Origin of the sequence: Aeromonas sp. FDAARGOS 1404, assembly GCF_019047085.1 — a bacterium.
GTDB lineage: Bacteria > Pseudomonadota > Gammaproteobacteria > Enterobacterales > Aeromonadaceae > Aeromonas > Aeromonas veronii.
The window spans coordinates 2210001-2325343 of the sequence record NZ_CP077237.1; the positions used below are offsets into that span (position 1 = coordinate 2210001).

Consider the following 115343-nt stretch of genomic DNA (forward strand, 5'->3'; position numbering starts at 1 on the left):
GGCTTGATGGCTGGCACCACCCCCACTACGGGAATATCCAGCGCCTCACGCAAGGCCGGCAGCGTTATGGTGCTGGCCGTGTTGCAGGCAATCACCACCAGATCGATATGATGACGGGCCACCATGGTGGTCACCAAGCGGGTGCAGGCAGCAATCAGGGCGGGCTCGCTCAATTCACCATAGGGGAAGTTGGCGTTGTCGAAGCAGTAGAAATAGTTGTGTGCCGGCAGAACGCGGCGGATCTCGCGGTAGATGGTCAGGCCACCCATACCGGAATCAAACACGAGAATATTGGCCACTTGAGCTCCCCTTTGGTGCAAGGCGGCGATCATACTCCCGCCTGCCGCCAATAGAAAAGGCCCTGCCAATGGCAGGGCCCGGGTTTTTCAAGGATGAACCGAATAAAGCATCAGAAGCGGTAGTCGGCAGTCACTTTGAACTCGGTACCCGGCGATGCGTAACCATAAGCGGGGGCGTAATCACGATCGAACAAGTTGTCTATACGCCCCCCCAAAGTGAACTGGGGGGTGACGCCATAGTTGGCACCGAGATTGAGCAGTGTATAGGAGCCAAGCTCCACTCGCTGGACGGGGAAGCTGTTGAAGTTCTTGTCATCCCGTTTGCCGACGTAGAGCAGCTCGGTCGAGAGAGCGACCGGTCCCAACTGCACCTGAGTCAGCCAGCTGGCTTTCTGCTTGGCCCGACGCAACAGTTGCTGATCCCCCTCGTTTTTGTCTTCAGCCCGGGTGTAATCAAAGCTCAGATCGTGGCGCAGTGGTCCGGTTTCCAGACCCAGCGCCACTTCTACACCGTGGATCTCGGCATCCGTGTTATCCGGTCTGCAGGTGGAGGACGCACTCTGGCAGGCGATCAGGTTCTGGATCTTGTTGCGATATAAGTTCAACGACCAATCCCAACCGATATAACGGCCGGTAAAATCCAACTCCAAGTTCTTGCTCTCTTCCGGCTTGAGTGCTGGGTTCTCGGAACCTGGGTAATAGAGCTGGATAAAGGTAGGTGCCTTGAAGGCGGTACCATAACTCAGCCGCACATTGTGGTTCTCATCGATATCCAACCCGCTGGCGGCAGACCAGGTGTTGTGACGACCATATTGCTGGTTGTCATCGGTCCGACCGGACAGCTCCCACAGCAACGCCTGCCAACGGTAGCTTCCCACGGCAAACAGACCGGTGTTGTCACGGTCAGGAGCGCGGAATCCGCTAACTACCGGAGAGCCCGAACTCCAATCGCTCCCACGAGAGTCAGATTTCATCTGTTCACGCTGCCAATCTGCGCCACCAGTTAGATTAATCCCTTCGATGCCGCTCCAACTGTTAATCCAGGAGAAGCGGGTTAAACCTGTATGAATAGGCTCACCGCTAGCCTCTCCTTTAGCCTCCTGCCAAGTCTTCAGCTTGTTCTCACCGTAACTGGCTTCAAGTCGACTGATCAGATCCTGACCCTGGAACTTGACACCACCATCATATTGGAAAGCCTGTACCCGACTCTGATCCGTGCTGCCATCGGTGTCGGTGAGATTGTCATAGCCCTGAGCATTGAAGTCCGCACTCCAGGCATCATTAAACGCGTGGTTCAAACCCATTTGGCCATTACGGCTGGCAAAACCATCACGATCCGGCTGTTTGGTATTGGCTACAACATCAAAACCATCGGTACGCTCGTAGCCGAACAGCATGTTCATATCGGTTTTTTGGCCCAATGACTGAACCGTTCTTAGCTCACCCTGACCATAGCCATGGCTGCCAGCGCCGCCCTTCAAATGTGTCTCACTGCCATTCTTGGCGGATGTTTTGGTGATGAGGTTGATAACACCGCCAATGGCATCGGAACCATACACCGCCGCTCGTGGGCCACGGATATATTCGATGCGCTCGATATTGCCGAGCGGGATTTGGCTGAGATCGGGCGTGCCCGCCACCATGGCGGCAATCGGGCGACCATTCATCAAGACCAGAGAGTGGTTGGAGTTGGTTCCACGGACAAACAGGCTACTGATGTGCCCCCGGCCTCCCAGAGTCGCCATCTGCACGCCGGGCAGGGTTTTCAGCAAATCAGGCAAACTCTGCACCTGACGAGATTCGATCTCGGCACGATCGATCACCACAACGGGCGCCAGCACCGAGCTGACCGGTTGTTCCACGCGGTTGGCCGTAATGACCAGAGTTGGATTGATGGGGATGGTAGTTTGGGCAAACGCCGCCGTCGGCAACAGGGCAGCCGCCAGAAATTTCTTCGACATGAGAGATCCTTAAGTTCGCGTAAGTATCTACTTCGTGGCCGGTTTCTCTCGGCCCGAAATACGAACTCTGGCAGGTCTTCGGGCTCGGGGGCTGATGGCCTACGGCGACGGCTTCCCGCCTGACGGCAGTGCCCTGATGTCGCTTCGTTCCCCCTTACCGCTGCGCGCCAGCTCCGGATTCTCACCGGATTCCCTATTAAGCATGATGCGCCAAAGCGGGAGGATTATAGGCAGAGCAAAGCTGGATGTATAGCCATCCAGATTTCTATTTATTGCCAGCCAGCACCGCCAGCCGCTGTTGGGCCCCCTCCATCACCGCCTGTACCCCGGGATGGGAGAGATGGCGCCCTGCCGAGACCAGATAATAAGAGAGTGTGACGTCGGTGAGGGTCGCAATCCGCTCCACCCCGTAGAGGCGACCAATTTCGTCAGCCATCGCCAGCGGCGCCGGGAAGATCCCCATCCCCGCCTTGCCGAACGACTTCATCAGGGTAGAGTCATCAAACTGCCCCACCAGATGGGGATGAATGCCCTGCTGGCGATACCACTCCAGCAGCCGATCGTGGGTGGCAGACTTCTCTCCGGGGATCAGCAACGGCAACCCCTCCAGCGAGGTGGGAAAGCCCTCCCGCGCCCGCGCCGCCAGCTCCGGGCTGGCAAACAGCGCCAGCGGGCTGCGCCCCAGCTCGTGGTTATAGCCACGCACGCAGCTGTCGGGAGGGAGCGGGCGATCGATCAGCACCATATCCAGCTTGTGACGGGCCAGCTCGCTGAACAGCTGCTCGGCCCGCTCCTCGTGACACACCAGCCGCAGCGGCGTCGCCAGCGCCATGGCGGGAGCCAGCAGCTCGAACGCCAGGGTGCGGGGTACCGAATCGGCGATCCCCACCTGCATAGTCAGCTCCTGGCTGGCGTGGCGCAGGGTGTGCTCCAGCTCGGCGCCGAGCGAGAAAATCGCCCCCGCCTGCTCCTGCGCCTGCCGACCCGCAGCGGTCAGCACCAGACGCCGTCCCACCCGGTTGAACAGCGCCACCCCGAGTGATTGCTCCAGCTCGGCGACCTGACCGCTGATGGTCTGCGGCGTTAAGTGCAGCTGTTCGGCGGCCTGCGTCACGCTGCCGCAGCGCGCCACATGCCAGAAGTAGTAGAGCTGTTTGTAGTTGAGCATGCCGTCCTCTATCAGTTTTTACCGAACAACTATCAGCGAGAATCTGATTTTATCGAAACATTGCGGGCTCTAGCATGCAACCATTATCTGAACTGCCCTGCGAACCATCATGCTGGACGTTGTTGTACTCTTCTTTCTGTTTGGTCTGCTGGCCGGTCTGGTGCGCTCCGAGCTCAAGCTGCCGCCCGCCCTCTACGACACCCTCTCTCTCTTTCTGCTACTGGCCATCGGCCTCAAGGGCGGCGTCGGTCTGGCCCAGCAATCCCTGCAACCTCTGCTGCCACAACTGGTGCTGGTGATCCTGCTCGGCGTGGTGCAGACCCTGCTCGGCTTTGCCGTGCTGCGCCTCAAGATGAACCGGGTCGATGCCGCCGCCACCGCCGCCCACTATGGCTCGGTCAGCGTCGCCACCTTTGCGGTCGGGGTGAACTGGCTCACCGAGCGGGGCATCAGCTTTGAATCCCAGCTCTCCATCTTCCTCGCGGTGATGGAGATCCCCGCCATTCTGGTGGGCATAGTGCTGGCCCGCGGCATCAGTCGCGAGACCCGCTGGCGCATGCTGGCCCACGAGACCTTCCTCGGCAAAGGGGTAACCCTGCTGCTGGGCGGCATGGCCATCGGCTATCTGGCCGGGCCGGACGGGATTGCCCCGCTCAAACCGCTGTTTGTCGACCTGTTCAAGGGGGCGCTGGCGCTGTTCCTGCTGGAGATGGGCCTCATCGTCGCCCGTCAGTGTCAGGATCTGCGCCGCCACGGCCTGTTCCTGCTCGGCTTCGCCCTGTTGATGCCGCTCGCTTCAGCGGGACTGGGGCTGGCAGCTGGCCAGCTGATGGGCCTCTCTCTCGGCGGCCTGACCCTGCTGGCCACCCTGGCGGCGAGCGCCTCCTATATTGCCGTGCCGGCCACCATGCGCATCGCCGTGCCTCAGGCCAACCCGGGGCTATCACTCAGCGCAGTGCTGGGGGTCACCTTCCCGTTCAACATCATGCTGGGGATCCCGCTCTACCACAGCTGGGCCCGCCACTTCACGGAGTAGCCACATGCAGACCGAGACCCGCACCCTGCTGACCGTCATTACGGAAGCCAATCTGGAGCCGACCCTGCTGCGCACCCTCACCCGCGAGGGGCTGCGCGGCTACACCATCACAGATGCCCGCGGCCGAGGGGATCATGGCGAGCGCAACGCCAGCTGGAGCGAGAGCGGCAACATCCGGCTGGAGGCGATCTGCAGCCGGGAGCAGGCGGAGCGGCTGCTGGCCCACCTGCAGAGTCGTTACTACCCCGATTACGCCATGATCGCCTTTCTGCAACCGGTCGAAATCGTGCGACCCGAGAAATTCTGAGCCGGCTTGCCGGCTCTTTTTGTTCACCAAAAGCAAACGTTTAACATCAAGGATTAAGAGAAAATGAACACCCCCCCCCTGATCGGCTTGGTAATGGGCTCCGACTCCGACTGGCCCGTGCTGCAGGCTGCCGCCCGCATCCTCAAGGAGCACTGCGTGCCCTACGAGGCGCAGGTGGTCTCGGCCCATCGCACCCCGGATCTGCTGTTCGAGTATGCCGCCACTGCCCGCGAGCGCGGTCTGCGCGCCATCATCGCCGGAGCCGGTGGCGCCGCCCACCTGCCGGGCATGGTCGCCGCCAAGACCACATTGCCGGTGCTGGGGGTGCCCATCCCCTCCCGCCATCTCAAGGGAATGGACTCGCTACTCTCCATCGTGCAGATGCCCAAAGGAGTGCCGGTCGCCACCTTCGCCATCGGCGAGGCGGGGGCAGCCAACGCCGCCCTGTTTGCCGTCTCTCTGCTCTCCGTTGCACAAGACGACGACGCCCCCCGCTACCGGCAGCAGCTCGACGACTTCCGCACCCGCGAGCGCGACCGGGTGCTGGCCCTCACGCTGGAGGAGCCGACATGATCCTGCCCCCCGCCACCCTCGGCATGCTGGGGGGCGGCCAGCTTGGCCGCTACTTTGTGATGGCCGCCCACCGCCTCGGCTACAAGGTGGTGGTGCTTGATCCTGATCCCGCCAGCATCGCCGGTGCCGCAGCCGATCACCATATTGTCGCCCCCTATGACGACCAGACCGCTCTGCACAAACTGGCCAGCCACTGCGAGGCCATCAGCTGCGAGTTCGAGAACGTGCCCGCCGCCACCCTCGCGCTGCTCGAAATACAAAAGCCGGTGCGCCCAGCCGCCAGCGCGGTGCGGGTCTGTCAGGATCGCCGTGAGGAGAAAGCCTTTCTGCGCGGAGCGGACATCCCGATTGCCCCCTATCTGGCGCTACTGCCGGAAGAGCCCATCCCCGCACAGGTCAGCGAACTCTTGCCTGCCATTCTCAAGACCGCCCGCGAGGGGTACGACGGCAAGGGACAGTGGCAGGTGAGTAATCTGGATGAGCTGGCGACGGCGCTGGCAGCTAGTGGCGTGTCCTGCGTGCTGGAACAACGGCTGGCGCTGGAGGGGGAGTTTGCCCTGACCCTGGCCCGCAGCCCGAGCGGCACCATCAGCGCCCTGCCGCTGGTGCAGAACTGGCACAGCGGTGGCATCCTCGATCAGACCCGCTCCCCGGCCAATGTGCCGGCGCTGGAGAGCGAAGCCAAAGCAATAGCCGAGCGGCTGATCGCGACCCTCGATTACGTCGGGGTGCTGACGGTGGAGTTCTTCCTGGTGGAGGGGAGGCTATTGGTCAACGAGCTGGCGCCCCGTCCCCACAACTCGGGTCACCCCAGCCTCGACAACGCTGCATGCAGCCAGTTCGAGTTGCAGGTACGGGCCCTGTGCGATCTGCCGCTGCCGGAGCAGATCGCCGTGCGCCCCGCCCTGTTAATCAACCTGCTGGGGGATCTCTGGCAAAACGGCACGCCCGACTGGGCCGCCCTGCTGGCGTTGCCCGGCCTGCATCTGCACCTCTACGGCAAGGGCGAACCCCGCCCCGGCCGCAAGATGGGCCATATCACGGTAACCGGTGATGAGTGGTCAACGGTGGAGGAGCGCTGCCGTCAGGCCCGCCAGCTGCTGGGGCTAGCGCCGCGCTGATCGAGCATCGGAAATGCAAAGACCCGGGCAGGGCCCGGGTCTCTGTTTTTGCTTGCTGTGGCAGGGAGACTTATCAGGCCCGCTCGACCGCTACCGGTGCCGGCAGGCGGATGGTGAGGGAGAGCACCAGCGCCACCACCAGCAACACCAGGATCAGGTGGAAGGTCGCCATAAAGCCGCCAAACAGGGAGGCCACGATGGAGCCGATGATGCTGCCCAGACCAAAGCCCAGATAGATGACGCCGTAGTTCTTGGTCAGGTTGTTGAGACCGAAGAAGTCGCTCACCAGCGAGGGGTAGACGGTGATGGTGCCACCGAAGCTGAATGCCACACAGGCGACCGCCACGAAGAACAGGTTGGCATTGAGCGGCACGAACAGCAGCAGCGCCATGCCCGCCAGGGTAATCAGCTGGGCGATGGTGATGACCCGGATGCGGGACATCTTGTCGGAGAGGATACCCAGCACCAGACGGCCACCCAGGTTGGCCATGGCGATGATGGCGACGGCGTTGGCGGCGACCACGGCAGGCAGACCCACCATCTTCTCGCCGATATCCTTGGCCACGCCGATGACGTAGAGGCCGCTCATGCAGGCGGTGAGGAACATCAGCGCCAGCATCCAGTACTGCGGCTTGCGCATCGCCTCGGCCAGGGTGAAGTCACGGCTCTCGCTCTGCTGAACGGAAGCGGCCTGCTTGGGCGCATCCTTCATCAGCATGCCGCCCACCAGCACCATGGACATGGCGATCAGCCCCCACAGCTGGAAGGTGGTCTCAAGGCCGGAGCTGGAGAGCAGCAGCAGGTTGATGTATTTGAAACCGAGACTGCCGAGGCCGTAGGCACCGATGGAGCAGGCGGAGATCAGACCCTTGCGCTCCGGGAACCACTTCACGCAGTTGGAGAGGGTCATCAGGTAGCCGGTACCGTCGGCAAAACCGACCAGAATGCCCGCGCAGAGGTAGAGCATCGCCAGATTGCTGGCATGGGCGGTGAGGAAGAAACCGATGCCGAGCAGCACACCAGCGCCCAGGGTCACGTTGCGCACCCCGAACCGCTCCTGCAGTTTGCCCGCCATGGAGGAGGCGACTGCCAGCGACAGGCTGAGCAGACCGAAGGCGAAAGCGACCTGACTCACCGGCTCGTCCAGCTTGTCGGAGAGCTGGGCGTTGAACAGGCTCCAGGTATAGACAGAACCCAGTGCAAACTGGGTGATGATGGTACCGATCAGTGTCAGGTACCGGGTGCGGTTCATCTCTTTGGTCATGATGCGTCTCGGTCGATGGCCTTAAGGAAATTGAGGCCACTATAGGCAAGACGCAGTTCGCGCCGATCGATTAAGGCATGAAATGCAGATCGGCGGGAATGAATGACAATCAGAGCCGCATCAGCTGACGGAACGCCTTGATGTTGCTGCGACTGACCGGCACCTCGAACGGCAGATCATGGAGCCGGATGAGATAGGTGCTGTTAAACCAGGGGACGATTTCGCGGATCTTGTTGATGTTGACGCAGTAGGAACGGTGGCAACGGAAGAACCCCTCGGCAGGCAGCCGGCTGACAAACTCGCTGATGGTCATGGTCATCACGTAGCGGTCATCACGGGTGTAGACATAGGTGAGCTTCTCGTCGGCTTCCGCGTAGTAGATCTGCTCGCAGGGGGTGACGATGATGCGCTCCCCCTTCACCAGATTGACGGTGCGATTGTGGGGGCTGCTCCCCTCGCCGCTCGCCTCCCCCGTGGTGGCTGGCTGCGATTTGCCCGCATGCTCGAGCTTTTGCAGCAGATTGATGATGCGGGGCTCGTTGTAGGGCTTGAGGATGTAGTCGAACGCCTCCAGCTCGAACGCTTCCACCGCAAACTCCTTGTAGGCGGTAACGAAGACAATGTGGGGCGGATGGCTCGACTTGTGCAGGTTCTTGGCCAGCAGCAGGCCATCGATGGAGGGGATCTGGATATCGAGGAACACCACATCCACCTCGTGATCCTGCAGGTATTTGAACGCCTCCAGCCCATCCTCGAAGCTCGCCACTATCTCGATGGTGCTGTGCTGATTCACCAGATAGATCAACTCCTCGCGAGCCAGATACTCGTCTTCGACAATAATGGCTTTCAGCATGACAACACCTCTCGCGGCACACACTTATCCTCAACCATGATGGCACTCAGCATGGCATCGACTCCTGATCCGGCAGATAGAAACTCACTTCGGTACCCGGCTCCAGCCGCTTGAGGTGCAGGCCGTCGCCATAAAGCAGCTTGACCCGCTGATGCACGTTCATCAGGCCGATGCTGCGGCTCTCCACCCGCCCGGCAGCCACCCCGTCGATCACCGCCTGACTGATGCCGTAACCGGTATCCCGCACCGATACCCGGATGCCGCCCGCCAGCTGTTTCACCTCGATGGTGACCCGACCCGGCGCGCTGCGGGGCTGGATGCCATGCAGGATGGCGTTTTCCACCAACGGCTGCAACAGCAGGCTCGGCACCTGAATGTGCACGTCGTCCACCTCGAACACCACCTCCAGCTTGTCACCGAAACGGGCCTGCTCGATGGCCACGTAGTCGCGCACCTGCTGCAGCTCCTCCTGAATGTCGATGAGTTCATCCCCCTTGTTGAGGTTGTAGCGCAGGTAATCCGCCAGATTGGCGATCAGCTGGCGTGCCTGCTGGGGCCGAATGCGGATCAAGGATGAGATGGCGTTGAGGGCATTGAACAGGAAGTGCGGGTTGATCTTGCTCTGCAGCGCGGTGAACTCCGCCTTGCGGGTCATCTCCTTGAGCTGCTCGATGCGCGACACCTCCATCTGGGTGGAGATGAGCTGGGAAAGGCCCACCGCCATCTCCCGCAGGGAGCTGGTAATGCTGTGGGTGCGGCGATAGTAGATCTTGAGGGTGCCGCTCACCGAGCCGTTTTCCCGCAGCGGAATAATGATGACCGAGTGGAAATCGGAGAGGTGATACTGGCGCAGATCGTTGTTGATGATGATCTGGTCGAGCAGCACCGCCTGCTGGGTCATGCCGCTGATGGCGTGGTGCTCATCCAGCTCGTAGTAATCCTTGCCCACCCCGACATAGGCCAGCACGTCATGGGTATCTGTGATGGCCACCGCATCGGCGCTGATGTCGCGCCGGATCACATCGCACACCTGACTGAGGGAGTGGCGATCGATGTTCTGGAAGAAGGGTAGCGTCTTGTTGGCAATATCGAGCGCCAGCTTGGCCTGCTTGGCGGCAATCAGCTCCTTCTCGTCATCCAGATCCTGCACCAGCTTGATGATAAGGCCGATGCAGAGCGCCCCGGCGATCATCGGATAGGCGATGTGGTTAACGATCTCCACCCCGACTTCGTGGGGCTCGGTCAGCAGCCAGATCAGCAGCATGGTCAGCCCTTCGCAGAGCATCCCCGCCAGAATGCCGTAGAGCCAGAGCCGCGACTTGCGGCAACGCAGGTGCAGCCAGGTGGCGAGCAGGCCGGCAATAATGCTGGCGATGAGGCAAGGGATGGAAGTGTGACCATCCATGTCGATGAGATAGCGGTGCAGACCGGAGATGACCCCGGCCGGAATGCCGACCCAGGGGCCGAACAGGATGCCGCCGGAGATGATGGCGATGATCCGCACATTGATCAGCGCCCCCTCTACCGGAATGCCGGTGTAGGTACTGAACACCGCAAACAGGCCGAAGATGGAGGCCACCAGCACCAGCTCCGCCGGGGTGTGATCCCGCTTCTGGAACAGCCGCTGGAACGGCCGGGTGCGGGTCAGGAAAAAGAGGGTCATCAGCATCAGCGCCGCCCGCTCGAACACCGCCAACAACATCATCTGATTCTCAAGCATCTGCGCCCCCTTGCGGCAACCCGACCGATCACCCTAACCCCGACCAATAAATCGGGGCCGGATAAACCAGCCCCTGTGACATCAACAGTACTGACCGGCCACCCAGCCGGAGGACCAGGCCCACTGGAAGTTGTAACCACCGAGCCAGCCGGTCACGTCCACCACTTCGCCGATGAAGTAGAGGCCGGGAACCTTGCGCGCCTCCATGGTCTTGGAGGAGAGCTCGTTGGTATCGACGCCCCCCAGGGTCACTTCGGCGGTGCGATACCCCTCGGTGCCGTTGGGCAGGATCTGCCAGTCACCAAGCAAGTTGGCCACCGCTTCCAGTTCCCGCTCGTTGTACTGACGCATCGGCTTGCTGGCCAGCTGACCCAGCTCCACCAGCTTGTCGACGAAGCGCTTGGGCAGCTCGCGCCCCAGCACGGTTTTCAGCTCCTGCGCCGGGTGTGCCTGCGCCCATTCACGCAGGGCAGCCGGAATATCCAGCTCTGGCAGCAGGTTGATGTGGATCTTCTCACCGGCATGCCAGTAGGAGGAGATCTGCAGGATAACGGGGCCAGAGAGGCCGCGATGGGTAAACAGCATCGCCTCCTTGAAGCGGGTGCCATCCTCGGCGGTCACCGCCACCGGCAGGCTGATGCCCGCCAGATCGGCGAACGCCTCTTTCTCTGCCTGATGGAGGGTGAATGGCACCAGACCTGCGCGGGTCGGCAGCACCTTGAGGCCGAACTGCTCCGCCAGTTTGAAGCCGTAAGGGGTCGCGCCCAGCTTGGGCATGGAGAGACCGCCGGTCGCCACCACCAGCGAGTGGCAGCCGATCTCACCCTTGCTGGTCGTCAACACAAAGCCCTCATCCTGCTTGCTGACGGTGAGGATCTCGGTCTGGAACTGCAGGGTCACCCCGGCCCAGTCACACTCGGTGAGCAGCACATCGACGATATCCTTGGCGCTATCGAGACAGAACAGCTGCCCCAAGGTGCGCTCGTGATAGTTGACCCCGTGGCGATCCACCAGATCGATGAAGTCCTGCTGGGTGTAGCGGGCCAGCGCCGACTTGCTGAAGTGGGGATTCTCCGACAGGTAGGCGTGAGCACCAGCCTGATGGTTGGTGAAGTTGCAGCGACCACCGCCACTGATGAGGATCTTGCGGCCCGGCTTCTTGGCATTGTCGAGCACCAGCACGGAGCGGCCACGGTAGCCCGCCTGCGCCGCACACATCAATCCGGCCGCACCGGCCCCGATCACCACCACATCGACCTGCTTCATCATCACTCACTTATCAAAATAGAAACGGCACCTGGCCAGAACCGTGATTGCCTCTGGCTGACATCACAACGGTGACAGCCCACCAGAATAAACAACGGCCCTTAAAAGGGCCGTTATTGTACTGGCTGAACACTAAGTGTCCACGACTATCAGGCGTTGCTGTCCATGATGCTGGCAGGGGCGCCCTTGGCCAGTTCGGCCAGCTCCTTGTCGATGAAGTAGAGGCCTTTGCCATCTTCACCCACCAGACCCAGACGGTCGACGATGCTCTTGAACAGCTTCTCCTCTTCATGCTGCTCGGCCACATACCACTGCAGGAAATTGAAGGTGGAGTAGTCCTGAGTAGTGAAGGCCACGTGAGCCAGACCATTGATGCACTTGGTGATGTGGTACTCGTGCTCCAGAGTGGTACGGAACACATCGCCCAGCGACTTGAACTCGTGGGGAGGGGCATCAATGGCACCCAGCTTGGGCATGGCGCCGGTCTCGCTCACATAGGTGAACAGACGCTCCATGTGCTGGCGCTCCTCGACCGCGTGCTGACGCAGGAAGGTCGCCGCCCCTTCAAAGCCCTTGTCTTCGCACCAGGCGCTCATCTGCAGATAGAGATTGGAGGAGTAGAACTCCAGGTTAATCTGCTCGTTCAACTTCTCGATCATGGCTTGGGCCAGCATCTTGTTTCTCCTCAGTGATTTGGTATCGATTGTCGCCACACTCCCGCCACGAATCAACCCGCCAACGAGAGGGAGATCCCGTTTCTTTCAGCTCAGGGGGTCAGCTCCCTAAGGGAGGCGACATCCACCGGCGCCGCATAATCGACGCCCGGCAGCTCGAAGCCGTTGAGCTGCATGAAATCCTGCCGCAGCCCGGCAAAGTCCCCCAGCGCGTGGAAATTGTCCGGCGTCACCTTGGGCCAGAGCGCCGAAACGGCAGCCTGAATGGCCGGGTCGAGCTCATGGTCATCCATCCGGATCAGCCGGTTGCCATCGGCCACCACCCCATTGGGCCCGTACATCTTGGCGGCAAACAGTCGCTGCATCTGCTCGATGCAGCCCTCATGGACGCCGCGCTCCTTCATCACCCCCATCAGCAAGCCGAGATAAACCGGCAGCACCGGAATATAGGCGCTCGCCTTGGTCACCAGCGCCTTGCAGACCGATACCCAGGCGTGGCCGCCAATCTCGGCCAGTTGCAGGTTGATGGTCTCGGCGGTGGCGTGCAGATGCTCCTTGGCATAACCGATGGTGCCATCGCGATAGAGGGGATAGGTGGATTCGGGGCCGATATAGGAGTAAGCGACGGTTTGCGCGCCGGGGGCGAGACAATCAGCCTGCTGCAACGCCTGCATCCAGAGCTGCCAATCCTCGCCCCCCATCACGGTGACGGTATCGCGGATCTCCTCCGGTGTGGCTGGTGCCAGCGACTGCTGCACCAAGGTATCGCGCTCCAGATCCAGCCCCCAGCCGCTGAATGGCTGGCCGGTGGTCTTGAGCACAGAGCGCACTTGCGTGCCATCGGGCAGCACCCGGATGCCGCTCGCGAGCGAATAGATCACCAGATCCACCTGCCCCAGCTGCTGGCGGATGGTGTCGATGGCCTGCTGGCGCATGCCATCGGAGAAGGCATCGCCAATCAGGTTGATGGCGATACGCCCCTCCTGCTCCGCCTCCTTGCGAAACCAGATGTTGTTGTACCAGCCGGCGCTGCCCAATCCTTTGTCGGAAGGGCCACGCTCGAAGGAGATGCCGATGGTGTCGGCACCAGCCCCAAAGGCGAGCGCAATGCGCGACGCTAGCCCAAACCCGGAGGAGGCCCCCAGCACCAGCACCCGCTTGGGGCCGTTGAACGAACCAGCGGCCTTGATCCGTTCGATCTGCTGCTGCACGGCGGCGCGACAGCCGATGGGGTGACAGTTGCGGGCAACACAACCTTGAATCTGGGGATGAATGATCATGGGAAGGCCTCCAAAGAAACTGGCTACAGCATAACCAAATCGAAGGAGATTAACTTGATGCCGGATCGCTATCAGTCAGAAAAGCGGCAAGAAATGAGGCAGAAAAACAAAAGGGAGCACGTGGCTCCCCAAAGCGGTATTCAGATGCTTTTTGTTGTTTTGTGTTCATTGCGAAGCACGGGCCCATCCTATGCCTCTCCCCCCAGATCGGCAAGCCGAGGGGTGTGACCGGTGTCAAACTCTTGTTTAATTTATAGGCAAATAGTGGTTAATAACTGAGTGGCGGACCCTGTGTCACACGTCATTAAACTCATTTAAATCCCAAAACTGTGCCTGAGGCACCATTTTAGTTTCAGCAGAGATTGGTATAGTGGGCTGAAGGATCGGTAAGGAGAACCCCCATGAGTGGAACAACCTATTACAAGCATATTCTGGCCGCGATCGACCTCTCTGAAGACAACCGCAAGGTGATCGACAAGGCGGTGGACAGAGCCCGCTCCAACGGCGCCAAGCTGTCGGTTATCCATGTCGATGTGGACCTCAAGGATCTCTACACCGAGATGATCGATATCGACATCGACAACGTGCAGGATCAGGTGATCGCCGAAGCGAAAGAGAAGCTGGAGGCATTTCTGGCCTCGGTGGACTATCCCATCGAGAAGAAGCTGGTGATCTGCGGCGATCTGAGCGAGCGGGTCAATCAGGCGGTCAAGGAGTACGAGATCGACCTGCTGGTGTGCGGCCATCGCCAGAGCTTCTGGAGCCTGCTCACCTCGAGCGCCCGTCAGCTGATGAATACGGTGCCCTGCGATCTGCTGGTCGTCCCCTTGCAGAAGTAATGAAACCGGCGTAGTTTGATTTGCTATGAATATGACCGCATTCAATCACAACTACTGGTGGTGCTGCTCCTAAACAGGCGGCACCGCGTTTCTATTCAAGATTTCCCAAAGAAAACACCGTGACCGCCGAGAGGCGGTCAACTGTTTTTATCCCTTTGTCGCCTCCCGGCTCACCCAACTGGAGAGAGTGACATGCACAACCCCGTAATCCTGACTGGCGATCGTCCCACCGGCAAACTGCACATCGGCCACTATGTCGGCTCCCTGCGCCAGCGCGTCGAAGCCCAGCACCACTACCGTCAATTCGTGATGATCGCCGACTTGCAGGCGTTGACCGACAACGGCCACAACCCGGCCAAGGTGACCGACAACGTACTGGAGGTAATGGCCGACTATCTGGCGGTCGGCCTCGACCCGGCCAAGACCACCTTCTGTCTGCAAAGCGCCCTGCCCGCCCTCGCCGAGCTCACCTGCTACTACCTCAATCTGGTCAGCGTCGCCCGGCTGGAGCGCAACCCCACCGTCAAGGCGGAGATCCAGCAGAAAGGGTTCGAACGCACGCTGCCGGCCGGTTTTCTGGTTTATCCGGTCAGTCAGGCCGCCGACATCACCGCCTTTCGCGCCAGCCACGTGCCGGTCGGGGAAGATCAGCTGCCGATGCTGGAGCAGACCAACGAGATCGTCCGCCGCTTCAACTCGCTGGTAGGCAAAGAGGTGCTGACCGAGTGCCAACCGATCCTGAGTGACACCGGCCGCCTGCCCGGCATCGACGGCAAGGCCAAGATGTCCAAATCCCTCGGCAACACCATAGAACTGGGCATGTCGGCGGAAGAGGTCAAACAGGCGGTGTTCGCCATGTATACCGACCCCAACCACCTCAAGGTGAGCGATCCGGGTCAGGTGGAGGGAAATACGGTGTTTGCCTATCTCGATGCTTTCCACCCCGACAAGGCGCTGGTCGCCGAGATGAAGGCCCACTACCGACGAGGCGGACTGGGGGACATGCGCTGCAAACAGGTGCTGAATGACTGCCTGCAAACCCTGCTCGCCCCGATGCGAGAGCGCCGGGCCGCGGCCATTGCCGACAAGAATATGCTGCTGGAGCTGCTCTATCAGGGCACCGAGCAGGCCCGCATCATCACCGATGAGGTATTGGCGGAGGTGAAAAGCGCCATGGGGCTCGACTACTTCGCCAGCATCCGCTGAGCGGGGGTCCCGAGCGCATCGTCGCCGTAGAGGTCGAACACCAGCTGGTGCAACAGGCTCTTGAACCAGCCGATCGCCTCGTCATGGGCGGTCAGCGGGTGCCCCGCCATCAGGTAGACGATCGGGATGGCGGGGTCGAGTTGATGCATCCGCAGCGGGTAGTAGCGGCAGAAGTGGCGCCCGATCATCTCGGGCACCACCACCAGATAGCGGCCGGTCGCCATCAGTGGCGGCACCGCCATAAAGCTCGGCAACCGCACGCCCAGCTCCCGCTCCACCCCGAAGCGGGCCAGCCAGAGCTCCACCATCGCCTGACTGTGACCCCAGCTGGAGGTGTGGATGTGGGGACGGCTCACCAGCTCGACCGGAGTCAGCACATCGGGCAATTCACTGCCAAGCGGCGACAGGCAGACCAGCGGGTTGTTGAACCACTCCTCCCGCCATAAGCGGGGTGAGAGATGATTCGCCCCGGCGAAACCGATCACCAGATCCAGCTCCCCCTTCTCCAGCTCCCGCTCGTAGTCGCTGTCCGCCAGCTCGCACACCTCAAGCCGACAGTGAGGAGCCTGCCGATGGAGCCTGTCCACCAGCACCGGCACCAGCCCGTGCTCCACCGAGCCCGGGGTGGCGATACGGAAAATCCGCCGTGCGGTAGCGGGATCAAACCCCTTGGCCTGCCGCAATCCCTGCTCCAGCATCGCCAGCGCCTGCCGAACCGGCCCGGCCAGCGCCTTGGCCCGCTCGGTCGGCATCATCTCGCGCCGACTCATCACGAACAGCGGGTCATCCAGCGCCACCCGCAGCCGCCCCAAGGCGTGACTGACAGTGGATTGGGAGAGATGCAGCCGTTCGGCGGCACGGGTGACGTTGCGCTCCTGCATCAGCATGTCGAATACGGCGAGCAGGTTGAGGTCGAGACGGGCGAGCGAGCTATCCATCGATATTAGCCATAGTTAAATGCCAACAATTCATTTTTACCATAGTAACAGATTGCCTAGAATGCGCTGGCTTAATACATCGGAGATTCAAATGCGTAGCTATCTGTTATTGCTGGCCATTGGCCTGCTGTGGGGTTCCCAGTTCATTTTCATGCACCAGGCCGTTGCCGAGTTGCCACCCATTCTGGTGGCTGCCGGTCGTGCCCTGTGCGGCAGCCTGACCCTGGGTCTGCTCTGCCTGTTCATGCGGCTCAAGAGTGAGCACACCCCGTGGCGCACCTATATGCTAATCGCCCTGCTGGATGCCACCATCCCCTTCATCATGGTCGCCTGGGGCCAACAGTATGTGGATAGCGCCATCGCCGCCGTAGTCATGGGTTGTATCCCGTTTGTGACCATTCTGGCTGCACCGCTGTTTATTTCTGGTGAAAGAATCACCAAAACCGGTCTGCTTTCCGTGATCATCGGCTTTGCCGGTGTACTCACCCTGTTCTGGCCGAAACTCTCCCAGGGCATGAACGCCGGTCTGCTCGGTGCCATGGCCATCCTGCTGGGTGCCAGCTGCTTCGCCATCGGCCTGCTGATGATCAAGCGCTTCGCCAAGGACCATCCGGTCGTGGTCGCCCGCAATATCCTGATCTCCTCGGCAATCCAGTTGCTGCTGGTCGCCCCCTTCATGGTTGATCTCGGCAGCCTGACCCTGCCGAGCACCCAGGCCCTGAGCGCGATCACAGTGCTGGGTACCCTCTGTACCGGTCTGGTCTACTTCCTCTACATGGCACTGATCCAGAAGGCCGGTCCGACGTTCGCCTCCTTCAGCAACTATCTGGTGCCGCTGTTTGGCGTGATGCTGGGTGCCCTGTTCCTCGGCGAGCAGATCCATCCCACCACAGGTGTTGCTCTGGCCCTGATCCTCGGCTCGGTCGCCATGAACCAGTGGGCGCAACAGCGTCGCATGCAGCGCGAGGTCTCCCTATGTCAGGCATCCTGACCACACTGTGCGGTGGTCTGGTTCTGATTGCCGGCTGGCAGTATCGCCAGCGGCTGGCCGGGATCCTGGGCTTGCTGATGGTACTGCTGCCCTGGTTCTTCGATAGCAAGCTGCAAGCCATGCTGAGCTATGCCCTGAATGCCTGAAGTCCATCTCTGAATGTGTGACGAGAGTCTATCTCTCCTGTTTTTGGGACTGTTTTAAAAAACCTCCGATTTGTCCCCCGCTACCGGCGCTCTGCGCCGGTTTTTTTATGCCTGCCAGCCGGCGTCAGATCAGATAGCGATAGCTGAGTCGCTCGTTCTTGCGCGGCCCGGTGATCTGCCAGCTCAGCAAGAAACCGCCGTCTATCTCGGTCAACCCGGCACTGTAGTGATCCGCCCCGCACAGATGGGGCTCGGCGGTCAGCCAGCGGCCATCTCCTTGTGGCAGCAACTCGAACAGTTCGACCGGCGCTTCATAACGCAGATGGGAGAGACGGATCCCCCGCTCGCTGCGTTGCCACCAGAAGCGGTTGTGCATGGCGAGTTCCCTGCCATGAGGCGTGATGTAACGGCCCTGCTCGTTAAACAGCCAGCCCCCCTGATGATCGGTCACCTGCACACGCCCCTCGCCCCGACCATTCCAGTCGGTCGCCGACCCCTCGCTATTGCTGGCGGTAAAGGAAAATGCTCCGACCTGTGGCAATCGCGCCCATAAACGCTGGATTGCCGCTTCCATCTCGGCCATCATAGCCCCCTTAAAATTGACAACTGACGATAAATCAAACACATGAACTACTTGATAGGGGTCACCCTGCTCTGGTCATTCTCCTTCAGCCTGATCGGGGTCTACCTCGCTGGTCAGGTCGATGCCTACTTCTCGGTGCTGACCCGCATCGCCCTCGCCAGTCTGGTGTTTCTCCCCTTCCTGCGCCGCCGCTGGCTGCGCCCCGATCTGGCGGCCAAGCTGATGGCGCTGGGCGCCATCCAGCTCGGCATCATGTATCTCTTCTACTACCACTCCTTCCTGCTGCTGACGGTGCCGGAAGTGCTGGTCTTTACCATCTTCACCCCCATCTACGTCACCCTGCTCCACGACCTGCTGGAAGGGCGCTTCAAGCCCACCTATCTGTGGGGCGCCCTGCTGGCGGTGCTCGGGGCTGCCGTCATCCGCTTCGACGGCCTGACCGAAAGTTATGTGCTGGGATTTCTGGTGGTGCAGGGGGCCAACCTCTGTTTCGCCCTGGGTCAGGTGGGCTACAAGGTACTGCTGGCAAGGGAGGCGGAGCAACCGCCGCAACTGGCGGTGTTCGGCTGCTTCTATCTGGGAGCGCTGGTGATCGCACTGCCCGCCTGGTGGCTACTGGGCAAGCCGCAATACCCAACGTCAGGGTTGCAGTGGGGCATTCTGCTCTGGCTGGGGGTGGGTGCCTCCGGCCTCGGCTACTTCCTCTGGAACAAGGGGGCGACGCTGGTCACCAGCGGGGTGCTGGCCATCATGAACAATGCGCTCATTCCGGCCGGCTTGCTGGTCAATCTGCTGCTCTGGGGCAAGGATACCGACCTGACCCGACTGACCATCGGCGGCCTGCTGATGCTGGCCTCACTCTGGATCTGCCAGCGTGACAAGCGCGGCCAACCCTGACCACACTCAGCCGACGACGGTGTTGTGCTCCCGTCTGGCCTGACTGTGACAGCTGGCCAGCCGGGCCAACAGATGATCGAGCTGCTCGCCAGCCTGACTCTGTACCAGTCCGATACTGACGGTGACCGGCCGCTGTGACAGCAGGCTGGCATCGGCAATCTCGAGGCGCAGCCGCTCGGCGATCTCCAGCGCACTCATCCGCTCGGTCTGGGAGAGCATCAGGATAAAACCGTCCTCATCCCAGCGGGCGAAGGGATCTTCCCGCCGCAGCTCGTGGCGCACGATACGCGCCAGCTTGGCCAGCATGGCGTCGCAAGCCGCTTCGCCAAACAATTGCTGGATTTTGGCCATGTGATCGACCGAAAACTGCAGCAGACTGAAAGTGCCGCTCTCGGTCGCCAGCCGCTCTTCAAGCAGTTGCTCGAAACGGCCACGGCTCTCCAGTCCGGTCAACGGATCGGTGCCATGTCGCTCCTCCACCAGCACGGCAGCTGGATCGAGGTAACGGACAACCCCCAGCAGATACCCCCGCTCATCGCGACGCATCCGCTCTTCCAGCCGGATGTAGTGACCGTGATGATGCAGAATGCGGTATTCGAGGCGCAGACCGCTGCTGCGGCCGCTCTGGCAGGCGAGCAGGGCATCTTCCAGCCGGGCAACATCGTCGGGATGCACCCGATCCAGCCAGCCGAGATCATCCGGCCAGCACTCTCCCAATCCCAACAGGCGCAGGCAGGAGGGATCACGCTGCAGTCCATGTTGGGCTGACCAGCTCCAGATCCCCGCCTCCAGCAGCGCCATGGCATCAGACAGCAGACCCGGATCAAGCCGGGCAGTCACATCGACCAAAGGTGTCTTGAGCATTTCCATGGGGCGCCTCGAAACAGGATCTGAATACCTGCTCAATAAGTAACATTGGCGTTCACGCCGAGCAACAGGGTCAGAGCGCTTTTCCCTGATACCCGTTCATCAAGGTCTGCCAGTTCTCCGGTACGAAATGGAAACTGGTATGCAGTTGAGACTCTTTATTGAATGAACGGAGCAAGCGTTCCAGATTGGCCTTCTGCCATTCGCCGGGGGAGCGGATCGCACCCTTGTCAAAATCGATCACCCACACCTTGCCCTCTTTATCGAGCAGCAGGTTGTGGCTATTGAGATCGGCGTGATAGACCCCGGCATCGTGCAGCTGGCGCACCGTCTGGCCTATCTTGTGCCATACCTCGGTCGCCACCGGCCCCTGCTTGAGCAACGCCACCATATCCTTGGCACCGCGAATTCGCTCGATCAGGATATCGGCACGATAGAATGGGCCCTGTTTGACCATACGGGCACCAAACGGACGCGGCACCGGCAGCCCCAGCTCGCACAGCTTGGCCAACAGGGTGTATTCGGCCATGGCACGGCTCGACTCGACCCCTTCGAACCAGAAGCGATCCCGCACCACCTTGCCCACCATGCCACCGCGATAGTAGTGGCGCAGCACCAGATGGCGGGACTCATCCTTGACGAACCAGGTCACCCCCCGCCCGATGGAGGTCCCCACCACCTGACGGTTGTTCTGCCACCAGGCAGGATCGAATAACTGGGGAGAGGGGTCGCGAAAGGCCCCTTCGGCATACCAGCAGATCTGGTTGTGTTCGGTCTGTACTCGCATCGTGGAGATCCCGCTCGGTGGGTCATGGATCGCAATTTTTCAATTGGCGATGAGGCTGCCGCTCTGGCATGCCCGCAATAGTGGCCTTTAATCAACGACGTGCAGAAACAGGTCATGGCGCAGGGCCCGGCCTATCCCGGCTGACGATTGTGCGCAATTTTACAATCCAGAGGGGAGTTTGCATAATGCCATCCACCCTTTTTGCCAGCCGTGCGCCACAACATGCCGCTATTTCAAACGCCCCCTTCCTCCATCTGCATCCTGCGGCTCTCCGCCATCGGGGATTGCTGCCACGCACTGGCGCTGGTGCGCGTCATCCAACGGGAGTGGCCACAGACCCGCATCACCTGGATCACCGGCAAAATCGAGGCAACCCTGTTTGCCGATCTGCCCGGGGTCGAGGTGATCCCCTTCGACAAGAGCAAGGGGTGGCGCGGCTATCGCGATCTCTGGCAGACCCTCAAGGGACGCAAATTCGATGCCCTGCTCCATCTGCAGGCGGCCATGCGCGCCAGCATCGCGACCCTCGGCATCAAGGCCAAGGTCAAACTCGGGTTTGATCGGGAGCGGGCCAACGACGGCCAGTGGCTGTTCACCAACCACAAGGTGCCTTCGCCTGCCTCCCCCCATGTGCTGGACGGTTTCCTCGCCTTTGCCAAAGAGCTCGGCATCAAGGATCTGACCCCGGATTGGCAACTGCCCATCAGCGCCGAACATCAGGCGTGGGCAAGGGAGAAGATTGGCGGCAAACCGACCCTACTGATCTGCGCCGCCGCCAGCAAGGCGTTCAAGAACTGGACGGCCGCAGGCTATGCCGCGCTGGCGGATCACGCCGCCAGCAAGGGATTTCAAGTCTATCTCTGTGGCGGGCCGGCCAAACTGGAGCGAGATCTGGCCGCCGAGATCCGGCAACTCAGCCAGAGCAAGCCGGTCGATCTGGTGGGGCAGACCAACCTCAAGCAGTTATTGGCACTGATTGGCGAGGCGAGTCTGGTACTGGCCCCCGATACCGGCCCCACCCATATGGCCACCATAGTGGGCACACCAGTGATCGGCCTCTATGCCCACCACAATCCGGCCCGCACCGGCCCATATCTCTGCCGCGACTACGTGGTCAGCATCTATCAGGGGCTGGTCGAGCAGGAGACCGGCAAACCGCTGGCCGAATTGAGCTGGCGCACCCGCCTCAAGGATCCGGAGGCCATGCGAAAAATCACCAGCGAGCAGGTGATCGCCGCCTTCGACCGCCTCTGTGCAGATCGTCAGCTGCCGTAGTGACAGGGCACCTCGGGAATTCCGAGCCATCAGGCAGGGATAACCTGATAGCCTCTGCCCTCAGCCAAAGGCACAATGCAGGCTGATGTGGGTTACGCTCCCGCAGCAAGCTACGAATACTTTGATCGGCTGGAATATGATTCCGGCCGTTTTTTTATTCGCCGCATTCTGGTAAAATTCGCCGCCTTTACATACTCCTGACTCAAGAATTTTCCGCGTTTTGCGTTTGGCTGTCTCCCTTTCGGGCACAAGACGGCGGTCTCTGCTACAACCAAAACAGCGGTTTCGATTAAAGGTAATAATATGGCGCAACAAGGCACTCTCTATATCATCTCTTCTCCGAGCGGCGCGGGTAAATCCAGTCTGCTCAATGCCTTGCTGACCAACCACAATCAAGCTGGCAAGATGCAGCTGTCGGTTTCCCACACCACTCGCGCCACCCGTCCTGGCGAAGAGCACGGCGTCCACTACCACTTCGTTCAGGTGGAAGAGTTCAAGGCGCTGATCGAGCGTGGTGATTTTCTGGAGTGGGCCGAAGTATTCGGCAACTACTACGGCACCTCCCGCGCCGCCATCGAAGCCTGCCTGGCCAAGGGGATCGACGTATTCCTCGACATCGACTGGCAAGGTGCCCGCCAGATCCGCGAGCAGATGCCGACCAAATCCATTTTCATCCTGCCCCCCAGCCGCGAAGAGCTGGAACGCCGCCTGATTGGGCGCGGTCAGGACAGCGCCGAAGTGATTGCCGGCCGGATGGCGAAAGCCATTGCCGAAATGGTGCACTACGACGAGTATGACTATGTCATTATCAATGAAGACTTCGAGCAGGCGCTGTTCCAGCTCAGGTCCATTATTGAGTGCCAACGGCTGGAGATGCGTCACCAGCAACAGGCTCAAAAAAACTTGCTGCAACAGCTACTGGCAGAGTAAGCCAAAAACAAGTAAACTTTTGCGTCATTTTTAAACACTGCTTTTCTAAATACAGAAAGCCCAAACACTGGAGTCCTGCATGGCACGCGTTACTGTAGAAGATGCTGTAAAACAGGTAGGTAACCGTTTTGACCTGGTGCTGGTCGCCGCGCGCCGCGCTCGTCAAATCGCGGTACAAGGCAAAGATCCCCTGGTCGACGAAGAGAACGACAAGCCGACTGTGATCGCCCTGCGTGAGATCGAGCTGGGTCTGGTGAACAATCAAGTGATGGACACTCAGGACCGCTACGAACAGCAAGAGCAGGAAGCCGCCGAGCTGGCTGCAGTTGCTGCCATCGCCGAAGGTCGCGGTTAAGTTATTCCTCTGGTTGGCACCCGCCCGGGTGCCGACTGTTCATCCCCATTTACAACCGCTCGAAAACCTCGCAAACTCAGGGCTATACCCTCAATTCCACGAATTGCCGTTTCACCGCTGCGGGGACTGTCTTGTATTTATTTGAAAACCTTAAAGAAATAGCCAGTTCCTACCTGCCGCCAGAGCAGGTTGAGAAGCTCAAGCAAGCCTATGTGGTGGCCCGTGATGCCCACCAGGGTCAGATGCGTTCCAGTGGCGAACCCTATATCACCCACCCCGTTGCCGTTGCCCGAATCCTGGGTGACATGCGCCTCGATCATGAAACCCTGATGGCCGCCGTGCTGCACGACGTCATCGAAGACACCTCTGTCACCAAGGCCGATCTAGCCGAACAGTTTGGCAATGCGGTTGCAGAACTGGTGGCCGGGGTCTCCAAGCTCGACAAGCTGAAATTTCGCGATCGCAAAGAGGCGCAGGCCGAGAACTTCCGCAAGATGGTGATGGCAATGACCCAGGATATCCGGGTCATCCTGATCAAGCTTGCTGACCGCACCCACAATATGCGCACCCTGGGCTCGCTGCGACCGGACAAGCGCCGCCGCATTGCCCGGGAAACCCTCGAAATCTTCGCCCCAATAGCCAACCGCCTCGGTATTCACACCATGAAGAACGAGCTGGAAGAGCTGGGCTTCGAGGCGCTCTATCCGATGCGATCGCGGGTATTGCGCGAATCGGTGCGCCGCGCCCGTGGCAATCGCCGCGAGATCATCGACTCCATCCAGAGCGAAATCAGCGGTCGCCTGAAAGAGGCGGGGATCGAACATCAGGTCAGTGGCCGCGAGAAGAATCTGTTCTCCATCTACAACAAGATGGAGAAAAAAGAGCTGCAATTTCATGAGGTAATGGATATCTACGCCTTTCGGGTCAAGGTGAAGGACATAGATACCTGTTACCGGGTGCTGGGGCAGATGCACAGCCTCTACAAACCGCGCCCCGGCCGTTTCAAGGATTACATCGCCATCCCAAAGACAAACGGCTACCAGTCGCTGCACACCTCGCTGGTGGGGCCGCACGGGGTGCCGGTGGAGGTGCAGATCCGCACCGAATTCATGGATCAGATGGCCGATAAGGGGGTTGCCGCCCATTGGGCCTACAAGCAGGATGGCGACAGCTCGGGCACCACCGCCCAGATCCGCGCCCAGCGCTGGATGCAGAGCCTGCTGGAATTGCAGCAGAGCGCTGGCAGCTCCTTTGAATTTATCGAAGGGGTCAAGACAGACCTGTTCCCCGATGAGATTTATGTCTTTACCCCGGAAGGGCGCATCATGGAACTGCCCGCTGGCGCCACGCCGGTGGACTTCGCCTACACGGTGCACACCGATATCGGCCACGCCTGTGTCGGTTCGCGGGTCGACCGCCACCCCTACCCGCTCAGCAGTCCGCTGCACTCGGGCCAGACGGTGGAGATCATCACGGCGCCGGGCGCCCGCCCCAACGCAGCCTGGCTCAACTTCGTGGTGACCACCAAGGCACGCTCCAAGATCCGCCAGTTCCTCAAGAACCTGCGCACCGAAGAGTCGGTAGTGCTGGGTCGCCGCCTGCTCAACCACGCGCTGGGCGCCAAGAACATCGAAGACATCCCCGAGCCACGCATAAAGCAGGTACTGGCTGATACCAAGCACGAGAACCTGCAGGGGCTGCTGGCCGATGTAGGCCTTGGCAACGCCATGAGCGTCATGGTGGCGCGCCGCATGCTGGGGGATGAACTGCCGCCGGAGGAGCAACCCAAATCCAGCAGCAAAAAGATGCCAATCAAGGGTGCCGACGGCATGCTGGTCACCTTCGCCAACTGCTGCCGCCCCATCCCGGGGGATGCCATCATCGCCCACATCAGCCCGGGCAAGGGTCTGGTGATCCATCAGGAAGCCTGTCGCAACATCAAGGGCTACAGCAAGGAGCCGGACAAGTACCTGCCGGTGCAGTGGGAAGTGGATAAGGAGCAGGAACAGGAGTTCCGCACCGGCATCAGCATCGAGATCGTCAACCATCAGGGTGCGCTGGCCGAGCTGGCCAACGTGATTGCCGCCACCGGCGCCAATATTCACGCCATCAGCACCGAAGAGAAGGATGGCCGGGTCTATCAGGTCAGCCTGCTCATCACCACCAAGAGCCGCATCCACCTGGCCAACATCATGCGCAAGATCCGCGTGATGCCCAACGTGCTCAAGGTGAGCCGACAGAAGAACTGAACACAGGCGGCGCAAGCCGCCTGCTGCTTTTATAGAGACAAGCCATGACCCCCGAACGCTTCAAGCGCATCACCGACATGCTGGCCCAGCGTCAGCTCGATTTGACCGTCTGTATGGAAGAGGTCCATAAACCTCACAATCTGGCCGCCATCGTGCGTACCGCCGATGCCATCGGCATCCACCGGGTACACGCCGTCTGGCCCAAAACCTGGATCCACAAGCGCAAGGGCACCGCCCGCGGCAGCCAGAACTGGGTGGATGTAAAACTGCACCCGGATATCGGCACAGCCGTTGCAGAGCTGAAAGCCTCCGGCATGCAGATCCTGGCGACCCATCTATCTGACAGCTCCGTCGATTTTCGCGCTATCGACTACACCAAACCGACCGCCATTCTGGTGGGTCAGGAAAAGCATGGCATCGGTGAAGAGGCGCTGGCGCTGGCCGACCACCATATCGTCATCCCCATGGTGGGCATGGTGCAGTCCCTCAACGTCTCGGTGGCTGCCGCCGCCATCCTCTACGAGGCGCAGCGCCAGCGCGAGCTGGCAGGTTGCTATCAGCGCGGCTGCCCGCTCACACTGGAGGAGCAGAACAGCATCCTGTTCGAGGGGGGTTATCCTATCTATGCCCAGCTCTGCAATGAGAAAGAGATGCCCTACCCCCAGCTCGGCCCGGCCGGTGAAATTCTGGCGGACGAAGAGTGGTGGCAACGGATGCAGCTGACCCGCAAAGGGTGGGCGCAGCAGAGCGAACAGGACGATCCGCAGGAGGAGTGATGGATAACCCTTTTGGCAGCTGGCTGGAATCCCACATCATCCGGGATCACCTGATCAACCCGAACATAGAGGCCGGTGACTACAGCTACTACTCCGGCTATTACCACGGCAAGCCGTTCGAGGATAACTGCGTCCGTTACCTGCTCGGCGATGGCTCGACCCGCGACACCTGGGAGAGCGGCCTCTGGGGCGAGGTGGATCGGCTGATCATCGGCAAGTTCTGCTCCATCGGCTCGGGCGCCACCTTCATGCTGGCGGGCAATCAGGGCCACCGGCTGGATTGGGTTTCCACCTTCCCGTTCAACCCCGACACCTTTGGCGAAGGGGCCCGCAGCGGCTTTCTGCGCAAGGGGGACACCCGGATTGGCAACGATGTCTGGATCGGCTCGGAAGCGATGATCATGCCCGGCATCACCATAGGTGATGGCGCCGTCATCGCCACCCGCGCCGTGGTGACCAAAGATGTGGCCCCTTACACCATAGTCGGCGGCAACCCGGCCCAACCAATCCGCCGTCGCTTCAGCGATGAGCAGATCCTCATGCTGCAAGAGATGCAGTGGTGGGACTGGCCCTTGCCCCGCTTGCAAGCCAGCATGGCGCTGCTCTGCTCGGGGGATATCGCGGCCCTTTATCACCATTGGCAACAGGAGTGTGCCTGATGAAACCCCTCTCTCTTTCCCTGTTGGCCCTGACCCTGTTTTCTGCCGGAGCCCTTGCCGTGACCAATACCTATCAGCTCACCAGCGAAGCCGATGTACCCAGCCTCTACCAGCAAACCCTGCCCGACTTCTGGCGCCAGCATGCGGTGGAAGGAGAGTTCAAGGGCAAGAATGGGGTGACAATACGCTATGCAGCACTGCGGCAGGAGAAGGTTGATCGCGCCATCCTCATCGTCAATGGCAGGGTCGAAAGCTACCTCAAGTATCAGGAGCTGGCGTGGGATCTCTGGCGTCAGGGCTACAGCCTCTATCTCATCGACCATCGAGGTCAGGGGATGTCCGACCGGATGCTGGATGACCCGCAGAAGGGATATGTCGACCAGTTCGACGATTATGTGGTCGATCTGAAGCAGTTTCACGACCAGATCATCATGGCGGACCAACCTGCCAAGCTGTTCCTGCTGGCCCACTCCATGGGCGGTGCCATCTCGGCCCGCTATCTGGAACGCTGGCCCGATGATATCAAGGCGGCCGTGCTCTCCTCCCCTATGCTGGGCATCAATCTCGGCGGTCTGCCCAAGTGGCTGGCCAAGGGATTGGCGAGCACCATAGGCACGGTCGGCGGCTGGATTGGCGAACCTCCCTACGGCCCAGGTCAGGGCGCCTATCAGGATCACGGCTTTGCCGATAACGAGCTGACTCACAGCCAGTCCCGCTATCAAGCCTTCCGCCAAATCTACGAGCAGCACCCGCAGATCAAGCTGGGTGGCGCGACCGCCCACTGGATTTATCAGGGGATCACAGGTGCAGATGCCGCCATCGCCGATGCGGGCGCCATCAAAACCCCGCTGCTGGTGCTGCAGGCTGGCAACGACAGCGTGGTGGACAATGCCGCACAGGATCGCTTCTGCACCATTGCCAGGTGCGAAGGGGGCAAACCACTGCGCATCGAGGGTGCCTGGCACGAGCTGTTTATCGAATCCGATGACAAGCGCCAGCCCGCCCTGACCGCGATGGTCGACTTTTTCGCCCGCTTCTGAGCTGGCTATTTTTTGTAACCCTAAATAAATGGGGTGACAGTGCGGGCTAAGGTAAACTGCCCCTGTTTTCAATCGATGCCGAGGTAATGATGTTCAAGGTAGTTGTATCCGATCTCGATGGCACTCTGCTCAACAAGCAGCACCAGATCTCTCCCCGTACCCGGGATACCCTGCACCGCCTGGTAGAACAAGGTGTGAAATTCGTGGTCGCCACCGGCCGTCATCACGTTGACGTTCGCAGCTTCCGCGATGCGCTGGGGATGGACATCTACCTCATTACCTCCAATGGCGCCGTGGTCCATGACAAACAGGATCAGCTGATTTTCAACCAGCCGCTGCCGACCGAGATCGCCGCCGAACTGATTGCGCTGGAGCGCGACCCCTCTATCCACCTCAATGTCTATCAGGGTGATGATTGGGTGGTGGAAGAAGAGCTGCCCTGGCTGCTGCAGTTCCACGACGAGTCAGGGTTCACCTATCGTCTGGTCGATGACCTGAAGCAGGAACCGAAAGAGCAGATCAACAAGGTGTTCTACATCGGTGACCACGAGAAACTGCTGAAGATCGAGGCGCACCTCAACCAGCGCTACGGCGATCAGCTCAACGTCACCTTCTCATTGCCGGACTGCCTCGAAGTGATGCACGCCGGAGTGCATAAGGGCAATGCTGTGCGAGCCGTGCTGGAGCAGAATGGTTTCGATATGTCGGAGGCGATCGCCTTCGGCGATGGCATGAACGACTTCGAGATGCTGACCATGGTGGGACGCGGCATCGTGATGGGCAACGCCCATGACCGCCTGAAAATGGCGCTGCCGGAGTATGAGCAGACCCTCACCTCCGACGAAGATGGCGTCGCCGTCTATCTGGAAAAACTGTTCGAGCTGGAGAGCGTCAGCGCAGCCTGATCCTCTTCATCCCGACATTCGATTCAACAAAGCCTCACCATGTGAGGCTTTGTTTTTTCAGGGTCTCCAGCCAGGGATTGGGCCGCTGCCAGCTGAAGCTCTGGTTCGCCCCGCCGTAGCATTCAGCCAACCGCAGCGGCGTGCCGGGGGTATGGCGTCGCCCGGCCACATCGAGGCAACGGGCAACCTTACTGTTGAACAGCCTGTCTTTCTGCCACTCCCACTGCGCCTGACCGTCACAGGGTGCCAACATCACTTCGCTGTCGTTTTTGGCTTGCAAACAGAGCTCCTGCAGGCGCAACTCACCCAGATCCCACTCGAACAGTTGATCGTCTTTTCCGCTGCAAGGTTGTGCCAACACCTTCTGTTGGGACACCGCAACGCAAAAATCACCGCTGGTCAGCAAGGGGGAGAGAGAACGCTCCTCCTGCGGTTGTGATGCAATAGAGCCCATCATCACATCGGTGGATGGCGGCTTGATGGTACAGCCACCCAGCAGCAAGGCCGCCAGCAGGGCAGGAGAGCAAGCAAAGGAAATTTTGTTATTCATGGAAAAATGCCTGAAATGGGCCGATGACATCCGGTTGTCAGTGACTCGAGGCTGAAGCATAACCGAAAGGCGGGGCGCGCTGCCCAAATAGAGTGTAAACAGACGTAACAGGGAGAGAGTACTGGCACGGCGGAGGCCAGAAAGCAAAAAACCCCGCCGAAGCGAGGTTTTTCTAAATGTGGTCGGTGATAAAGGATTCGAACCTTTGACCCTCTGGTCCCAAACCAGATGCGCTACCGGACTGCGCTAATCACCGAGGCTATTTCTTTCAAAATAGTTTACTTCAAAAAAACAAAGACGACCTGATGGTCATCCTCGTCATACAGCAAGTATGGTGCGAAGAGAGGGACTCGAACCCTCACACCCGGGGGGCACTAACACCTGAAGCTAGCGCGTCTACCAATTCCGCCACCTTCGCGTACCTGACAAGCTGTAAAATGGGGTGGCTGATGGGGCTCGAACCCACGACAACCGGAATCACAATCCGGGACTCTACCAACTGAGCTACAGCCACCACAGCTGTTTTCGTTCCACAACAACGCCCGTTTAACCGACGCACTTTTTATGGTGCGCCCGACAGGATTCGAACCTGTGACCTCTGCCTCCGGAGGGCAGCGCTCTATCCAGCTGAGCTACGGGCGCTACGCTGTCGAACGGGGCGCATTATTAATGATGGTTGCTGGTTTGTCTACACTTTTCTGTCACCGAAACACTGTTCGTTGCTTTTTCAAGCACATTGCGCACTTTTCTTCCACTATTCCCCAGCTGACAGCCGAAAAGGGGCAGATCGCAGTCGCAAATCGCCTTGCTGCCTTGACTTGATTTGATGCCCATCTAGAATGAATGAACGTTCATTCAATCGAAAGTCACACTGATGATTCTGGATAAAAAAGAGAGCATCTTCAACGCGGCCCATGAGGTGCTGGGTGAACGGGGTTTTCATGGTCTGTCGATTGCGGAAGTCGCCAAGAAGGCCAATGTTGCCACCGGCACCATCTATCGCTACTTCGGCGACAAGGATGATCTGATCCGGCAACTGCACCAGCACACTATCTTGCAGTGTGTGCCCATGGTCATGGCCGATGTAGCAATCGATAAAGTTTCATTTCAACAATTTCGCCAATTATGGCTCAATATTCATGCCATTTTTGTTAACGAACCCAACGCTATCCGGTGCAAATTGCAGTACGAGAGCTCTCCGCTAGGGGCAGAATTGGAGACCAATCCTGTCATTCTGGCTGCCTGGGAGCCTCTGGACCGATTTTTTGAACAGGGCGTTGAACAAGGATTGTTTATTGATTTACCGATACGGGCACTCCAGGTGTTGAGTCTGGACAGTGTCATGCATCTGGCCCTGCAGTGCAGGGTTCACAACATCACGCTGACCGAATCGCAGTTGGAAACCGCGATCCGGGCCAGCTGGAATGCCATTTTATCCCCCAATCTTTCCACCTCAGGAGCCTGTTCATGAAAAAGTGGATGGCCATTATGTTGCTGATAGCGATCGCCTTGTTTGGCAGCGTCATCGGCTTCAATTTGTTCAAACAGAAGATGATTGCCCAATATATGGCCAACCGGCCGGAGCCCGAGTTCCCTGTCACCGCCATGGTGACCAAGGCGCAGGATTGGGTACCGACCATCGAAGCGATAGGCTTCATCGAGCCGAATCAGGGGGTGACCCTCTCCACCGAACTGGCAGGTACCATTGACGCCATTACCTTCGAGTCAGGCAAACCGGTCAAGGCAGACCAGCTGCTGCTGAGCCTGGACTCCACCGTGGAGCGGGCCAATCTGCGCGCCTCCCAGGCCAAGCTGCCGGCGGCAAAAGCCAAGTTCGATCGTTTCCAGAACCTCTACAAGACCAGCTCCATCTCCAAAGAGCAGCTGGATGAAGCCGAAGCGGCCTATCGCTCGCTGGAAGCAGATATCGAGAGTCTGAAGGCGACCATTGCCCGTCGTGAAGTCCGTGCGCCCTTTAGCGGCGTGGTCGGCCTGCGCAATGTGTTCCTCGGTCAGTATCTGCAGCCGGGCACAGATATCGTGCGCCTGGAAGATACCAGCGTGATGCGCCTGCGCTTCACCGTGCCCCAGACCGATATCTCCAAAATCAAGCTGGGCCAGACCATCAAGATCAATGTGGATGCCTATCCGCAAACCCAGTTTGATGGTCACATCACCGCCATCGAACCTGCGGTCAACTTCCAGAGCGGCCTGATCCAGGTACAGGCAGACATTCCGAACAACGACGGTCAGCTCCGTTCCGGTATGTTCGCCCGCGCCAGCATCATTCTGCCGACGGTGAAAGATCAGATCGTGATCCCGCAGAGCGCTATCTCCTTCACCCTTTACGGTCAGAACGTCTACGTGCTCAAAGAGGGCGAAGAGACCGACAAAGAGGGTAACAAGGTGAAAGTGCTGCGAGCCAAGCAGGTTGTGGTCAAGGCCGGTGAGCGCCGTGGCAACGATGTGCATGTGCTCTCCGGCATCCAGGCCGGTGACCAGATCGTACTGTCGGGTCAGGTTCGCCTGAGCAACGACACCAAGGTGCATGTGGTCGAGAACGATGCCCTGGCCGTTCCGGCACAAACCCCGATGCTGTAAGCGCGGAGATCTGCGATGCGATTTACTGACATATTTATAAAACGGCCTGTGCTGGCGATCTCGCTCAGCTTCCTGATCGCCTTGCTGGGCTTTCAGGCCATCTTCAAGATGCAGGTACGGGAATACCCCGAGGTGACCAACACGGTGATCACCGTCAGCACTGGCTACTATGGCGCCAGTTCTGATCTGATCCAGGGGTTCATCACCCAGCCGCTGGAACAGGCGGTCGCGCAAGCCGACAACATCGACTTCATGACCTCCTCCAGCCAGCTGGGTAGCTCAACCATCACTGCGTACATGAAGCTCAACACCGACCCCAACGCCGCGTTGTCCGACATCCTGGCGAAGGTGAACTCGGTGCGATCCCAGTTGCCGAAAGAGGCGGAAGACCCGTCGGTCACCTCCTCCACCGGTTCAACCACGGCGGTGCTCTACCTCGGCTTTACCAGCCCGGAGCTCAATTCCAGCCAGATCACCGACTATCTGGAGCGGGTTATCAAGCCGCAGCTCTTTACTGTCGGCGGGGTCTCCAAGGTTGACCTCTACGGCGGTGTCGAGTTTGCCCTGCGGGTATGGCTGGATCCGGCCAAGATGGCGGCCTTCAACCTGACTGCCAGTGACGTGATGACGGTGCTCAACAGCAACAACTATCAGTCCGCGACAGGTCAGGCGACCGGTTACTTCACCCTGTTCAACGGCAACGCCGAGACCCAGGTCAAGGATGTCGACGAGCTGAAGCGTCTGGTCGTTGCTACCCGTGACGGCAAGGTGATCCGCCTTTCCGACATTGCCAAGGTGACCCTCGAGAAGAGCCACGACATCTATCGCGCCAGCGCCAACGGCCGCGAAGCGGTTGTCATGGCGGTCAACGCCGCACCGACAGCCAACCCCATCAACATCGCCCACGATGTGCTGGCGTTGCTGCCGAGCCTTGAGCGCAACATGCCGAGCACCATGCGTCTCAACGTGATGTATGACTCCACCGTGGCGATCAACGAGTCCATCCACGAGGTTATCAAGACCATTCTGGAGGCAGCCGCCATCGTTCTGGTGGTCATCACCCTGTTCCTCGGTTCGTTCCGCGCGGTCATCATCCCGATCATCACCATTCCGCTCAGTCTTATCGGCGTAGTGATGATGATGGATATGTTCGGCTTCTCGATAAACCTGATGACCCTGCTGGCGATGGTTCTGGCGATCGGTCTGGTGGTGGATGACGCCATCGTGGTGCTGGAGAACGTCGACCGTCATATCAAGGAGGGGGAAGAACCGTTCCGGGCAGCCATTATCGGTACCCGCGAGATCGCGGTACCGGTTATCGCCATGACGGTCACCCTGGCGGCGGTATACGCGCCTATCGCCCTGATGGGGGGTATCACAGGCTCCCTGTTCAAGGAGTTTGCCCTGACCCTGGCTGGTGCCGTGTTCGTCTCGGGCATCATCGCCCTGACTCTGTCACCGATGATGTGTTCCAAGATGCTCAAGGCCAACGAGCAGCCGGGCAAGTTCGAGAGCACAGTCCACCACCTGCTGGAGCGGATGACCGATCGCTACGACAGCATGCTGCACGCCGTGATGAAAAAGCGCCCCGTCATCGTGGTGTTCGCCGTCATCGTCTTCGCCAGCCTGCCGTTGCTGTTCAAGTTCATCCCGAGCGAACTGGCACCGTCAGAGGACAAGGGGGTAATGGCCGTGCTGGGTACCGCACCGTCCAACGCCAACCTGGACTACATCGAAAACACCATGGCGGATGTGAACAAGATCCTGGACGACCAGCCCGAGATCGCCTTCTCCCAGGTCTTCTCAGGGGTGTTCAACGCCAACCAGGCGTTCGGTATCGCCTCCATGGTGCCCTGGAGCCAGCGTGAAGCGAGCCAGAAAGAGGTGCTGGATCGGGTCGCCAATCTGGTGAAAGACATCCCGGGTATGGCCATCACCACCTTCCAGTTCCCGGAACTGCCGGGCGCATCGAGTGGTCTGCCGATCCAGTTCGTCATCACCACCCCGAACAGCTTCGAAAGCCTGTTCCTGGTGGCCGGGGAAATTCTGGCAGCGGCGCAGAGTAACGGTCAGTTCGTCTATTCGGATCTCGATCTGAACTACGACTCCGCCACCATGAAGATCCGCATCGACAAGGACAAGGCGGGTGCCTACGGCATCACCATGCAGGATATCGGTATCACCATGGGCACCATGATGGCGGACGGTTACGTCAACCGTATCGATCTGGATGGCCGCTCCTACGAGGTGATCCCGCAGGTCGAGCGCAAATACCGTCTCAATCCGGAGTCCATCAAGGGCTATTACGTGCGGGCCGCAGACGGCAAGTCGATCCCGCTCGGCAGCCTGATCAGCATTGAAGTGGTTGGCGAGCCCCGTGCCCTGCCCCACTTCAACCAGCTGAACTCTGCCACCATAGGCGCCGTTCCGGCTCCGGGCGTGGCCATGGGTGATGCGATCAACTGGTTCCAGACCACCGCCAACGAGAAGCTGCCGCAAGGCTATCGTTACGACTTCATGGGTGAAGCCCGTCAGTTCGTCACCGAAGGCAATGCGCTCTATGCCACCTTCGCGCTGGCACTGGCCATCATCTTCCTGGTGCTGGCAATCCAGTTCGAGTCGGTGCGTGACCCGCTGGTCATCATGGTCTCTGTACCGCTCGCCATCAGCGGGGCCTTGATTGCCCTGGCATGGGGTATGGCGACCATGAACATCTACTCCCAGGTGGGCCTCATCACCCTGGTGGGTCTGATTACCAAGCACGGTATCCTGATCTGTGAAGTAGCTAAGGAAGAGCAGCTGCTGCGCGGCATGAACCGGATGGAAGCCGTGATGCAAGCCGCCAAGGTGCGTCTGCGTCCGATCCTGATGACCACGGCCGCCATGATTGCCGGTCTGATCCCGCTGCTCTACGCCGCAGGCGCCGGTGCGGCACAGCGTTTCAGTATCGGTATCGTCATCGTGGCAGGTCTTGCCATCGGTACCCTGTTCACCCTGTTCGTGCTGCCGGTGATCTACACCTATCTGGCTTCCGAGCACAAACCCTTGCCGGTATTCGATGAAACCATTCCGCCCAAAGCAAACGGCGGACATTAATCATCAATGACATGCAAAGGCCCCGTATCGGGGCCTTTTTTATGCTTCGCAGGAAAGACGACATAAGTGCATGAAGCAGTTAAACTAAAAAACACCACATCCAGACCGCAAGGACGCCATGTCAGGACTCTTCACCAAGACCGCCAGGGCCGTAGGCCGCAACGGACTCTCATATCGCCTGCTCTCCTACATTCTGGTCTGCAGTACCGTATTGGCGATGATCATTACGGCGCTGCAACTCGCGTGGGATTACCGCAAGGATGTCGCCGTCATCGAAGACAGCATCGGCCAGATCGAGGCCTCGTTCCTGCAACCCATCGCCGCCAGCTTGTGGAACCTCGATGAAGAGCAGGTCAAAGTGCAAATAGAAGGGATCATGAACCTGCCCAACATGCAGTTCGTGATGGTCAAGGAGATGCTCGGCAACTCCGAAGTCCCGCTGCTGACCCAGGGGGTCGAGCGGGAAAGCTATGATATCTCCCGCGAATTCAACCTCACCTATCAGGGTGAAATCGTTGGCAAGCTGTTCGTTGCCGCCTCTCTCGAGCAGATCTACCAGCGCCTCATCGAAAAATCGGTGCTGATCATGGTCAGCCAGACCATCAAGACCCTGGTGGTCTCATTTTGCATCCTGATCATCATTTATTATCTGGTAGTCAGGCACATCAACCGCATCGCCAACTACGCCCAGAAGTTCAACCTCGATCGGCTCGACATGGCGCTAGAGCTGGAAGGCCGCCCGCAGCCACGCAAGAAACCCGATGAGCTGGATACCCTGGTCTCCACCCTCAACCAGATGCGTACCCGACTGCGTGACGAGCTGGTTGCTCGCCATCAGGCGGTCGAACAACTGCAAAAGGAACGGGACTTCTCCGCCACCCTGATCAACTCCGCCAACATGGTCATCTGCTGCATGGAACCGGATTTGACCATCGCCAGCATCAACCCGGCAGCCATACTGCTGACCGGCTACCACCAGCAAGAATTGTTGCAGCACAACTGGCTGGATCTCTTTGTCAGCCCGGCGCAACGGGAAGAGCTGAACGATATTCTGACGGCGGAAGGTTCACTGTCAGACAAAGAGGTCATCATGCATGACCAGCAGGCCCATGAGCTGGTACTGCAATGGACCTTCGTCCCCTTCTACGATGGTCCCAACCTCAAGTACCAGATCGGCTTCGGCTACGACATCACCCAGCTGAAAAAGGTCGAGCGGGAGATAATCCAGCTCAACGAGCAGCTGGAGGGCAAGGTGGTGGAGCGTACCCGCAGCCTGAGCGAAGCCAACAACCAGCTCGGCAAGGCGTACGACGACCTGAAACAGGCCCAGCAGACCCTTGTGGAGTCCGAGAAGATGGCCTCCCTCGGCTCGCTGGTAGCCGGGGTGGCACACGAGATCAACACTCCGATCGGCATCAGCGTGACCGCCTCCTCCTACCTGCAAGAGCGGGTCGCCGACTTCAAGTCCCATATCGACTCCAAGCAGCTGTCGCGCTCCTATCTCAACGAGTTCACCGTCAACCTCGACGAATCGATGCAGCTGCTGCAGAGCAACCTGCGGCGCGCCTCCGAGCTGATTGCCAGCTTCAAACAGGTAGCGGTCGATCAGTCATCGGAAGCGCGCTACAACTTCAGTCTCGCCGACAACCTCCATCAGGTAGTGGTCTCGCTTGGCCACAAACTGAAGAAGAGCCAGTGCGAAGTGGATATCCAGTGCGATCCCAAGCTGTCGATCTTCTCCTTCCCGGGCAGTTTTACCCAAATCTACTCGAACCTGATCCTCAACTCCATCAACCACGGGTTCGACAACTGGGACAAACCGAAGAAGATCACCATCAAGGTGGAACAGCAGGGAGAAGAGCTGTTTATCGACTACTCGGACAACGGCCGCGGCATCCCGCCCGAAATCTTGCCGCGCATCTTCGATCCCTTCGTCACCTCCAAGCGGGGTCAGGGCGGCAGCGGTCTGGGCACACACATCATCTACAACCTGGTGGTGCAACTGCTGAAAGGCCGTATCAGCTGTGCCAGCGAACCGGGCCAGGGCGCCCAGTTCCATATTCGCCTGCCGATCCAACATAACTGAGCGCTGGCTCTTGTGAGCCAGCCGCTTTATCCCCATCATGCTGTGATTGCATTCTTAATGAGCGGAGAACCTCGCAATGGCACAGCATTTTGACTATATCGCCATCGGCGGCGGCAGCGGCGGTATCGCCTCGGCCAACCGGGCTGCCATGTACGGTAAGAAAGTTGCCCTGATTGAAGCCAAAGAGTTGGGTGGAACCTGCGTCAACGTAGGCTGCGTACCGAAGAAGGCCATGTGGTATGCCGGCCAGATCGCCGATGCCCTGAAATATGGCGCCGACTACGGCTTTGACACCACCCTCAACCACTTCAACTGGGCCAAGCTGGTCGAGTCCCGCCAGGCCTACATCGGCCGCATTCACCAGTCCTATCAGAACGTGCTGGGCAAGAACCAGATCACCGTCATCAAGGGCTTCGCCCGCTTCGTCAGCAGCAACACCATCGAGGTCAATGGCGAGCACTACACGGCCGATCACATTCTGATCGCTACCGGTGGCCGCCCGGAAATTCCGGCTATCCCGGGTGCCGAGCTGGGTATCGACTCCGACGGTTTCTTCGCATTGCAGGCACAACCGAAGCGGGTTGCCGTAGTGGGTGCTGGCTACATCGCGGTCGAGATCGCAGGGGTGATGCAGGCGCTCGGCTCAGAGACCCATCTGGTGGTGCGCAAGCACGCGCCGCTGCGCAACTTCGACCCCATGATCCACGAGACATTGGTCGAAATCATGGCGCAGGAAGGGCCCAAGCTGCACACCCACGCCATTCCCAAAGCCGTGCTCAAGAACGCTGACAACAGCCTGACCCTGCAACTGGAAGATGGTCGCCACCTCACCGTCGACTGCCTGATCTGGGCCATCGGCCGGGTACCGGCTACCGACAACCTCAATCTGGCTGCCGCAGGCATCGCGCTGGACGAGAAGGGCTTTATCCCGACCGACAAGTTCCAGAACACCGCCGTCGCCAACATCTATGCGGTGGGTGACAACACGGGACGCATCCAGCTCACCCCGGTGGCCGTCGCTGCGGGCCGTCGCCTCTCCGAGCGGCTGTTCAACAACAAGCCGAACGAGCACCTCAACTACGATCTGGTACCGACCGTGGTGTTCAGCCACCCGCCCATCGGCACCATCGGCCTGACCGAACCGGAAGCCATCGCTGAGTACGGTGAAGATCAGGTGAAGGTCTACCGCAGCCAGTTCACCGCCATGTACTCGGCACTGACCCAGCATCGCCAGCCCACCCGGATGAAGCTGGTCTGTGTCGGCCCGGAAGAGAAGGTGGTCGGTCTGCATGGTATCGGCTTTGCGATGGACGAGATCCTGCAAGGCTTCGGCGTCGCCATGAAGATGGGGGCCACCAAGGCAGATTTCGACAACTGCGTGGCTATCCATCCGACCAGTGCTGAAGAGTTCGTGACAATGCGATAGGTACGTTTGAAGTTGGCCTGTCATTATCAGGCTAACTTCAACAACTGCGTTCCTACGCCTCATCCCACCAGCGCTGAAGAGTTCGTCACTATGCGTTAAGGGCAGATGAAGTTGGCCTGTCACGAGCAGCCAGCCTCTACAGCCATCTAACCCCTTCTCCCAAACCCGGCTCAGGCTGGGTTTTTTGATCCCTCCTCGCTATTTCTCTCGCAAATCCGTCGTTCTTTACGCCGATTTTACGCCTGCCACATGGCGCTTTATGGCGCCTTTACGCCTGTTTTACATACCCTTTCCAGCGTCAATGACACCAACAGAGTCGATATGGTCTTACATCGGCTCTCGCAGCTAATTATCTCAATGGAGTCGATATGAATTGGCTATATCTGCTGCTCGTCCTCGCCTTGATGGCCTATCTGATGCGCGCACTCACGCGCAGTCACGAGTGAGGGACTACCTATATGCAGCAAGAAATTATCTACCCGGTGGCCAGCAAACTGCCGAGCCTCGTGAGCAATCCAATGCGAGCCCTGACGCACCGTGACCACGAGTGAGGAACTAGAACATGTGGCAAGAAATAATCTATCCGGTGGCCTTCGTGCTGCTGGTTCTGCTGCCGGCACCGCTGCTGGGCAACTACATCTACCGGGTATTTGAAGGCAAAATCCACTGGCTGGCACCGGTCGAGCGCGCCACGCTGGCTTGCTGTGGCACCGATGGACGAGAGCAGGACTGGAAGTCCTACGCCCTCAGCCTACTGGCCTTCAACGGCGCCGGTTTCGGTCTGCTGTTCCTGATCCTGATGGCTCAGGGGTTGCTGCCCCTCAACCCGCAGCAACTGCCGGGTCTGAGCTGGCAACTGGCATTCAACACCGCGGTCAGCTTTATGACCAACACCAACTGGCAAGCCTATTCCGGTGAGGCCAGCCTCTCCTACTTCAGCCAGATGGTAGGCCTGACCACCCAGAACTTCGTCTCCGCAGGGACGGGTGCTGCCGTCGCCATTGCCCTGTTCCGCGGTATCGCCCGCCAGCAGACCATCAACCTTGGCAACTTCTGGCAGGATCTGGTGCGTTTCTGCCTCTATGTGCTGCTGCCCATCGCGCTGATCATGGCGCTGGTGCTGGTATGGCAAGGGGTGCCGCAAAGCCTCTCCGCCTATCTGCCGTTCCACGGTGTGGAAGGTCAGGAGCAGCTGCTGCCCCTCGGCCCGGCGGCCTCGCAGATCGCCATCAAGCAGCTTGGCTCCAACGGCGGCGGCTTCTTCGGCATCAACTCGGCACATCCGTTCGAGAACCCGACAGCCCTCTCCAACTGGCTGGAGATGGTCGCCCTGCTCACCATCGCCGCCGCCATGGTCTTTACTCTGGGCCGCTATGTGAAAGACATGGCCCACAGCCGCGCCATTCTCGGCGCCATGACCCTCATGCTGGTGTTGGGGCTCTTCGTCTCCCTCTCCCAGGAGCTGAAACCGGATCACGCCCTCGCCCAGCTCACCACTGACGCCAGCAACATGACTGGCAACTGGGAAGGCAAGGAGAGCCGCTTCGGCCCTGTGCTCTCCAGCATCTGGGAAGTGGCGACTACTGCCGCCTCCAACGGTGCCGTCAACGCCATGCACGACAGCTTTACTCCGCTCGGCGGCATGGTGGGCATGATCAACATGCTGCTGGGTGAGGTCATCTTCGGCGGGGTCGGCTCCGGTATCTACGGCATGATGCTGTTCGTGCTTCTGACCGTGTTCCTGTGCGGCCTGATGGTGGGACGTACCCCGACCTATCTGGGCAAACGCCTCGGCATCACCGAAATGAAGTGGGTCGTCGCCAGCATGCTGGTAATGCCGGTGGGGGTTTTGGTGATCGGTGGCGTCACCCTGCTGATGCCGGATGCCAGCACCATCATCGGCCATGATGGCCCGCACGGTCTGTCACGCCTCATCTATGCCTACGCCTCGGCTGCCGGCAACAACGGCTCCGCCTTCGCCGGTTTTGCCGCCGGTGACAACTGGCAGTGCATCGCCATCGGTCTGGCCATGCTGCTCGGTCGCTTCGGCTACATCATTCCGGTACTGGCCATCGCCGGTCAGCTGGCCCGTGCGCCCCGTCAGGAGACGAGCGAAGGGGACTTCCCCATCAGCGGCCCGCTGTTCGTTACCCTGCTGATCATCACCGTCCTGCTGATAGGTGGCCTCTCCTTCCTACCGGTGCTGGCACTGGGCCCGGTGGCCGAACATCTGAGTCTGATCAGAGGAGCATTCTGATGAACCTGACCCTGTCGATCACCATCCGGATGCCAATGGCCAACTATCTGATGCTGGGAGCTTTCCAATGAGCAAGTCCACTGCAATGAGCACCGACACCATGTTGGTGAAGGGCAAAAAACAGAAATCACAGATCATCCAGGCAATGGTTGAGGCCCTTTATCGCTTCAATCCCAAGGCGCTGTTTGGCAGCCCCATCCTGTTCACCCTCTGGCTGGCCGCAGTCATGGCGACCGTGGAGTCCCTGCTGGGGCAGCCTTTCTCCGGCGTCGCTCCCTCACTGGCGTGGCAGCTGACCGCCTGGCTCTGGCTGACCCTCTGGTTTGCCAACTTCGCGGAAACCCTGGCCGAGGGGCGCGGCAAGGCCCGCGCCGATAGCCTGAAAGCGGGCATGAGCCAGCTCAAGGCCCGTCGTGTGGCGAATGCCAAAGATGGTCAGGGCGAGTGGGTCCCCGCCACCAGCCTGATGAAGGGGGATCTGGTGCTGGTACGCAGCGGCGAGATGATCCCGGCCGACGGTGAAGTGATCGCCGGTATCGCCTCGGTCAACGAGGCCGCCATCACCGGCGAATCCGCCCCCGTCATCCGCGAGTCGGGTACCGACCGCAGCGGCGTGACCGGCAACACGACGGTCGTCTCCGACGAGATCTGGGTGCGCGTCAGCAACAATCCGGGCGAGAGCACGCTGGATCGGATGATCGCACTGGTGGAAGGGGCCAAGCGCCAGAAGACCCCCAACGAGATGGCGCTCGACGCCCTGCTGGTGGGCCTGACCCTGATCTTCCTGTTGGTGGTCGCCACCCTGCCCTGGTTCCTCGACTACAACGGCACCCAGGTCCCGCGTCTCTACCTGATCGCTCTCTTTATCACCCTGATCCCGACCACCATCGGCGGCCTGCTCTCCGCCATCGGCATTGCCGGTATGGATCGACTGGTGAAGCTGAACGTCATCGCCAAGTCTGGCCGTGCCGTGGAAGCGGCTGGTGACGTGCGCACCCTGCTGCTGGACAAGACCGGCACCATCACCTTCGGTAACCGGATGGCGGATGAGCTGATCCCGGCCCCCGGCGTCGACCCTGCCCTGCTGGCACAAGCGGCCATGCTGGCCTCGCTGGGTGACAATACCCCGGAGGGCAAATCCATCCTGACTCTGGCCAGCAAGAGCATGGCCAAGCCGAGCCAGCTGGAGAGCGACAAGGTGATCCCCTTCAGCGCCGAGACCCGGCTGAGCGGACTGGATCGCAACGGTCATCAATATCGCAAGGGTGCGGTAGATGCCGTGCTGAACTACCTCAGCCTCGACCGCAAGGCGGTGCCGGAGCTGGTACTCAAGTCAGTCGACAGCATCGCCCGTCAGGGTGGTACTCCGCTGCTGGTCTGCACTCAGGAGAAACTGCTGGGGGTGGTCTACCTCAAGGACATCATCAAGCCCGGAATCAAAGCCCGCTTCCAGATCCTGCGCCATATGGGGATCCGTACCGTGATGATCACCGGCGACAACCCGAAAACCGCCGCCGCCATCGCCGCCGAAGCCGGGGTGGATGACTTCATCGCCGAAGCAACGCCGGAGAAGAAGCTCGCCTATATCCGGCAGGAACAGGCCGATGGTCGTCTGGTTGCCATGTGCGGCGACGGTGCCAACGACGCACCTGCGCTGGCACAGGCTGATGTGGGTCTGGCCATGAACGAGGGTACCCAGGCCGCCAAGGAGGCGGGCAATCTGGTGGATCTCGACTCCAACCCCACCAAGCTGCTGGATGTGGTGCTGGTCGGCAAACAGCTGCTGGTGACCCGTGGCGCCCTGACCACCTTCTCCATCGCCAACGACGTGGCCAAGTACTTCGCCATCCTGCCGGCCCTGTTCATCGCCGCCTACCCGCAACTGGGGGCGCTGAACCTGATGCAGCTGGGCAGCCCGCAGAGCGCCATCCTGTCGGCCATCATCTTCAACGCCCTGATCATTGTGGCGCTGGTGCCACTGGCTCTGCGCGGTGTCGACCTGAAAGGCTCGGCCGCCAGCCTGCTGCGCCGCAACCTGCTGATCTACGGTGTCGGCGGCCTGCTGGTGCCGTTTATCGGCATCAAGCTGATCGATCTGGTCATTACCGGCCTGGGTCTGGTGTAACGACATAACCGGGATGCGGGGCGAACCCGCATCCCCAGCCATCCTTTTGGAGCAAGAGAATCATGATAGCAATCAGAACCCTGTTGACCCTGACCCTGCTGCTGGGCGTGGGTTATTCGCTGGCGGTCACCGGGCTGGCCCAACTGCTGTTCCCCTGGCAAGCCAACGGCAGCCAGCTGACCGACAGCAAGCAGCAACTGATCGGTAGCGCCCTGCTGGGGCAGAAATTCGAGCGGGCTGACTACTTCCATCCCCGTCCCTCAGCCAGCGATTTCAACACCATTGGCGGCAGCGCCAGCAATCTGGGGATGAGCTCACCACTGCGGGCAGAGTTTGCCGAACAGGTGGCCAAGGCACAGCCTGGAACCCGCTCCCCCGCCATGCTGACCCGCTCCGCCTCCGGCCTCGATCCCCACCTGCCGCTGGATGCGGTGCTGGCTCAGGTCGACCGCGTCGCCAAAGAACGTGGACTGGATCCCGCCCAACTGACGGAGCAGGTCAAGTCGGCCACACAAGCTGGTATCCTTGGCCCGCAGGTGGTCAACATTCTCCAGATGAATCTGCAACTGGATCATCACAAGGGCGCCTGATGGTGCCCATTCCGGTTTGGTGATGACCTCGATTTTCGCAACGGGCGGTTGGCTCGATAGGGATAACAATGGCTGATGTAGCAAGCGCTTATGCCCTGCTGACGAGTCTGATGCAGGAGCATGGGGATGCGTGATGAGGTAAGGGCCGATGCCCTGCTGGCAAGCCTGGAACAGGAGCACAAGGGCAAGCTGAAGGTGTTTCTCGGGGCCGCTCCCGGCGTGGGCAAGACCTACGCCATGTTGCAGGCGGTGCGGGAACAGGCCAAAGAGGGGGTAGACATCCTGATCGGCGTGGTGGAGACCCACGGCCGTCAGGAGACCCTGGCCCTGCTCGACAAACTCGCCATCATGCCGCGCAAAATCCACATGCACCGCCAGCAGCGACTGGAGGAGATGGATCTCGACGGCCTGCTCGCCCGCAAACCGGCCATCGCCGTGGTGGACGAGCTGGCCCACAGCAACGCTCCCGGCAGCCGCCACGAGAAACGCTGGCAGGATGTGGAGGAGCTGCTCAACGCCGGGATCGACGTCTACACCACCCTCAACGTGCAGCATCTGGAGAGCCTCAACGATCTGGTGTGGCAGCTGACCGGGGTCAGGGTGAAAGAGACTCTGCCCGATCAGGTGCTGCTGGAAGCCGACAGTCTGGTGCTGATCGACCTGCCACCCAAGGAGCTGCTTGGCCGACTCAAGGAGGGCAAGGTCTATGTGCCCCATCAGGCCAAGGCGGCACTGCAATCCTTCTTCTCCCTCAACAACCTCACCGCATTGCGGGAGCTGGCGATGCAGACCGCCGCCAGCCATGTGGAGGGCGATCTGCAACTGCAGTGGCAGGCAGCAGGCAAGAGCACCTTGCCGCTGCGGGGCAAGCTGATGGTTTGCCTCGGTGATCTGCACGGCTCGGCGCTGGTGCGCTACGGCCACCGCTTTGCCCAGCGTCGCCAGCTGCCCTGGCTGGTGGTGCATGTCGACAGCAATGGCCGCCGCTCGGCCGATGTGGAGCAGGCGCTGGCGCTCGCCTCCCACCTCGGTGCCAAGGTGCTGACCCTCTCCAGTCCGGCGGTCGCCAACACCTTGCTGGAGACCGCCGAACAGCAGCAGGTCTCCCAGCTGCTGCTCGGCAAACCCCACAAAGCACCGTGGCGCCGCTCGCTGGTGCAACACCTGCTCAAGCAGGCTCAGGGGCTCGAAATCACGCTGGTCGATACCGAGAAGCAGAAGCCCGAAGTGGGGATGCGCGTCCCGACCCCGAAGGATATACACCACAGCCTGCTGGCGGTGACCATCATGGGGATCACCTCGGCCGCCGCCTGGGGGCTCTCCTACTGGCTGCCACCAGCAGCGTTGCCGCTCATCTTTGTACTGGGGGTGCTGGCGACGGCCCTCACCACCAGTCTGGTACCCGCCACGCTGGCGGCGGTGCTGGGCTTTATCGCCCACAATCTGCTCTTCACCGCCCCCTACTTCTCCCTGAGCGTCGCCAACCACAGCGATCTGCTCACCCTGTTTGTGCTGCTTATCGTCGGCATGACGGCAGGACGGCTCGCCTCCCGTCAGCGCCAGCAGTTGATCGGTCTGCGCGAGACCCAGCAGTTGGGCAATGCCCTGCTTTCCCTCAGTCAGGGGCTGGCTACCGCCAGCAGCCCGGAGGAGGTGCTCAGACAAGGGGCGCAAGCTATCTCGCTGGCACTGGGCCAGCCAACCGTGGTGATCGACAAGGAGTTCAACGATCGGCTCGGCAACGAGAAGCACAGGCCAGGCCAGACCGACAAGGCGGCCATCGACTGGTGTCTGGCCCAGAAGCAGAGCGCCGGAGCCCACACCGCAACTCTCAATGCCGCCGAAGCCCAGTATCACCACCTCAGCGATGATCTGGTGATCGGCATAACGCTGGCCAATCCGCTCTCCTCCTCTGCCGAACACCAGCTGCAGGCGCTGCTCACCGACATTCGCGCCGCGCTGGCGCGGATCGACCTCAACGAGCGGCTGGCCGACAGCCAGTTGCAGGCGGAGACCGACCGGATGCGGGCCGCCCTGCTCTCCTCGGTCTCCCACGACTTGAAGACGCCGCTGGCCACCATCATGGGTGCCGGCAGCACCCTGCTGGAATATGGTGACCGGATCCCGCCGGATGATCGCAACGAACTGCTCCACTCGGTACAGGACGAGGCGCGCCGCCTGCACAGCTATGTGCAAAACCTGCTGGATATGACCCGTATCGGCTCCCCCGACTTCCAGTTGAAGCGGGACTGGGTCGACCTGACCGATCTGGTGGAGAGCGCCCGCAAGCGGCTCGACTCCTCCTGGCGCCAGCACAAGCTGCTGGTACATATCGATCAACATGTGCCCCAGCTCTATGTGCATGGCGCCCTGATCGAGCAGGTGCTGGTCAACATCCTCGACAACGCCTCCCGCTACTCGCCGGCAGGCACCCCCATCGAGTTCAAGGTGATGGTGGCCGAACCCGACCTTATCATCGATATCATCGATATCGGGGTCGGTATCGCCGAGTCGGATCGGGAGAAGATCTTCAATCTCTTCTACACCCAGCCGGTTGGCGATTGCGGCAGCCGTGGCACCGGGCTTGGCCTCGCCATTTCCCGCGCTATGATAGAGGCCCACGGCGGCAAGATTTGGGCCTTCTCCGGCCCCAATGGCAACGGCACCTGCATGCGCATCTCCCTGCCGCTTGCGCTCAATTCACCGGAGGTTTGATGGCTCACATTCTGGTCATAGATGATGAAGCGGCGATCCGTCGCTTTCTGCGGATCAGCCTGATTGCCGAGGGGCATCAGGTGAGCGAAGCGGTCAGCGTCACCGAGGGGCTGGAGCAATACCGCCATCTCAACCCCGATCTGGTGATCCTCGATCTCGGTCTGCCGGATGGCGATGGCATTCAGGTGTTGCAGGCCATTCGCGAACACCACCCCAATCCGGTGCTGGTGCTGTCGGCCCGCGATTCGGAGCAGGAGAAGGTGCGGCTGCTGGATGCCGGTGCCAACGACTACATGAGCAAGCCGTTTGGCATCGGCGAGATGATGGCCCGCATTCGCGTGCTCTTGCGCCAGCGGGCTGGCGTCAGCAGCGGCGAGCGGCGCCACTTCCCCCAGTGTGGCCTGACGCTCGATATAAGCAGCCACAAGGTGACCATGAAGGAAGAAGAAATCCCTCTCTCCCGCAAGGAGTTCGCCCTGCTGCAGGCGCTGGTATGCCACCCCGGCAAGCTGGTGATGCAGACCCAGCTGCTCAACGACATCTGGGGGCCGAGCCACAAGGAGGACACCCACTACCTGCGCATTGTTATCGCCAGCCTGCGCAAAAAACTGGGGGATAACCCCCAGCAACCGACGCTTATCGAGACCGAATCCGGTATCGGCTACCGCTTTATCGGCAACTGACGTTTCACGTGGAACGACGCCCGCTGCAAATCAGCGCCAGCAGACCGCAGCCACTCAGCAACAGGCCGAGATCCTGCAATCCGGCCGCCACCGCCAACCCCAGACTGAGCAGCAGGTAGTAGCCAAGCCCGAACAGGGCGCCAGCGCTGCCTGCCACCTCGCGATAGGCCAGCAGCGCCTGACTCAGCACATTGGGGATCGCCAGCCCAAAAGCGACGACGACACCCATCATGGGCAACAGGAACCAGAGGCTGGACTGACTCGCCCAGACCAGCAGCCCGGCGACCAGCACCAGAGCGCAAGCCAACCTGACCAGAGAGGACGGCAGCCACCCCCTCCCCAGCAGATGCTTGTTGAGCAGGCTGCCGAGCAGAGTCGCCAGCGCCAGCAAGATCCCCGAATAGCCAAACTCGCCGGTGCTCAATCCCAATCCGGCAAACAGGAAGGGGGCCAGACTGTAGTAGCCGAACAGCATAGTGTTGAACAGGGCGACCAGCATGGCACTGCGCCAGAGTCCGCCATCCTTCATCATCCGGCACGCCAGCGGCCAGAGTGCGACTTGCCGAGTGGTGGCCGGACGGGTTTCCGGCAACTGCCAGCAGGTCACCAGCAGCAAACCTACCGCCAGTACCAGCAGACCGCTGAACACTCCGAGATAGCCGAACCCGCTCGCCAGCTGACCGCCACTGAGCAGCCCCAACACCGGACTGAGTGAGAGCGCAATGCCCATCACCGAGAAGACCCGCGCCAAATCGCTACCCTGATAGCTGTCGCGCAGCATGGTCTGGGTCACCACAGAACCCACGGCGGCGCCAAAAGCCGAGATAACCCGGGCCACAAGCAGGGTTTCAAACTGATTAGCCAGCAGCGCCAGCAGGGTACCGACACCATAGGTGAGCAGACCCGCCAGCATGGCGGGACGCCGCCCGATCAGATCGCAGAGCCGTCCCCAGCAGACCACGCCCACCGCAAACGCCAGAAAATAGACCGACAGGGTCTGGGATGCCTGCCCTTCGCTCACCTGAAACTGGGTAGCGATGTGGGTCAGGACCGGGCTGTAGATGGTCTCCACAATTTGGGGAAACATCATCAATCCCACCACCAGCCAGAGCGGTGGCAACTGGTTGTTCATGACAAACCTCCTTCACAAGAGGTCACCATTCTAGAGAGATGCCGATTGTCTGATTACAATAAGCAGGACTATAAACATCAAAAATCGGACATATGGCCTTTATTCTTCCCGATCACCCTTTTGACCCCGACCAGCTGACGGGCAGCGTGATCGGCATTGCCTCCGCCCTCGGTTGGCACGACTCGGGCATGCATAAGCATCAGCGCCACCAGCTGTTGTTCGCCCAATCCGGCTGCATGACCATGGAGCTGGAAGGCCGAGTCTGCCTGCTGCCGCCCACCCGCGCCGCCTGGCTGCCTGCAGGCACCGCCCACCGGATCTTGATGCGCGGTGTGGTGGCCTACCGCTCCCTCTACTTCCAGCCGCACCCCGAGTTGCCAGGCACGGTAGAGGTACTGGCAGTCAATACGCTGCTGCACGAACTGATCGAGCGGATGGCGCTCTGGCCGTGGGACAAACCGCAAGAGCAGCAGCAACGGACGGTGGCACTGTTTATGGAGGAGTTGGGGCAGGCGCCGCGGGAGTCGTGGCAGTTGCCGCTGCCGACGGATCCCAGACTGGGCGACTGGCTACAGCAGTTGAAACGGGGGGATGTCCTGCCCGATCGGCTCAACCGGCTGGCCGAACGGGTGGGTGCCAGTGACAAGACCATTGGCCGCATCTTCATGCGGGAGACCGGCATGAGCTATCAGGCGTGGCGTCAGCAGTGGCGGCTGTTGCGCGCCATGGAGCTGCTGGCAGAAAGCGAGCCCATCAGCCGGATTGCCGCTGCGCTGGAGTTCTCCAGCGACAGTGCCTTTATCAGCTTCTTCAAACAACATACGGGACAGACCCCCCTGCGCTATCTCAGCTCTCGGGGTGAGTCGCCACAGCTTGGCTCGCTTCCACCACCAGGGTATCCAGCGCCAACGGCTTGAGATTGTGCAGCGCATCCTGCACTACGGCATGGGATGCCTGTTGCAACTCGCTCTGCACATCCTGTTCCAGCTGGGCACTCTCCAGCTCGGGCCGCGGGTTTTCGTTGGCCATCACGTTCAGGCTCAGGACACTCACAATCAGGGTAGCGATCAGGCTTTTCATCTGGTTTGCTCCGGTATGGTTGAGATGACCAGATAGCTATTCCAATAGTTGTGCCAATCCTCACACAATTCATAACATGATGATTTTGTTTAAATTAACTATATCTCGATACCAAATTGAGTCGCAAAATGCATCCCGCTAGGTCATTTTTAAACCAACAGTTGGTGCTTTTAACCACGCTTGATTTTTGCACCATGTTCCACGTGGAACGTCCCATCTTTTTGATCGACACCCGCTTTTAAACTGAGCTATGGTGCTACATCCCCGTAACTCAATTCTGGATCTGTCACTGAATGGAATTTTCCTTGTTCGGCGAGAAATTCACTCGCCACGCCGGTATTACCCAACTCATGGATGACCTCAATCAGGGGCTGACCAATCCGGACGCCATCATGCTAGGTGGCGGCAATCCGGCCCCCATCCCCGCCATGCTGGAACGCTTTCAGGCCGAGGCCAAGAGCCTGCTCGACAACGGCGAGCTGGTCAAAGCGATGGCCAACTACGATGGCCCGCAAGGCAAAGACAGGTTCACCAAAGCGCTGGCCGCCCTGCTCAGCAAGGAGCTGGGATGGGATATCTCGGCTCGCAATATCGCCCTGACCAACGGCAGCCAGAATGCCTTCTTCTACCTGTTTAACCTGCTGGCCGGTGAATTTGCCGATGGCCGCAAGAAGAAGGTGCTGTTCCCGCTCGCCCCCGAATACATCGGCTATGCCGACTCAGCGCTGGCGGACGACTACTTCGTGGCCTACAAGCCCACCATCGAGAAGCTGCCCGATGGCCAGTTCAAATACCACGTGGATTTTGAGAGCCTACAGGTAGGTGACGATATCGGGGTGATCTGCGTCTCCCGCCCGACCAACCCGACCGGCAACGTGCTGACCGACGAAGAGATCGAACACCTCGACCAGATCGCCCGCGACAAGGGAATCCCGCTGCTGATCGACAACGCCTACGGCGTCCCCTTCCCGGGCATCATCTTCAGCGAAGCCAAGCCGTTCTGGAACACCAATACCATCCTCTGCATGAGCCTCTCCAAGCTGGGCCTGCCAGGCACCCGTTGCGGCATCGTCATCGCCGACGAGAAGATCATTCAGGCCATCACCAACCTGAGCGGCATCATCAATCTGGCGCCGGGCAGTCTGGGGCCTGCCATCACCATCCCGATGATTGAGAGCGGCGAGATCATCACCCTCAGCGAACAGGTGGTGAAACCCTTCTATCAGCAAAAGGCAGAGCTGGCGGTGCAGCTACTGCGCGAAGCGATCCCCGACCCGCGCTTCCACATTCATAAACCGGAAGGCGCCCTCTTCCTCTGGCTCTGGTTTGAAGGCTTGCCGATCCACTGTCAGGAGCTCTATGAGCGACTGAAGGCGAAGAACCTGCTGATCGTGCCGGGTCACTACTTCTTCCCCGGCATTGATGACCCCGAGTGGCGCCACAGCCAGGAGTGTATTCGCCTCAACTACTCCCAGAGCGAGGAGCTGGTGCGTCGCGGCATCGCCATTCTGGCGGACGAGATCAACACCCTCTATGCTGGTTAATCCAATCCAGCGATACAAAACAGAAAGGCCTGCAGATGCAGGCCTTTGTCATTTATCGCGATCCGGTTTGCTTAGCCGGGCAGCGCCAGCTGCTCGGGTTTACCGATGGGGATTGCGCGGGGCTTGAGCGCCTCCGGCAGTTCGCGGGCCAGATCGATGGTCAGCAGACCATGCTCCAGCTTGGCGCCCTGCACTTCCACGTGCTGGCTCAGCTTGAAGGCGAGCTCGAAGTCACGCTCGGCAATCCCTTGATGGAGGAACTGACGTTCACCGGCCGCGGCCCCTTTACGACCCTTCACCTTGAGGGTGCCGTTTTCGGTCTCCAGCTCCAGCTCTTCGCGCTCGAAGCCAGCCACGGCGACCGTAATGCGATAGCCATCCTGATCGCGCTTTTCAATGTTGTACGGGGGGTAAGCAGCGGTCTTCTGATCGAACAGACCTTCCAACTCACGGGCCATCCGCTCGAAGCCGACGGCATTGGAATAGAGATGAGAAAAATCGAGGTTACGCATAATCCTATCCTTCTAATAAGCAACAGGTTCAACTCTCCACAGGCCCGTCATCGGCACCCGGGAAATTTTAAAATTTCAGTGAATTCAGGCTATCAGCCGTTGATCTCTATCTTGCGCGGCTTCATCGCCTCGGGCACTTCACGCACCAGCTCGATGTGCAGCAAGCCGTTTTTCAGGTCGGCCCCTTTCACCCGCACATAGTCGGCCAGCTGGAAGCGGCGCTCGAAACCACGTTCGGCGATCCCCTGATAGAGATAGTTGCGCCCGGTATCGGCCTGCTTGTTGCCCTTCACCGTCAACAGATTTTCCTGGAAGCTCAGCTCCAGCTCTTCCTGGGTAAAGCCCGCCACCGCCATGCTGATGCGGTAGTCGTTGTCACCCAGTTGCTCGATGTTGTAGGGGGGATAACCGGCATTGCCATTGCTGGCCGCAGATTCAATGAGATTGGCCAGACGATCGAAACCGATGGCAGAACGATAGAGCGGAGAAAAATCGATAGAACGCATAGTATTACCCTCTTGTGAGCGATAACGGATTGTTTGCCCTCCTTATGGACGGGCGTCTGGTCGAAACCTCTGTTGAGCGTTCCGGCCTTGTTACCTATATAGGGGCTCACTTTTTCCTTTCAAGGGGATTTTTTCAAATTTTTTAAATGGCCGTGCCGACCTTTGGCACATCAACCTGTTGGCCCGATAGTGATGATAATCGACCCGTGGGCCACTGATGACAATGCGCTCCGCACCCCATAATTGGTTGCATATCCACCAGCCAACATGGAGCCATCCCATGAAGATTACCCAGGTTCGCAACGCCACCTTGCTGCTCGACTATGCCGGCACCCGCTTTCTGATCGACCCCATGCTCTCGGCCAAGGGTGCCTTCCCCGGCTTTGAGGGCACCGCCAACAGCCAGCTGCGCAATCCGCTGGTCGAGCTGCCGCTGCCGATCGATGAGCTGGTCGATGTGGACGCAGTGATTGTCACCCACGACCATCCCGACCACTGGGATGATGCCGCCAGAGCCCTGATCCCCAAGCATCTGCCGCTCTTGGTACAACATCAGAAAGATGCCGGTGCCATTCGTGCCAGTGGCTTTGAGGATGTGCGCCTGCTGAACGACCAGCCCGAGTTTGCCGGCATTCGCCTGCAGCAGACCGGTGGCCAACACGGCAGCGACCAGTTGATGGCGGTACTGGGCGAGCGCATGGGAGAGGTATGCGGCGTGGTCTTCTCCCACCCCGATGAGCCGTGCCTCTATCTGGCCGGTGATACCATCTGGCATCCCTCGGTCGAGCAAGCCCTGCAACAGCATCAGCCCGAGGTCATCATCCTCAACTGTGGCTATGCACAGGTGCCCGGACTCGGTTCCATCATCATGGGCAAGGAGGATGTCGCCGCCGTTTATCAGGCCGCACCGCAAGCCACGCTGATCGCCAGTCATATGGAGGCGGTCAACCACGCCGTGCTGTCACGCCAGGAGCTGCGCGACTATCTGGTGGACCGGGGCATGATGGATCGGGTACGGGTGCCGGAAGATGGCGAGGCGATATCGCTGTGATCCGCAGGAGGGCCATGCCAGACATGGCCCTTCGGCTTTCACTGCCGAACGCTTATGATGAGTGGTCTGCGCGCAGAGAGGAGTCAACATAATGCCCACCCCGATCGTTGCCGTGGTGACCTTCGATCACTTCAGCCCTTTTCACTGCGCCGTCCCCTGCCTCATCTTCGGCGATATCCTGCCGGGCCAGCCACTGTTCGAGCTCAAGATCTGCTGCGGTGATGGCAACCACCACTCACACTCGGCGCAAGGCTTCACCATTCAGGCGCCCCATGGGCTGGAGGTGCTGGCCGAGGCGGAGATCATCGTCATCCCCTTCTGGCACGACCCGTCAGCACGGCCACCTGCAGCGCTGCTCGATGCCCTGATTGCCGCCAGGGCCAGAGGTGCCCGACTGGTCGGGCTCTGTCTCGGCACCTATGTGCTCGCCTACGCCGGGCTGCTCAATGGTCGAAAGGCATCGACCCACTGGGAGTACGAACAGGATTTCTGCCACCGCTTTCCCTGCGTGCAGCTCGATACCAACGCCCTCTATGTGGATGACGAGGGGCTGGTCACCTCGGCAGGTACTGCCGCCGGGCTGGACTGCTGCCTCTATCTGGTGCGCCAGTACCACGGCTCGGCCATCGCCAACAAGGTGGCGCGGCGGCTGGTTATCCCGCCTCACCGGGAAGGGGGGCAGGCCCAGTTTATCGAGCAGCCGGTGCCCGCCTCCACCCGCGATGTCCGGATGAACCAGTTGCTCGACCACCTGCGTGCCCATCTGGCCGACCCCCATACCCTGGACTCTCTGGCAGATCTCACCCTGATGAGTCGACGCACCTTTACCCGCCGTTTTCATCAGGCAACCGGCCTCTCGGTGGGTGAATGGCTGCTGGCGGAACGGCTCAGGCGCAGTCAGGAGCTGCTGGAGGTAAGCGGCCATTCCATCGATCGCATCGCCGAGCTGGTCGGCTTCAAGAGTGCCACCTCCCTGCGCAATCACTTCCGATCCCGCTTTGCCATCTCCCCCAGCGAGTGGCGACGATCTTTTCGTGGCCATAACTCCTGATGATGCCCGCTGTACCTGCTCACTCCGCTATGGCAGGCTAACCAGAGACCCCGAGGAGTCATACCATGTCCCGTTCCGAACGCCTGCTGGCCCTGCTCCAGCTGCTGCGCGGCCACCGCTACGCCATCACAGGCGCGGAGCTGGCCAGCCAGCTTGGCATCAGCCTGCGCACCCTCTACCGGGATATCGCCACCCTGCAGGCACAAGGTGCCCATATCGAGGGTGAACCCGGGACCGGCTATGTGCTGCGTCCCGGCTTCATGCTGCCGCCATTGATGTTCAGTGAAGAGGAGCTGGATGCGCTGGTGCTGGGATCGCGTTGGGTCGTCGCCCACGGTGACGGAGCCTTGAGTGCATCGGCCAGCAGTGCGCTGGCCAAGATAGAAGCCGTGCTACCCGCCGACTATCGCCAGCAGCTCCAGAGCAATGCCCTGCTGATCGGCACCTCCCGCAGCGAGAGCCTCACCGATGAAGCTCCGCTGCGCAGCGCCATCCGCCAACAACGCAAGGTGACCCTGGGCTATCGCGATCTCAAGGATGAGGCCTCTGAGCGCACCGTCTGGCCATTTGCCCTCGGCTACTTCGAACAGGTGCGGGTACTGGTGGCCTGGTGCGAACTGCGTCAGGGCTTTCGCCACTTTCGGGTCGATCGCATCACCCGGATGCAGCCGCAAGATTGCCGCTATCCAAAAAGCAGAGAGAGCCTGCTGAAGGAGTGGCGCACCACCCAGCAAATCCCGCAGCCGAAATTCATTGCTGACAGAAACTGACAGCAGGTAGCGCCATCCTGAGGGGGTCGGCGCAGATGTGCTATTTCATCTGTTAGGTCATATACATCGAAACGAGGTTGCTCAAAAACATGAACAATAAAAGTGGTTATATCGGCGTCAACGGTGGTGAGTTGTATTACGAACTTTCGGGTAATCCTGATGGTGAGCCTTTATTGATGCTTCATGGTGGCCTTGGTTCCCTTAATGAACTAATACCCATTCAAAGATATGTTGCCATGGATTATCAGTTGATCAGTGTAGATTTCCGTGGCCATGGAAAATCCCCTCTAGGTAGTAAGCCACTGAGTTACTTGCAGTATCAGCAAGATATCCAAACACTCCTCGACTATCTGGGCGTTGATAAATATTCAATATTTGGCTTTAGTGATGGTGGTATCGTAGGTTATCGACTAGCCGTACAAGAACCCGATAGCGTTTCTTGTTTGGTTACACTTGGTGCAACGTGGCGATTAGAGCCTGATGATCCATCACTCGGGTTGCTAAGCGGCTTAACAGCAGACTTTTGGATTTCAAAGTTTGCCGATGATGTCGCGCTATATAAGGTGTCAAATCCCGAGCCTGATTTCCCAAAACTGGTCGATGCTGTAAAGGCTGTTTGGCTTGATACAACACCATCTGGCTACCCGAGTAACCTAGTTGAAAAAATTCGTTGTCCGACATTAATCATGAGGGGTGATAACGATGTCATATTTTCGCTTGAGGAGTCTGTGGCTTTAAAAGCAAAAATCGCAGATTCCAGTTTTGCCAATATTCCACTCGCGGCTCACTCAGCTCATCAAGAATCGCCGGAACTGGTAGGTAAAATGCTTCAACAGTTCATGTCACAGCATAAAAACTATTAACTCTTCCATAGCACACTGCATATAAAGAATCAGCTCTGTGCAAGTGAACTCATCATCAAAATGCCGAACATCAAATTCGGCATTTTCTTTATCTCAGCCCGCTCGCCCATCCTTTCAACTGCAAGTGTTTCACGTGGAACGTCGGGCGGCATCCGGCTGGGCCGTCTGTGCTATCATCCCCGCTCCTTACTCTCTGGAGAAACAATGACCACTCGACATAATCCGCTCGAACTGTACCAGCCGGACAACAGCTCCCCCGATAAACTGAGCGAACGACAGCTGATGCTATTTGCCCTACTACAACAGCGTGAGCAGGAGTTTGGCTTCAACCAGAACGTAATCGTCCACTACCCGGAAGCGAGCTTTCTCACCGCTCCGCTCGATTATCTGGATCTGCTGATCCTGGAACAGCAGCAACAGGGTCACCTCATCAATGAGGTGGTGATACTCACCACTTACCCTCAGGTGCACACCCCACTGGTCGAGCGTGACTATCTGCATGAAGCGGTTCATATGCCCGCAGGCCCGGATCACACTGCAATATTCAGAGCGCATTGCGGTTCTCAGCAAGCAGGCAAAATCCTCTACATCGAAGCGGTCAACGAGCAGGATCCCAAAATCCAGCCGACCTTTGTCTTGATGTTGCGCGATGAGCATGGTGAGCTGCAGGGCGGCATGTCCGGATCAATCTGGACTCAGGATAAGCGGCGTTACGCCTATATTGGCACTGTGGTGGTGCAACCTGGGCAACCCGCAGGAACCGGCACCCTGCTCGCCAATACCGTGCTGGAGTACCTGACGCAGCAAGGGGTTTACGAGGTCAATCTCGGTACCCAGACCGCCGAGCCTTTCTATACCAAGCTGGGGTTCAGGGTCATCCACCACATAGTGCCAGCGTTGCGTCATCGCACGGCTAGCGATGGCACTGTGCTACCTCACAACCTGGTCATCATGAGCAAAATGCTCTGATAAAGCAGACTACAGATGTAAAAAAGCCGCTCACAAGGAGCGGCTTTTTGCTGTCTGACTGCGTCGATTAGACGTCGAGGTTGGCCACGCGCAGGGCGTTGGTCTCGATAAAGTCACGACGGGGCTCAACGGCATCACCCATCAGGGTGGAGAAGAGCTGGTCAGCGCCGACGGCGTCGTCGATGGTGACACGCAGCATGCGGCGGGCTTCCGGATCCATGGTGGTTTCCCACAGCTGGTCCGGGTTCATCTCACCCAGCCCTTTATAGCGCTGGATGTAGATGCCGCGTTTGCCTTCGCCCATCAGCCACTCGACGGCTTCCACAAAGTTGGCAACCGGCTTCACCTTCTCGCCACGCTTGATGAAACCACCTTCCTCAATCAGGTTGGCGATCTCCTTGCCCAGCGAAACCAGCTGACGGTACTCACCGGACTGCAGGAAGTCGTAGCTGAGCGGATATTCGCGGTCGACACCGTGCTGACGTACCACGGCGTGCGGCACGTACAGGCTGCGCTCTTCGTCACGACGAACCTGGATCTGGTACTGGATACCGTGGTTGCTCTCGTTGAGCACGGCTTCCATACCCTGACACCAGGCCAGCAGATCGCTCTCGCTGTTCAGCAGCGCTTCGTTCAACTCCGGCTGATAGATCAGCTGGGTCAGCACGGCTTCCGGCGCACGACGAGACATACGGGTGATCAGGTGAGTCACCGAGCGGTGCTGGTTGACCAGACGCTCCAGCGCCTCGCCACCGATGGCCGGGGCAGACTCGTTGACGTGCAGGGTAGCACCATCCAGCGCCATGGCGGTCTGGTACTGCAGCAGCGCGTCTTCGTCTTTCAGGTACTGCTCCTGCTTGCCCTTCTTCACTTTGTAGAGCGGCGGCTGGGCGATGTAGACGTAGCCACGTTCGATGATTTCCGGCATCTGACGATAGAAGAAGGTCAGCAGCAGGGTTCGGATGTGCGCACCATCGACGTCCGCATCGGTCATGATGATGATGTTGTGATAACGCAGCTTGTCCGGGTTGTACTCGTCGCGACCGATACCGCAACCCAGTGCGGTGATCAGGGTGCCCACCTCTTGCGAGGAGATCATCTTGTCGAAACGGGCCTTCTCTACGTTCAGGATTTTACCCTTGAGCGGCAGGATGGCCTGGTTTTTACGGTTGCGACCCTGCTTGGCGGAACCGCCAGCAGAGTCCCCTTCCACTATGTAGAGTTCGGAGAGAGCCGGGTCTTTTTCCTGACAGTCAGCCAGCTTGCCGGGCAGACCGGCGATATCCAGCGCGCCTTTGCGGCGGGTCAGTTCGCGGGCTTTGCGGGCCGCTTCGCGGGCACGGGCCGCATCGATGATCTTGTTGACCACGATCTTGGCATCGCCCGGGTTTTCCAGCAGGAAGTCGGCCAGCTTCTCACCCATCGCCTGTTCAACGGCGGTCTTCACTTCGGAAGAGACCAGCTTGTCTTTGGTCTGGGAGGAGAACTTGGGATCCGGCACCTTGACGGAGATAACGGCAATCAGACCTTCACGCACGTCGTCGCCACTGGCGGCAGACTTGGCCTTCTTGCTGTAGTCCTCTTTGTCCATATAGGAGTTCAGAGTACGGGTCAGCGCGGTACGGAAGCCAACGAGGTGAGTACCACCATCCCGCTGCGGGATGTTGTTGGTGAAGCAGTAGACCCCTTCCTGATAGGCGTCGTTCCACTGCATCGCCACTTCAACGCCAATGCCATCCTGCTCGGTGGTGAAATGGAACACCTTCGGGTGGATCGGGGTCTTGTTCTGGTTCAGGTACTCAACGAATGCCTTGATGCCACCCTCGTAGCAGAAATGCGCCTCGCGGCCATCACGCTCGTCTTGCAGACGGATGGAGACACCGGAGTTGAGGAAGGAGAGCTCGCGCAGGCGCTTGGCCAGGATCTCGTAGTGGAACAGGGTATCGCTGAAAATGGCCGGGCTCGGCCAGAAGCGAACTTCGGTACCGGTGCCGGTGCTGTCGCCAATCTGCTTGAGCGGCGCCTGTGGCTCACCCAGATGATAGGTCTGCTCGTAGACGTGACCGTTACGACGAATGGTCAGCAACAGCTTGTCAGAGAGAGCGTTAACGACGGAGACACCCACGCCGTGCAGGCCGCCGGATACCTTGTAGGAGTTGTCATCAAACTTACCGCCTGCGTGCAGCACGGTCATGATGACCTCTGCGGCGGAGCGGCCCTCCTCCTCGTGCATGTCTACCGGGATACCCCGGCCATTGTCACGCACAGAGACAGAACCGTCGGAATGGATCTTGACCAGAATATCGGAGCAGTAGCCAGCGAGCGCCTCGTCAATGGAGTTATCGACGACCTCGAACACCATGTGGTGCAGACCCGAGCCATCATCCGTATCGCCGATATACATCCCCGGGCGCTTGCGGACCGCATCCAGGCCCTTCAGCACCTTGATATTCGAGGAGTCGTAAGTATTTTCACTCATAGCTTACTCTCTGCCTTCTCTAACGTTTCGGAGATTTTACCCTGTTCCACGTGGAACAACTTGCAGTCATTCGCATCCATCATGTCTGCGAGCTGACCGGTGTCGATGGCGGTGATAAACACCTGGGACGCACACTGCTTCAGCCTTGCGGCCAGCAAGCGGCGCTTGTCGACATCCAGTTCAGAGGCAAAATCGTCAATTAAAAAAATACAGCCACGGCTGCTATGTTGATTCAAATAGAGCCCTTGGGCCAGTCGCATGGCGCAGACCAGCAACTTCAGCTGACCCCGGGACAAAATATCCTGAGCGGGTACCCCGTTCGCCTTGAGGCGCACATCGGCTTTCTGTGGACCGACACCGGTATAGCCCAGCGCCCGATCCCGCTCAAACCCCGCCTCCAGCAGATCGCCGAGGGGAGTATCTTTCTCCCAGCCCCGGTAAAAGCCGAGACTGATATCGAATTCCGGCAGAAAATCCGCCGTCATCTCCTTGATCAGGGGCGTAATGGCCTGACAATAACTGGCGCGAAACTCGGCCAGCTCACCACCCAGCCGCACCAATTCCTGATCCCAGAACGCCAGCTGGCGGTACTGGGTGCTCTGGCGCAACAGCGCATTGCGCTGTTTCAGCAGCCGCCGCACTCGTCCCCAGAGGGCAAAGAAGGTCGGCTCCTGATGGAAAACACCCCAATCGAGCCAGGCACGGCGAGCCTGAGGCCCGCCCGTCAGCAAGTTGAAACCATCGGGATGGATCAACTGCACCGGCAACAGCTCCGCCAAATCGGCCAGCCGCTGGGCCTGCGCCCCGGCAATCTTGAGCTGGGTCTCGCCACTCTTGTCTTTGGCAAGACCGATCGGTACCTGACGTCCCTCCAGCTCGCACTGGGCAAACAGGGTAAATGCCCTCTCCCCCTGGCGGATGACCCGCCCGGTCAAATGAGTGCGAAAGGAGCGCCCCAGACCAAGGTAGTGAATGGCTTCCAGCACGCTGGTCTTGCCGCTGCCATTGCACCCGACCAGAATGTTGAGGCCGGGCGACAGCTTGAGACTGGCTTGCTGGATATTGCGAAAGTCGCTGAGCTGGAGTTTGACCAGGGACACGACTAGATCCGCATCGGCATCACCACGTACTGAGCATCCTGATGTTCAAAATCCTCAATAATGGCGCTGCTGACGGAATCGCTCAGGCTAACCCGGATTTGCTCACATTTTAACGTATTCAGCACGTCCAGCACATAAGAGACGTTGAATCCGATCTCCATCTCGCCAGCAGCGTATTGTACGTCAAGCAGCTCTTCCGCTTCTTCCTGTTCCGGGTTGTTGGCGGTGATGCGCAGCAGGTTTTCCTGCAGATTGAGACGCACCCCACGGAATTTTTCGTTGGAGAGGATCGCCGCGCGGGCAAACGCCTGACGCAGATCCTCGCGACCGGCGATCAAGGCCTTGTCGCTGTTGCGCGGAATGACCCGGCGCCAGTCCGGGAAACGGCCATCCACCAGCTTGGAGGTGAAGATGAAACCGTCGAGGGCTGCACGCAGGTTGCTGCGACCGATCTGCAGTCGCACCGGCTTGTCTTCCGCTTCCAGCAGACGCACCAGCTCCAGCACCCCTTTGCGCGGCAGGATAACCTGATGATCGGGCAGCGATTCCCCTACTACCTCGCGGCGGCAGGTGGCCAGACGGTGACCATCGGTCGCCACGGTACGCAGACCGTGACCTTCACTCTCGAACAGCATGCCGTTCAGGTAGTAACGCACGTCCTGGCTGGCCATGGAGAACTGGGTCGCATCGATCAGCTTTTTCAGCTCCAGCTGGCTGATATCGAACTCGAGCACGGATTCCCAATCCTCGATGTTCGGATACTCGGTCGCTGGCAGGGTCGAGAGGTTGAAGCGGGAGCGACCGGACCGGATGATCAGGCGCTCGCCTTCGGTATTGAGACGGATCTCGGCACCTTCCGGCAGACCACGGCAGATATCCAGCAGCTTGCGCGCCGGTACTGTGGTGCGGCCATCTTCACTGGCCCCGTTCAGATAGACCTGACCGATCATCTCTACTTCGAGATCGGTACCGGTCAGTGACAGCAGACCGTTGCTGACATCAAGCAGCACGTTGCCGAGGATCGGCAGGGTCGGTCGGCCGCCGAGGGCGCCGGACACCAGTTGCAGAGGACGTAACAGGGCCTCACGGCTAATTTCGAGCTGCATCTGTGCTCTCCGTTGTGATTAGGAGGAAAAGATTCGGATCAGGTTGGAATATTCGCGCTGCATCTGTCCACTCGATTCCGTTATCAGGAAGAAAGGGTACGGATCAGGTTGGAATAGTCCTCCTTGATGTCGTGACTCTCCTCCTTCAGCTGCTCGATCTTGCGGCAGGCATGAAGAACGGTAGTGTGGTCACGGCCACCAAAGGCATCACCTATCTCCGGCAAACTGTGGTTGGTCAGCTCCTTGGCCAGTGCCATCGCCAGTTGGCGCGGACGGGCAACAGAGCGGGAACGACGCTTGGAGAGCAGATCCGCCAGCTTGATCTTGTAGTACTCCGCCACCGTCTTCTGGATATTGTCGATGGTGACCAGCTTCTCCTGCAGTGCCAACAGGTCGCGCAGCGCTTCGCGCACGAAATCGATGTTGATGGCACGGCCGGTGAAGTTGGCGTTGGCGATCACCCGGTTGAGGGCGCCTTCCAGTTCACGGACGTTGGATCGCAGACGTTTGGCAATGAAGAAGGCCACTTCGTCCGGCAGATGGATCTGGTTCTCGTCTGCCTTGCGCATCAGGATCGCGACGCGGGTCTCCAGCTCCGGCGGTTCGATCGCCACGGTCAGGCCCCAGCCGAAGCGGGACTTGAGGCGATCCTCGACACCGTTGATCTCCTTCGGATAGCGATCCGAGGTCAGGATGATCTGCTGGTTACCTTCCAGCAAGGCATTGAAGGTATGGAAGAACTCCTCCTGGGAGCGCTCCTTGTTGGCGAAGAACTGGATGTCATCGATGAGCAGGGCATCGACGCTGCGGTAGTAACGCTTGAACTCTTCAATGGCGTTGTTTTGCAGCGCTTTCACCATGTCCTGAACAAACCGCTCGGAGTGCATATAGATGACTTTGGCATCTTTTTTACTCTCCTTGATGGCATTGCCAACGGCGTGCAACAGGTGGGTTTTACCCAGGCCAGTGCCGCCATAGAGAAACAGCGGGTTGTAAGCACCACCCGGATTGTCCGCTACCTGGCGGGCAGCCGCACGCGCCAACTGGTTGGACTTACCCTCGACGAAATTCTCGAAGGTATAGTTCACGTTGGTATTGCTCTTGTGGTTCGGCTCGGGCTTGGCTTCAGCCTTGCTTTCCCAGCTCTTCTGCAAGTTATTCACAGGCGCGGCACCCTGTACCGGCGCTCTGGCGACAGCAACAGGATGGGGACGATTGCCTATATCAAAACGCAGGGCGGGGCCGTCGACCCCGCAGAGTTCGTTGATGATGCCGTTAACCCGGATGAGATACTTGTCTCGTACCCAGTCCAGAACAAAGCGATTCGGTGCATACAGGGTCAGAGTATTGTCACTCAACTCCGCTTGAAGCGGCCGGATCCACATGCTGAATTCTGCCGAGGGCAACTCATCTTGCAGCCGGTTAAGGCACTGCTGCCATAGCGAAGCAGTCACTCTAAACTCCTGTCGATTGATTAACTAAAGACCGGCTATTCTACGTTTTTAGCCGCCGGATCTCCAGCCATCGCCCGGTGGATCCAGCAAATAAGATCCTTGACTTTCAAGGATCCAGCGCCTTTGGATCGGATTTCATCCCCAAAGTTACCCACAGCTTGATCCACCGTCCGGATTGGTCGATCCCGTGCTTCTCTCCTGTTATTTCATATAACCAAATGTCATTTATTTTTTAAATTTTATTCCAATAACATCAGGGCCAAACCAGTTATTACAACTACAAATACAAGACATTGAGAGAGAGAAACACCATGAAAACATCCATCAAACTGATTTCCGGCGCAGCCATCCTGCTCGCCACCCTGTCCGGTCAGGCCATCGCCCAGGAGACCATCAAGGTCGGCATGTCTGGCAAATATTTCCCGTTCACTTTCGTCAAGCAGGACAAGCTGCAGGGCTTTGAAGTGGATATGTGGAACCAGATCGGCGAGCGCACCGGCTACAAGGTCGAATTCGTGACCGCCAGCTTCTCCGGCCTGTTTGGCATGCTGGAAACCGGCCGCATCGACACCATCTCCAACCAGATCACCATCACCGACGAGCGCAAGGCGAAGTACGACTTCTCCCAGCCTTACGTCTATGACGGCGCCCAGATCGTGGTACGCAAGGGCAACAGCACCATCCACGGTATCAAGGATCTGGAAGGCAAGAGCGTTGCCGTGAACCTGGGTTCCAACTTCGAAGAGCTGCTGCGCAAGAACGACCCGAACAAGAAGATCGATATCCGCACCTATGACTCCGCCTTCGAGCAGGATGTCGCGCTGGGTCGCATCGATGCCTTCGTGATGGACCGCGTCTCCACCGCCCAGCTGATCAAAGAGTCCAAGCTGCCGCTGCAACAGGCTGGCGCACCGTTCGAGACTATCGAGAACGCCCTGCCCTTCCTGAAGACCCCGGAGAAACAGGCACTGCTGAAGAAGGTCGACGAGGCCCTGACCGCCATGCGCAAGGATGGCTCCCTGCGTCAGATCTCCGAGAAATGGTTCGCTTCCGACATCACCGACAAATAAATGATGGAATTTGACCTCGAATACACGCTGGGGCTGTTTCCCATCCTGCTCAAATACCTGGGCACCACGATGGAAATGGCCCTGTGGGGATTCGTGCTGGCACTCGTACTCTCGCTGGCCCTGGCGATAGTACGGGTGTTTCGCGTCCCCGCGATTCACTGGCTGGCGATGCTCTATATCTCGTTCTTTCGGGGTACACCGCTACTCGTTCAGCTGTTCCTGCTCTACTACGGATTGCCGCAACTGTTCCCGATCTTCGTGGGGATGGATGCCTTTACCGCCGCCATCGTCGGTCTGACCCTGCACTTCGCCGCCTATATGGCTGAGTCGATCCGCGCAGCCATCCTCGGCATTCACAAAAGCCAGATGGAAGCGGCGCTCAGTATCGGCATGAGCCGTTATCAGGCGATGCAGCGGATCATCCTGCCGCAGGCGGCCCGCATCGCCACCCCGTCGCTGATGAACTACTTCATCGACATGATCAAAAGCACCTCGCTGGCCTTCACCCTGGGAGTGGCCGAGATCATGGGCAAAGCGCAGATGGAAGCCTCCTCTTCCTTCAAGTTCTTCGAGAGCTTTATGGCGGTGGCGCTGATCTACTGGGTGGTGGTGATCTTCTTTACCCGCTTGCAGCATCTGCTGGAAGTCCGTCTCAACCGTGCCTATTAAAGGAGGGCGTTCATGATCAAGCTAACCGGCCTCTCCAAGGCATATCACGGCAATCAGGTGCTCAACGGCATCGATCTGGAGGTCAAAAAGGGGGAAATTGTCGTCATCATCGGCCCCTCCGGCACCGGCAAGTCGACCCTGTTGCGCTGCCTGAACCTGCTGGAGACCCCGGATGCGGGCACCCTTGCCATCGACGATCTCGAGCTGAATCTGGCCAAGGCCAGCGAACAGCAGGCGATCGAGCTGCGCAAGCGGGCCTCCTTCGTGTTCCAGAACTACGCCCTTTTTGCCAACAAAACAGCGCTCGACAACATCGCCGAAGGGCTGATCACCGTCTGGAAGCAGCCAAAAGCGGAGGCCCGCGCCACAGCGCTCGGCATCCTCAAGGACATTGGCCTTGCCGACAAGCAGGATGCCTATCCGGCCTCCCTCTCCGGCGGCCAGCAGCAGCGGGTCGGCATTGGCCGCGCCATGGCGGCCCACTCCAAGGTGATCCTGTTTGACGAGCCCACCTCGGCCCTCGATCCCGAGTGGGTCGACGAGGTTTTGGGACTGATGAAAGAGTTGGCCCGCCAGCACCAGACCATGGTGGTGGTGACCCATGAGATTGAATTTGCTCGTGATGTTGCCGATCGGGTGATCTTCATGGAAGGGGGGCGGATCGTCGAGCAGGGCCCGCCGGATCAGATATTGGTCGATCCCAAGGATCCCCGTACCCGGGAGTTCTTGCGGAAAGTCCTTAAATAGCTCTCTCTTTGGCGGCCTGGCCGCCTTTTTTATTGAGGGATCCCTTGTTTAACCCCGGGTTGCCAGTATAATCCGGAGCCCTTGATCCTCTGGATCCTCACGCTCGGCAGCGGCCTTTTCAAGACCACGGCAGGATGAGAGGGAACGGCGGATTGACTAAAAGCCGAACTCTGTTTAGAATTCGGCCTCTTTTGCTAGTCGTCACACGCTATAGCTGGCGCGTCGGCTAAGTGTGACAATCAAAACTGTACAGAAATACGGAATCGAATCATGAAACGTACTTTTCAACCGTCCAACCTGAAGCGCAAGCGCTCTCACGGTTTCCGCGCCCGCATGGCAACTGCCAACGGTCGTAAAGTTCTGGCCGCTCGTCGTGCCAAGGGTCGTGCCCGTCTGGTAGTTTAATGCCTACCCAGCACACCTTCTCTCGGGAGTTACGTCTGTTAACTCCCGAACACTTCAAACGCGTTTTCGCCGAGCCTGTCCGGGCTGCTTCCCCGCAGATTACCCTTCTCGCTTCTCCCAATTCGCTCGAACACCCTCGTCTTGGTCTCGCTGTGCCCAAAAAAGCACTCAAGCGTGCCGTCTGGCGTAACCGTGTCAAACGGGTGGTCCGGGAAAGTTTCCGCCTCAAACAACATCAGCTGCCCGCTATCGACATCGTGGTGATCGCCAAGGCCGGTGTGAAAGAGATGGATAACGAGGAACTGTTCAAGTTACTGGAAAAGCTATGGCGCACTCTGTCACGCCGTTGCAATGGGTAGCTATCAAACTGATACGCCTGTATCAGCTAATCATTAGCCCTCTGCTCGGGCCGCGCTGCCGTTTTACTCCAACTTGTTCCCAATTTGCGATAGAAGCCATCCGACTTCACGGTTTCATAAAAGGCGTTTGGTTAGCCAGCAAACGTCTATTAAAATGCCATCCCTTATCCGAGGGTGGTTATGACCCGGTTCCGCAACCAAAGCGAAGAAACTGAAGACTATGGAATCACAACGCAATCTACTCCTGATCGGTTTGCTGTTCGTGAGCTTTCTGCTCTGGCAACAGTGGGAGTCCGACAAGGCTCCGAAGCCGGCCCCGACTACCGTGGCCCAAACCGAACATTTCGTACCTGAAGCCGGTCAGACCGGTGATATTCCTCAGGTTTCCGAGCAAGCCAACGCGACTGCCGCACGCAAGCTGATCACCGTCTCCTCTGACGTGCTCAAGCTGACCCTGGATACCCAGGGTGGTGACGTCGTGTCTGCCGAACTGCTGTCTCACAAACTGGAAGAGGGCAAGGACCAACCGTTCGTGCTGCTGACCAGCAAGCCTGAGCACCTCTATATCGCCCAGAGCGGTCTGGTGGGTCGCAACGGTCCGGACAGTCAGGCCGAAGGTCGTCCTACCTATGAAGCCGCCCAGACCAGCTATCAGCTGGCCGATGGTCAGGATCAAGTCGTCGTTCCGATGACCTGGACCGACAGCAAGGGCGTGGTCTTCACTAAGGAGTTCATCCTCAAGCGTGGCGACTATGCCGTTGGCGTTGATTACAAGATCGACAACAAATCTGCCGAGCCGGTTCAGGTGCAGTTCTATGGTCAGCTGAAGCAGACCGTAGCAACGCCGAAGGATCAGGAAGGTCATGCCATGGTAGCCAGCGCTTACCGTGGTGGTGCCTTCTCCACTGAAGATACCCGCTACAAGAAGTACACCTTCGACGAGATGAAGGATGCCGACCTGAACAAGACCACCAAGGGTGGTTGGGTCGCCATGCTGCAACACTACTTCGTCTCTGCCTGGGCACCGAATGCCGACGATGCCAACAGCTTCTACAGCCGTGTGATCCCGGGCAAAGGCCAGGCCATCATCGGTTACAAGGCGCCGCTGGTTGACGTGGCTGCCGGCCAACAGGCCGAAGTGACCAGCAAGCTGTGGGTTGGTCCCAAGCTGCAAGACCAGATGGCCAAGGTGGCTAACCACCTCGACCTGACCGTCGACTACGGCTGGCTGTGGTTCATCGCCCAACCGCTGCACTGGCTGCTGACCGTGTTCCACGGTTTCGTCCAGAACTGGGGTCTGGCCATCATCATGCTGACCCTGCTGGTGCGCGGCATCATGTTCCCGCTGACCAAGGCCCAGTACACCTCCATGGCCAAGATGCGCATGCTGCAACCCAAGATTGCGGCCCTGCGCGAGCGCTTCGGCGATGACCGCCAGAAGATGTCTCAGGGCATGATGGAGCTGTACAAGAAGGAGAAGGTCAACCCGCTGGGTGGCTGCCTGCCGATCCTGGTTCAGATGCCGATCTTCATCGCCCTTTACTGGGCACTGATGGAATCCGTTGAACTGCGTCACGCGCCGTTTGCCTTGTGGATCACTGACCTGTCAGTGAAGGACCCCTTCTTCGTGCTGCCAATCCTCATGGGTGCCTCCATGTGGTATCTGCAGAAGATGAGCCCGACCACCGTAACCGACCCGATGCAGCAGAAAGTGATGCAGTTCATGCCGATCATCTTCACTTTCATGTTCCTCTGGTTCCCGGCTGGCCTGACTCTCTACTGGCTGGTGAGCAACGTCATCTCCATCATCCAGCAGACCATCATCTATCGTCAGCTGGAGAAGAAAGGACTGCATTCACGCAGCTAATCTTCCCGTGATGACAAAAGAGGCGGCCTTCGGGCCGCCTTTTTTATTACAATGTCCCCACTACGTTTTCCTATCAGCGAACAAACGAGCCAAGCAAGATGACAACAGATACGATCGTGGCCCAGGCCACCGCGCCAGGCCGTGGTGGCGTCGGCATAGTCCGGGTCTCCGGCCCCGCCGCCGAACAGGTCGCCGGGATAGTGCTCGGCAAGCTCCCTCGGGTGCGCTACGCCGAATATCTGCCGTTCAAGGATGAGCAAGGCCAGGTACTGGATCAGGGCATCGCCCTGCTGTTCAAAGCCCCCAACAGCTTCACCGGCGAGGATGTGCTGGAGCTGCAGGGCCACGGCGGCCCCGTCATCATGGACATGCTGATCCGCCGCATTCTGAAAATCGATGGCATCCGCCCTGCCCGCCCCGGCGAGTTCAGCGAGCGAGCCTTCATCAACGACAAGCTGGATCTGGCTCAGGCCGAGGCGATTGCCGATCTTATCGAAGCCTCCAGCGAACAGGCTGCCCGCAGCGCCATGCACTCCCTGCAGGGGCAGTTCTCCAGCAAAATCCAGCAACTGGTGGAGAGCCTGATCCGGCTGCGCATCTACGTGGAAGCGGCCATCGACTTCCCGGACGAGGAGATCGACTTCCTCTCCGACGGCAAGGTGGCGGGCGACCTCTACGCCATCATGTCCGAGCTGGACGACGTGCGCGGGGAAGCCAAACAGGGCGCTCTGCTGCGGGAAGGGATGAAGGTGGTGATCGCCGGTCGTCCCAACGCCGGCAAATCGAGCCTGCTCAACGCTCTGGCGGGCCGTGAGTCGGCCATCGTCACCGAGATCGCAGGCACCACCCGCGATGTGCTGCGCGAACACATCCATCTCGATGGCATGCCGCTGCACATCATCGACACCGCCGGTCTGCGCGACACTCAGGACAAGGTGGAGCAGATCGGTATCGAACGCGCCTGGGCCGAGATCGAACAGGCCGACCGGGTGCTGTTTATGGTGGATGGCACCACCACAGACGCGGTCGACCCGCGCGAGATCTGGCCGGAATTTGTTGATCGGTTGCCAAAAAACATCGGCCTCACCGTCATTCGCAACAAGGCCGACCTGACCGGCGAGGATCTGGCACCGAGTCAGGAGCAGGGCCACGCCGTCTACCGCATCTCCGCCAAGACCGAGTTGGGGCTGCCCGCCCTGCGTGAGCACCTGAAAGCCTGCATGGGTTTCCAGGGCAACACCGAAGGGGGCTTTATGGCTCGCCGCCGCCATCTGGATGCGCTGGAGCGCGCCGCCGAGCGGCTGCTGGTGGCCAAGGAGCAGCTGGAAGTGTTCGTGGCCGGCGAGCTGGTAGCCGAAGAGTTGCGCCTCGCGCAGGAGTCCCTCTCCGAGATCACCGGCGAATTCAGCTCCGACGATCTGCTGGGCCGCATCTTCTCCAGCTTCTGCATCGGCAAGTAATGTGGTGAAAAATCAGCAATAAAAAGCAGCCAGTGAGAACATAAGATATTGTAAATATTGGACTTTGTTTTTTACTGGCTGTTCTTGCCTGATCTTGTTTCGTGAGAATTTACCCCGAGAGTACCCCGAAGTAACCTCTCGGGGTACTTTCGGGGGACAATTATGAAGATCAGCATCGAATTCCGCGAACCGGACGCCGAAGGCAAGCGCGCTCTGCGCTTAACCTATTACGCCGGCTCCTACCTTGACCCAACCACGGGCATCCGCAAGCACAAACGCAGCAGAGAGCCCCTGGATCTCTTCCTGTACGACAAGCCGCGAACCCCAGCACAGCGGCTCCACAACAAAGAAACCCAGCGAGCGGCCGAAGCCATCCGCGCCAAGCGGCTCTTCGAGTACGAGACAGGTAAACACCATCTGGATTTCTCGAACGCCTACAAGGCCAGCTTCTTCGAGTACTTCCAAGAGGTTACAGACCAAAAAGCGGCAGGCAGCAAGAGCAACCACTCTATCTGGATATCAGCCCTCAAGCATTTGCGCCAGTACCATAAACTGCCAGAGCTGACTTTCGAGGAAGTAGATCAGCTGTTCCTAGAGGGGTTTCGGCACTATCTGATGCACAAGGCCCGCACCAAAAGCGGCACACCACTGAGCCGCAACACCCAGAGTGCCTATTTCAACAAGTTGAGAGCAGCCTTGAACCAGGCAGAGCAGGATCGGCTGCTGCCGGATAATCCGGTACGACGTGTCAAAGCTATCCAGGGGGAGAAGAACAAGCGGGTTTATCTGACCGAAGATGAGGTTCGGGCCATGGCCCAGGCTGAGTGCCGCTATGACGTTCTTAAGCGCGCCTTTCTGTTCTCTTGTTGCACTGGCTTGCGCTGGTCCGACATTCACAAGCTGACCTGGGCCGAGCTGGAGCCCTTCTATGGCCATTACCGTATCGTCTTCACCCAGAAAAAGACCAGCGGCCTGCAATACCTGGATTTGAATGACATGGCGATGCAGCTGATCGGGCGCTCAGGCAAGGCAACAGAGCGGATCTTCAAGGGCCTCAAGTACTCGGCTTGGCACAACATGGAGCTCACCCGGTGGGCGTTGCAGGCGGGTATAACCAAGAAGGTCACCTTCCACAGCGCGCGTCATACCTTCGCCGTCATCCAGCTTAACCGCGGCGTCGATATCTATGCCCTCTCCCGCTTGCTGGGGCACAGTGAGCTGAGAACCACCGAAATCTACGCCGACATTCTTGAATCGCGGCGCCGAGATGCCATGCTCGATTTCCCCAATGTCTTGGGGTGATAGAAGCACCCTCGACGAGATCATAGCCAGGAAGAGCCAACAAATAGGCCAGCGCAACCATGCGCTGGCCTAGATTATCTTAGATAATATAGATCGGATTTCAGGATCGTCCTGCAGCCCAAGCGGTAACTGGGTTTCACTGAATTGGCTTGTGACCGTTATCGTGAACTTTGTGACCACTTTCGTGATAGTTTGTGACCGTTATCGTGATAGTGCAGGCCGGCCGATGGTAAACCGCCCCTTGGCATGTTCGCAGATAGACCAGCCCAAAGCAGTCAGCTCATCCAATGCCTTACGAACTCGTGATTGCCGCTTGCGATGGGTGGCCGTGCTGACCTCATCGGGAAAGGCATAAGCGACCAAGGTGTCTAACTGCACTGCCCTTTTCTGACCACAATCCACCCAGGCACATAGCCGCTGATGCAACAACCGAGCGATGCTGCCATTCAAGTGCCGAACTTCTGTCATGTCGATACGAACATGGCGACCATTACCCATAATGGCGTAGGTCAGCAAGGGATTAAGCGCCAAAAAAAGTCCATCAGTCTGAGTGTCACTGACATAGTTCGCCAATAAGCGAAAGCCGCTACGCTGGCCAGCCACCTTTGCGATCACCGACACCTTCCACAATCGCTCGATACAGCAACGTACAGTATTGGTATCCCGAGGATTGGCGTATCCAACCTCCTTGGCCAGTTTGCGCAGGCTGCTTCTGACCACCAATACCCTTTGCTGGTTGGCAGCCCAACGAAGATCCAGAAGATCTCGCAATATCGCCCCAGTTTCGCTCACCGCAACTGGCTCAATCTCGTTACTTTGTGACTCAAGTCCAGCCAGGGCAACCAACCCCTGAAGCACACGGAGGTCATCTGCACCCAGCGGCTCAGGCCCGGAGAACTCGATCTGATTGCCACCACCGAAACGGTAAATCACCTCCAGCTTGTCACGGCGGCGTTGGCCATGCGAGATCGCCCTAAACAACCCGGGTGCAAGACAGTGCATATGGTCATGCCTAGCATGGGTCAATTCAAAGCAAGACACGTTTGCCTCCCGCTCGGCGTGTTACGCCCAACCTAGCGGGAGCGGGATACAGCACGCCACCTTCCCCCCGCACCAACCAGCGCTCCGGTAGTGGCGGCCCATAATTACTTTTGCTTACCCCAAACCGCACGTGAAGCTTGCTCTTCTCTGCCGATACACCCAGCTGCTGCGCCTCTTTCTTGGTCATAGTGGCGAGGTAGCCCTGCCAGCGCACATTGTCTACCAGCACCGACGAACCACGGCTTGCCTGCTGCAGATCGCCAACTTCTTGGAATACTGCGGATTTGCTGGTGTGGTGTACAAACAACACAGCGCATCCCAGCCTCATGGCCAGCCGCTCCAACTGACCCAGTACCTGCGTCATGGCACAGGCCGCGTTCTCGTCGGCATCGTGGAAGCGCCTCAAAGTATCGATGACAATCAACCTCACCCCTTCAGCCCATATAGCAATCGCTTCCCACCAATGGCTATCCAGCACATTCGGACTGGAGCCCTGCAGCGGTATAAGACGAAGGTTTCGTTCGACGTTGGCACGAAGTTCAGCATCAAGACCTCCGCCCAAGGCAAACAAGCGCTGGTGCAGTACAGGCCAAGGGTCCTCAGCAGGCAGGTAGAGCACGGTTCCCCTGCCCAGCTTGCCAAGTCCAATCCAATCCGGCCCACCGGCGATCTGCATTGCCAGTTGCAATGCCAACATCGATTTGCCCACCCCTCCCGGTGACACCAACGCACCAACGCAGCCAACAGGCAGCCCCGGGAGGACAAAATCGAGGGGTTTCGGAGGTTCAATAAAAGCCGTCCGGAGATCCTGGGGGCAGAGAGATGTAATCAGATCCTGTGTCATACCCACCTCACAACCGCCCATGGCTAGCTTGCCGCACACGCTTGGTTACATGCTCAGTGAGTTCGGCGTCTGGTGAAATGCGGTGGGAGAGCAGCCAGTCCAGCAGCTCAACGCGCTTGAAGTAGATCTTTTTGCCTTGTGGCTTGTAATGCGGCAGACGCTTTTCACTAGTCAGCCGGTACACATAGCAGACAGAAACCCCCAGCAACTCAGCGCACTCCTCGGCAGAAAGCACCTCTTTTTGCGCCTGTCCTTGCTGGATTACCAACTGCTTAAGCTCATAAAGCTCTTTCAGGATTGCCCCATTCGGATCACTGAAAACTGACGAATTTTGTTCGCGCATGCAGATTGCCTCCTAGTTACAAACATCAGCATGCAAGAGCGTACCGGGGGCTTGGCGAAATCCTCGTCGCAGTAGTTGTCCAATTTGGGCACCAAGAGCGTTTTTTACGGAAAAACACTTTCACATGCGAAAGCTCGCAAGAAAAAATTACCAAAGGCGCCCTTAGGTTGAGCAATAAGCATAACAAATTAGCGAAAATGGATTACAGCTCCCAAAATCAAGACATCCAACAAAGAAAGCTGTACATTCATACAGCACTAAAATTATCCTGTCCTAACTGGAGGACTTCACCAGTTCCGTGTAAGCTGTCGAACATGAAAAACACAACCTCAAAACTCAACCGTGAGAAGTTAGTCCACTTCTCTGGACACGAAACGTTCCCACTACGTCAAATGTGGCTTAAGAAAGCTTTCGACCAAGCAGCCAACGGGCAGATCACCAAAACTGTCTTCACCGATGATTCCGCTATCGCCACCTTCGGTGTTGGCAAGAACATGGTTGCATCAATTCGGCATTGGGCCTTGGCATGCGGAATTATGACCGATGAAGGGGATGCATTCCGCGTAACAGAATTTGCCATGGACTGCCTGTCAAAGGACGGACTAGATCCGTATGCAGAAAACCCCTCTACTGCATGGTTCGTGCATTGGCAACTAGCAGGCAAGTGTATTCGCTCCACCACGTGGTATTGGCTATTCAACCATGTAACCACTCCTACGTTCACACGCCAAGAGCTCGAAGAGCCTTTGGCAAGCTATGCCCGCAGTCTTGACCCTAAACATCGACTATCTACTGCCACCGTTTCTCGTGACTTGGAGACCTGCATACGCAGCTACGCTCCACGAGCAGCAAGTGGTTCTCCTGAAGATTTTGCCGAGCCTCTACTTGGTGAATTGGGGCTGCTCCATGAGGTCCACAAAGGGCAATACGCGTTCCGGAGAGGCCCCAAAGCCTCGCTCCATGACGGTATCTTTACCTATGCCCTTATCGATTTTTGGAATAAGACAGCAGCCAACCAAAGCTCGCTAGCCTTCGAAGCGATCGCCTATGCCGAAGGGTCGCCAGGACGTGTCTTCAAACTCGACGAGGAGTCGATTGCCCAAAGGCTAATTTCTTTGGCCGACTTCACCGATGGCAAGCTTGCGTGGACCGATTCAGCGGGACTTCGTCAAGTCCATAGAAAACACCTTGCTGATAGCTACAAAAATGAAATGGTGAGACGAGCCTATGATTGAGACAAAAGAGCCGGTGCTATCTGACATCGTTCACATATCACATCAATACCAACGCTCAATCCGAATCGATGCAGACATTGGCCGTTCCGATGCATTGGACGGCTATATCTTCCATGCCACCGCATCTACAGTGGTGGATGGAATGTGTCGACAGCTTGCGGCAACCAACCAACGTAGTTTTACATGGACAGGCCCATTCGGCGGTGGCAAGTCTTCTTTGGCTGTTGCCTTAGCTAGCGCCCTACACCCCAAAAATGATCTTCGAAATAAAGCTCGCGCAGTCCTTAACCTAAACTCGAAGCCTGATTTCGACAAAGCTTTTCCTGTGCAAAACGGCTGGCTTGTTGTTCCTGTGGTAGGTCGCCGGGGTAGCATCATCAAAGAGCTGGAGCATTCTTTTCGCACAGCTCAAGGCAAGAGTTTTGATGGTCGAAACAAGCCGAATGCACAGCGCATCATTAACGATCTTCTTGCTGAAGCCAAAGCCCGCCTGAATGATGGTGTACTGGTTTTTATCGATGAAATGGGCAAATTCCTTGAGGCATCAGCCTTGGATACAGGTGATGATGTCTATTTCTTTCAAGAGCTAGCAGAGGCAGCGGCACGTTCCGAAGGTCGACTGGTTGTGATTGGAGTGCTGCATCAATCATTCGCACAGTATGCTAACCGCCTCGGGATAGAAACTCGTGATGACTGGACTAAGGTCCAAGGCCGTTACTTGGATCTTCCCTTCGTCGCTGCAAGCGATGAGGTTGTTGAGCTCATCGGTAATGCCATTGAAACCAAACAGAGTCCGGAATGGATGCGGGATGCGTCAAAAAAGGTTGCTGAGGCAATCAGTGCTTTACGCCCCACTGTCGGCAGTAATTTTGCCGCCGCCCTGGAGCGTTGCTGGCCGCTCCATCCCACCATGGCTGCGTTGTTAGGCCCAATCTCTAGGCGGCAATTTGGCCAAAATGAGCGTAGCACCTTCGGTTTTCTCTCCTCGGTAGAGCCTTATGGATTCCGTGCCTACCTGCAATCCACATCCGCATGCCAATCGACTTGCTATCGACCTAGCGATTATTGGGACTATCTGCGCGCGAATCTAGAACCTGCCATATTAGCCTCTTCCGACGGACATCGCTGGTCCCAGGCTGTCGAGGCTGTCGAGCGCGCCGAGGCCAAGTCTGGTGATCCTCTGCTTGTTGCGATCATCAAAAACATAGCCATCATCGATCTGTTCCGTAATGGTTCTGGGTTGTCCGCAGACCTGCGAGTGGTGCTGAGTCTATTCCACGATGTGCCACAGGATCAGATCGAGGGGGCTCTTAATAAGCTCTCATCACTAAAAGTTGCGTTATATAAGAGCTACACCGGTGCCTGGTCTGTTTTTGAGGGAAGTGATTTCGACATCGATGCGGCCATTACCAAAACACTGGCCGCATCTCCAGGAATTGACTACGCCAAGTTATCCGAACTCATGAGCTTACATCCAGTAGTGGCCAAGCGGCATTACCATGAAACGGGTTCTATGCGCTGGATGGAACTCTCTTTATGTAGCATTGAGCGAGCGGAGAAAATCGCTAAAAACTATTCACCCCAACGGGGAGAATTCGGCCAGTTTATCCTTGCTCTTCCTGATCGCGATATGACTATTAGCGAGGCTCGAGAGCGAGCTCAAGCCTGTTCTTATGAACGACCTTGGCCTGTGTTGGTTGGCATCCCAGACAACCATGCTCGCATAGCTGAACTTTCGGCTGAATTAATCGCTTTGGAACAGGTAAGAAAACGCCATGAGCTTGGGGGTGACCCAGTTGCCCGTCGAGAGGTTTCTGCTCGCTTAACAGCTACGCGCTCCATACTCGAAAATCAGTTACAAGCCGCTGTTTCATTGTGTAGGTGGTACGATGGCAGTGACACAGTTATCGAACCTGGAGCAAAACTGTCGCCGCTAGCCTCAGATCTCGCGGACAATCGCTACTGGAATTGTCCTCGGGTGTGGAGCGAGCTAGTCAATCGCGACAACATATCAAGTAACAGCGTCAAAGCTCGGCGTGATTTACTACACGCAATGCTCAACGCCGAAGGCCAAGAGCTGTTGGGTATCGAAGGGTTTCCGGCCGAGAGAGGACTTTTTGAAACGCTGCTTGTCGCTCCTAAACTTTATAGAAAAGAAGGGGGGACTTGGCGTTTCTGTGAGCCATCCTCTACCTCCCCTAGCGGCTTCAGCAGATTGTGGGCAATTACCCGACAGCTTTTTTCTGATGCCAATATCTGCGTTGGTGTGAAAACAGTCTATGACTGTTGGAGTGCAATGGGGATGAAGCAGGGTATCCTCCCTGTCTACCTCACAGTGTTCCTATTGGCACACAAGGCTAATCTCGCTGTATACAAAGAGGGAATGTTCATTCCCAAACTCAGCGATGCCGATATAGATGAGTGTTTGCAAGACCCGACCCGCTTTACGCTCCGCTGGATCGCAATTGATAAGGATAAGAGCCAGATTCTTGAAGGAATCGCAAGTCTACTCGAAGAAATCGGTGAAAAGGGCGGCGCAGCAGATCCTTTAGAGGCAGCACGTGGTCTCGTCGCCATGATGTTCAACATGCCTGAATGGGCTCGTCGAACCCAACACTTAGGTGAGACGGCTAAAGCAATTCGGGATATGTTGTTAAAGGCCAATGATCCACACAAAGTCCTATTTGTCGATCTGCCTTCACTACTGGGTGCAACCGACGCGACAACCTATTTGGCTGCTTTGCGAAATCCACTGCAAGAAATCGCAACTGTTTATCCAAAGATGCTCTCCGATATTGAAATCAAAATGCTCGAAGCTCTCGATGCGACTTCAGACGATTTAGCTTCTCTGCGTGAAAGGGCAAAGTTGGTGGCTGGTATCTCTGGTCATTTTCGGCTCGATGCATTCTCTACACGACTAGCTTCATACGATGGTAGTCGTCAGTCTCTTGAAGGGATTTTGAGTCTGGCTGCAGAAAAGCCACCACGCGATTGGGTTGATCGTCACATAGATACGGCCGTGCTCGAGCTTGTCCAGTTTGCTCGCCGATTCCGCGAAGCAGAGGCTTTTGTCGCAGTCAAAGGACGCGAAGCTCGCAGCGAAGCCATGGCTTTAGTTATTGGCACCGGTGCGAATACTACAACTATCTCTCGATCATTCGCGATTTCGGATCGTCATCGCCAGACAGTTGATAGTAAGGCCATGGAGTTAGTCAAAATGTTCCAAGATCAAGGGTTGGATACTGATGTATCGTTAGCAATCCTTGCCAAAATCAGTTTGCAGCTGGTAAAGGAAAAGGAGCACGTGGATGTCTGAGAGACATGTATTAGGCCTCTCTGGAGGCAAAGACAGTGCCGCCCTTGCCGTGTGGATGCGCGATCATCATCCAGAGCTAGAGATAGACTACTTCTTTACAGATACGGGTGAAGAGCTTCCCGAGGTCTATGAGTTCTTGGGGCGGCTCGAAGGTTATTTGGGAAAGCCCATTGAGAGGCTTAATCCCCGTCGAGATTTCCGTTTTTGGCTTCGCGAGTACAATCACTTTCTGCCTAGCCCACAGACGCGCTGGTGCACTCGCCAACTCAAGTTGGCGCCATTCGAACAATGGGTCAAACCATGGCTGGCAGCCGGAGATACCGTATTTTCCTACGTGGCTATTCGTGCGGATGAGGATTATCGCGAAGGTTATTCTGCGAAAGCTCAAAATCTGATAGTGAAATTTCCGTTTCGTGAAGCTGGCGTCGACAAAGCTGGCGTGATTGACATTCTGGAGTCCTCGGGTGTGGGCTATCCCAAATACTACGAATGGCGCTCGCGAAGTGGCTGCACATTTTGCTTTTTCCAGCAAAAAATCGAATGGGTGCGCCTAAAAGAGCAGCACCCAGAGGATTTCGAGAAGGCCAAGGAGCTAGAGAAGGATGCCTTAGAGCATGGGTCACCTTTCACTTGGTCTAAGGGCGAATCCTTATGGGATTTGGAGAAACCTGAACGCATCGCAGAGATCAAGGCTGAATACGAAACCCGTCGCGCGCGTCTTCGCTTAAGTATTCCCATCAATCCTCTTCGAACTGTGAAAGACTGCCCCGAAGACATCGATGATGTTTACGGAGCTGACGAAGGGAATGGTTCCTGCAACATCTGCCACAAATAAGATCAAACAGGCGCTATCAGTGTTGGAGGGATAACAGAAAGTGTTTAGGATTACCGCACGCACAGTCTTGGAACTAGGCTCCGAACTCATTAGTTCGGACATCATCGCCTTCTATGAGTTGATCAAGAACGGATTCGATGCTGGCACAAAATCGGGTGTTGATATTCACTTCAACATTGTTCTTCGACGGAACTACTATCTTTCTGCCCGCGAGCGGGCATTAAAGTCACAAAGTTTCCGCCGCTCTTTCGTTGAGGAGACGATAGAGAAACTTAACCCGGAGGCTGCTTTAGACCTCCTGGAGTCGGCTCGCAGCAGGCTTATATCAGCAAAGACCGCCGACCAGTACCTATCCGCGCTAGACTACGTGTATGGCCTTAGCGATATCACGATCTCGGACACCGGTAGCGGAATGTCACTGACCGATCTGGTAAACAACTTCCTAGTGATTGGGACGGCATCACGCAAACGGGATGTCGAGAGTGCGCTCAAGCGTGGCGACACCAAGTCCCCCTACCTGGGTGAGAAAGGTATCGGTCGGCTTTCAGCGATGCGCCTAGGCGACAGGCTACGAGTTGAAACAGCGACAGCTTCCGATGCAACACTCAATGAACTCGTCATCAATTGGGCCGATTTTTCTTCTATCGACGCGATGCTGAGCGATATTGAGATTCGACCGCGGAAATGCGGCCCCAAGCCGGATCCCACGTGGTCGGGTACTCGTATTCAGGTCGGTGCACTTGCCGAGGACTGGACAAAGGCTCGTGTCAGGAAAATGGCAGAATATGACTTCGCGCGCCTAACCGATCCATTCAACGATCCAAAGCGGCGCCCACGCATCGCGCTTTTTTGGAACGGCGAACGATTGAGCGTTCCGTGGATGGAAAAGGCCCTCCTTAAAGCATCTCATGCTTCCATCAAAGGTGAATATGCCATCGAGGAGGGTTTTCCTGTGTTACGGTGCGACCTTGTTGCAAGTAACCTCGGCTTTGAACACCCCAAGGAATCCGAAAGCTCGGTCATTCGAGCTCTTGATTTGCAAGCGCTTCTAGTTGGCAACGAACGTGAGCTGCCGGCCAGCGCGTTGACTTCGATTGGACCTTTCAAATTCGAGATGTATTGGTTCAACCGGCGTTTGCTAAGCCGAATCGATGGCATCGGCGATTTAAAAGCTGTTCGGCACCTACAGGAGCGTTGGTCAGGAATATTACTTTTTCGAGACGGCTTTCGTGTATTTCCCTATGGCGACGATAATGATGATTGGCTTGGGCTCGACAGAAAGGCACTCCGCCGTTCCGGTTACACCCTGAATAAAACTCAATTCATCGGCAGAGTTGAAATTTCCCGCAGAAATAATCCACAATTGGTCGACCAAACTAACCGAGAAGGCCTTCGAGAAACATCGGAACAACAGGTCTTAATTGAAATCCTTCAATACGCAATACAAGATCAACTATTCCGCTTCATGAAATATGTAGAAAGCCAATACAAAGGGCAAAAACTCGATTTGACGGAAGCAAAACTGGAAGTCGAAGATCTGAATAAGCGTGCACAAAGCGCCATTAGGAAATTACGCAAGTTGGCCCCGCAGGCCACCGCAGAAGTTGAGACCCTCCAACAAGCATTGCTTGAGTTCTCGGAATTTGCCGACAAAGCCAGACTGCGTATTGAAGAGGTAGAGAAACAAAGCAAACAAATGGTTGAAATGGCAGGAGTGGGATTGATGGTTGAAATCGTTGCGCATGAATTGGCGCGTGCATCAGAAAACGCCCTGCAAAACATCGAAAACCTGAGGTCTAAGACCACCCCGCCAGATATCCAAACGAAGCTAGCATCACTTAGGGATCAAATGCTCAGCTTAAGTAAACGCATTCGAGTTCTTGATCCTCTTAGCGTGTCCGGCAGACAAACTAGCGAAACCTTCGACCTGAACCAATTAATTCGTGAAACAGTCGCGGCACACGAAGCGCAGTTTGCCAGACACCGCATCTCTGTTTTACTCACTGATGATATCAAGCCGATAATAATTCGGGCTGTGAAGGGTATGATTATTCAAATCCTAGAGAACCTGATCTCCAACTCGAAATATTGGATGGACATGAGGGCATCGCGGGAGCCTGGTTACAAACCAAAGATCACCATCGATGTGCTAGAGAACCCACCCACAATAGTGTATTCAGACAACGGGCCAGGAATTGCCGCTGAAAACAGGGAGCGGATTTTCAGGTCCTTTTTTTCCCTTAAGGAAAAGCAGAAACGCAGAGGCCTCGGGCTCTTCATCGGTCGTGAATGCGCCGAGTATCTTGGCGGAACATTGACCCTCGACGAAACCCCCTCAAAAGAAACGGGACGACTTAATCGATTTATTCTTGAATTGCCAGGAAGCGCAGCGACGAAATGAATGAACTGAAACAACTTCTCAAGAATGCCGGCATAAAGCGGGCACTTGTGGTAGACGATGCATTTGACACCATTCCTACAGCATACGACATGGCTGTTGATGTTGAGGCTTGGACCAGATTTTTTGAGGACATTACTGAAATCGACCATGAAGTGCTCGAAGAAGTCTATCCGGGATATACCGACACAGATGCGGATGAACTGAAGGACTGCGATAACTTTGTCGAGGCAGTCTGGAAGGCGCGAGCACGCCTTAGTGAAGACCCAGTTAATGCCCTTTTTTTGACTTTCGAGAGCAGTCGAAAGATGGATCTCTTGTTTGCGTCCAACCTTTTGCAAACACTCAGCAATTTCGGAATCGAGTGCGAAGGCTGCGGACGACAGTTCAAAGATAAGGCAACTGCGGCTCAACTAATCTTCGTTGATCTGTTCTTGAATGCAGCCCAGCGCGAAGAAGACATGAATTTATCGATCGAAGGTGTACGTCAAGTGATCGAGGGGAGGCCGAACGATCATCCTCTTGTGGTGTTGATGTCTCGCAGTAGCAGGCTTCCCGAGCTCAGAGCTCACTTTCAGGAGAGAACTAAGCTATTCGAAACGAATTTCCGAATCGTCACAAAGTTAGAGTTAAATAACCCTGACACCGTTGCGCGTCTCTTAATTCGGCTTGGGACTCATTACGAGGATTCCAAAAAGCTTCTAGCATTTGTTAACGCCTGGGAAGATGGCTTACTCAAGGCGAAAGACAACATGATGCTCCTGATAAGAAAGATCGGATTGTCAGATATTGCACGAATACACCAGCTGTTACTGTCTACGGAGGGCGAACCACCCGGCAGCTATCTTGTGGACATTTTCGATAAGGTTCTGCAGCACGAAATCGAGGGACTCGAGTCGATTATCGATGCTGCAAAAGTCATGAATACACTGGGAATGGAGAGCTATCCCCCTCCATTCGTACCTGGTGAAAAGGATCTGCAGGACTTCGTCCAACGGTGCTTATTTCAAAATCGCGCCCGTCTGTCATTGTCGGCGTCAGTCGACTCAAAGATCGCATTTGGTGACTTACTTCAGCGCAAAAAGCCCGATGATGCTGAGATAAACGGTGAAATAGCGCCAGCCCCTCACGACCCTCTTAGCGAAGTCGATTATAACATGGTCGCGGCAGTCTTGACGCCGGCCTGTGATCTGCAAAGAAAAGGATCCAAGCGTGTCCTTCTTTTGGTGGGGGCATTGAAGCCACTCACCGCAGCAGATTGGTCTTACAAAGACGAGGGAGCGAGAACACCTGTAATAGAGTTGGGTGTAGGGTCTCGCTTTTGGATTAAGTGGGATCTGAAGCATATCGAAACACTTACCCACCACCAACTCGAATCTCTGCTGTCGCCCGCCGGGGCCTTCGACGTCGTCGCAAGACTAAGAGAGTCCCATGCGTTGGAACTCCAGCAGAAATTGCTCTCGACCCTCGGCCGAATCGGGCTCGTCGCCCCCCTACCTGCAACCTTCAACATGCGGATCGAAGCTTTTCTCCCTAACATCGATGGTGTTTTAACAAAAGCTAATATTTCCACATTAGATGACGGCGGCGTATGTTTTATCGGTCGTGATCCCGATGGGAAGAAGTCAGAGGAGCGCCTCATCTTGACAGAGAACGCATGTGAGGCTGTCTGGACGTATGTGAGCAGCGTCGACCCAGAGACTATTCATCCAAGGACTCGTGCCCTTGTGAAAAATGTGAAGTTCACGCCAGACATTCTCCAGACACTAGAACAGGGCTTGACTCTACCAACAAGTGCAAGCTCCTTTAAGGAAATAATGGCACCATCGGGGAAGACTGTAGGCATCGTCAAGCGTTCAAAGATCGAAACTGGGGAAAAGCTAGAATCAAAATATCTACCAAAAGCAGCAATAGTATTGTCGATCTATACACCGAAGGACCCAGAACAACAGGATACCGAAGAAACTGCTATTGGGAATACCGATACAGGTATCGTCACCCCAGAGAGTGGATTAGAGAATGCGAGTCCCGATTTGGTTATTCCAGCACATGACGCAGAGATCAAGCCTGTGGAGCCTGCAGCAGATAACGCCCAGTAGTGTACTGTCGTGATGTAAAGGACGCCTATCCCTAACGCAGACAGCTTCATACTTCTACTGGCTGCGTTTAACCTTGTTTGGCCTCATACGAGCACTATCAAAGTGGAGGGTATCGATAATGCAAGTATGTTTTTCAGGTGTGTGTCTGGGAGACAGCTATACAAATAAAATCATACGCGTCAATCCGACTAACCTATCTACTCTCAATTGTCTTAATGTGCAAGATAGCCTCCTCCAGTGTTTTGAATACTCTATCAGAACATTGCCTTACCATTTCAAAGTAATGACTGATCGAAGGGTCTTCTATTTGGTCTACTAGATAAATTGACTTCCCAAGAGCCTTTGCGAAACCCACCTCCAAAGCTAGTGCGTAACCACCAGGATTAGAAGCCTCCATGTTGGCTAACACGATATTTGAATCACGGATCGCAGCCAAATCCCAATGGGTATATTCGAGAGGATCCTTGATACAATGAGCTCCTGGGTCTAGAAGCTCAAACCCATCAAGCTTAGATTTTGCAGTCTCTTGCCAACCAGAGCGAAATCCACCCGCGAGATATATCTTCTTACGAATTTGATTCATTGGTAGTTTGCTTCATCTTTATTTCTGCAACAGCTACAGAGAATGGTGTTGTCATTGCCCTACTATAAAAATTAGTACCTTGTTGAAATAGTAATATTGCTGTACCAAAGAGCAAAGTAGCTTGTGCATACCAAGGCGCGGCCAGCACATAGCTATAAATTAAGTTAGGCATAAAAATTGAGCACAATAGGTAGTCAACACAAATTATCAACAAAGCTGTTCCGACTCCACTGCAGAGCAATGAGATAAACATGAACTTTCTTCCTAGCATTGCGGCTTCTGCTGAAACCGACAAGGCAACCGCTCTAAGATCATGGAAATCCCAAGCAGCTTGTCCAGTGCCTTGTTGGGACTCTACTATCTCCAAAAACCATTTGTACGATTGCCGCTTTTTTGCTGCATCCTCATTAAAGGATTTTAAGATTTTTGTGCTAGTAAATAGTGGTTTTAAAGCTATTTGATTTGCAGCCAGAAGTGTATGCCCGAGAGCAAAGAGTAAGCCGATCATTGTTAACCCACCACCAACACCTTCCGTTAATATAAGTAGTGACTGAACGAAAGCGGGTCCAAAGTGCATCACTAATAATCCGATAGCTAGCACCAAACCAGGCACACAAGCACTGATCAGATCGTTAAAAAATTTCGCGATGGTCTCAACCGCATCATCAACCTTCAACTTTATCTCCTCGCAGATCGTTGTCAGTTTGGATCGCAGTCACAGCTAAATCGATATCCAGATCAGAAAGAAAAGGTGCTTGAGCAAAGACAAGGCCCTGTTCGCCATTGAGCTTGGCAGCCAAATGGCCTCTGCCCAGTAATAACTCGGCTCCAGGTCTATCAAGCGCGATCTTTGATGTCGCCTCGCTGGATACCTTTAAAATCAAGCGATTGCCTAAGTTTTCACGAAGTTGCATCGGCATCACATCCTTGTCAGGGCGCTGAGCTGCGAAGATTAAGTGAATACCTGCAGCTCGGGCCTTCACTCCCAATCGTTGGACTGCCGCTCCGACAGCCGATTTGTAGGCGTCATCAAGCATCCAGTCGGCAAACTCGTCGTGAACCAAGAAGATCATTGGAAGCCGCTCTTCGACCGAAGCCTTTGAATTGTAGGAGGGTAAGTCCCGCGCTCTGACTCTTGCGAAGGCGCGGTATCGATCCTCCATCTCTTGTACCAAAGCCTCGAGCACTTCGGCGGCTTTTTCCTTGGTAGTTACAATCTCATCGCGCATATGAGGCAAGTCGGCCAGAGGTGCGTAATCCACTCCCATCTTCGGGTCAATCAAAATGATTTGGGCGAGTTCCTTTGGGTTAGTCGCGGCAATATCTAATAGCAGCGCCTGTATGAGTACTGATTTGCCGCTACCTGTAGCCCCAGCCACCAACGAGTGGGGTTCATGAGATGATAGCCCGCCGAACTCAGAGCCCAAATTCAGATACAGGAGCGCACCGTTGATTTCTTGGAGCCCTAGCAAGAATGAAGTGTTGATACCCGCAACATTTCTGTTTAGCTCTCGACGCGACCAAAGCTCCCAAAGAGAGACAGCCTGCCTTTTTGCGCCCGCGACCGTCACCACAATCTCTCCCGGTTTGGGTTGGACTGTGACAAGGCTGATCGCATGGGTGGTCAAAAGCTGAGTACGCTTGTTCTCGATGTCTTCGACACGAAGTTTATCTGAGCCCGCCAAACGGACTAGGCAACCGTTAGGAGTCAAGCGTGTGCCCAAGATAGCAGCCTGATGGCCGTAACTATTAAGCGCGGCTTTTAGCTTCTTGGTTACATTTTCGGCCCACACCTCCCTCTCGGCATCAGCTTGCGCACTACCGGCAAACTTCGATACGACCAGCTTGGAAAACGTCACCCCCAACCCGGTGAGAGTGGCAGTAAACTGGCTCTTAACAGAAGCAGTATCGGATGGGGAGACTGGGGCCAACTCATCTTTGATAGCCGAAGGCTTTTGCACAAGACTGTTCGGCTCAGTCGTCGAAACGACACAACCCGAAACAGGCTCATAAGAGGAATCAGCTTGACTACTGCTTAATTGATCAATTGTGGCCAACCATTGCACTCTTGGTGCGGGCTTTTTGAAAGAGTGCCCACACCAAGGCTGTTGAGCACCAAGACCTGCCCGAGCTTCGTGAGCACCTAAGCCTTTGGCATAAGTTTCGACGAGTTTTCGGACATCCGGCCTGTCGAAGACTTCTTGCCAAGCCTTTACGCCCTCGGTGTCATCCAACAGCTCTTGATCGGATGCCGAAATCGAACCTGCATCCGAATTGTGGATATAGACGTGCGAGTAACCTCGTAGAGAGATCTCCACATTGCCCTCTCGCAACTTAACGCGGGCACGCTCCATCAAACCAGTCATACCGGGAGGAATGTCCGCATCGATAAGCATATCTGCCAAACGTGCCAACCAGACATCCCTATCAAGGCGGCCTGGATCACCAAAAAGCGCCTCTCGAAACATACCTAAGGTTGCTAGGAGTTGGTCTTTGGAACCACGACACGCATTGGCTAGTCCATCAACCCCGACATATTTTGACTCAACGATAGCAATGACGACTCGGACGTTATCATCGTGTTCTTCGACGTTGAGCGCCAAAATATCCGCTATGCGGCTCTCTGGCTGTGATAGCCAGCTTGCATAATCGTCAAGTAAGAAATAGGCGGTCAGGCTGTGCTTTCCTGCGGCTTTGAACTCCTCAGTAAGTAGGTAGCGGCTAAGCACAAGTCCGATCATCTCTCCAGCGGAAACTCCTCGTTTAGCCGCACGAAGCACAATATCGCCGGAGATTGAAAGCGCATCACGCTTCGCTTTGTCCGCAGCAGCCTGGACTTCATCAGGCTGAAGTTGGAGGTTCAACTCTTGCAGGCGCCTGCGTACGAGCACATCCAGCAGCCGGAGTTCCGAGGTGGAACTGACAATCATATTACGGCCATTGGTCGAGCCCCGACGGTAGCGCACCACAGTGATGTCGTTGTGTTGGAGCTGACGCTTGTCGAGAAGCTCATCGTAGGTAGCCACCCATTCAGCCAGCTCATGTGCATCCTTGACCATTGAGGCTAGCTCTGGGCTTTGCAAAGAAATACGACGAGCAGGCAGGAATCGCTCTCCTTGCAATACGTCCGTCTGACGACAAACAGCAGCCACAGCCGACACATATGCCCAGCCAGATGCTGTTTGCCATGGGCAGGTCAGGAATGTAGTTGACTTCAATTCGTTCTCACCAGACACGCTTCGATAAGACCAGCGCGAAGGGGCATGATCCACGTTGGACCTATCGTTAGACCAGGCAACAGGGAGCCACTCGGTCTGTGCTGCTCGCGCAACTACGTCATGCAGGAAGGCGACATCGAAGGCCTTGAAACCTTGCGCACTCTCACGTGGGGTAGCCGAAAGGGGCGTCACTGAAATCCGCAGCTTCGATATGAAATTATCGCTAGTTTCACTCACCACTGGCAGATCGGGATCGTCTCCTGCCTTATTGACGAGTTCACCATAAATCCTTCGTAGCTTACTTGGATCTGAGTGGCGCACTGAAACGCTACACTGAAGCTTGCCATCTTCTTGGATAGATGAAAGTTCTCGGACAGTGGCGAGAGGTAGCTCGGCTGCATCTGCATTATAGAGTACAACACTAAGGTTGTTTGCCTCATGGGGCTGCAGTCCAACATAACGTTCCAAAAGCTCGCGCGCTTGTTTGGCCGCGGCTGTCGGATCGACATCACTCATGGCTTCCTTCGCGCCATGAGTGGGCGACTCCAGTAAGCTATAGCCGTTGACTGTGCTGCTCACGGAAACCAGCGCCATAGCACCATCCAGATTGAGAACCGCGATCTCCGGATAGAACGGATGAGCTATTTCGTCAGAAAGCTCTCGCATGAAGATCTCGCGGTCGCCATAAAGTATGCGGCTGCTCGATAGCAAATGGCCGGCGAAACCGGCAATGCGCCGCGTCTTCACAGCCAAGGCCTTCATGCGCTCTGGCTGCCACGGAGGGATGATAATTGCTGGATTGTCGCCAACAATGCGGGCCATTCCCACAGAGAGTATTTCGGAAACGAGCCGTGAACGGCAAACGTCACCACGAGCATGTGCCATCAGGGTATTCAACAGAGTGGCAAAAGACTCGGCCTGACGCATAATCGCATCGCCCTGCAACCCTGTATTGATGAAGCACTCCATCGCGCTGATATAGTCTTGCTCGAACGTATCCCACGCAGTTTTTACTTCTTTATACTGGTCTTGAGTCAACCGACCTTCCTGAGCAAGATCTTTGATCCGATTTTTTATCTCCTGGCGAAAGCTCCGCAGCCTGCTCGTCGCTGGAACCAACGAGCCTGCATCAGTCGAATATGTCGCTTCCAAAGTGCCAGTATCGAGTAACGAAACACTTTGTACCCCCCCTTTTTTGCTAACAAGGCGGCGAGGTACCTCCGTGCAACCTACTGCGCCCTTATCCAAGAGACGTTTCATGTCAGCAACCATCGACAAACCAATAGACGTGGGTTTGTAACTCCAAAGGAGCTGAGTCTTTGCCAGTACGGTCTCTTTGCCTTTAGCGACTTGGATCAAGGCAACATCAAACTTGATCTGCAAGGCTTGGCGAGATAAAGACGAGTTAGGACGAACCTTGCTCTTTTTATCGTTGCGGAGTTCCTTCTCCATGGCGAAAAAGGCTTCATAATCGAAAAGAGGATCTGGCAGATTTGCATTACCCAGCCGCTCTACCTTCCACTGCACCTTGGAACCCATAAGCTCCTTTAAGCCACGATACATTGCTGAGAAGTAGCTGCCGGCATCATAGTTAAATCGCTCGCGCCATTCCTTGCGGCCCTTGGTCACAGTAAAACGTAGGATTCGCTCTCCTTGTGGATCTCGAAGGCCTGCGTGCAGGCTGTTGATTACCCTAGCAAAACCTTCGAAGAAATCATTGCATTCAATAGGCTTACCGTAGAGAGCTTTCTCCCAGCGCGAGCAAAGTTTAGGGTCTTGCTCCAAGAGCCTTCGCTGCTTGACGAAAAAAACTTCGTCTTCCTCAGTAAACTCGGATCGCCGTTCACGACTATCTAGATCTTCCAGATGCTTGCGATCCTCATCATCGAGCGAGCTTTCTTGGTCACACTCATGGTCGAAGAAGTAAATTGTCGACTTCGCTAAACCCAACTGCTTTTCCTTGGGTTTGTCAAAAGCTAGATATACGCCGTCACTCTCCCACTCAAATTGGGCGAGAACATTGGCAGCCTCTTGATCTCCGGCAGGAGAGGCGACGAAGGCTTCGAGCGCTTGTCGGGCCGCGTCCGTAATTTCTGCTGCGTTAGCCTCTATACGCTCGGAGATCTCTTCCGGGTCTAGAGGCTGGCCATTTTGGCGAAGCTTTTTGAGCAACGGCGCGCGCTGAGCAAAGAGATTGGTGAAAGCCTTGTGCCACGGCTTACGTGACGCAACGAAAGTCTTGGCATTCGAGAAATAGGAGCTGTCTCTGGGTAATCCCACATAAGGCAAAGCAAAACCAATAGCATCTCGGATAGGTAACCCACGTAAAGTAGATGCCTCGACAATGGCGGCACAAAACTCACCAAGCTGCACTAACGAGAGTTCAGAGGTAGCAAATAATCCGTCAAGAGCCGCCTGAAAAACTGCTCTGTCATCAGGCACCGGGGCAATGCCACCTGAGTGGAGTGTTGCCTCAACCCACGATTCAGGGTTAGCACGCATCTCTTTGGCGCCTAGAGCCATTACGTGGCCCAGGGTGTCAGCCAGGTTGTGCTCGTTGCCATTGGCTGTAAGAATCGCCGCCTTGGTGGTCGAAGCATTGTTGCGGACGTAACCCGCGTTGTGAGCAATTAGAATTTCTGGGGGTAGCCCTTGGCCTTCTACCAAGACCTCTGGGATCATAAGATCAACTTTGGCGCGCAGGTCTGGGTTAGCAATGATAGCTTGCGCTACCGCCGCAATTTGGTTGGCTGCAAGCTTGTCGAGCCTGAATAAAGCAGCCAGTTCGCCAGGCTGACCAGGGTTAGATATGCGTTGCGCGAGGATGTTCGCGCCGACGCGACCAATAATGCGATCCGTCAGCATTCTGCCTCTCCCTGAAACGCAAATGGGTTTTCTACAAACGAGCAAGAATCGGATAACCTGCGAACCAAGCCTAAACCGACCAGTCGAGCTTCTAAATTATCTTGGTTATTGCTGAGCTCTTCTTGGTCTACTAACTTTGCTTCGACCAAGCGTGAGCCTTCAGCATCGCCAATCACTAAGCCATACCTGCGCTTTGCTTCAGCTAAAAACTCGTCGAACTGCATCCTGTCATTCACGATGGAAACTACGAGCGACTTAAGTAACTTATCGTTAGGCGCGTAGCGGGTGCGCCTCGAAAGCCTACGGGAACTGAGCCCGATAGCACGTGACCATGACGCATGAATCTTTCCGATATGCTGTGCATGGCGAGCCAAGGCGTTATCGGCCAAGTTTGTGATCAATTCATCCGGGCTAAAGCTTGTGTAGTCTTCATCATCTCCCCCTTCCGTCGGTGGCCATTGGAAGCGTTCGCGCATGAGCTTTATACGCTCGGACTCCGGGAACTCCGCATCATCAGCAGCAACCCATCGAGCTTCAGTCCGGATCGATTCAACATGAGCTCTAACTGCCTTTGCTGGCAACCCTTGATTAAACTGATAGCTATCGCCAGAGAGAGCTCGAATCTTGGTGCGCTCCTTGGATATAATTTCACAGACAAACTCCACCGGTTCGTCATCGCCAGCGACACACTTAGCTCGCTCCAAGAAGTAGAGCAGCATGTTCAGGCCGGTGATCGCGATTAGGTGCTCCAATGCATCATAGATCGGCATCTCTTTAGTCAGGATGGACAGCCAATCCTCGCAGATTTGGTCGAAACGAGCATTTGTGATCTCTGGAAGATAACCAGATTGCCGAGGCTCATCGGCGTGCTGCGGTGCACCCTGCAGAGCCTTGGCTAACCGATTCATCGGCGCCTCATGATCGAATAGACCTTTGACCAGGATGTCGCCAAGTTCAGCTCCTCGCTTGGCTCGCGTGAGCATGAGGTAGAGCAGCTCGCCTGTCCGGGCAAAGAAACGGCGATCATTACTCATTCCACGAACACTGATATTTAGGTCTTCGTATAGGGCATCGGGGCCGAAAGGGAAGGCGAATTTAGAACTCCAGCGCTTGTTACTCCGTGACTCGAACGAAGAAGAGCGCAGAAGTTCGATAGCCTTGGCAAAGTCATCAAAACTGGTGAACGACTGACGTAAGTAGGTCATGTCCTCATCGCCATTGCCTGTTGCGCCTAGTTGAAAACGCTCAAGCCATTGTTTCCACTTCTCCTCGTCTGAAACTGCACTTTCCGCAATTGATGCAACGTAGGGATTGTTGAACAACAACCCGCGCAAACGAATTTGCCGCTGCGGCTTGAACATGACAAATCCAATCAGCTCTTTATGGGGCCTGAGCGGCCGATCCAAGTTAGAGCCGAGTACCCCAAGGAACTCAAGAACGGTCAGGTGAGGAAGCTGCTCATCATAAAGACGATGCCCCCAAATGTTTTCATCGACACAAAAATCAACACTTTTGATCTCTGGCCGCTTAATAATTGCGTTCATTCCGGAGCCCTCACAGTCACAGTGCGAGAAAAGCCGCTACCGCCGCTCTCAATCTCGATAAAGTTAAGCGTCAGCGCAGAGGACTCATCGACGATCTCGTCATCATCGCCGACCATACCAGCCTTCCTAACGATTTCTGCCTTGCGTATAAGCTTCGCTTTGAAAGCCAACAGGTCTTCAAGGCATTCGTTAGAAAAGCTCGCAGGTAAAGCGCCTTCAGCTACACGTGAGAGGAACTCATGGCGGATGGGGGTCAAGTCAAAAACAACTGAATTGCCGGCACCTACAGCGAGCGAAACGTCGAGTCGAGGACAACCCGTTTCTTCAGCAAGCCTAATGGCCATACCGATACCGCCTTGCCTGCGGGAGAGCGTCTCATGGTCACACAAAACACTCACCCGACTTTGAGTAAAGCCACCAGAGCTGGCGATGAAAATACGGTCCACATTTTCAATAAGGAGACCCGTCAACACCCTGTTTAAACCCTTTACGATACGTCCACGAACAGTATCGCTGACAGATCTCTTCGCCTTCAGTGCTTCTATAAGAACTAAGTAGTCGCCAGCAAAGCGGAAGGCGCTCATCGACCAATTTGGATAGCCAGCTTCACCATCCGGAAGTGTAAAGAAGAGCCTGCGCCGCTGGTCTTCAAGCATCGCGAGGAACTCTGAGCATCCCCCTTCTAAACGGCTACCCTCATCCCCCTCTAAATAGGCGTCTTGGGCCGCCTTAAAGGCAGGCGTAGCACCGTAAATGGGATCGCTCGCGACAAGGCGCTCGAAGTCGTCTTTTAGACGTAAATCGTCCTTGCCATAAACCAGCAGTCCCTCTGCAGTGTTAGTGGACTCATTACCCACACCAAAACTGGACATGGCCTTGAAAATAGGGCGGTAAAAAGCCCTGCGCTTGGGCAAGTTGGCGCCGAACGCATTGACATAGATGCTAGTTTTACCAAAATCACCACTCTCCTGGATCTTCGCAACATCTTCGCAGGTCATAAGGTTTTCCTTTGCCAGCTTGGCATCAGAGCAGCCGAGGACCATGTTAGAGCAAAGTGCTAGCAAGTCGCGCATAGGTAGATGCAGCCCGTTGAGCCTAGCGATTTCAACCAAGTCTCCCAAGCGACGAGAAAGCTGGCCACCGTCCAACGCCCCCAACAACCTGCGGCGGTTCTCGTCGATGGGACAGACTTTTCCCTCTGCCTTGAGCGCACAGCACTGACACCTGTCCCACTCGGGATGGCCTGCTACTACTCTGGCTACCTCATCTAGCGTCTGGCGGCTGGTCGAGCGACTGAGGTCGAATACCGCCAAGCGAGTAGGAGCCGAACCAGCCTGTAAAAAGCTCTCTTGAAGAGGTTTGCGAAGTGGGTGTATACGGTCTTGCCGTTTACCTAAGTCGCGGAGTCGATCAAGAACCTGACCATGATTTGCAGCAAGGATAACGACTTCTGAGTCATCGCCTTCTAATACCGATCTTTCGAGCCGCAGCAAAGGCCAATCACTCTCCTCACCATTAAACTCGGAGAGGTCCTTGATGAAGACCACTAAACGCCCATCAGCTAGACGAAGTTCTTTAACGTTGCCCTTGGCAGCCCAAGTATTTGGTTCACCCCCGATGCGTTCCCACAAAGCACGACAGTGATACGTCTTGCCATCGCCAGCAGTTCCGGCGATCAGAATAGATCCCGGAGTTTGGGATTCTATGTGCCGAACCATCTCCTCTAACAGTGGTGTGGACAAACGAATAGGCTTCACTTTTGCCCGCCCCAGAGCTCGCGAAACATACTCGTCGAACATCGTCAGGTTGTTCGATGTCGGGCCATAGCTGCGCAAAAAACGAACCCAAGCACTAGCAGGTAAAGTCCCGTCGCTTTCATCTGAATGTCGTACGGTGGCCATATTTATCCCTAATAACAATCATCTACTACATCCGCTTTCTTGTTTGCGGGTTATAAAAGCACACAATCAACAAAATTATTTATTATAAATGAGTATTTATTCGCCCATGTGTTTTTGATCGGACAGAACTAACTCTGTAGATGCTACTGGATAGAACACCACAATATGCTGATGGTACAGGTATTTTCTAGCGCAATGAAAGCCCATGCACTGCTAAAGTGGACTCAGGTCACTCCATACTTAAATTCCAGATAGATAGGAGAACATCTACCAAGATTCCAAGAAGCATGCCCTGAAGCGACATTCCACTATCTGGAATATCCGCACCAAGATTCCAGATAGATAGTTATGTGGAAAGGAATTGGACAGGGATTGGCCGGGGATAAGGGCGCTGATTCCACTGGTCAATAAGCCACTGGATTCCAGTACTCCAACTTTGCCACGAACGAACAAAGTCAACATTTTCAATAAGTTGATTGAATACTAAGGCCTTCAGTGCCATGCTGAAATCATGTTCATTGGTGGAGTAACACGATGGATGCGTTCAGTTGGGGAATGGTAGGCTTGCTGGCCTTCTTCACGCTTGTCTTCGTGTGGAGTCTGTATAGCTACAAGGCGCATGCAAAAGAGAGACTCCATGAAACCGATCGCTGATATCGCCCTCATGGCGGTGGTTGCGCTGGGCTTGATGGCACTTGGCGACACGGTGTTTGCATGGCTGCTGATCTGCCTGCCACCGGTTTACTGGTGCTGGCCAATACTGGCCTGGGCCACCAGGCGCCCTATCACGGCCAGGTTGCAGTTAATGGCTCTTGCTGCACTCACCTGCTGGCACTGGCCCGCCGGGCTGTTCACTGCGCTGAGCATCGCACTCATCTGGACAGCGAAAACCCTCAAGACAACCCCACGCCCACAGCGCAAGGGTGGGCCGGTCATCAAAAATTACTACTTCTGGAGCTAACTGCGTGTCTCCTTGGCCACACTGGCGATAAGGTACCTTGAGCAACCAAGCATCTCCTGAATCACGGAATAACTGTGGCCTGTCACCAACAGCCTAGCGATGTGCTGACGCTTCTTCTCATCCTTCTGCCTACCACGGTATTTCCCTTCATCCCTGGCCTTAGCAATACCCTGCTGCTGCCTGCGACGGCGATCTTCATAGTCTTTACGAGCGACGGCTGCGAGCATATCCAACAGCATGCCATTTACAGCCTGCAAGATGGCGCTGGTGAACTCGGAGCGGCTGTCCCCCTGTAATGCCACCCAGGAAGTCGGAAGCTCAGGAGAAACGATGGAGAGCTGTTTCTGTGCCAAAAGCTGCTTCAGTGTTTGCCAATCCGTCTGATTGAGGCGAGCCAGACGATCAATCTGCTCTACCAGCACAATGTCACGATCTGCAGCGTCGCGGATCAGCCTCATAAGCTCAGGCCTGTCCAGCGTCGCCCCCGACTCATTCTCTACATAGAAACTGGCAATCTGATGGCCATGCTCAGCAGCAAAACCAATCAGCAGCTCTCGTGCCCGCTCAGCATCCTGTTCCATAGTCGATGCACGTAAATACGCCCGTATGAACATTGAAACCCCCATCAGTCTGTTTAAAGTGGTTCCTAATTATTGGTTCAATATAAGTGGTTTCAATATGATTTTCGAGAGGGTATTAAGTGGTTTTAATGGGGTATACCTTTTTAGAACCATCACATGACGATCGAAACACAACCTTTCGATAGCCTTTTGATCTGACAGCACAAACTTTAAGTGTGATCCGTCATCACAAAGTCGCTTTTGAGTTGTATTTGAGTATTTAAGCGACGTTGCTCACCATTCCTGATCTGCTGAATGGGATGCCAAAGGAGGAAATCTACAGAAGCTGGGCTTTGAGGTGAGTCATCTTTTCGACTCACCGAACAAGCCAGCAGCCAAGCGTAGCGCGGCAGTTCTTTACCCCATGGCTTGGTAATCTCCCCGTCTGCTGTTCTCTTACCCGCTATAGGGGATAAATGTTAGATACCGCCTACAGCGTGTAAGTTACATTTACCTCCTATAACAGGTAAATATTGATATACCTGCCATAGCGTGTAAATTGGAAGAAGGCACGCTACCAGGTTGTCGAATCATGAAAGTAACCAGCGCCAAGCAGCTGAGCGCCTGTATCAAGGATGCCAGGCTTTCTCAAAAGCTCTCTCAAGGCAAAGTGGCCGAGAAAGTGGGGATTAGGCAAGACACAGTCTCCAGCTTCGAGCTCAATCCTGAGTCCACCAAGCTGGAAACCCTGTTCAAGATCCTCGCAGCACTCGAATTGTCAGTGGATATCAAACCCCGCAATGAGTCATCCGAGAGTCCGGCATCGGGCTGGAAGGAGGAGTGGTAATGGCCAATCTAGCTGTCTACATGAACGGCTATCGGGTAGGCACATTCACCAAAACTACCAGCGGTGCCCATCAGTTTCAGTACCATGAGTCATGGCTAGCACAACCGGGCAGCCGTCCGATCTCACTCTCCATGCCATTGCGCCATCAGGCCTACCGGGGCGATGAAGCCTATAACTTCTTCGACAACCTGCTGCCAGATAATACGGAGGTGAGGAACAGGGTTGTAGCACGCTATCAAGCGGCATCAACTCAGCCCTTCGATCTGCTCAGTTGCATTGGCCAGGATAGCGTAGGGGCATTACAGCTGGTTACCGAAGGACACGATGTTCCAGATGTCAGGCGAATCGACTACAAGGCCCTTTCCGATGACGAGCTCAAGCAGATCCTGACCAGCTACAAATCAGGAATCCCTTTGGGGATGGTCAGGGAACAAGAGGAGTTTCGGATCTCTATCGCCGGGGCGCAAGAAAAGACTGCGCTGCTCTATCTCGATGGCCTTTGGTACTTGCCACTCAACGTAACGCCGACAACCCACATTATCAAACTCCCTATCGGCAAGATTGAAAGCCACTCCTACTCGATAGACCTCTCCCAGAGCGTAGAAAACGAATATCTCTGCACTCTGATTGCCAAGGAGTTTGGTCTACCCGTACCTCACTGCTTCATGATGCAGGTTGGCCAGGTCAAAGCACTGGCTGTTGAACGCTTCGACAGACGTTACGCTGCCGATCGCAGTTGGATAATGCGCCTTCCCCAAGAAGATTTCTGTCAGGTATTGAATGTTCCGTCAGCACGGAAATACGAGAGCCATGGAGGACCAGGGATCACTGACATCATGGAAACCTTGCTGGGCTCTGCGACACCAGAACAGGATCGCTACCTGTTCATGAAATCTCAGGTCCTGTTCTGGCTGCTGGCAGCCACCGATGGCCATGCAAAGAACTTCTCGGTCTTTATTGAACCGGAAGGGCGTTTTCGCCTGACCCCTTTTTACGACATCCTATCTGTCTATCCAGTGTTTGGCGGCCGAGGCCTCAACCGAAGGGACGCCAAGCTCGCTATGGGCCTAGCAAGCAGCAAGGGAAAGAAGTACTCCATTGAGCAGATATTCCCGCGTCATTTCTTCCAAACGGCAAAAACTGTGGGATTTGAGCGTTCTGCTATGGAAGAGATCCTGACAGAACTGGCCAACTCCGTTGATGATGTTATTGAGCGCGTTACCCAGCAATTGCCAGCAGACTTCCCCGATACCATCAGCAGCACCATTCTAGAGGGCCTAAAAGCCCGCTCAGCCAGGCTGATAAAGGGTTGGGATTAAATTGGCGGTATGTGGGATGACTGCACGGTTAGCCAAACTACCTATGGGAAACTTGCACGGTTCGAAGAGTAAAGCGGCTTTCCAGGCACCGGACGATGCTATAGTCGGTTCAAAATATGTTCAAAACTCACCTAAAAGGCGGCTTTGACTGCGTGTGGTGGCATCGCGTTGATTCATATGGGAAGGCTGCACGATCGAGAATGGACTATGTGGGAACGCTGCACGATGACAGAAACCCGTGAGCGGCCTCTCAATATGCTGTTTTAGTTACTTTTACCCCAAGTGGCCCCCGAAAAGTCACTAACATATTGAAGATAATAAATTATTTACATTCTGCATCGGCAAGTAAGCCGGTCTGGCAGACAACAAAAAGCCCGAGTTCATCCCGGGCTTTTTGTTGTCTATTTTTTGTCCACAAACCTAGAGGCGGCGCAGGCACCACATGAAGTAAGCGCCCCCTAACAGGGTGGAGACCAGTCCAACCGGCACCTCCTGCGGGAAGAGGATCTGCTGACCGACCCAGTCCGCCGATACCATCAACAGGGCGCCGGAAGCGGCGGCCCCAAGCAGGTGCCAGCGTGCCCGCACCAACCCCATCAGCTTGGCCATATGTGGTGCCAGCAGACCAACGAAGGAAAGCGGCCCCACCACCAGGGTGGCGCTGGCAGTGAGCACGGCCACCAGCAGCAAGATGGCGAGCTGGGCACGGTTGAGGCGAATGCCGAGTGCGGTAGCTACCGCCGCCCCCATCGGCATCAGATCGAGCCAACGGCTCACCAACAGGCAGGCGACCAGCATCAACAGCGCCAGCCCCACCAACCCATAAGCCACCGGCAGGGTGACGTAGTAGGTGGAGCCGGACATCCAGGAAAGCAGTTGCTGCACCCGCATGTCGCCGTTGGCCAGCGCGATGGCCTGCAGCGGCTCGAACAGTGCCGTGATGGCAATACCTGAGAGCAGGATCCGCTCCGGCTGGAAGCCGTGCTTGCGATTGACCAGCACCAGCAGCAACAGGCAGCCGAAGGCACCGAGCAGGCCACCGACCAGCATCAGCGGCAGGGGCAATGCAGGCAGCAACAGCGCCGTCGCTATCACCCCCATAAAGGTGCCGCCGCTCACCCCCAGCAGCTCCGGGCTCGCCATCGGGTTGTTGCTGACCCGCTGCAACAGGGTACCCGCCAGCGCCAGCAGCACGCCAGCCGCCCCCGCCGCCAGAGTGCGCGGCAACCGCCACTCCAGCTGGGCCTGCCAGCGGAGCCAGCTTGGCCAGCTCCAGCCCGTCATACCCTGCCCAACCAGCAGGGAGGCGACCACGGCCAGCAGCAGCCCGACCAACAACAGGCCAATAAGGCGAGCCGGTGCCGGATGGCGGGCCACCAGCAGGCCGGCGTTTGCCTTAGGCGTACCCGACTTGATGCCCAGGCGCGGAATCAACCAGAGCAGCAGCGGCGCCCCCAGCAGAGCGGTCATGGCGCCGGTGGGGATCAAGACTGGCCAGAAGCGACTCAGACTCTGCAGCAGCAGATCGGTCGCCGCCAGCAGCAGGGCGCCGAGGATCGGTGCCCACAGCAGCCGCTGGCCAAGCTGGCGGATCCCGAGCAGCCGCACCATGGCGGGCGCTGCCAACCCGATAAAGCCGATCAGCCCCACCACGCTCACCACGCAAGCGGTGACAAACACCGCCAGCCCCAGTCCGGCAAAACGCAGATGCTGAAGGGAGACCCCCAGACTGCGGGCGCTGGCATCATCCAGCTCCAGTACCGCCAGCGGGCGCACCAGTACCGCGGCCAGCGCAGCGGCTGCCAGCAGGCGAGGCAACAGGTAACTCACCCCGCTCCAGCTGTTCTGCACTAGCGAGCCACTGCCCCACACCAGCAAACCTTTCAGCTCCTCCTGAAAGAACAGCAAGAGCCCCATGCTGATGGCCGCCAGATAGAGGTTGATCACCAGCCCGGCAAAGACGATGACCACCGGATTGAGCTGACGACGCCAGGCCAGGGCAAACACCAGTGCCATCGCAAGGCTGCCACCGGCCATGGCGATCCACTCCCGCCCCAGCAGCAACCAGGAGGGGGCAAACAGGGTCACCATCATCAACGCCAGTTGGGCACCGGAGGCCACCCCCAAGGTGGTCGGTGACGCGAGCGGGTTGCGCAGCACCTGCTGCATCAGGGTGCCTGCCAGCCCGAGCGCCGCCCCGGCCAGCAGGGTGACAACCAGGCGGGGTAGCCAGCTGAAATGCACCACCGCTTGGCTGACATCATCCAGATTGGGGGCGAAGAGGCTCTGCCACCAGAGCGCACCGGGCAGCTGGCGAGCCAGCTCCCAATACGCGAGCAAGAGGGTCAACCCCAGCAGGATCGAGACCGGCCGCAGCAGCGGCGATGTGAGCAGTCGCTTCATCGGCTAGCCTCCATACGCTCGGCATCTTGCAGCAATGCATCGCTGAGCAGACCGGCGAAACGGCGGGCGGCCAATACGCCGCCAAAACTCCAGACCGCAGGCAGATGCAGCACGGGGGCTTGGCGTACCAGCGGCAGATGCTGCCACAGCCCAGGCTCCTGCAGCCGTTCATTCACTCCGACCGGGATGGGATCGACCACCACCAGCCGCGCGGTTGGCAAGGTCATAAACTGCTCGATGCTGACCACCGAGAAACCCCAGTCATTGGTCTGCTCTTGCCAGCCATTACGCAGCCCGAGCCGCGTCATCACCGCATCGAACAGGCTGTGGCGACCAAACACCCGCACATGGCGCTCATCGATAAACTGCACCACCAGCAGAGGCGGCAGATCCGCAGGCAATCTGGCCTGCATACTGGCGAGATCCCGATCCAGCCCGGCCAGCAGCCGTTCGCCCTCGGCGGTTTTGCCCACCATACGGGCGAGGGTCAGGGTCACCTCGTGCAGCCGCTGCCACAGATCGGTTTGCCCATCATAAAGGGCAATGGTGCTCACCGGCGCGATGCGGGAAAGAGTTGGCGCCAGCGGGGCCGCCAGCGGAGAGATGAGGATGCGATCGGGTTTGAGCTCCGCCAGCAGCTCACGGTTGGGCTGGGTGCGCAGGCCGATATCTACCACTCCGGCGGGTAGCCGTGGCTCGCCGACCCATGCCTGATAGGGGCCTGCATCCCCCACCGCCAGCGGCGTCACCCCTAGCGCCAGCAGGGTTTCGGCAATGGTCCAGTCGACGGTGGCGATACGGGGTAGCGGCACAGAAGAGATCGGGGATGTGTCGGCCTGCGCCGCTAGTGGCAGCAGCAGGCTAATAAGGCAGGGGGCCATCTTCTTCAATAAACAGTTCAAGAGAGTCCCTCGGTCAGACGATGGCGATGGGATGAGCATGAGCTGGGTGGCGAATCACCTCCATCGGAATGCCATAGATGGCGTGCAGGGTCTCGCTGGTCATGATCCCCTCAGGTTCGCCGTGGGTAAGCAGGCGGCCGGAATGGAGCGCCACCAACCGATCGCAGAAGCGGGAGGCCATATTGATGTCGTGAATGACGATGATGACCCCGAGGTTTAGCTGACGGCTCAACTGCTTGACGAGCGTCAGCACCTCCACCTGATGGGCCACGTCCAGCGCGGCCAGCGGCTCGTCCAGCAGGATAAAGCGGCTCTCCTGGGCCAGCAGCATCGCCAGCCAGACCCTGCCCCGCTCTCCGCCGGAGAGGGTATCCACCAGCCGATCGGCAAAACGTTCGGTATGAGTCAGAGCGATGGCACGCTCGACCTGACGGTGATCCTCCGCCCCCATCCGGCCCAACAGGCCGCGCCAGGGATAGCGGCCCATCTCCACCAGCTCCCGCCCGAGCAGATTCTCGGCGCTCGGCAAATGCTGGGGCAGATAGGCCACCTGACGGGCAAACGCCCGATTGCCCCAGTCGGGCAGCGGCTTGCCATCGAACAGGATCTCGCCATCGCTGAGGGGTTGCTGGCGTGCCAGCAGCTTGAGCAGGGTCGATTTGCCCGACCCATTGTGGCCGATGAGGCCATAGACCTGTCCCAGCTCGAAACGCAGGTCGGTGGGGTGCAGCAGCGTGCGGTCATTGACCGTGAAGCAGGCTGATTTCATCTCGAACATAAGCAATTCCTGTGCTGGCTTGCCGCCAGTCTCATCGGTGCCGGCATCAAGCTGGCACCTCGCAATCCAGATGGGCGATCGCATCACGGCTCACTGCGGCGCGGCGCGCCCCGGTCAGTTCGGTGAGCTGACCCTGACGCATCTCCAGCAGGCGATCGGCCAGCGGGAAGTAGTGATCGTCGTGACTGATGGCAATCACCGTCTTGCCCATCTCCTTGAGGCGCGGCAGCAGCACCTGATAGAAGATGCGGCGGAACTGGGGATCCTGATCCGCAGCCCACTCGTCAAACAGCATCACCTCGCGCTGCTCGGCCAGCGCCAGCAGCAGGGCGACCCGCTTGCGCTGCCCTTGGGAGAGATCGATATCGGCGATAAAGCCATCCTCGATGGTGAGCTTGCTGCCCATCTGCAACCGCTCCAGCCACTCGGCCACCAGCTCATCCTTGGGTTCCGGCCCCAGCAGGTGCTGGAACAGGTGATAGTCGGTAAAGATGGCGGAGAAGAGCGCCAGATAGCCGTTGCGATCGGTGATCGGCTCACCATCCAGCAGGATCCGGCCCGATACCGGCTGGTAAAGTCCGGTCAGCAGCATGGCCAGGGTCGACTTGCCGGAGCCATTGCCACCGATGATGAAGATCTGCTCCCCCTTTTCGATGACCAGATCGATGGGGCCAACGGCAAAACCGCCCTCCCCCTGATAGTGAAAGCTCACCTGCTCCAACTCGATACGCTGCCAGGGGCGGATGGCGGGCGGCAGCGGGAAATCCGCATCCGCCTCGGCCAGATTGAGGGCGGCGATCTTGTCGAACGCCACCTGAGCGGCAAGCAGGGTCGGCAGGGCGCCAATCCCCTGCAACAGCGGGGTGCGCAGGAACAGCAGGGTCAGGGCGAAGGTGGCGGCCACATTGGTGTTGGCCCAGCCAAGGCCGTTGGCCAGAAAGAAGACCAGACCGATCGCCCCCAGCATCATGATATTCGACCAGTTCACCGCGCTCAGGTGATAGGTGTCGGCGCGGATGATCTGCTGGCGGTAGTCACGGGCATTTTGTTCATAGAGCTGGTGGTAAACGAAGTGAGCCCGCTCGCGGTTGAGCGCCAGCTCCTTGCTGCCGGCGATGATGGCCTGATAGTTCTGATAGAGCCGATCTTCGGCCTGACGCATGTGGGAGAGATGGCGATAAACACGGTTCACCAGCAACCAGCCCACCACCATGGTGACGGTGACCCAGAGCGCAGTCACCCCGAGCAATGCAGGAGAGAGCCAGCCAAGGTAAAGGGCAGACCCCAGCGTGAGCACCAGCCCCTGCACCAGCTCAGGCAGGCGCACGAAGGCGATGGTGATCTGGCCTATATCGCTAGAGAGGGAGGCCAGCAGTGGCCCCTGACCAATCTGGCGGATGCGGGCGACATCGGTATCCAACAGTTGCTTGAGCAGACGGCCGCGCAACCGGTAGACAAAATGGTGACCGAGAGTGGTCAGGGCCAGCTGAGATCCAAGTGTGATCACCAGCAGCAGCACAATCAGGCCGACCAGCTGACCGAGGATCGGCAGCGGATCACCTATAGATTCGATAAGAGACTGATTGATAAAAGCAATGACGCCAATCCCGCTGACGGCACTGAGCAGACTGAGCAGGGTAATGGTGATAAAGGGCCAACGATATTGGCGATAAACCAGAGACAAGAGTTCCATAACGGACCGGTATTCCAGAGAGATCAGAACAACTGCAGGTGAAAAGAAGGGCGGGAATCCGGTTCCCGCCCGACTTCGATTACCAGCGGTAGTTGATGCTGCCCACTACGCTGCGCGGCTCGCCGTAGTAGCAGTAGTAGTCACAACTGGCCACGTAGGTTTCACCCAGCAGGTTGTTGACGTTGAGCTGGGCGCGCCAGTTCTTGGCAAAGTCATACCCGATCATCGCATCCCACACGGTATGGGCTGGCACCTTGGCAGAGCCGTAGATGGGGGTGTAGTCCGCATTCACGGCGCCAATACCCACGCTGGAACCGATATAACGCACACCGGTACCCAGCTCCAGACCTGAAGCCACCCCTTGCTGCACCTTGTAGTTACCCCAGAAGGAGGCGATGTGGCGCGGGATCAGGCTGGCACGGCGATCGCCACTGCCGGTGTCGTTGGTTTTGGCATCTGTGTAGGTATAAGCAGCGGTCAGACGCAGTGCATCGGTCACATGCACGCTCCCTTCCAGCTCAACCCCCTGAGAGGTCACTTCACCCGCCTGGGTCTGCTGGCCGGAACCGGTAGAGACCAGCGAGTTGGTCTGGGCCAGATCGAACAGCGCCAGATTGATGTAACCGTCGAGGAAGGCAGGCGCATACTTCACGCCGGTCTCGTAGAGCTTGCCCTTGAGCGGCTTGTAGGAGTTTCGAGTGTTGGGATCGATCCCCGGCAGCACCTCGAACGACTCGGCATAGGCAAAGTAGGGAGAGAGGCCGTTGTCAGCCAGATACATCAGGCTGCCCGAGAGGGATAGCTCGTGATCGTACTGGCGCTCGTCCTTGCTGGTATTGGTATTGTGGGTCTCCACATAGTCAAAACGGCCACCGGCAGTCAACAACCAGCGATCGTCCCAGCGGATCTGGTGCTGGGCATAGAGGCCGCTCTGGCCCTTGCTGCTCTTCTGGTGAGTGGCGGTCGACTCGTCAAAACCGGGGAAGCCGCTGTAATCCGGGTTCATGGTATTGATGGAGCCCATGGCGTAGTTGTCGGCCTCGACCCCTTCATTGACGTGACGCTGCAGATCCCCCCCCAGCAGCAAGGTCTGCTCGGTGCTGTCGGTGTTCCAGTAGCCCACCATCTGGTTGTCCATGGTGGCACTCTTGGTATTGCCATCACGGTAAACCAGGCCACGACTGGCAGTTGTGCCTTCATAGGTCGGGAAGATATAGGTCTGGCGCAGCAGCAGATCGTTGTAATTGAAGCGGACGTTCTGCTTGAACTCCCAGGTTTGGTTGAGCTGGTGGGCCAGCTCGTAACCGGTGGAGATCTGGGTATTGCGGTTGCGATCGTAATCCGGCTGGCTCAGGTTGGTGGAGGGATCAATCTGGCCACCTGACGTATTCAGGGTGCCATAGACCGGGAAGAAGCCGTTGGTCGGGACCCCTTCGTCGTGCAGGAAACTGGCCAGCAGGGTCAGGCTGGTACGATCCGAAAGATCGAAGGTGACGCTCGGCGCCAGATAAACCCGATCGTTGTAGGTGCCGGTAAGCACGCCATCACGCTCTTTATAAAGAGCAACCATGCGGTAGCGGCTGTTGTCGGAGAGCGCGTCAGAGACGTCCACCCCGACCTGACGATGATCCCGGCTGCCAAGCTGCAGATCCACCTGCCCTTGCGGCGTGGCGGTCGGCCGCTTGCTGATGGCATTGATCACCCCGCCCGGAGGTGCCTCACCGTAAAGGATCGAGGCTGGCCCCTTCAGCACTTCCACACTCTCCAGACCAAACGGTTCCGGCGTCCAGACGTAGTAGCCGGTACCAAACAAGCGGTTGCCATCCAGATAAGAAGCGGCATCGAAGCCACGCACCTTGAACCAATCGGTGTTGTTGTCTGAGCCATAGAGGCCGGTCAATACGCCGGAACGGTAGCGAATCGCTTCATCCAGCTGCAACACGGCGTGCTGATCCAGCTCCTCGCGATTAACCACGGAGACGGCGCGAGGGGTCTCGGCCATCGGCACTTCCACCTTCATGGCCGTACCGGTCACCACCATGGTTTCGCTGGCTTTGGGCAGCTCAGCGGTGGTTTGTTCGGCCATCAGCGGCAGGGAGACGAGCAAACCGGAGAGCGAAAGCACGCCGAAGGCGCCCTTCTTGCCGGGTCCTGTAGTGTATTTTTGCGCAATCATATTAAAGTCTCGTTTATCAATGAGTTATGTTGTTTTAATTGTTATTTGTGGTCGTTTGTCACGACATCACCCCGTTCCATGGGCGAATAAAGCAGCGCAATCCTACTACAGGAGCCGTGATCGAATCGATTCAATAATTGCTAATCATTTGCATCTACATTGTTATCTAGCTGCATCGTTGGCAGGATTTCGCGGGAGATGGGAGCCATCAGGAGAGCTATGAGAGGAGAAGAAAATGGAGAGGAATATAAAGAAGCAGAAAAAAGATCGGCAGGATGGATCCGGTGACATTATCTGACTGGATCCATTATCCCCAAGCTTTATCCATATTTATCCACACCCTTTGGCGGTAGAATCCGGCTTTCCGTTTCTTTGTCTGAAATCAGGATCCATTCCATGGCCAAACTCAATCTCGTCGTCGGCTCCATGCTGGGCGCCGCCGAATATGTCGCAGACCACGTCGCCAACCTGCTGGAACAGGCTGGCCACCAGACCCGGATCCACAACCCGGCCAAGCTGGCAGAGGTGCTGGATGATGCGGGATCCATCCTGCTGGTGGTCACTTCCACCCATGGTGCCGGGGATGTGCCCGACAACCTGCAACCCTTCTCCAAGGATCTTGCCGAGCAGCATCCGGACCTTAATTCATTGAAATATGGCGTGATCGCCCTTGGTGACAGCAGTTATGACACCTTTTGCCAGGGTGGCAAGACGCTGGATCGGCTGCTGGCCGAGTGCGGTGCCAGCCGGATCGGCGAGCGGCTCGACATCGATGTGACCCAACACGAGATCCCCGAAGATGCCGCAGAAGTGTGGATCCGCGACTGGATGACGATGATCGCCTGATCAGAGTGCGGGAGATCCTGAAAAAAAGCTTGATCTCCCCACTTATCCCCAGATCGACTATCCACCATGTTATTAACAGATTGATCCGGGGGAGTTGTTCTACAAGGTTACCCACAACGCCCAGGGGTAATGTGCATAACTACGGTGTAAAGCTCTGCAAAACCTATAGTTATCCATGTATTAGATCCAGACCGACAGACATCTGTGTATAAAAGTCCTGGTTATCCCCTCGTTCATCGGGCCAGGATCCAAGCTTTTCCACAAGCTAGGATCGTCCTTAAATTAATGATCTTTATGATCAAAAAGTGCTTATCAACAGAAAGGGCGGATCCTAATAAGAGATCCAGTAAAAGATCGATCTAAAGATCCTTAAGATCTAATTAGTGGATCCTCCCTTCATACTGAACGTTAAGTAGACGTTCCCCTCAGGACGCGAAACAGATAGAATGTTCCGCCCTTTAGCCCAGGCAAATAAAGATCTTCAGGCGTGCAGATCAAGGTGATCCCAATGCAATATCATGAACAATTTGATGTGATCGTCGTCGGTGGCGGTCATGCCGGAACCGAAGCAGCAACAGCGGCAGCCCGTATGGGCATGAACACCCTGTTGCTGACCCACAATATCGATACGCTGGGACACATGTCCTGTAATCCGGCGATCGGCGGGATCGGCAAGGGACACCTGGTCAGGGAAGTTGACGCACTCGGCGGGATCATGGCGCGTGCCATCGATCTTGGCGGGATCCAGTTCCGCACCCTCAACTCCTCCAAGGGCCCGGCAGTGCGAGCCACTCGTGCCCAGGCGGATCGCCTGCTCTACAAGGCCGTCGTTCGCCAGATGCTGGAGAACTACCCGAACCTGAAGATCTTCCAGCAGGCTTGTGACGATCTCATCATGGACGGGGATCGTGTTGCCGGTGTAGTCACCCAGAGCGGGATCCGCATCAGCGGCAAGACAGTGGTGCTGACGGTTGGCACCTTTCTGAACGGTTTGATCCACATCGGGATGGAAAACTACAAGGGCGGCCGTGCCGGGGATCCTCCCTCGATCGCCTTGGCCCAGCGCCTGCGTGAACTGCCGCTGCGCATCGATCGTCTCAAGACTGGCACCCCGCCGCGCATCGATGCTCGCAGCGTCGATTTCTCCGTCATGCAGGAACAGCACGGCGACGATCCGCGTCCGGTCTTCTCGTTTATCGGCAATGCCAGTCAGCATCCCCGTCAGGTGCCTTGCTACGTCACCCACACCAACGAGCGTACCCACGAGGTGATCCGCAATAACCTGGATCGCAGCCCCATGTACGCCGGGGTGATCGAGGGGATCGGCCCGCGCTACTGCCCGTCGATCGAAGACAAGATCACCCGTTTCGCCGACAAGACGGCGCACCAGATCTTCGTCGAGCCGGAAGGCCTGACCACCCACGAACTCTATCCGAACGGGATCTCTACCAGCCTGCCGTTTGATGTGCAGGTGCAGATTGTCCGTTCCGTGCGCGGCTTCGAGAACGCCCACATCACCCGCCCCGGCTATGCCATCGAATATGATTTCTTCGATCCGCGGGATCTCAAGGCCAACATGGAGAGCAAGTGCATTCCAAACCTGTTCTTCGCCGGCCAGATCAACGGCACGACCGGTTACGAAGAGGCTGCGGCACAAGGCCTGATGGCCGGCCTGAACGCGGCCCTGCGTGCCCAGGACAAGGATCCCTGGAACCCGCGTCGGGATCAGGCCTACATGGGAGTGATGATGGACGATCTCTCCACCCTGGGGACCCGCGAGCCTTACCGCATGTTCACCAGCCGCGCCGAATACCGCCTGCTGCTGCGTGAAGACAACGCCGATATCCGCCTGACCGCCATCGGTCGCGAGCTGGGTCTGGTGGATGACGAGCGCTGGAGCAAATTCAACGCCAAGATGGAACAGGTCGAGCTGGAGCGTCAGCGCATGCGTTCAACCTGGATCCACCCGCAACATCCGTCACTGGAAGCGGTTAACGCCCTGGTCAACACCCCGCTGACCCGCGAACAGAGTCTGGAAGAGCTGCTGCGTCGCCCCGAGGTAACCTATGATGCGCTGATGGCCATCGAAGGGGTCGGCCCTTCCGTGACCGATCCTGCCGCGGCCGAACAGGTTGAGATCCAGATCAAGTACGCCGGTTACATCGAGCGTCAACACGATGAAGTGGAAAAGCAGCTGCGCAACGAGAACACCTTGCTGCCACTGGATCTGGACTATCGCGAGGTGAACGGCCTCTCCAACGAGGTGAAAGCCAAGCTGAACGATGCCAAGCCGCAGACCATTGGTCAGGCTTCCCGCATCTCCGGTATCACCCCGGCGGCCATCTCCATCCTGCTGGTTCACCTGAAAAAACACGGCCTGCTGCGTAAAACCGCCTGAGGATTCTTACCGTTGGAAAATATGCTGGAAAGATTGAACGGCCTGCTCATGCAGGCCGAAATTGTTATCACCGATACCCAAAAGAGCCAACTGGTGCAGTTGGTCGAGTTGCTGCACAAGTGGAACAAGGCTTACAATCTCACCTCGGTGCGAGATCCGGACGCCATGCTGGTCAAGCATATCCTCGATAGCCTGGTGGTAAGCCCCCACTTGCACGGTGAGCTCTTCATCGATGTGGGGACAGGTCCCGGCCTGCCGGGATTACCGCTGGCGATCATCAATCCGGACAAGCAGTTCGTCCTGCTCGACAGTCTGGGCAAGCGGATCAACTTCATCCGTCAGGTGATCCAGGAGCTGGGTCTGACCAATGTGACGCCGGTCAAATCCCGGGTTGAAGAGTATCAACCCGAAGTGGGGTTTGATGGTGTACTGAGTCGGGCATTTGCCTCGCTGGAGGATATGCTGAGTTGGTGTCACCACCTGCCGTCAGAACAGGGCAGCTTCCTGGCGCTCAAGGGACAATATCCCGAGCAGGAGCTGGCCCAGTTGCCTGCCAATATCCGTCTGGTAGCCTGTCATGAGTTGCGGGTGCCGGAGCTGGAAGGCGAACGTCATCTGCTGGAATTCAAACATATCCAGCCCGAATAGGGTCGCAGTTTCATTTAGGGGATCGTGTGGGAAAAGTCATCGCCATAGCCAACCAGAAGGGTGGAGTGGGTAAAACCACCACCTGTGTGAATCTGGCCGCCTCCATGGCTGCCACCCGGCGCAAGGTGCTGGTGATCGATCTGGATCCGCAGGGCAATGCCACCATGGGCAGCGGTGTCGACAAGTATGACGTCGAGCGCACCGCCTATGAGCTGCTGATCGAGGATGCCCCCATCAGCGAAGTGATCATCCCCGAAACCACCGGGGGCTATCACCTGATTGCCGCCAACGCCGACGTGACCGCGGCCGAAATCCGTCTGATGGAATTTTTCGCCCGCGAAATCCGCCTGCGCAATGCGCTGGCCTCGGTGCGGGACAAATACGACTACGTCTTCATCGACTGCCCGCCCTCTCTCAACATGCTGACCGTGAACGCCATGGCCGCTGCCGACTCCGTGCTGGTGCCCATGCAGTGCGAATATTACGCGCTGGAGGGGCTCACCGCCCTGGTCGACACCATCAGCAAGCTGGCCGCTGTGGTCAATCCGGAGCTCAAGATCGAAGGGGTGCTGCGCACCATGTTCGATCACCGCAACCGGCTGGCCAATGATGTGTCCGATCAGCTAAAACAGCACTTTGGCGACAAAGTCTACCGCACCATCATTCCCCGCAACGTTAGACTGGCTGAGGCCCCGAGTTTCGGTGCCCCGGCCATGCACTATGACAAATCATCGGTGGGCGCCAAGGCCTACCTGGCACTGGCTGGCGAGATCCTGCGCCGCCAGGAGCAGGAACGTCAGGCGACCATCGCAGACCGAGAGAGCATATGACTCCGAAAAAACGTGGACTGGGCAAGGGGCTGGATGCCCTGCTCAGTACCAGCACGGCTGCCCGCCAGAAACAGGTGATGAGCGATCAACGTACTGAAGAGGCCATGGCCCCCACCAATCAGGGCGAGCTGCGCAAGCTGCCGGTGGAGTGGTTGCAGTCCGGCAAGTACCAGCCCCGCAAGGACATGTCCCAGGATGCACTGGAAGAGCTTGCCAACTCCATTCGCGCCCAGGGGGTGATCCAGCCCATCGTGGTACGCCCTCTCGGCGAACAATCCTTCGAAATCATCGCCGGTGAACGGCGCTGGCGCGCGTCCCAGCTGGCGCGGCTCGAGGTGGTGCCCTGCATCGTCAAGGATGTACCCGACGAGGCTGCCGTCGCCATCGCGCTGATTGAGAATATTCAGCGGGAAGACCTCAATGCCATCGAAGAGGCGGTCGCTCTACAAAGACTGCTGACCGAATTTGAACTCACCCACCAGCAGGTGGCCGAGGCGGTGGGCAAGTCCCGCACCACGGTGACCAACCTGTTGCGTCTCAACCAGCTCAACGACGACGTGAAGCGTTTCGTCGAGCATGGCGACCTCGACATGGGCCATGCCCGTGCCCTGCTGGCCCTGAGCGGCCAGGCCCAGTCTGAACTGGCCAAGCTGGTTGCCCAGAAAGGGCTGACTGTACGCGATACCGAGAAGCTGGTGCAAAAAGCGCTCGAACCGGCAAAAGCCAGGGTCGAACCGGCCCGTGATCCACAGATCGGCTACCTGGAGCGCCAACTGGCAGAAAAAATTGGCAATCAGGTGCAACTTCAGCCTGGCAAGCGGGATAGCGGGAAGTTAGTAATAAGTTACGAGAATTTGTCCGATTTGGACCGTATATTGGGCTATTTTGGCGTGTCGGAATCGTGATTTTTACGCTTTTTGTAGTAATAAAACATCCATTCCTTTTGATATGACCATAACCCTGATTTGCCGCGGAAAGCCGCAAAAATTAAGGATTTTTGTCATATTGCAATAGCTGCCCTCAAGGGTATAATTTGACCGGCTTTAAGAGCTGTTAACATGGGGTCTTCGGATCCCGATTTTTTACAGTTCTGTAATGTTCAGGGGTAGGTTGGTGAAGCAGAAAATAGCCTTGGAAGGTTTGACACTGGCCTTGGTTATGCTCGTTTGTCAGCTCATCCTGATCCTGGCGATGAGTGCCGTCTGGTTTTACCTGACTGGTGCCAGCGCCGGTTATTCCGCTCTCTACGGAGGGGGGATGTACTGGGTTCCTCAAGCCTTGTTTACTGTCTGGGTGCTGCGCCGCAAGGTGACAACCGAGAGTGTGGGCCTGGTTTTGCGGGACTTTTATGGTGGGGCAGGGATTAAGCTCATTTCTACAACAGGTCTATTCGCCCTGATGTTTGGTGCGGGAGTCGAGGTCGTTACCGTCTCGTTTTTCGCCACTTATATCCTCGCCCTCGTTGTACAGTGGATGGTTTCATTCACGCTTAACAACCACTATTAGGAAAACTCATGTCTGCAACCGGAGAAGTCCTGACTCCTCAGGGATATATCTCCCACCACCTGACCCACCTTCAAGTCGGGTCCGGGTTCTGGACGGTCAATATCGACTCAATGGTATTTTCCGTCGTGCTAGGCGCCCTGTTTATCCTGCTGTTCCGCAAAGTAGCCGTTAACGCTACCAGCGGGGTGCCGGGTAAGCTGCAGTGCTTTGTGGAGATGCTGGTCGAGTTTGTGAATGGTAACGTCAAAGACATCTTTCACGGTCGCAACAAGGTCATCGCACCTTTGGGGCTGACGGTGTTTGTGTGGATCTTCCTGATGAACTTCATGGATCTGATCCCCGTTGACTTTATCCCTCACGCTGCACAATTGATGGGTATTCCCTATCTGCGTGTGGTTCCCTCTGCTGACGTTAACATCACCATGTCCATGGCTTTGGGCGTGTTCTTCTTGATCCTGTATTACAGCATCAAGGTCAAGGGTATCGGCGGGTTTGTGAAGGAGCTGACGCTTCAGCCTTTCAACCACCCGGCGGCCATCCCGGTTAACCTCATCCTGGAAACTGTTACGCTGATTTCCAAACCTGTTTCTCTGGGTCTTCGACTGTTCGGCAACATGTATGCTGGCGAACTGATCTTTATCCTGATTGCGGGTTTGTTACCCTGGTGGTCACAGTGGATCCTGTCCGTGCCTTGGGCAATTTTCCACATCCTGATCATCACTTTGCAGGCATTCATTTTCATGGTTCTGACCATCGTCTATCTGTCGATGGCGCAGGAAGACCATGGTTGATGCAACTCAAATAATCCTTTTTATACAATCAATTACATCTAAATAACTGGAGATCCTCATGGAAAACTTGAACATGGACCTGCTGTACATCGCTGCTGCAATGATGATGGGTCTGGCTGCTATCGGCGCTTCCATCGGTATCGGTATCCTGGGTGGCAAGTTCCTGGAAGGTGCTGCTCGTCAACCGGATCTGATCCCTGTTCTGCGTACCCAGTTCTTCATCGTAATGGGTCTGGTGGATGCGATCCCGATGATCGCCGTTGGTCTGGGTCTGTACGTGATGTTTGCGGTTGCTGGCTAAGTCGTTACGACTCTCCAGGCATAACCCATTAACTAACTTAAGAGGACATCGGCTGTGAATATCAATGCCACCCTCCTCGGCCAAGCAATTGCTTTTTTCTTCTTCGTAGTGTTTTGCATGAAGTACGTATGGCCGCCGCTGATTGCTGCCATCGAAGCCCGTCAGAAAGCTATTGCTGATGGTCTCTCTTCTGCCGAACGTGCCAAGAAAGATCTGGATTTGGCCAAGGCCAACGCCACCGATCAGCTGAAAGAAGCCAAGCTGCAGGCTGCTGAAATCATTGAGCAGGCTAACAAACGTAAAGCCCAGATCATTGATGAAGCTGCCGCTGGTGCCCAGTCTGAGCGGGAAAAAATCCTGGCTCAGGGCCGTGCCGAGATCGAAGCTGAACGTCATCGTGCCAAAGAAGAACTGCGTAAGCAGGTTGCTGCTCTTGCCATTGCTGGTGCAGAGAAGATCCTGGCGCGTCAAATCGACCAGGCTGCCAACAGCGACATCGTCGACAAACTGGTAGCAGAACTGTAACGGGAACGGGGCTATGTCTGAACTGACTACAATCGCTCGCCCCTACGCCAAGGCTGCTTTCGAGTTTGCCGTTGAGCACAAGGCGGTTGACCAGTGGCTGGGTATGCTCGGTTTCGCTGCGCAAGTAGTGGAAAACGAGACCATGCACAACCTGGTAAACGGCTCTGTGGCCGCCGAAGAGCTGGCAAAGCTGTTTGTCGGTGTCTGCGGTGAGCAACTCGACGTGCATGGCCAGAACCTGATCCGGGTGATGGCCGAGAATGGTCGCTTGGGTGTGCTGCCGGCGGTCGTTGCTGAATTTGTAGCGTTCAAAGCTGAACTGGATAAAGAGGTTCAGGCTGACGTGATTTCGGCGATCGAACTGACCGACCAGCAGAAAGCCAATATTCAGGCTTCTCTGGAACAACGTCTCGCGCGCAAAGTGAAGCTGAATTGCAGCATCGATGCGTCCTTGATGGCCGGGGTGCTCATCAAGGCCGGTGATCTGGTAATCGACGGCACAGTCCGCGGTAAGCTGGATCGCATGGCTGACGCGCTGCAATCTTGATTGGGGTATTAGAGCATGCAACTGAATTCCACTGAAATCGCCGAGCTGATCAAGCAGCGCATTGCGCAGTTTGATGTAAAGAGCGAAGCGCGTAACGAAGGTACTATCGTCTCTGTGAGCGACGGTATCATTCGTATTCACGGCCTGGCTGATGCCATGCAGGGTGAGATGATCGAGCTGCCGGGCAACCGCTACGCTCTGGCATTGAACCTGGAGCGTGACTCCGTCGGTGCGGTGATTATGGGTTCCTATGACGGTCTGTCAGAAGGAATGAAAGTAAAAGGTACTGGCCGTATTCTGGAAGTGCCGGTCGGTCGTGGTCTGTTGGGCCGGGTGTTGAACACCCTGGGTCAGCCGATCGACGGTAAAGGTCCGATCGACAACGACGGCTTCTCGCCGATCGAAGTGATCGCACCGGGCGTTATCGAGCGTAAGTCTGTTGACCAGCCGGTCCAGACCGGTCTGAAAGCCATCGATGCCATGATCCCAATCGGTCGTGGCCAGCGTGAGCTGATCATCGGTGACCGTCAGGTTGGTAAGACCGCCATCGCGATCGACACCATCATCAACCAGAAAGATTCCGGCATTAAGTGTGTCTACGTTGCGATTGGCCAGAAGGCCTCCACCATCGCCAACGTGGTGCGCAAGCTGGAAGAGCACGGCGCCCTGGCCAACACCATCGTGGTCGTTGCCTCTGCCTCCGAAGCGGCTGCTCTGCAATACCTGGCTCCCTATGCCGGTTGCTCCATGGGTGAGTACTTCCGTGACCGCGGTGAAGATGCGCTGATCATCTATGATGACCTGTCCAAGCAGGCCGTAGCTTATCGCCAGATCTCCCTGCTGCTGCGCCGTCCGCCAGGACGTGAAGCTTACCCGGGTGACGTTTTCTATCTGCACTCCCGTCTGCTGGAGCGTGCTGCTCGCGTTAACGCCGAGTACGTAGAGAAGTTCACCAAGGGTGAAGTGAAAGGCAAAACCGGCTCTCTGACCGCGCTGCCGATCATCGAAACCCAGGCGGGTGACGTATCTGCGTTCGTTCCGACCAACGTGATCTCCATCACCGATGGTCAGATCTTCCTGACTTCACAGCTGTTCAACTCCGGTATTCGTCCGGCGGTTGACCCGGGTATCTCCGTATCCCGTGTAGGTGGTGCTGCTCAGACCAAGATCGTCAAGAAGCTGTCCGGTGGTATCCGTACCGCGCTGGCCCAGTATCGCGAACTGGCGGCATTCGCCCAGTTCTCTTCCGATCTGGACGAGGCGACTCGCAAGCAGCTGGATCACGGTGTGAAAGTGACCGAGCTGATGAAGCAGAAGCAGTACTCTCCGCTGAGCGTGGCTCACCAGTCTCTGGTGCTGTTCGCCGCCGAGAAAGGCTATCTCTCCGATGTCGAGCTGAACAAAATCGTCGACTTCGAAGCCGCTCTGCTCTCTTACGCCAATACCCAGCATGCCGAGCTGATGGCTGAAATCAATGCCAAAGCCGACTACAACGACGCGATCGTTGGCAAGCTGACTGCGTTGCTGGATAGCTTCAAAGCAACCCAGACCTGGTAAGCGTGTGTGGCAGCGTGAGCTGCCACTTGATGGAGAGTAAGAGATGGCCGGCGCAAAAGAGATACGTAACAAGATCGGGAGTGTGAAAAACACTCAGAAGATCACCGGCGCTATGGAAATGGTGGCAGCAAGCAAAATGCGCCGTGCGCAGGAACGCATGTCTGCCAGCCGTCCGTACGCTGAAACCATGCGCAAGGTGATCGGCCATATCGCTCAGGGGAACTTGGAATACAAGCACCCCTACCTCATCGAACGTGAGGTCAAGCGAGTGGGTTACATCGTCGTCTCCACCGACCGTGGCCTGTGTGGTGGTCTGAACATCAACCTGTTCAAGGCTGCCCTCAATGATATGAAGCAATGGAGCGCGAAAGGTGCCAAGGTTGACCTGGCACTGATCGGTAACAAGGCCTCCAACTTCTTTGAACGGCACGGCGCCAAGGTTAAAGCTCATGTCGCAGGACTGGGCGATAGTCCGAGCGTCAATGACCTGATTGGTTCAGTCAAGGTCATGCTGAAGGCTTACGACAACGGTGAGATTGACAAGCTGTATCTGGTGTACAACAAGTTCGTCAACACCATGGTGCAGCAACCACGGGTCGATCAACTGCTGCCTTTGCCCGTAACTGAAGACAGCAAGCTCGCCAAGAAACACCACTGGGATTACCTCTATGAGCCGGATCCCAAGAAGCTGCTGGATACCCTGCTGGTTCGTTACGTCGAATCTCAGGTTTACCAGGGTGTAGTGGAAAACTTGGCAAGTGAACAGGCAGCCCGAATGGTTGCCATGCAAGCCGCGACTGACAACGCCGGTAACCTGATTAACGATCTGCAACTGGTATACAACAAGGCCCGTCAGGCCAGTATTACCCAGGAGCTGACAGAGATCGTATCCGGTGCTGCTGCGGTGTAAGGCAAGGGTTATCAAAGGTTTAGAGGATTTGAC

At 57.2% G+C, this 115343-nt stretch carries 99 protein-coding genes, 4 tRNA genes and 1 riboswitch (1 of these 104 only partly in view); of the genes, 63 read left to right on the forward strand and 40 right to left on the reverse strand.

The window, feature by feature from the left end:
* From murI to I6L34_RS10315, 3 genes are all read right to left on the reverse strand, one after another.
* Positions 1-299: the 5' portion of a glutamate racemase gene (murI, locus tag I6L34_RS10305; protein WP_058059942.1), read on the reverse strand. It extends 505 nt beyond the left edge of the window; only the first 299 of its 804 coding nucleotides appear in the window; its start codon is at positions 297-299; its stop codon lies beyond the left edge, outside the window.
* 110 nt (positions 300-409) lie between these two features.
* Positions 410-2260, reverse strand: coding sequence for a TonB-dependent receptor (locus tag I6L34_RS10310; protein WP_058056582.1), 1851 nt, complete (start codon positions 2258-2260; stop codon positions 410-412).
* Between the two features lie 51 nt (positions 2261-2311).
* A riboswitch (cobalamin riboswitch) is annotated at positions 2312-2490 on the reverse strand.
* 35 nt (positions 2491-2525) lie between these two features.
* A complete protein-coding gene (locus I6L34_RS10315; RefSeq protein ID WP_216956753.1) occupies positions 2526-3428 on the reverse strand; it encodes a LysR family transcriptional regulator in 903 nt (300 codons plus the stop codon).
* Positions 3429-3537: 109 nt separating this feature from the next.
* On the opposite strand from I6L34_RS10315, the gene I6L34_RS10320 reads away from it, so the two are divergent.
* From I6L34_RS10320 to I6L34_RS10335, 4 genes are all read left to right on the forward strand, one after another.
* Positions 3538-4464 (forward strand): sodium-dependent bicarbonate transport family permease, encoded by a 927-nt coding sequence (locus I6L34_RS10320; RefSeq protein WP_216956755.1) that lies wholly within the window; start codon positions 3538-3540, stop codon positions 4462-4464.
* Between the two features lie 4 nt (positions 4465-4468).
* Positions 4469-4771, forward strand: coding sequence for a hypothetical protein (locus tag I6L34_RS10325; RefSeq protein ID WP_005321666.1), 303 nt, complete (start codon positions 4469-4471; stop codon positions 4769-4771).
* 63 nt (positions 4772-4834) lie between these two features.
* Complete coding sequence (gene purE / locus I6L34_RS10330; RefSeq protein ID WP_157161712.1) at positions 4835-5344, forward strand: 5-(carboxyamino)imidazole ribonucleotide mutase; 510 nt, start codon at positions 4835-4837, stop codon at positions 5342-5344.
* Positions 5341-6465 (forward strand): 5-(carboxyamino)imidazole ribonucleotide synthase, encoded by a 1125-nt coding sequence (locus tag I6L34_RS10335; RefSeq protein ID WP_216956757.1) that lies wholly within the window; start codon positions 5341-5343, stop codon positions 6463-6465. Before purE ends, I6L34_RS10335 begins: the two co-directional genes overlap by 4 nt.
* 73 nt (positions 6466-6538) lie before the next feature.
* Here I6L34_RS10335 and I6L34_RS10340 read toward each other — a convergent pair whose 3' ends face one another.
* The 6 genes from I6L34_RS10340 to fabV form a co-directional block, all read right to left on the reverse strand.
* Positions 6539-7729 (reverse strand): MFS transporter, encoded by a 1191-nt coding sequence (locus I6L34_RS10340; RefSeq protein WP_040069602.1) that lies wholly within the window; start codon positions 7727-7729, stop codon positions 6539-6541.
* 109 nt (positions 7730-7838) lie between these two features.
* The gene (locus I6L34_RS10345) at positions 7839-8582 is read right to left on the reverse strand and encodes a LytTR family DNA-binding domain-containing protein (protein ID WP_005355708.1); all 744 of its coding nucleotides are present in this window, start codon (positions 8580-8582) and stop codon (positions 7839-7841) included.
* A gap of 46 nt (positions 8583-8628) precedes the next feature.
* Positions 8629-10302 carry a sensor histidine kinase gene (locus I6L34_RS10350; RefSeq protein ID WP_005339222.1) on the reverse strand — a complete coding sequence of 558 codons (1674 nt, stop codon included), beginning with the start codon at positions 10300-10302 and terminating at the stop codon, positions 8629-8631.
* Between the two features lie 81 nt (positions 10303-10383).
* A complete protein-coding gene (locus I6L34_RS10355) occupies positions 10384-11568 on the reverse strand; it encodes an NAD(P)/FAD-dependent oxidoreductase (RefSeq protein WP_216956911.1) in 1185 nt (394 codons plus the stop codon).
* Positions 11569-11717: 149 nt separating this feature from the next.
* Positions 11718-12242, reverse strand: a complete 525-nt coding sequence (ftnA, locus tag I6L34_RS10360; RefSeq protein WP_005339225.1) for a non-heme ferritin — start codon at positions 12240-12242, stop codon at positions 11718-11720.
* Positions 12243-12334: 92 nt separating this feature from the next.
* Positions 12335-13522 carry an enoyl-ACP reductase FabV gene (gene fabV, locus I6L34_RS10365; RefSeq protein WP_216956759.1) on the reverse strand — a complete coding sequence of 396 codons (1188 nt, stop codon included), beginning with the start codon at positions 13520-13522 and terminating at the stop codon, positions 12335-12337.
* 401 nt (positions 13523-13923) lie between these two features.
* On the opposite strand from fabV, the gene I6L34_RS10370 reads away from it, so the two are divergent.
* Both I6L34_RS10370 and trpS read left to right on the forward strand, forming a co-directional pair.
* Positions 13924-14361 (forward strand): universal stress protein, encoded by a 438-nt coding sequence (locus I6L34_RS10370; RefSeq protein WP_005339229.1) that lies wholly within the window; start codon positions 13924-13926, stop codon positions 14359-14361.
* Between the two features lie 192 nt (positions 14362-14553).
* On the forward strand, positions 14554-15567 hold the full coding sequence (gene trpS / locus I6L34_RS10375; protein ID WP_058059774.1) for a tryptophan--tRNA ligase: 1014 nt from the start codon (positions 14554-14556) through the stop codon (positions 15565-15567).
* On the opposite strand, the gene I6L34_RS10380 is transcribed toward trpS, so the two are convergent.
* Positions 15546-16505, reverse strand: a complete 960-nt coding sequence (locus tag I6L34_RS10380; RefSeq protein WP_058056572.1) for a LysR family transcriptional regulator — start codon at positions 16503-16505, stop codon at positions 15546-15548. The genes trpS and I6L34_RS10380 overlap by 22 nt on opposite strands.
* Positions 16506-16596: 91 nt before the next feature.
* On the opposite strand from I6L34_RS10380, the gene I6L34_RS10385 reads away from it, so the two are divergent.
* Together I6L34_RS10385 and I6L34_RS10390 are read left to right on the forward strand one after the other, a co-directional pair.
* On the forward strand, positions 16597-17496 hold the full coding sequence (locus I6L34_RS10385; protein WP_005357113.1) for a DMT family transporter: 900 nt from the start codon (positions 16597-16599) through the stop codon (positions 17494-17496).
* Entirely contained in the window at positions 17481-17642 is a 162-nt protein-coding gene (locus I6L34_RS10390) for a hypothetical protein (protein WP_005339236.1), read from the forward strand. Before I6L34_RS10385 ends, I6L34_RS10390 begins: the two co-directional genes overlap by 16 nt.
* Before the next feature lie 124 nt (positions 17643-17766).
* On the opposite strand, the gene I6L34_RS10395 is transcribed toward I6L34_RS10390, so the two are convergent.
* Positions 17767-18228 carry a DUF6314 family protein gene (locus I6L34_RS10395; protein WP_216956761.1) on the reverse strand — a complete coding sequence of 154 codons (462 nt, stop codon included), beginning with the start codon at positions 18226-18228 and terminating at the stop codon, positions 17767-17769.
* A 39-nt stretch (positions 18229-18267) separates the two neighbouring features.
* On the opposite strand from I6L34_RS10395, the gene I6L34_RS10400 reads away from it, so the two are divergent.
* The gene (locus I6L34_RS10400; RefSeq protein ID WP_021230468.1) at positions 18268-19122 is read left to right on the forward strand and encodes a carboxylate/amino acid/amine transporter; all 855 of its coding nucleotides are present in this window, start codon (positions 18268-18270) and stop codon (positions 19120-19122) included.
* Between the two features lie 6 nt (positions 19123-19128).
* On the opposite strand, the gene I6L34_RS10405 is transcribed toward I6L34_RS10400, so the two are convergent.
* On the reverse strand, positions 19129-19992 hold the full coding sequence (locus I6L34_RS10405) for a sensor domain-containing diguanylate cyclase (protein ID WP_216956763.1): 864 nt from the start codon (positions 19990-19992) through the stop codon (positions 19129-19131).
* Between the two features lie 70 nt (positions 19993-20062).
* Positions 20063-20776: a 3-deoxy-D-manno-octulosonic acid kinase gene (locus tag I6L34_RS10410; RefSeq protein WP_005339249.1), complete on the reverse strand. Its 714-nt coding sequence runs from the start codon at positions 20774-20776 to the stop codon at positions 20063-20065.
* Positions 20777-20998: 222 nt separating this feature from the next.
* Here I6L34_RS10410 and I6L34_RS10415 point away from each other — a divergent pair, with 222 nt between their 5' ends.
* From I6L34_RS10415 to I6L34_RS10450, 8 genes are all read left to right on the forward strand, one after another.
* Complete coding sequence (locus I6L34_RS10415) at positions 20999-22051, forward strand: glycosyltransferase family 9 protein (protein WP_216956766.1); 1053 nt, start codon at positions 20999-21001, stop codon at positions 22049-22051.
* A 303-nt stretch (positions 22052-22354) separates the two neighbouring features.
* Positions 22355-22981 (forward strand): guanylate kinase, encoded by a 627-nt coding sequence (gene gmk / locus I6L34_RS10420; RefSeq protein ID WP_005339253.1) that lies wholly within the window; start codon positions 22355-22357, stop codon positions 22979-22981.
* Between the two features lie 79 nt (positions 22982-23060).
* Positions 23061-23336 carry a DNA-directed RNA polymerase subunit omega gene (rpoZ, locus tag I6L34_RS10425; RefSeq protein ID WP_005307060.1) on the forward strand — a complete coding sequence of 92 codons (276 nt, stop codon included), beginning with the start codon at positions 23061-23063 and terminating at the stop codon, positions 23334-23336.
* A gap of 131 nt (positions 23337-23467) precedes the next feature.
* Positions 23468-25585 carry a bifunctional GTP diphosphokinase/guanosine-3',5'-bis pyrophosphate 3'-pyrophosphohydrolase gene (spoT, locus tag I6L34_RS10430; protein ID WP_019446267.1) on the forward strand — a complete coding sequence of 706 codons (2118 nt, stop codon included), beginning with the start codon at positions 23468-23470 and terminating at the stop codon, positions 25583-25585.
* Positions 25586-25629: 44 nt separating this feature from the next.
* Positions 25630-26361, forward strand: coding sequence for a tRNA (guanosine(18)-2'-O)-methyltransferase TrmH (trmH, locus tag I6L34_RS10435; protein WP_216956768.1), 732 nt, complete (start codon positions 25630-25632; stop codon positions 26359-26361).
* The gene (locus I6L34_RS10440; protein ID WP_216956770.1) at positions 26361-27020 is read left to right on the forward strand and encodes a CatB-related O-acetyltransferase; all 660 of its coding nucleotides are present in this window, start codon (positions 26361-26363) and stop codon (positions 27018-27020) included. The genes trmH and I6L34_RS10440 overlap by 1 nt, the downstream gene beginning before the upstream one ends.
* Positions 27020-28060 (forward strand): alpha/beta fold hydrolase, encoded by a 1041-nt coding sequence (locus I6L34_RS10445; RefSeq protein ID WP_204382361.1) that lies wholly within the window; start codon positions 27020-27022, stop codon positions 28058-28060. The genes I6L34_RS10440 and I6L34_RS10445 overlap by 1 nt, the downstream gene beginning before the upstream one ends.
* Positions 28061-28149: 89 nt before the next feature.
* The gene (locus I6L34_RS10450; protein ID WP_005339262.1) at positions 28150-28965 is read left to right on the forward strand and encodes a Cof-type HAD-IIB family hydrolase; all 816 of its coding nucleotides are present in this window, start codon (positions 28150-28152) and stop codon (positions 28963-28965) included.
* Positions 28966-28999: 34 nt separating this feature from the next.
* On the opposite strand, the gene I6L34_RS10455 is transcribed toward I6L34_RS10450, so the two are convergent.
* The 5 genes from I6L34_RS10455 to I6L34_RS10475 form a co-directional block, all read right to left on the reverse strand.
* Complete coding sequence (locus tag I6L34_RS10455; RefSeq protein WP_058059781.1) at positions 29000-29515, reverse strand: ricin-type beta-trefoil lectin domain protein; 516 nt, start codon at positions 29513-29515, stop codon at positions 29000-29002.
* 179 nt (positions 29516-29694) lie between these two features.
* Positions 29695-29771 (reverse strand) — tRNA-Pro (locus tag I6L34_RS10460).
* A 76-nt stretch (positions 29772-29847) separates the two neighbouring features.
* Positions 29848-29933, reverse strand: a tRNA-Leu gene (locus I6L34_RS10465).
* Positions 29934-29953: 20 nt separating this feature from the next.
* Positions 29954-30029 (reverse strand) — tRNA-His (locus I6L34_RS10470).
* A 51-nt stretch (positions 30030-30080) separates the two neighbouring features.
* Positions 30081-30157: transfer RNA gene (locus I6L34_RS10475), tRNA-Arg, on the reverse strand.
* A gap of 232 nt (positions 30158-30389) precedes the next feature.
* Between I6L34_RS10475 and I6L34_RS10480 the strand changes: the two genes are divergently transcribed.
* From I6L34_RS10480 to I6L34_RS10525, 10 genes are all read left to right on the forward strand, one after another.
* Positions 30390-30986, forward strand: coding sequence for a TetR/AcrR family transcriptional regulator (locus I6L34_RS10480; RefSeq protein WP_005339267.1), 597 nt, complete (start codon positions 30390-30392; stop codon positions 30984-30986).
* Positions 30983-32116: an efflux RND transporter periplasmic adaptor subunit gene (locus tag I6L34_RS10485; protein ID WP_005339268.1), complete on the forward strand. Its 1134-nt coding sequence runs from the start codon at positions 30983-30985 to the stop codon at positions 32114-32116. Before I6L34_RS10480 ends, I6L34_RS10485 begins: the two co-directional genes overlap by 4 nt.
* A 15-nt stretch (positions 32117-32131) precedes the next feature.
* Positions 32132-35212, forward strand: coding sequence for a multidrug efflux RND transporter permease subunit (locus I6L34_RS10490; RefSeq protein ID WP_216956772.1), 3081 nt, complete (start codon positions 32132-32134; stop codon positions 35210-35212).
* 118 nt (positions 35213-35330) lie between these two features.
* Positions 35331-37298 carry an ATP-binding protein gene (locus I6L34_RS10495; protein WP_075116248.1) on the forward strand — a complete coding sequence of 656 codons (1968 nt, stop codon included), beginning with the start codon at positions 35331-35333 and terminating at the stop codon, positions 37296-37298.
* Between the two features lie 76 nt (positions 37299-37374).
* Complete coding sequence (gene gorA / locus I6L34_RS10500) at positions 37375-38724, forward strand: glutathione-disulfide reductase (RefSeq protein ID WP_058059783.1); 1350 nt, start codon at positions 37375-37377, stop codon at positions 38722-38724.
* Positions 38725-39286: 562 nt separating this feature from the next.
* Positions 39287-40981 carry a potassium-transporting ATPase subunit KdpA gene (gene kdpA, locus I6L34_RS10505; RefSeq protein ID WP_075116247.1) on the forward strand — a complete coding sequence of 565 codons (1695 nt, stop codon included), beginning with the start codon at positions 39287-39289 and terminating at the stop codon, positions 40979-40981.
* Between the two features lie 67 nt (positions 40982-41048).
* Positions 41049-43106, forward strand: a complete 2058-nt coding sequence (kdpB, locus tag I6L34_RS10510; protein ID WP_005355771.1) for a potassium-transporting ATPase subunit KdpB — start codon at positions 41049-41051, stop codon at positions 43104-43106.
* 62 nt (positions 43107-43168) lie between these two features.
* Positions 43169-43696, forward strand: a complete 528-nt coding sequence (locus I6L34_RS10515) for a potassium-transporting ATPase subunit C (RefSeq protein ID WP_058056559.1) — start codon at positions 43169-43171, stop codon at positions 43694-43696.
* Between the two features lie 126 nt (positions 43697-43822).
* Positions 43823-46411, forward strand: a complete 2589-nt coding sequence (locus I6L34_RS10520; RefSeq protein ID WP_040069564.1) for a sensor histidine kinase KdpD — start codon at positions 43823-43825, stop codon at positions 46409-46411.
* Positions 46411-47094: a response regulator gene (locus tag I6L34_RS10525; RefSeq protein WP_033115265.1), complete on the forward strand. Its 684-nt coding sequence runs from the start codon at positions 46411-46413 to the stop codon at positions 47092-47094. Before I6L34_RS10520 ends, I6L34_RS10525 begins: the two co-directional genes overlap by 1 nt.
* A gap of 4 nt (positions 47095-47098) precedes the next feature.
* Here I6L34_RS10525 and I6L34_RS10530 read toward each other — a convergent pair whose 3' ends face one another.
* A complete protein-coding gene (locus tag I6L34_RS10530) occupies positions 47099-48226 on the reverse strand; it encodes a multidrug effflux MFS transporter (RefSeq protein WP_216956774.1) in 1128 nt (375 codons plus the stop codon).
* Between the two features lie 92 nt (positions 48227-48318).
* On the opposite strand from I6L34_RS10530, the gene I6L34_RS10535 reads away from it, so the two are divergent.
* Entirely contained in the window at positions 48319-49143 is an 825-nt protein-coding gene (locus tag I6L34_RS10535) for a helix-turn-helix domain-containing protein (RefSeq protein WP_216956776.1), read from the forward strand.
* Here the strand turns inward: I6L34_RS10535 and I6L34_RS10540 are convergent.
* Complete coding sequence (locus tag I6L34_RS10540; RefSeq protein WP_021230450.1) at positions 49073-49306, reverse strand: hypothetical protein; 234 nt, start codon at positions 49304-49306, stop codon at positions 49073-49075. The two genes, I6L34_RS10535 and I6L34_RS10540, sit on opposite strands and share 71 nt — an antisense overlap.
* A 293-nt stretch (positions 49307-49599) precedes the next feature.
* On the opposite strand from I6L34_RS10540, the gene I6L34_RS10545 reads away from it, so the two are divergent.
* On the forward strand, positions 49600-50850 hold the full coding sequence (locus tag I6L34_RS10545; RefSeq protein WP_058059789.1) for a valine--pyruvate transaminase: 1251 nt from the start codon (positions 49600-49602) through the stop codon (positions 50848-50850).
* 71 nt (positions 50851-50921) lie between these two features.
* Here I6L34_RS10545 and I6L34_RS10550 read toward each other — a convergent pair whose 3' ends face one another.
* Both I6L34_RS10550 and I6L34_RS10555 read right to left on the reverse strand, forming a co-directional pair.
* Positions 50922-51362, reverse strand: a complete 441-nt coding sequence (locus I6L34_RS10550) for an Hsp20 family protein (protein WP_005357182.1) — start codon at positions 51360-51362, stop codon at positions 50922-50924.
* Positions 51363-51454: 92 nt separating this feature from the next.
* A complete protein-coding gene (locus tag I6L34_RS10555; RefSeq protein WP_005339298.1) occupies positions 51455-51868 on the reverse strand; it encodes an Hsp20 family protein in 414 nt (137 codons plus the stop codon).
* A gap of 280 nt (positions 51869-52148) precedes the next feature.
* Here I6L34_RS10555 and I6L34_RS10560 point away from each other — a divergent pair, with 280 nt between their 5' ends.
* From I6L34_RS10560 to I6L34_RS10580, 5 genes are all read left to right on the forward strand, one after another.
* Positions 52149-52919: an MBL fold metallo-hydrolase gene (locus tag I6L34_RS10560; protein ID WP_216956778.1), complete on the forward strand. Its 771-nt coding sequence runs from the start codon at positions 52149-52151 to the stop codon at positions 52917-52919.
* A 91-nt stretch (positions 52920-53010) separates the two neighbouring features.
* Positions 53011-53970: a helix-turn-helix domain-containing protein gene (locus I6L34_RS10565; protein ID WP_058059792.1), complete on the forward strand. Its 960-nt coding sequence runs from the start codon at positions 53011-53013 to the stop codon at positions 53968-53970.
* Positions 53971-54035: 65 nt separating this feature from the next.
* Positions 54036-54740, forward strand: coding sequence for a YafY family protein (locus I6L34_RS10570; RefSeq protein WP_075116238.1), 705 nt, complete (start codon positions 54036-54038; stop codon positions 54738-54740).
* An 89-nt stretch (positions 54741-54829) separates the two neighbouring features.
* Positions 54830-55603 carry an alpha/beta fold hydrolase gene (locus I6L34_RS10575; protein WP_043820704.1) on the forward strand — a complete coding sequence of 258 codons (774 nt, stop codon included), beginning with the start codon at positions 54830-54832 and terminating at the stop codon, positions 55601-55603.
* 204 nt (positions 55604-55807) lie between these two features.
* Positions 55808-56572, forward strand: coding sequence for a GNAT family N-acetyltransferase (locus I6L34_RS10580; RefSeq protein WP_216956780.1), 765 nt, complete (start codon positions 55808-55810; stop codon positions 56570-56572).
* A 67-nt stretch (positions 56573-56639) separates the two neighbouring features.
* Here I6L34_RS10580 and gyrB read toward each other — a convergent pair whose 3' ends face one another.
* The 4 genes from gyrB to dnaA form a co-directional block, all read right to left on the reverse strand.
* Positions 56640-59051 (reverse strand): DNA topoisomerase (ATP-hydrolyzing) subunit B, encoded by a 2412-nt coding sequence (gyrB, locus tag I6L34_RS10585; protein ID WP_005357188.1) that lies wholly within the window; start codon positions 59049-59051, stop codon positions 56640-56642.
* Positions 59048-60151 carry a DNA replication/repair protein RecF gene (recF, locus tag I6L34_RS10590; RefSeq protein WP_005339305.1) on the reverse strand — a complete coding sequence of 368 codons (1104 nt, stop codon included), beginning with the start codon at positions 60149-60151 and terminating at the stop codon, positions 59048-59050. The genes gyrB and recF overlap by 4 nt, the downstream gene beginning before the upstream one ends.
* 2 nt (positions 60152-60153) lie before the next feature.
* Positions 60154-61257, reverse strand: a complete 1104-nt coding sequence (dnaN, locus tag I6L34_RS10595; protein WP_216956783.1) for a DNA polymerase III subunit beta — start codon at positions 61255-61257, stop codon at positions 60154-60156.
* 83 nt (positions 61258-61340) lie between these two features.
* The gene (gene dnaA, locus I6L34_RS10600; protein WP_005339307.1) at positions 61341-62711 is read right to left on the reverse strand and encodes a chromosomal replication initiator protein DnaA; all 1371 of its coding nucleotides are present in this window, start codon (positions 62709-62711) and stop codon (positions 61341-61343) included.
* 311 nt (positions 62712-63022) lie between these two features.
* On the opposite strand from dnaA, the gene I6L34_RS10605 reads away from it, so the two are divergent.
* The 9 genes from I6L34_RS10605 to I6L34_RS10645 all read left to right on the forward strand — a co-directional run bounded on the left by I6L34_RS10605 (position 63023) and on the right by I6L34_RS10645 (position 70590).
* On the forward strand, positions 63023-63781 hold the full coding sequence (locus tag I6L34_RS10605; protein WP_019445519.1) for an amino acid ABC transporter substrate-binding protein: 759 nt from the start codon (positions 63023-63025) through the stop codon (positions 63779-63781).
* The gene (locus I6L34_RS10610; protein WP_019445518.1) at positions 63782-64450 is read left to right on the forward strand and encodes an amino acid ABC transporter permease; all 669 of its coding nucleotides are present in this window, start codon (positions 63782-63784) and stop codon (positions 64448-64450) included.
* Positions 64451-64462: 12 nt separating this feature from the next.
* Complete coding sequence (locus I6L34_RS10615) at positions 64463-65197, forward strand: amino acid ABC transporter ATP-binding protein (protein WP_005339311.1); 735 nt, start codon at positions 64463-64465, stop codon at positions 65195-65197.
* Between the two features lie 270 nt (positions 65198-65467).
* Positions 65468-65602, forward strand: a complete 135-nt coding sequence (gene rpmH, locus I6L34_RS10620; RefSeq protein ID WP_005307156.1) for a 50S ribosomal protein L34 — start codon at positions 65468-65470, stop codon at positions 65600-65602.
* A complete protein-coding gene (gene rnpA, locus I6L34_RS10625) occupies positions 65602-65961 on the forward strand; it encodes a ribonuclease P protein component (RefSeq protein ID WP_005342318.1) in 360 nt (119 codons plus the stop codon). The genes rpmH and rnpA overlap by 1 nt, the downstream gene beginning before the upstream one ends.
* The gene (yidD, locus tag I6L34_RS10630) at positions 65928-66176 is read left to right on the forward strand and encodes a membrane protein insertion efficiency factor YidD (protein WP_010672280.1); all 249 of its coding nucleotides are present in this window, start codon (positions 65928-65930) and stop codon (positions 66174-66176) included. Before rnpA ends, yidD begins: the two co-directional genes overlap by 34 nt.
* Before the next feature lie 5 nt (positions 66177-66181).
* Entirely contained in the window at positions 66182-67828 is a 1647-nt protein-coding gene (gene yidC / locus I6L34_RS10635) for a membrane protein insertase YidC (RefSeq protein WP_019445517.1), read from the forward strand.
* A gap of 98 nt (positions 67829-67926) precedes the next feature.
* Complete coding sequence (mnmE, locus tag I6L34_RS10640) at positions 67927-69288, forward strand: tRNA uridine-5-carboxymethylaminomethyl(34) synthesis GTPase MnmE (protein WP_019445516.1); 1362 nt, start codon at positions 67927-67929, stop codon at positions 69286-69288.
* Between the two features lie 162 nt (positions 69289-69450).
* A complete protein-coding gene (locus I6L34_RS10645; RefSeq protein WP_216956785.1) occupies positions 69451-70590 on the forward strand; it encodes a site-specific integrase in 1140 nt (379 codons plus the stop codon).
* A gap of 201 nt (positions 70591-70791) precedes the next feature.
* Here the strand turns inward: I6L34_RS10645 and repC are convergent, their stop codons facing one another.
* The 3 genes from repC to I6L34_RS10660 are packed head-to-tail and all read right to left on the reverse strand — an operon-like array spanning position 70792 to position 72818.
* Positions 70792-71592 carry a replication protein C, IncQ-type gene (gene repC, locus I6L34_RS10650; RefSeq protein ID WP_052200084.1) on the reverse strand — a complete coding sequence of 267 codons (801 nt, stop codon included), beginning with the start codon at positions 71590-71592 and terminating at the stop codon, positions 70792-70794.
* 25 nt (positions 71593-71617) lie between these two features.
* Positions 71618-72496, reverse strand: coding sequence for a helicase RepA family protein (locus I6L34_RS10655; RefSeq protein WP_367281601.1), 879 nt, complete (start codon positions 72494-72496; stop codon positions 71618-71620).
* Positions 72483-72818, reverse strand: a complete 336-nt coding sequence (locus I6L34_RS10660) for a helix-turn-helix domain-containing protein (RefSeq protein WP_015848536.1) — start codon at positions 72816-72818, stop codon at positions 72483-72485. The genes I6L34_RS10655 and I6L34_RS10660 overlap by 14 nt, the downstream gene beginning before the upstream one ends.
* 314 nt (positions 72819-73132) lie before the next feature.
* On the opposite strand from I6L34_RS10660, the gene I6L34_RS10665 reads away from it, so the two are divergent.
* From I6L34_RS10665 to I6L34_RS10685, 5 genes are read left to right on the forward strand one after another with little or no spacing between them, the layout of a single operon-like run.
* Complete coding sequence (locus tag I6L34_RS10665; RefSeq protein WP_106844449.1) at positions 73133-74053, forward strand: DUF4007 family protein; 921 nt, start codon at positions 73133-73135, stop codon at positions 74051-74053.
* The gene (locus I6L34_RS10670; RefSeq protein ID WP_216956789.1) at positions 74046-77369 is read left to right on the forward strand and encodes a hypothetical protein; all 3324 of its coding nucleotides are present in this window, start codon (positions 74046-74048) and stop codon (positions 77367-77369) included. The genes I6L34_RS10665 and I6L34_RS10670 overlap by 8 nt, the downstream gene beginning before the upstream one ends.
* Positions 77362-78204, forward strand: coding sequence for a phosphoadenosine phosphosulfate reductase family protein (locus I6L34_RS10675; RefSeq protein ID WP_216956791.1), 843 nt, complete (start codon positions 77362-77364; stop codon positions 78202-78204). Before I6L34_RS10670 ends, I6L34_RS10675 begins: the two co-directional genes overlap by 8 nt.
* A gap of 40 nt (positions 78205-78244) precedes the next feature.
* Entirely contained in the window at positions 78245-80605 is a 2361-nt protein-coding gene (locus I6L34_RS10680) for a sensor histidine kinase (protein ID WP_216956793.1), read from the forward strand.
* Positions 80602-82701 carry a hypothetical protein gene (locus I6L34_RS10685; protein WP_216956794.1) on the forward strand — a complete coding sequence of 700 codons (2100 nt, stop codon included), beginning with the start codon at positions 80602-80604 and terminating at the stop codon, positions 82699-82701. The genes I6L34_RS10680 and I6L34_RS10685 overlap by 4 nt, the downstream gene beginning before the upstream one ends.
* Positions 82702-82894: 193 nt before the next feature.
* Here I6L34_RS10685 and I6L34_RS10690 read toward each other — a convergent pair whose 3' ends face one another.
* From I6L34_RS10690 to I6L34_RS10710, 5 genes are read right to left on the reverse strand one after another with little or no spacing between them, the layout of a single operon-like run.
* Positions 82895-83284 carry a nucleoside 2-deoxyribosyltransferase gene (locus I6L34_RS10690; RefSeq protein ID WP_216956796.1) on the reverse strand — a complete coding sequence of 130 codons (390 nt, stop codon included), beginning with the start codon at positions 83282-83284 and terminating at the stop codon, positions 82895-82897.
* A complete protein-coding gene (locus I6L34_RS10695; RefSeq protein ID WP_216956798.1) occupies positions 83268-83960 on the reverse strand; it encodes a hypothetical protein in 693 nt (230 codons plus the stop codon). Before I6L34_RS10695 ends, I6L34_RS10690 begins: the two co-directional genes overlap by 17 nt.
* Positions 83950-89367, reverse strand: coding sequence for an FtsK/SpoIIIE domain-containing protein (locus I6L34_RS10700; RefSeq protein WP_216956799.1), 5418 nt, complete (start codon positions 89365-89367; stop codon positions 83950-83952). Before I6L34_RS10700 ends, I6L34_RS10695 begins: the two co-directional genes overlap by 11 nt.
* Entirely contained in the window at positions 89361-90911 is a 1551-nt protein-coding gene (locus tag I6L34_RS10705) for a hypothetical protein (protein WP_216956801.1), read from the reverse strand. Before I6L34_RS10705 ends, I6L34_RS10700 begins: the two co-directional genes overlap by 7 nt.
* Positions 90908-92812 carry an AAA family ATPase gene (locus tag I6L34_RS10710; protein WP_216956803.1) on the reverse strand — a complete coding sequence of 635 codons (1905 nt, stop codon included), beginning with the start codon at positions 92810-92812 and terminating at the stop codon, positions 90908-90910. The genes I6L34_RS10705 and I6L34_RS10710 overlap by 4 nt, the downstream gene beginning before the upstream one ends.
* Before the next feature lie 637 nt (positions 92813-93449).
* Here I6L34_RS10710 and I6L34_RS10715 point away from each other — a divergent pair.
* Entirely contained in the window at positions 93450-93773 is a 324-nt protein-coding gene (locus I6L34_RS10715) for a hypothetical protein (RefSeq protein ID WP_101778626.1), read from the forward strand.
* On the opposite strand, the gene I6L34_RS10720 is transcribed toward I6L34_RS10715, so the two are convergent.
* Positions 93770-94387 carry a recombinase family protein gene (locus I6L34_RS10720; protein WP_216956805.1) on the reverse strand — a complete coding sequence of 206 codons (618 nt, stop codon included), beginning with the start codon at positions 94385-94387 and terminating at the stop codon, positions 93770-93772. The two genes, I6L34_RS10715 and I6L34_RS10720, sit on opposite strands and share 4 nt — an antisense overlap.
* A 538-nt stretch (positions 94388-94925) precedes the next feature.
* On the opposite strand from I6L34_RS10720, the gene I6L34_RS10725 reads away from it, so the two are divergent.
* Positions 94926-95180, forward strand: a complete 255-nt coding sequence (locus tag I6L34_RS10725) for a helix-turn-helix domain-containing protein (RefSeq protein WP_017410478.1) — start codon at positions 94926-94928, stop codon at positions 95178-95180.
* Positions 95180-96499 (forward strand): type II toxin-antitoxin system HipA family toxin, encoded by a 1320-nt coding sequence (locus I6L34_RS10730; RefSeq protein ID WP_216956807.1) that lies wholly within the window; start codon positions 95180-95182, stop codon positions 96497-96499. Before I6L34_RS10725 ends, I6L34_RS10730 begins: the two co-directional genes overlap by 1 nt.
* A 420-nt stretch (positions 96500-96919) precedes the next feature.
* Here the strand turns inward: I6L34_RS10730 and fhuB are convergent, their stop codons facing one another.
* The 5 genes from fhuB to I6L34_RS10755 all read right to left on the reverse strand — a co-directional run bounded on the left by fhuB (position 96920) and on the right by I6L34_RS10755 (position 104451).
* Positions 96920-98902 (reverse strand): Fe(3+)-hydroxamate ABC transporter permease FhuB, encoded by a 1983-nt coding sequence (gene fhuB, locus I6L34_RS10735; RefSeq protein ID WP_216956809.1) that lies wholly within the window; start codon positions 98900-98902, stop codon positions 96920-96922.
* Positions 98899-99783 (reverse strand): ABC transporter substrate-binding protein, encoded by an 885-nt coding sequence (locus I6L34_RS10740; protein ID WP_204382776.1) that lies wholly within the window; start codon positions 99781-99783, stop codon positions 98899-98901. The genes fhuB and I6L34_RS10740 overlap by 4 nt, the downstream gene beginning before the upstream one ends.
* A 34-nt stretch (positions 99784-99817) precedes the next feature.
* Positions 99818-100582 (reverse strand): ATP-binding cassette domain-containing protein, encoded by a 765-nt coding sequence (locus I6L34_RS10745; protein ID WP_204382375.1) that lies wholly within the window; start codon positions 100580-100582, stop codon positions 99818-99820.
* Between the two features lie 46 nt (positions 100583-100628).
* Complete coding sequence (locus I6L34_RS10750; RefSeq protein WP_139410396.1) at positions 100629-102275, reverse strand: multidrug ABC transporter permease/ATP-binding protein; 1647 nt, start codon at positions 102273-102275, stop codon at positions 100629-100631.
* Between the two features lie 79 nt (positions 102276-102354).
* The gene (locus I6L34_RS10755; RefSeq protein WP_216956811.1) at positions 102355-104451 is read right to left on the reverse strand and encodes a TonB-dependent siderophore receptor; all 2097 of its coding nucleotides are present in this window, start codon (positions 104449-104451) and stop codon (positions 102355-102357) included.
* A 396-nt stretch (positions 104452-104847) separates the two neighbouring features.
* Here I6L34_RS10755 and mioC point away from each other — a divergent pair, with 396 nt between their 5' ends.
* The 12 genes from mioC to atpG all read left to right on the forward strand — a co-directional run bounded on the left by mioC (position 104848) and on the right by atpG (position 115310).
* Positions 104848-105297 (forward strand): FMN-binding protein MioC, encoded by a 450-nt coding sequence (gene mioC / locus I6L34_RS10760; RefSeq protein WP_005355827.1) that lies wholly within the window; start codon positions 104848-104850, stop codon positions 105295-105297.
* 508 nt (positions 105298-105805) lie between these two features.
* Positions 105806-107695, forward strand: coding sequence for a tRNA uridine-5-carboxymethylaminomethyl(34) synthesis enzyme MnmG (mnmG, locus tag I6L34_RS10765; protein WP_005357220.1), 1890 nt, complete (start codon positions 105806-105808; stop codon positions 107693-107695).
* Positions 107696-107716: 21 nt separating this feature from the next.
* Positions 107717-108343 (forward strand): 16S rRNA (guanine(527)-N(7))-methyltransferase RsmG, encoded by a 627-nt coding sequence (gene rsmG / locus I6L34_RS10770; RefSeq protein ID WP_216956813.1) that lies wholly within the window; start codon positions 107717-107719, stop codon positions 108341-108343.
* A gap of 26 nt (positions 108344-108369) precedes the next feature.
* Entirely contained in the window at positions 108370-109173 is an 804-nt protein-coding gene (locus I6L34_RS10775; RefSeq protein ID WP_005357226.1) for a ParA family protein, read from the forward strand.
* A complete protein-coding gene (locus I6L34_RS10780; protein ID WP_005342343.1) occupies positions 109170-110078 on the forward strand; it encodes a ParB/RepB/Spo0J family partition protein in 909 nt (302 codons plus the stop codon). Before I6L34_RS10775 ends, I6L34_RS10780 begins: the two co-directional genes overlap by 4 nt.
* A gap of 190 nt (positions 110079-110268) precedes the next feature.
* Positions 110269-110679: an ATP synthase subunit I gene (locus tag I6L34_RS10785; protein WP_019445506.1), complete on the forward strand. Its 411-nt coding sequence runs from the start codon at positions 110269-110271 to the stop codon at positions 110677-110679.
* A gap of 8 nt (positions 110680-110687) precedes the next feature.
* Positions 110688-111470: a F0F1 ATP synthase subunit A gene (atpB, locus tag I6L34_RS10790; protein ID WP_005339335.1), complete on the forward strand. Its 783-nt coding sequence runs from the start codon at positions 110688-110690 to the stop codon at positions 111468-111470.
* A gap of 58 nt (positions 111471-111528) precedes the next feature.
* Positions 111529-111771 (forward strand): F0F1 ATP synthase subunit C, encoded by a 243-nt coding sequence (atpE, locus tag I6L34_RS10795; protein ID WP_005307205.1) that lies wholly within the window; start codon positions 111529-111531, stop codon positions 111769-111771.
* Between the two features lie 54 nt (positions 111772-111825).
* On the forward strand, positions 111826-112296 hold the full coding sequence (atpF, locus tag I6L34_RS10800; RefSeq protein ID WP_005339336.1) for a F0F1 ATP synthase subunit B: 471 nt from the start codon (positions 111826-111828) through the stop codon (positions 112294-112296).
* A 13-nt stretch (positions 112297-112309) separates the two neighbouring features.
* A complete protein-coding gene (gene atpH, locus I6L34_RS10805) occupies positions 112310-112843 on the forward strand; it encodes a F0F1 ATP synthase subunit delta (RefSeq protein ID WP_216956815.1) in 534 nt (177 codons plus the stop codon).
* A gap of 15 nt (positions 112844-112858) precedes the next feature.
* Positions 112859-114400 carry a F0F1 ATP synthase subunit alpha gene (gene atpA / locus I6L34_RS10810; RefSeq protein WP_005339342.1) on the forward strand — a complete coding sequence of 514 codons (1542 nt, stop codon included), beginning with the start codon at positions 112859-112861 and terminating at the stop codon, positions 114398-114400.
* A gap of 43 nt (positions 114401-114443) precedes the next feature.
* On the forward strand, positions 114444-115310 hold the full coding sequence (gene atpG / locus I6L34_RS10815) for a F0F1 ATP synthase subunit gamma (RefSeq protein WP_005339343.1): 867 nt from the start codon (positions 114444-114446) through the stop codon (positions 115308-115310).
* The last annotated feature ends 33 nt before the right edge of the window (positions 115311-115343 follow it).

Coding starts and splice junctions, on each gene's coding strand:
- I6L34_RS10310 (WP_058056582.1), bottom strand. CDS start 2,260: ATGTCGAAGAAATTTCTGGCGGCTGCCCTGTTGCCGACGGCGGCGTTT.
- I6L34_RS10315 (WP_216956753.1), bottom strand. CDS start 3,428: ATGCTCAACTACAAACAGCTCTACTACTTCTGGCATGTGGCGCGCTGC.
- I6L34_RS10320 (WP_216956755.1), top strand. CDS start 3,538: ATGCTGGACGTTGTTGTACTCTTCTTTCTGTTTGGTCTGCTGGCCGGT.
- I6L34_RS10325 (WP_005321666.1), top strand. CDS start 4,469: ATGCAGACCGAGACCCGCACCCTGCTGACCGTCATTACGGAAGCCAAT.
- purE (WP_157161712.1), top strand. CDS start 4,835: ATGAACACCCCCCCCCTGATCGGCTTGGTAATGGGCTCCGACTCCGAC.
- I6L34_RS10335 (WP_216956757.1), top strand. CDS start 5,341: ATGATCCTGCCCCCCGCCACCCTCGGCATGCTGGGGGGCGGCCAGCTT.
- I6L34_RS10340 (WP_040069602.1), bottom strand. CDS start 7,729: ATGACCAAAGAGATGAACCGCACCCGGTACCTGACACTGATCGGTACC.
- I6L34_RS10345 (WP_005355708.1), bottom strand. CDS start 8,582: ATGCTGAAAGCCATTATTGTCGAAGACGAGTATCTGGCTCGCGAGGAG.
- I6L34_RS10350 (WP_005339222.1), bottom strand. CDS start 10,302: ATGCTTGAGAATCAGATGATGTTGTTGGCGGTGTTCGAGCGGGCGGCG.
- I6L34_RS10355 (WP_216956911.1), bottom strand. CDS start 11,568: ATGAAGCAGGTCGATGTGGTGGTGATCGGGGCCGGTGCGGCCGGATTG.
- ftnA (WP_005339225.1), bottom strand. CDS start 12,242: ATGCTGGCCCAAGCCATGATCGAGAAGTTGAACGAGCAGATTAACCTG.
- fabV (WP_216956759.1), bottom strand. CDS start 13,522: ATGATCATTCATCCCCAGATTCAAGGTTGTGTTGCCCGCAACTGTCAC.
- I6L34_RS10370 (WP_005339229.1), top strand. CDS start 13,924: ATGAGTGGAACAACCTATTACAAGCATATTCTGGCCGCGATCGACCTC.
- trpS (WP_058059774.1), top strand. CDS start 14,554: ATGCACAACCCCGTAATCCTGACTGGCGATCGTCCCACCGGCAAACTG.
- I6L34_RS10380 (WP_058056572.1), bottom strand. CDS start 16,505: ATGGATAGCTCGCTCGCCCGTCTCGACCTCAACCTGCTCGCCGTATTC.
- I6L34_RS10385 (WP_005357113.1), top strand. CDS start 16,597: ATGCGTAGCTATCTGTTATTGCTGGCCATTGGCCTGCTGTGGGGTTCC.
- I6L34_RS10390 (WP_005339236.1), top strand. CDS start 17,481: ATGTCAGGCATCCTGACCACACTGTGCGGTGGTCTGGTTCTGATTGCC.
- I6L34_RS10395 (WP_216956761.1), bottom strand. CDS start 18,228: ATGATGGCCGAGATGGAAGCGGCAATCCAGCGTTTATGGGCGCGATTG.
- I6L34_RS10400 (WP_021230468.1), top strand. CDS start 18,268: ATGAACTACTTGATAGGGGTCACCCTGCTCTGGTCATTCTCCTTCAGC.
- I6L34_RS10405 (WP_216956763.1), bottom strand. CDS start 19,992: ATGGAAATGCTCAAGACACCTTTGGTCGATGTGACTGCCCGGCTTGAT.
- I6L34_RS10410 (WP_005339249.1), bottom strand. CDS start 20,776: ATGCGAGTACAGACCGAACACAACCAGATCTGCTGGTATGCCGAAGGG.
- I6L34_RS10415 (WP_216956766.1), top strand. CDS start 20,999: ATGCCGCTATTTCAAACGCCCCCTTCCTCCATCTGCATCCTGCGGCTC.
- gmk (WP_005339253.1), top strand. CDS start 22,355: ATGGCGCAACAAGGCACTCTCTATATCATCTCTTCTCCGAGCGGCGCG.
- rpoZ (WP_005307060.1), top strand. CDS start 23,061: ATGGCACGCGTTACTGTAGAAGATGCTGTAAAACAGGTAGGTAACCGT.
- trmH (WP_216956768.1), top strand. CDS start 25,630: ATGACCCCCGAACGCTTCAAGCGCATCACCGACATGCTGGCCCAGCGT.
- I6L34_RS10440 (WP_216956770.1), top strand. CDS start 26,361: ATGGATAACCCTTTTGGCAGCTGGCTGGAATCCCACATCATCCGGGAT.
- I6L34_RS10445 (WP_204382361.1), top strand. CDS start 27,020: ATGAAACCCCTCTCTCTTTCCCTGTTGGCCCTGACCCTGTTTTCTGCC.
- I6L34_RS10450 (WP_005339262.1), top strand. CDS start 28,150: ATGTTCAAGGTAGTTGTATCCGATCTCGATGGCACTCTGCTCAACAAG.
- I6L34_RS10455 (WP_058059781.1), bottom strand. CDS start 29,515: ATGAATAACAAAATTTCCTTTGCTTGCTCTCCTGCCCTGCTGGCGGCC.
- I6L34_RS10480 (WP_005339267.1), top strand. CDS start 30,390: ATGATTCTGGATAAAAAAGAGAGCATCTTCAACGCGGCCCATGAGGTG.
- I6L34_RS10485 (WP_005339268.1), top strand. CDS start 30,983: ATGAAAAAGTGGATGGCCATTATGTTGCTGATAGCGATCGCCTTGTTT.
- I6L34_RS10490 (WP_216956772.1), top strand. CDS start 32,132: ATGCGATTTACTGACATATTTATAAAACGGCCTGTGCTGGCGATCTCG.
- I6L34_RS10495 (WP_075116248.1), top strand. CDS start 35,331: ATGTCAGGACTCTTCACCAAGACCGCCAGGGCCGTAGGCCGCAACGGA.
- gorA (WP_058059783.1), top strand. CDS start 37,375: ATGGCACAGCATTTTGACTATATCGCCATCGGCGGCGGCAGCGGCGGT.
- kdpA (WP_075116247.1), top strand. CDS start 39,287: ATGTGGCAAGAAATAATCTATCCGGTGGCCTTCGTGCTGCTGGTTCTG.
- kdpB (WP_005355771.1), top strand. CDS start 41,049: ATGAGCAAGTCCACTGCAATGAGCACCGACACCATGTTGGTGAAGGGC.
- I6L34_RS10515 (WP_058056559.1), top strand. CDS start 43,169: ATGATAGCAATCAGAACCCTGTTGACCCTGACCCTGCTGCTGGGCGTG.
- I6L34_RS10520 (WP_040069564.1), top strand. CDS start 43,823: ATGCGTGATGAGGTAAGGGCCGATGCCCTGCTGGCAAGCCTGGAACAG.
- I6L34_RS10525 (WP_033115265.1), top strand. CDS start 46,411: ATGGCTCACATTCTGGTCATAGATGATGAAGCGGCGATCCGTCGCTTT.
- I6L34_RS10530 (WP_216956774.1), bottom strand. CDS start 48,226: ATGAACAACCAGTTGCCACCGCTCTGGCTGGTGGTGGGATTGATGATG.
- I6L34_RS10535 (WP_216956776.1), top strand. CDS start 48,319: ATGGCCTTTATTCTTCCCGATCACCCTTTTGACCCCGACCAGCTGACG.
- I6L34_RS10540 (WP_021230450.1), bottom strand. CDS start 49,306: ATGAAAAGCCTGATCGCTACCCTGATTGTGAGTGTCCTGAGCCTGAAC.
- I6L34_RS10545 (WP_058059789.1), top strand. CDS start 49,600: ATGGAATTTTCCTTGTTCGGCGAGAAATTCACTCGCCACGCCGGTATT.
- I6L34_RS10550 (WP_005357182.1), bottom strand. CDS start 51,362: ATGCGTAACCTCGATTTTTCTCATCTCTATTCCAATGCCGTCGGCTTC.
- I6L34_RS10555 (WP_005339298.1), bottom strand. CDS start 51,868: ATGCGTTCTATCGATTTTTCTCCGCTCTATCGTTCTGCCATCGGTTTC.
- I6L34_RS10560 (WP_216956778.1), top strand. CDS start 52,149: ATGAAGATTACCCAGGTTCGCAACGCCACCTTGCTGCTCGACTATGCC.
- I6L34_RS10565 (WP_058059792.1), top strand. CDS start 53,011: ATGCCCACCCCGATCGTTGCCGTGGTGACCTTCGATCACTTCAGCCCT.
- I6L34_RS10570 (WP_075116238.1), top strand. CDS start 54,036: ATGTCCCGTTCCGAACGCCTGCTGGCCCTGCTCCAGCTGCTGCGCGGC.
- I6L34_RS10575 (WP_043820704.1), top strand. CDS start 54,830: ATGAACAATAAAAGTGGTTATATCGGCGTCAACGGTGGTGAGTTGTAT.
- I6L34_RS10580 (WP_216956780.1), top strand. CDS start 55,808: ATGACCACTCGACATAATCCGCTCGAACTGTACCAGCCGGACAACAGC.
- gyrB (WP_005357188.1), bottom strand. CDS start 59,051: ATGAGTGAAAATACTTACGACTCCTCGAATATCAAGGTGCTGAAGGGC.
- dnaN (WP_216956783.1), bottom strand. CDS start 61,257: ATGCAGCTCGAAATTAGCCGTGAGGCCCTGTTACGTCCTCTGCAACTG.
- I6L34_RS10605 (WP_019445519.1), top strand. CDS start 63,023: ATGAAAACATCCATCAAACTGATTTCCGGCGCAGCCATCCTGCTCGCC.
- I6L34_RS10610 (WP_019445518.1), top strand. CDS start 63,782: ATGATGGAATTTGACCTCGAATACACGCTGGGGCTGTTTCCCATCCTG.
- I6L34_RS10615 (WP_005339311.1), top strand. CDS start 64,463: ATGATCAAGCTAACCGGCCTCTCCAAGGCATATCACGGCAATCAGGTG.
- rpmH (WP_005307156.1), top strand. CDS start 65,468: ATGAAACGTACTTTTCAACCGTCCAACCTGAAGCGCAAGCGCTCTCAC.
- rnpA (WP_005342318.1), top strand. CDS start 65,602: ATGCCTACCCAGCACACCTTCTCTCGGGAGTTACGTCTGTTAACTCCC.
- yidD (WP_010672280.1), top strand. CDS start 65,928: ATGGCGCACTCTGTCACGCCGTTGCAATGGGTAGCTATCAAACTGATA.
- yidC (WP_019445517.1), top strand. CDS start 66,182: ATGGAATCACAACGCAATCTACTCCTGATCGGTTTGCTGTTCGTGAGC.
- mnmE (WP_019445516.1), top strand. CDS start 67,927: ATGACAACAGATACGATCGTGGCCCAGGCCACCGCGCCAGGCCGTGGT.
- I6L34_RS10645 (WP_216956785.1), top strand. CDS start 69,451: ATGAAGATCAGCATCGAATTCCGCGAACCGGACGCCGAAGGCAAGCGC.
- repC (WP_052200084.1), bottom strand. CDS start 71,592: ATGCACTGTCTTGCACCCGGGTTGTTTAGGGCGATCTCGCATGGCCAA.
- I6L34_RS10655 (WP_367281601.1), bottom strand. CDS start 72,496: ATGGGCGGTTGTGAGGTGGGTATGACACAGGATCTGATTACATCTCTC.
- I6L34_RS10660 (WP_015848536.1), bottom strand. CDS start 72,818: ATGCGCGAACAAAATTCGTCAGTTTTCAGTGATCCGAATGGGGCAATC.
- I6L34_RS10665 (WP_106844449.1), top strand. CDS start 73,133: ATGAAAAACACAACCTCAAAACTCAACCGTGAGAAGTTAGTCCACTTC.
- I6L34_RS10670 (WP_216956789.1), top strand. CDS start 74,046: ATGATTGAGACAAAAGAGCCGGTGCTATCTGACATCGTTCACATATCA.
- I6L34_RS10675 (WP_216956791.1), top strand. CDS start 77,362: ATGTCTGAGAGACATGTATTAGGCCTCTCTGGAGGCAAAGACAGTGCC.
- I6L34_RS10685 (WP_216956794.1), top strand. CDS start 80,602: ATGAATGAACTGAAACAACTTCTCAAGAATGCCGGCATAAAGCGGGCA.
- I6L34_RS10690 (WP_216956796.1), bottom strand. CDS start 83,284: ATGAATCAAATTCGTAAGAAGATATATCTCGCGGGTGGATTTCGCTCT.
- I6L34_RS10700 (WP_216956799.1), bottom strand. CDS start 89,367: ATGCTGACGGATCGCATTATTGGTCGCGTCGGCGCGAACATCCTCGCG.
- I6L34_RS10705 (WP_216956801.1), bottom strand. CDS start 90,911: ATGAACGCAATTATTAAGCGGCCAGAGATCAAAAGTGTTGATTTTTGT.
- I6L34_RS10710 (WP_216956803.1), bottom strand. CDS start 92,812: ATGGCCACCGTACGACATTCAGATGAAAGCGACGGGACTTTACCTGCT.
- I6L34_RS10715 (WP_101778626.1), top strand. CDS start 93,450: ATGAAACCGATCGCTGATATCGCCCTCATGGCGGTGGTTGCGCTGGGC.
- I6L34_RS10720 (WP_216956805.1), bottom strand. CDS start 94,387: ATGTTCATACGGGCGTATTTACGTGCATCGACTATGGAACAGGATGCT.
- I6L34_RS10725 (WP_017410478.1), top strand. CDS start 94,926: ATGAAAGTAACCAGCGCCAAGCAGCTGAGCGCCTGTATCAAGGATGCC.
- I6L34_RS10730 (WP_216956807.1), top strand. CDS start 95,180: ATGGCCAATCTAGCTGTCTACATGAACGGCTATCGGGTAGGCACATTC.
- fhuB (WP_216956809.1), bottom strand. CDS start 98,902: ATGAAGCGACTGCTCACATCGCCGCTGCTGCGGCCGGTCTCGATCCTG.
- I6L34_RS10740 (WP_204382776.1), bottom strand. CDS start 99,783: ATGGCCCCCTGCCTTATTAGCCTGCTGCTGCCACTAGCGGCGCAGGCC.
- I6L34_RS10745 (WP_204382375.1), bottom strand. CDS start 100,582: ATGTTCGAGATGAAATCAGCCTGCTTCACGGTCAATGACCGCACGCTG.
- I6L34_RS10750 (WP_139410396.1), bottom strand. CDS start 102,275: ATGGAACTCTTGTCTCTGGTTTATCGCCAATATCGTTGGCCCTTTATC.
- I6L34_RS10755 (WP_216956811.1), bottom strand. CDS start 104,451: ATGATTGCGCAAAAATACACTACAGGACCCGGCAAGAAGGGCGCCTTC.
- mioC (WP_005355827.1), top strand. CDS start 104,848: ATGGCCAAACTCAATCTCGTCGTCGGCTCCATGCTGGGCGCCGCCGAA.
- mnmG (WP_005357220.1), top strand. CDS start 105,806: ATGCAATATCATGAACAATTTGATGTGATCGTCGTCGGTGGCGGTCAT.
- rsmG (WP_216956813.1), top strand. CDS start 107,717: ATGCTGGAAAGATTGAACGGCCTGCTCATGCAGGCCGAAATTGTTATC.
- I6L34_RS10780 (WP_005342343.1), top strand. CDS start 109,170: ATGACTCCGAAAAAACGTGGACTGGGCAAGGGGCTGGATGCCCTGCTC.
- I6L34_RS10785 (WP_019445506.1), top strand. CDS start 110,269: ATGTTCAGGGGTAGGTTGGTGAAGCAGAAAATAGCCTTGGAAGGTTTG.
- atpB (WP_005339335.1), top strand. CDS start 110,688: ATGTCTGCAACCGGAGAAGTCCTGACTCCTCAGGGATATATCTCCCAC.
- atpE (WP_005307205.1), top strand. CDS start 111,529: ATGGAAAACTTGAACATGGACCTGCTGTACATCGCTGCTGCAATGATG.
- atpH (WP_216956815.1), top strand. CDS start 112,310: ATGTCTGAACTGACTACAATCGCTCGCCCCTACGCCAAGGCTGCTTTC.
- atpA (WP_005339342.1), top strand. CDS start 112,859: ATGCAACTGAATTCCACTGAAATCGCCGAGCTGATCAAGCAGCGCATT.
- atpG (WP_005339343.1), top strand. CDS start 114,444: ATGGCCGGCGCAAAAGAGATACGTAACAAGATCGGGAGTGTGAAAAAC.